This window comes from Brachyspira pilosicoli (genome assembly GCF_036997485.1).
Taxonomy (GTDB): Bacteria; Spirochaetota; Brachyspiria; order Brachyspirales; family Brachyspiraceae; genus Brachyspira; species Brachyspira pilosicoli_C.
In genome coordinates this window covers 230,686-346,028 of sequence record NZ_JAWLPU010000003.1, presented here as the reverse complement: position 1 = coordinate 346,028, position 115,343 = coordinate 230,686, and the positions used below count along the sequence as shown (strand labels likewise).

Sequence of the window (115,343 nt, the reverse complement as noted above, 5' to 3'; positions counted from 1 at the left end):
AAATAATATAAAAATACTCTTGACAATTTTTTATTATGTAGTATAATTCGGTACTCATAAGCTTTTAGAAATAAAAAAATCGATACTGGGGTGTCGTCAAGCGGTAAGACAAGTGGTTTTGGTCCATTTATTCGGGGGTTCGAATCCTCCCACCCCAACTTTTCTTTAATTATGGTTGTTAATTATGGGTATAGAAGAAGAAATATTAGTTTTAAGCGGTACAGCTAACCCTCAGCTCGCTAAAGATGTCGTTGATAATTTGGGTATTAGATTAGGTAATATGCAAATACGCAAATTTGCTGACGGTGAAACCTTCGTACAAATAGAAGAAACTGCAAGAAATAAAGATACATACATAATTCAGCCTACAGGAAGACCTTCCAGCAATGAAAGTTGGATGGAATTATTTTGTGTAATAGATGCTTTAAAAAGGGCTAGCGCTAAAAGAATTACTGCCGTTATTCCTTATTATGGTTATTCTAGGCAAGATAGAAAAAATGAACCAAGAGTACCTATTACTGCTAAATTAGTAGCTAACCTCTTACAGGCTTCCGGAGTTCATAGAGTTTTAGCTCTTGATTTACATGCCGCTCAGATACAAGGCTTTTTTGATATACCTGTAGATCACATGCTTTCTAAAAATGTTTTCTTAGATAAAATAAGAAAAGATTTAGATATATCAAATGCTATGGTTGTCTCTCCTGATATAGGCGGTGTAGGAAGGGCAAGATTTATAGCAAAAACTCTTAACCTCGATATAGCTATTATAGACAAAAGAAGAGATAGAGCTAATGAATGCGAAGTTATGAATGTTATTGGTAATGTAGAAGGTAAAGATGCTATCATTATAGATGATATTATTGATACAGGCGGAACATTACTTAAAGGTATTGCAGCACTTAAAAAAGCTGGTATGAGAAAAATATATATCTTTATAACTCATGCAGTATGTTCAGGCGATGCCTATGAAAGAATTAATGCAAGCGAAGTAGAAAAACTTTATATTACTGATAGCTTAAAAGTAATGACAGACAGATTAGGCAGCAAAATAGAAGTTCTTTCTGTTGCTCCTGTTATTGCTAATGCTATTAAATATATACATTTAGAACGTTCTATAAGCGTTTTATTTGATCAGTAAATATTATTTTTTGAAGGAAATTAAAATGAGTGAAAATTACACTATTAAAGCTTTACAAAGAGACACTACTAAAAAAAGCGTCGGCCGTAAATTAATTAATGACGGATATGCTTTAGCTACACTTTATGGAAGAGGTAAAGAGTATGCTATTGCTGTAGAATTAAAAGAATTCGTAAAAATATTCTCTTTGGCTGGACAGCATGATATTATTACTTTAGATATTGAAAACGATAAAGCAAGAGAAGTTTTAGTAAAAGACTATCAGCTCGATGGTATCAAAAGAACTATCAGACATATAGATTTTTATGAGATAGACAGAAGCAAAAAAATCAAAACTTTCGTACCTATTCGCATTGAAGGTATACCTGAAGGTGTTCGTTTAGGCGGCGGTACATTAGAGCAAGTTGAATACGAATTGCCTATAAAAGCTTTCCCTGCTTCTATACCTAGAGAAATCACTATTGATGTTACTGAACTTAAAGTTGGAAGCAGTTTGCATATAAGTGATATCAAATTCCCAGAAGGTGTAGACCCTGTAGGTGATGCTTCTAAAGCTGTTGTTACTGTTGTTACTACACAAGAAGAAGATACTCCTAACAAAGGTGCTGCTGCTGAAGCATAATAATAAAGTTATAGGATAATCTTATTTTATGATGAAATTAGTTATGGGACTTGGCAATCCTGGTAGTGAATATCAAAATCATAGACATAATGTTGGTTATATGATACTCGATAAGGTTGCCAAGAAACTTAATGTAGAATTGGATATTAAAAAAAAGAAAACCGTATTTGGTAAAGCTAAGTATGGTAAAATTGAATATCTTCTCTTAAAACCGCAAACTTTTATGAATCTTTCTGGAGAAGCTGCTTTATATATGGCTAGCTTTATGAAGATTGCTGTTGATGATATTATTGTTATATATGATGATATGAATATACCTGTAGGCGAGTTTAAACTTGTAGTTGCTAAAACCGATGCTGATGAAAATGATGATGAAGAAAAAGAAGGGCCTATAAAACATAACGGTATAAAAAGCATAGAAGATTCGTTAAAAAGTAATAATTTCACTAGAGTTGGTATTGGAATAGGTACACCTGCTGAAGGTCAGGAAATAGCAGATTTTGTACTTGCTCCTTTCACAAAAGATGAAAGAAAAAAAATAAAAGATATTACCGATGATGTAGTTGATGCTATATGTAAGGTTTTATTTGAATCTAATAATAAAACATCTAAAAAGAAGTATCTATGACTAAGCTTATAATTGGACTTGGTAATCCAGGCGAAGAATATAAAAATCATAGACATAATATAGGATTTATTATTATTGATAAATTAGCACAAAATCTCTCTCTAAAATTCGATAACAACAAAAAAAAATCTTTATTCACAAGAACAAAACTTAATAGCACAGATTTGATACTATTAAAACCTCAAACTTTCATGAATCTATCTGGAGAATCTGCTGTTTATATATCTAAATTCTTTAACGTAAAACCAGAAGATATAATAGTAGTATATGATGATATGGATATACCATTTGGAACTTTCAGAATAAAAAAAGGAGGAAGTTCTGGAGGGCATAATGGTATAAAAAGTTTAATAGCACAGTTACAAACTGATGATTTTATAAGGGTGAGAGTTGGTATAGGAAGACCGAGTTTCGGAAAAAAGGTTAATGATTATGTTTTATCTTCTTTTAGTAAAAGTGAAAGAGAGAATATTGATAATGATTTGGGGGCAAATGTAATAGAAGCTATAAAGACTATATTATTTGAATCATACACTATAGCACAAAATAAATATAATAAAAGAATTAATAGTAAGGATATAAATAATGATTAAAATTATAGCTAAAAATTATATAAAAAATGATAAAAAAGAGAGATTTTTAAAATTAGCTAAAGAGTTAATAATAGAAAGCAGAAAAGAAGAGGGATGCATAGCTTATGATATTTATGAGAGCATAGATGGAAGATCTTTAACTTTTATAGAAGAGTGGAAAGATGAAGAGGCTATAAAATCTCATAATAACAGCAACCATTTTAAAACAATAGTGCCTAAATTAGCTGAATTTATTGACGGCGAAATGGATGTAAGTTTATATAAAAAAATAGATTTATAATAAAAAAATTAAATATCTTAAAACTTTTAGAGTTATAGTGTATAAATTATTATATTTTAAGGATATTTATGATACTCAAAGAACTAACTTTACGTTCTTTTAGAAATTATGATGAAAATACATTTGAGTTTTCAAAACATATTAATATACTATATGGAATAAATGGATGCGGTAAAACTAATATATTAGAAGCTATATATATTCTTGGAAACGGCATATCATTTAGAACTCGCTTAGACAGAGAATTAATAAAATATGGAAATGATAATTATTTTTTAAGAGGTATATTCAAAGAAGATGATTTGAATTATGATACTAATATAGAAATAGTATATCAAAAAAAAACAAAAAAAGTATTTATTAATAAAAAGGAAATTCCTTCAAGAAAAAATTTAATAGGCAAAATACTTTATGTAATATTTCTTCCAAATGATACTGACATGGTAACACAAGAGCCTAAACTTAGAAGAGATTATTTTAATATGCTCATATCAAGCATTTCAAATGAATATCTTTTATCGCTCATAAAATATAATAAACTTCTAAAAATGAGAAATATTTATCTAACAACAAGTCCAAATGATGCTCATATTTATAATGATGATATAGCAAAATTATCTTTATATATTGCAAATGAAAACAAAAAATATTCTATGCTTTTAGAAGAGAAAATGAATGAAATATATAGAACTATTTTTAAAAATGATAATCCTTACAAAATAAAATATTTATCCACTATAGAAGATATAGAAAATGAAAATGAGTATGTAAAAAAATTAGAAAACACTATAAAAGAGCAAATAAAAATGCGTACAACATACTTCGGCATACATAGAGCTGAGTATCAATTTTTTTACAAAGATTCTCTATCAAGAAAATTTTCATCTCAAGGCGAAAAGAGAATGCTAACACTTATAATGAAGCTTGCAAGTGAAAAGATATTATATGAATACAGAAAAAAATCCCCAATACTATTAATAGATGATGCTATGCTTGAACTTGATAATATTAAAAGAGAAAGTATTTTAGAATATATAAAAACATTAGGACAAGTATTCATCACAGTTACTGAAAAAGAGAAGTTATCAAAATTTGAAGAGAGCAGAGTTTTTGATATCGTTAATATAAGAAATTAAATTTATAATATTATTTAATAAATTTCTTTACATTATAATTGTTTATGTTAAACTTACTACAAATAATCAATAAAAATGGAGTGTTATATTATGGGATTATTCTCTAAAAAAATTCAAATAAAAGCACCTATCAAAGGAAAATTAATTGATATCACAGAAGTAAAAGATGAAGCCTTTTCAAGCAAAGCACTTGGAGATGGGATGGCTATTATACCTTCTGAAGGTAAAGTATATTCTCCTGTAGATGGTGAAATTATTACTATGATAGATACAAATCACGCTATAGGTTTATTATCCGGAGGAGTCGAAATATTAATACATATAGGAATGGACACTGTAAGACTTGGAGGTAAATATTTCAAGGCTTATGTTAAAGAAGGAGATAAAGTAAAAGCAGGTACTTTACTTATAGAGTTTGAAAAAGAAGAAGTTGAAAAAGAATATGATATAACATCTCCTATAATAATGTCAAATTACAGCGAATTAAAATCTCTCACAAAAACAGACCCAAGAGAAGTAAGCACAAGCGATATTATAATGACAGCTGTGAAATAATTTTTAAAGAAATAAAATTATAAGGGGCTTAAAAAAGTCCCTTTTATTATATAATTTTTTTTAATTTTAATTATTGCGGTGGCTAGCCCCCGCACCCCCACTTCTTTTGTTGCCACAAAGAAGCAAAAAGGCTAGATTTAATACTATTTTATACTTACACTTTAGCAAAGCGTACTCGTAGGTAAAAACTTTCTACTGTGGGAAAAAGTTGAATAAAACCAAATTTATATAACAAAATCTAGCTATATACCAATTAATCAACATTATAATCTTTAAGCTTCCTGTAAAGCGTTGCACGCTCTATACCTAAAATCTTTGCTACTTGTGCTTTATTAAAATTGTTTTTGCTTAAAAGATGATTTATATATTTTTTTTCAAGCTCTTCTAATGTCATCTCTTTATCTATTACAAAATCATCACCTCCAGAGCTTAATACCCAATTAGGAATATTGCTTTCATCTATCTTTCCGTCTTTAGACATCACAACCATAGTTTCAACTGTATTTCTAAGCTCACGTACATTACCTTCCCATTGTAAAGAAGATAATAACTTATATACTTTTTTATCAACATTAGTAATCTCTATATTATGAACCTGAGAAAACTCTTTAATAAAATTATCTATAAGCAAAGGTATATCCTCTCTTCGTTCTCTAAGAGGAGGCATCTCTATTTTTATAACATTAAGCCTATAATATAAATCTTCTCTAAACCTACCCTCTTTTATTTCTTCAGATAATTTTTTATTTGTAGCAGCAATCACCCTAATATCAACATTAATAGGTGTATTAGAACCTACCCTCTCTATAACCCTCTCTTCAAGCACTCTCAAAAGCTTTACCTGAACAACCTGATTAATCTCCCCTATCTCATCTAAAAATATAGTGCCTTTATTGGCAGCCTCAAACCTACCTATTTTTTTGTCTATTGCCCCAGTAAAAGAACCTTTCTCATGCCCAAAAAGCTCACTCTCTAAAACACCCTCAGAAAGTGCCGCACAATTCACCGTAATATACGGCTGTTTGGCTCTGTCTGATATTTGATGAATTGCATTGGCAACTAATTCTTTACCTGTTCCGCTTTCGCCTTCTATAAGTACAGTAGCCTTTGTTCTTGCAACCTGTTTTATTGCTTCATACACTTTAAGCATCTTACTGCTGTGGCCTATCATTCCATAAAAACTTTCATGATAGTCCACTCTTTTTTCTAATGTTTCATTTGTCTTTTTTATGTTTTTGTTTTCTAATGCCCTCGCTATAATAAGAAGCATCTTGTCAATATTAAAAGGCTTAGTCATAAAATCATAAGCACCAAGACGCATCATATCAACTGCAGTTTCTATATTGCCGTGCCCTGTAAGTATTATAACAGGTATATGCTTATCAAACTCTAATATATCATGCAAAAACTCTTCACCAGTCTTTTCAGGCATTTTTAAGTCTGTGATAACTAAATCAATTCCGCCTTTGTAAACTGTCTCTATTCCTTTCTCACCGTTCTCAGCAGTAACTACCTCGTATCCCTCATACTCTAAAGACTTCTTTATACCGTCTCTTATGTTTTTCTCATCGTCTATAACTAATATCTTAGGCATAAATTAAAAATCACTCTCCAAAAATTTTTGATTCTCAAGCATCAAAGGAAGTTTTATAATAGCCTCGCTTCCAACTCCATATTTGCTCTCTATATTAAAACTGCCATTATGTGCCTCTATTATTCGTATAACATTCGTAAGCCCTAAACCTGTACCGTTTCTTTTGGTTGTAAAGTATGGCTCGTATATTTTTGACAACTCTTCTTCTTTTATACCAATGCCTGTATCTTTGATTGATATTACAGCATTATTGTCTAATAATTTTAACTTTATCAATATATTTTTTTCATCCAATTTAAACTCTTTATGATTTTTCTTTTCAATAATGGAATCTATAGAGTTTTGTATTATGTTAATTAAACATTGCTTTATATATCTTTCATCTATTTTTAAAATTAAATTCTCTATATCAAATTTTATGTCTATTTTTATATCATTATTTTCTATTTCATATTTTAAAAAATCAACAGTAGAAATTATTAAAGAGTTTATGTTAACATCTTCCAAATTAAGCACCAATTTACGAACAGAAAATAAAAATGAATTAATAGTGTCTTCAAGCCTACTAATCTCTTCTTTAATGATATTACAATAATCCTTAAACTCATTATAACACTGACAATCATTATCCATATTTTTTTTAATAATTTTTTCTATCAACTGCACATATATAGAAATAGAACCGAGAGGGTTTTTTATTTCATGGGCAACACCAGCCGCAAGCGTTGTAAAAGAGGCTAATTGTTCTGCACGTTTGAGTTTCTGAGCACTTTCATAACTTTTTGTAATATCAAATATTTTTATTAAAGTGCCTATAATTACTCCAGAATCTCCAAGAGGCAAAATATCTATTTGAAGCATTCTATCATTTTTATCATCTTTTATAATTTTTGTATCTGTGTTATTTGCTTCTAATAGCTCTAATATTAATCTTCCTATATTCGTGTTATTTATACATTTTGAAATTGCCTTATCTTCAGAGTTTCTTGGTATAGATAACAAAAAACATGCTTTTTTATTTATACCTTGAATTATACCGTTTATATCTATTGCTATTATGCCTTCTTCTAAATTCTCTATTATTATATTTTGAGAATTTGAAAGTAAAGCTAATCTTTCAATTATTCTTTTCTTTTCTATATCCGAAACTTTATCGAAGTTTTTTATTATCTTATCAAAAAATTGATTTCTTCTATTCATTCTAAAAGTATAATAAAAAAACAAAAAACTTCAATACTAATATTTAATTAGAATATTAATTTTTACCACTTGAATAAAAAGTTTATTATTATATAATAACTATTATTAATAGAAGAAGCGGATTTTACGAGGAGTATAAAAAATATATGATTAGAGAATTAGTGATTTATGGAGATGAGAGATTAAAAGAGAAATCATCTTATGTTGAAAATGTAGATGAAGAGATTTTAGCTTTAATAGATGATATGTTTGAAACTATGTATAAAGCTAATGGTGTTGGGCTTGCTGCGGTGCAGGTTGGAATATTAAAAAGAGTAATAGTAATATCTGTACCAGATTTTGATGATGAAACTAAAGCAGATTTTAAGTTGGCTTTAATTAACCCTGAAATAATTTGGCATGGTGAGGAGACTGAAATATTAGAAGAGGGCTGTTTATCTTTTCCTAAAATAAGCGATGAGGTTGCAAGATATAAAGAAATAAAAGTAAAATATATAGACACAGAAAATAAAGAACAAATATTAGAAGCTAAAGATTATATAGCTAAAGTTCTTCAGCATGAAATAGACCATACTAATGGAATTACTTTTATAGATAGACTTGAATCATATCAAAAAAGAAGATTAAAAAAAGAGCTAAAAGAACTTAGAATCACTCATAAAAAAACTGTTTCTGCATAATATATATATCATGATTAAAAATATAATATTTGATTTAGACGGAACATTGATAGATTCTATCCCAGATATAAATGATAGTGTAAATAAAACTTTGGAATATATAAATTTTCCAAGTTTGGATATAGAATACACAAAAAAGTATGTTGGCAATGGTGCTAAGCTTTTAATAAAGAGAGTGTTAAATCATTTTGCTGATAAATATGACAAAGAATATTTAGAAAGCATTGAAAATGATGTGTATAATTTTTATATTGATTATTATAGTAAACACTCTACAGACAATACAAAGCTTTATGATAATGTATTAGAAACACTTACATCACTTTATAAACTCAATATTAATATGTTTATAATATCAAATAAGCCAAATGAGATAACAATCACAACAGCAAAAAAACTAAATATATATAATTATTTTAAAGCTGTTATAGGCGATGGAATCTATCCTTATAGAAAGCCAGATATAAACATTTGGTATAATTTAAAAAGAGATTATAACTTAATAGAAGAAGAAAGTCTTATGGTGGGAGACGGTATTCCAGATTATGAGTTTGCAAAAAACGCCAACATAAAAGCATTAATTGCATTATACGGCATTACAGACAAAGAAACATTACTAAACTTAAAAAATGATTATTATATAAACAATTTCAAAGAAGTAGAAGATTTTGTATTAGGTTACGACAAGTAAAATTTGCTGCATTGTCTGCCGCACGCTAAACCAAACAACAAATATTAATAATTTTATAAAACAATTTTAATTATATTTTTAAGCAAGCTCAACGTGCGGAGGTGTAGACTAAAAATTTAATAAAAGCAAGGGCGGGAGTGCTTCTTTTAATAAAACAATAAAATTAATGAAAGTTATATTTTGAAGTTTAGAATAAAAAAACTTATAGGGCGGGGTACGTAAATAATTTTAAAAAAGAGAGACTCTTGAGTATACAAAAGCCCCTCTTTAATCTTTTATAATATAAATTTTCCCATTTCAAAAGCTTTGTTTAATAATTCTTCTTTACCTTTAATATCTCCAGCATTAAACACTCCACCAGCTATCAAATATCCTAAATCTTTCCAACCAAGATAATTTAATAAGTAATTATAATATTCTATAACAGGCTTAGAATTATTTTCATCATTTCCCTCTGCTGCCATAAGCATAAAACACTCTTTATACGGAGTTTTATAATTTGGGTCTATTTCTGTAACAGCAAATAATCTGTCTATAGCTATTTTTAACTGAGCAGAAAAAGCCCAATAATACATAGGTGAAGCCAAAACGAGTATATCTGCTTCTTTATAATATGGGTATATTTTCAACATATCATCTTTTTGAGAACAAGGGCTATCTGGATTTTTACCTCCTCTCAAACAGCCCTTACAGCAATGTATATCCATTCTGTCTAAATCAAATCTCATTACATCATTTCCATTAAGTTTCGCACCTTTTGTAAATTCTTCTATTAAAGAAAAAGTGTTGCCGTTTAATCTTGGGCTTCCATTTAAAATTAATATTTTTTTCATTTTTTGCTCCTATTTATAAAATTACTATTGATATTATAATTATAGTATTATATATTATTAGAATCAAGTACTAACAAAAATGTTATATACTAACTAAAAGTAAAGTATAAAGGTGTATTTTTATGAAAAAAGATAATTTAAAAGAAAAATATATGGAAGATACAGGCTTTGCTTATACAATGTCTTTAATATCTGGTAAATATAAAATGATAATACTATATATATTATCAGAATTAAAGATTGTAAGATATAATGAATTAAAAAGAATAATATCAAACATATCTCATAAAACATTGAGTGTAACTTTAAAAGAATTAGAAAAAGATGATTTAATTAGCAGAAAAGAATATCCTCAAATACCACCAAAAGTGGAATATAGTTTATCAAAAAGAGGTAAATCTTTAATACCAATATTAGATGCTATATGTATCTGGGGCGAGAAAAACAGAAAATGATATTATTAAAAATTCTGTAAAATAAGTTTAAAATAATATAAATAAAACAGCTGCGTTTTTTAAATTTAATTCACATACCCCACCCTATAGGCTTTCTGTATTCACTTCTATTTTTTGTGTTGCTATTCTTTTTTGCTTTAAATTCTAATTTTGCCCCCACCCAAGATTTTTTAAATTTGCTGCATTGTCTACCGCACGCTAAATCAAACAACAAATATTAATAATTTTATAAAACAATCTTAATTATATTTTTAAGCAAGCTCAACGTGCGGAGGTGTAGACTAAAAATTTAATAAAAGCAAGGGCGGGAGTGCTTCTTTTAATAAAACAATAAAATTAATGAAAGTTTATATTATTAGCTTTAAACCAAAAAACTTATAGGGAGGGGAGCGTAAATAATTTTTTAAAACAAAAAAGAGAGACTCTTAATTATTCAAAAGCCCCTCTTTAATTATTCTTTTATAAAATATTATTTTGCAGTATTGTCATAATAAGCATAGAAAAACTTATGTTTACCAAGCACATCATACTGAACATCTTTTAAATTATCATTTACCAATAAAGGCAAAGTATAATAATATAAAGGAATGATAGGCATGTCTTCCATAAATAATTCTTCTGCTTTATGTAGCAAAGGCATTCTTATAGTATTATCATCTGTAGCAGAAGCATTAGCCAATAATCTGTCATATATAGCACTATTATAGCTTTCAACATTTTGAGGGCTGTAACTTAAAAACATACCCAAAAAAGTCATAGGGTCATCATAATCTCCAATCCAGCCATTTCTTGCTATAACATAAGCTCTGCTGTAACGTGATGCCTGAAATACTGCCCACTCTTCACTTACTATAGTAGTATCTATGCCTAAATTATTTTTCCACATCTGCTGAATAGCTTCAAATACAGAAGTATGCTCTCCTGGATTAGTTTTAAACTCAAGCACGGGAAAATTTTCTCCGTTTGGATAACCTGCTTCAGCTAATAACTTTTTAGCCTCTTCTATGTTTTTTTGATAATCTTCAGCTTTTAAACTAAAACTATCCATTCCATTTTCTCTAAAACTTCCAGTAATATCAGATATCTGCGGAGGAACAACAGCGGCAGCAGGAGTTTGACCGCCTCTTGTAACCTGCTCTACTATATAATTTCTGTCAATAGCCAAAGCTAATGCCCTTCTCACTCTCTTATCTTTCAATGTTTCATTAGTAACATTTAAACTATAATAATACAAACCTAAATAAGGTTTTATTTCTAAATATCCTTCTTCTTTTAATGTATCCATATCTTGAGCAGGTACTCTGTCAGAGAAATATATAGAACCGTCTTTTATACCAGCAACAACAGAAGTAGGGTTATCCATCAATATAAAAATTAACTTCTTAGGAACTATAACATCAATATTCCAATAATTAGTATTAACTTCCATCACAATTTTACTGTCAATTTGTCTTTCAGTCATTTTAAAAGGACCATTTCCAATATAAGTATCCGCACTCATAGTCCAAGTATCAGGATTAGCCTCAACAATATCTCTTCTCAAAGGGAAATATACAGGATAAGCCATAAGCTGGTCAAAATACGGAGTAGGAGCTTCCAAAGTAACCTCTAAAGTATTATCATCAATAGCCTTAACTCCTAAAGATTCAACAGGCATCTCACCCGCAGTAATCTTTTTAGCATTTTTTAAAGGCTCCATCTGATAACTATAATTAGCAGCAGTTTTAGGGTCAGCAGCCCTTCTCCAGCTATATACAAAATCATCAGCTACAACAGGCTTTCCATCAGACCACTTAGCATTGCTTCTAATATGAAATACATATTTGGTACCGTTCTCGCTAACGTCCCAACTCTCAGCAACACCGCCTACAATTTTACCCTCTTTATCTTTTTGTGCTAAACCTTCAAAAGCATGTATTATATACATACTTCCGTCTATAGCAGAGTTTAATGTAGGGTCTATAGTTTGAGGCTCTGGACCAACATTCAAACGCAAAACACCCTCTTCATATTTACCGCCGCCGCCGCATGACGCAAATAAAAATAAAGAAGAGGCCAATAATAAAAACTTAATAGCCTTATTCATAATTATAACTCCAATATCTATATTTTTATGAATAGTATTTTATAATAATAACTATGAAAGGTCAAATTTTTGACTTCTAACTTTTAATCATTAATTTAAAAAGTTTTTGTATATATTGCATTTATAAAAATTAAAATTAATGTAAAAACTATTACATAATATTTTTAATTTAAATCGAATAATTTATTTTTTTATATATACATAATTAGTATGGTTTAAAATTGCTTTCAACTTTCACGAAAACATTCTAAGAATATTATATTATTTATCGAAATACAAAGAACTATTGAAATAAATACTTCAACGAAAAATTAAGCAAGTACTTTTATACAAATAACAGCAATAAAAAGAATTATAATTTTTTTAAAATAATTAAAAAATGAAACTATAATAATTTTATTAATTTCTTTATAAGATATGCTATTTTCTTCTCTTAATAAAAAATTTCATAACTTCATTAATATAATTACTTGATGTATCCAATACTATATTTTCTATAGAGTTTCTTTTTAAAAACTGTAATTTATCTTCAAGAATTTTACTCTGCTCATTGATATAAGCCTCTCTCACATTCTTGTTACCCATATCAAAATAAACATACTCATCATTCTCTAAATCTGATAAAACTAAAGTGCCAAGCAAATTAGGCATTTCATATTCCAATTTATCATTAACCAAACAAACCACAAAATCATTTCTCTTTCTTGTAATGTCTATCTGTTTTTTAGGCAAGTCAGAACATGCATCCGTTATAAGAAATGTAATACTATCTCTTTTTTGTATCTTGTTAAAATATTCTAAAGCATTAGCAATATTAGTTTCAGCACTTTTAGGTTCAAACTCTATAAGCTCTCTAATAATTCTAAGCACATGATTTTTTCCTTTATTTAGAGGAATAAACTTTTCAACGGTATCAGTAAATATTAAAAGCCCTACTTTGTCATTGTTTTTTAGAGCAGAAAAAGAAAGCAAAGCACTAAGTTCTACAATAAGATTATGTTTAGTTTTTGTAAGTCCAAAATCAGTAGACGCAGAAAAGTCAGCTAATATAACAACATTAAGCTCCCTCTCTTCTCTAAATCTTTTAATAAAAGGCTCATTATACCTCGCACTCACCTTCCAATCCATAGCCCTCACATCATCGCCAATATTATACTTTCTCACCTCATCAAACTCTATACCATGCCCCTTAAAAGCAGAATGATACTGTCCAGCAAAATAAGAGTTTACTATACGCGAAGTTTTTATTTCTATTTGTCTAACAGATTTTAGTATATCTTTGGTTGTTATAGTGCTGTCTCTAAACATATTTATTTCCTTTGGTACTTACTATACAAAAGATTTAAGGTTTTGTCAATTTTTATGTTTTCTAATTTTTTTAGTATAATTTAAACGAATATATTTCGTAATCTATGTTTTTATTTTATTCAACTTTTTCCCGCCGCTCGCACCCACAGGCACTTCCTTCGGCCGCGGTGCGGACTTCGTCAAAAGAACCATACGAAGTACGCCTATGGCGAAAGTGCGAGTGTTTTAATTTTATATGTTAGGAATATGTATTAAATATATCCTACTTCATTAATTTAAATAAAAACAATGGCATACCCATTTAATTTTTACAAACTTATCTATTTTATCTTCTGATAAAAGTAAAAATTATATTTCTCATATTCTGTTTTAACATTTGTATAATTTTTTAACACATAATCATTAAAAAAATTTACACTATTTATGTAATTAGTATTATAATAATATGATATATTATATAATTCTTTTCCAGATAGAAATACATCAGGAGATTTTTCTAAAAACATTTCAACAACTTTAGTATAACCCAACTGAGGATTCCACCAATCACTTTCATTAGGTAAAATCAATGAATTTGTCCAACCCAAATTAGCATATCCATATACAAACGGTCCGCCAAATGATACTATACCATCGTATCCATATTTTTTTATATATTCAGTAACCTTTGATGTAATACCATTTTCTTCTGTATTTTTTGTTTTTAAATATGAAAATAATTTTTTGGATCTCTCAGAAAATACTATATTGAAATTAAAAGAACAAGTGTATAAAACTAATATCAGAAGAATTATGAATGATTGAATATAAATTATATATTTTTTCTTTTCCTCATTGTCCAATACATATATATTGCTAAATAGTTTATTTAATATAAATGGAATTATTACTACTAACATAGGAAAAACTATAACATTATGAGTTATATGATATCTATTAATGTTATAAGAATATAATCCTAACGCTGATATACAAATATATATTACTAAAGCATAATGTTTTTTTATTTTTTCATTTTCATAACCTCTAAAGATAGACATTTTATTTAAATAAAACATAAATGGAATTAAAAATATTAATATTAAAAAGACTTGAATGAAAAAGTCAATGAGCTTAATTTGATATAAAGCAGTATTAGAAACTTGATCTGTAAATAGAGGGAATAAAAGCGATTTAAAATCTTGTATTTCACCTCCCAAAACATATACATTATATATATTAAAAATAGCAAAAGATAATAATATTGAAAAAATAGAAAGTAAAAAGAAAAAGAACAAATTAATATACAATCTTTTATCTTTAAAATTATAATCATAACAATAAATATAAACATTAGCAACGGATAATGAAAAAATAGTTACTAGTCCGGACTCAACATTGAATAAAATTGCAAGAGATGCTAATAAATAACCAATTGATATAAAAACTATATTCTTTTTTGTATTAATAATGGCTAAATATCCCATAACAATAGAAGGAAATAATATTCTAAAAACTGTAAAACGAGGTCTTTCATTGTTAAGAGTAAAATATAATAATATCAATAATAATATAGCTATATTTCTATAAAAATTATCTTCTATAAGTATAAAAATAGTAATTATTATAAATACAATAGATATTCCAGCTAATATGGCAAGTAAAATAGAATATGTGTTTACATTAAGTCCGAATATTTTAAAAAATGGCTCCATTAATATAGCATAATGTCCTAATATACTATACATATTATCTTGATAAGGAATACCATTATGTACAAAAAACACTGATGTAAAATGTGATGTATGATGAAAAACATCTTCTATAGCAGGCACATATTTTTTATATACAATTAGTAATAAAGAAATAATTGATAAAAATATAAACAAATAAGTATTTGAAAATCTTTTTAAAATAATGAAAATGATAAAAGTTATAATAAATAATGATATAAAATTTAATATATTATTAATATTAAATATATAATCATTTTCCACCAATTTAAATAATATAAAAAAAGTTAATATAGAAATTAATATAAAAAAGAATACTAATTTTTTATATTTAATACTAAAAATGTATTTATTGAAAAAGTTATCTAAAAAAATAATTCTTTTATTACTATACAAATAAAATATTATAACAAAAGAGACTAGAAATAAGGAATATACTTTTAACATACCTAATTTTAATACTATTAAAATCAATAAAATTATCAAACTCGTTATAAATGATTTAATGAAATTCTGAAAAAAGTCATTTAGCAAAGAAATATTTTTACCATCAACTTTATCTTTTTGTGAATTATCTAACTTAGAGTATATAAACAAACTTAATTTATCAAAATTCAATATATGATAATAAACAAAATATAAAATAAGAATAATATATAATGATAAAAGAACATATATAAAATCTTCTTTTATCCCTAATGTATAATCAAATTCAATTTTTTTATCATATAAACTAGAAGAAGATATTAAAGAACCATATTGCTTTCCAATTTGATGCATTGTTATTTCTTTAATAAAATCATTATCTTTAAGAAATTTATTAGTATCTACATATACATAATATATATCACTATACATAAAAATTTTACTATAATACTGAAGTTTAAAATCATAAAAATATTTTTTTATATTTTCATTAGTAATAATATAATTATTTATACTATTAATATCTAATTTATTATTTACAAAAAATTGCTCTTTTATAGATTCTAAATTATTTAATTCTAAAGTTTTATTAACATAATTTTCATTAAATGATATTTCTAAATAACCTTTCCTAGTTTTACTGCCCAAATAGTATAAAGAAAAAAAAGCAATAGTGTAAACAACAATTAATAAAATATATAATTTAATACCAATATTTTTTTTAAACATATTCTCCTCTTTATTAAAAGAAAAAACTTAATCATTTCATCATCAAAATAAGAAATTGATGCAACATCAAAAGAATAGGGGGGAATTGTAAAATATAATTTTGTGAGTCTACTGTAGACTGTAGACTGTAGACTGTAGACTGTAGACTGTAGACTGTAGACTGTAGACTGTAGACTGTAGACAACAATTTAATCTATTAGTTTTCATAGTAGCTAGTTTAACATAATTTAAAATTATGTCAATCAAATTTATTTATAATAATTAATATTTTGTATTACATAAAAAGCTATAATTCATTAAATGCAGTTCTTTTGGTTCTTTTATACCAATACCGAGTAGGTGCCTTGCCTACGGCACGCAGAGCGTCGGCAAAAGAACTGGGGGTGTGTACCCTAAGGGCACGCTTCGCAGGGTGCAAAGCCCTGCAAATATCTTATTTAAATAAATGTTTTTTGCAAAAAATTAAGTTAATTTTATTGTTCTTTTTCCCGCCGCTCGCACCCACAGGCACTTCCTTCGGTCGCGGTGCGGACTTCGTCAAAAGAACCAAAAAGTGCAAGTGTTTTAATTTTATATGTTAGGAATATGTATTAAATATATCATACTTCATTAATCTAAATAAAAAACAAGGGCATACTTTTTCAAACACACCCTTGTTAATTTATTATTAATGTTTATTGATTATAAATTCACTACAGAATTAACTCTCTCATCTGTAATAGCTTTAGTAGGACATTTAGCTATACTCTCTTCTGTGATAGCATAATCTTCATAGTTAACTATAGCCAAATTATTCTCCATTCTCATGCCGCCCTCTTTAGTGTTTTTCACACAAATGCTGCATCCAATACAAGCCTTATCACAAGCCTTTTTAGCAATAGGACCTTTGTCTTTAGATTTACAATATACATGAAACTTTTGAGCTACAGGGTGAATCTCTATAAGTTTTTGAGGACAAGCCTTCACACAAGCACCGCAAGAGACACATTTATCTTCAACTATAATAGGAACCCCAGTCTCACTTTTAATAATAGCACCAAAATCACAAGCCTTCATACAATCATAAAAACCAACACAGCCATAAGAACAGTCCTTGTTTCCTCCAGCCATAACAGCAGATACACAAGTCTGAGCACCATTATAAACCTGATTAGATTTAGCTATATCCTTATGCCCATGACAAAATATATAAGCTCTCGTTCTCTCTTTTTGAGGCGGAGTAACCTTTCCTAAATATTTAGCAACAGCCTCAGCAGTAGCAGCACCGCCCACAGAACAGCCATCAACAGGAGCTTCATCAGCAACTAAAGCCTTAGCAAATTGAGCGCAGCCCGGATAACCGCAACCTCCGCAATTAGCACCCGGAAGCATCTCTGTAACTTCGGTAACCCTCTCATCAACCTCAACTCTAAAGATTTTAGAAGAAAATATTAATAAAACAGCCAATATCAAAGCTATTAAAGCCGAAGATATTGAAGCCACCAATATAGATGTAACCATTTTTACTATCCTTTAATAACAAATATCAGATTTTTATGATACCTGAAAAACCATAAAATATAAGTGCTAATATACCAGCAGTAATGAAAGGCATAGCAGGTCCCTTAAAAGCCTCTGGTATGTTTGCAGTAGCTAAACGCTCTCTAATACTAGCCATTATCACTAATGCTAATGTAAAACCAACTCCAGCACCTAAAGCAAATACTATATTCTGTATAAAGTTATATTTGTATAAAACACCAAATAAAGCTAAACCTAATACACAGCAGTTAGTAGTAATAAGAGGAAGATAAATACCTAAAGATAAGTATAAACTCTCACTAGTCTTTCTTACTACCATCTCTACAAATTGTACTAAGGCAGCTATTACTATAATAAACAAAATAGTTTGTAAAAATTCAATCTTAAAAGGCACTAATATATAATATTGTATCATCCAGCTAACAGCCGCAGTAAGCACAAGTACAAATGTAACCGCAATACCCATACTCACAGCAGAATCTAATTTATTAGAAACACCCAAAAAAGGACAAATCCCTAAAAACTTAGTTAATACAAAATTATTCACCAATACAGTAGCAACAAAAAGAAGTATTAAATTCATAATAATTACCTCACTTTAGCATCTATAGTTCTTTTGATAGCTATTAATACTCCCAAAGTAAAGAAAGCGCCCGGAGCTAATATCATAACAATCCAAGGAGTAGTAATTTCATTGTATGCATTCAAAGCAAAAGGCATAGCAGATTCAACAAAACCTCTTACAGTGCCGACTAAATCAAATCCAAGCCAAGTACCATTACCTAAAATCTCTCTGATAGAACCTAATAATAATAAAGCCATAAAGAAACCTACACCATTACCTAAAGCATCAAAAATACTTGGTATAACACCATTCTTATTAGCAAAAGCCTCTGCCCTTCCTAATATTATACAGTTTACAACAATAAGCGGTATATATGGTCCTAATGCCAATGATAAAGTATAAAACTTAGCCTTCATAACTATATCAGTTAAAGTTACAAAAGCTGCTATTACTACAATGTATCCCATAATTCTTACTTCATTAGCATAAATCTTTTTTACTATAGAAATCAAAGCTGATGAACAAACAAGTACAAATATAGTAGCCACAGACATACCAATGGCATTCATAACACTATTTGTTACTGCTAAACTAGGACACATTCCAAGAATCTGTACGAAAGTAGGATTATTTTTCCATACTCCATCAATAAATACTTGAGAATTTTTCATATTGATTAAACCTTGATTTAACTAAAATTAATTTTAAATATTTTAACATATATAAGTATAATTTCAAGCATATTAGAGGGTTGTATATGTAGAGTTTGGCTTCGTCAAAGTTTTCGCCCTTCGGTCACGCTTCGCATGGGCTAGCCTACGCAAAATAAAAAAACTTAAAAATTTTTTACTATATATTTAAATAACCATAATTTATGTTTTTATTTTTATTCAACTTTTTCTCATAGCAAAAAGTTGCAAAAAGTACAAGTACTATCGCTATGTCTTAGGAATATGTATTAGTATAAAATAATACAAATATTTTAAGCATAAACAATGCAGTTCTTCGCGAAGCGTATCCGAAGGATATGAGCTTCTTTTATACCAATACCGAGTAGGTGCCTTGCCTACGGCACGCAGAGCGTCGGCAAAAGAACTGAGTGTACGTACCCTAAGGGCACGCTTCGCAGGGGGATAGTCCCCGCAAAATAAAAAAACTTAAAAATCAATATTGACAAAATATAGTTATTTATCTATACACTAATTCTTAATTCTTATAAACTCAAAAACAACTAAATAATTTTTTTCTAAAACATTTATAATTTCAGCTTTATTTTTTTTATTTTTTAATTATAATATTTCGCATGAAAAACATAGATTTAAACAACATAAAAAGAATAGTTTTCAAATTTGGAACTAATGTATTAAGAAATGATGAGGGATATATTTCTTTAGCTAGAATATATTCTTTTATAGAGGCTATAGCTAAATATAAAAAAATGGGCAAAGAAGTTTTGGTTGTTACATCAGGAGCTGTTGGGTTGGGAGCGAAAAAAATTAATGCAACAGACTTAACTGAAGTATCTCTAAAACAAGCATGTGCGGCAATTGGTCAATCTCAGCTTATGTCTATTTATGAAGATGGATTTTCAAAGTTTGATATTGTTACAGCACAGATTTTGCTTACAGAAGAAGACTTTTCAAACAGAAGAAGATATTTAAACCTTCGCTCTACATTAGACACATTATTAAAATATAATGTAGTGCCTATAATAAATGAAAATGATACTGTTTCAAGCGATGAGCTTAAATTATTATACGATGTTACTCAAATAAGTTTTTCTGATAATGATAAACTCTCTGCTTTGGTTGCAAGCGAACTTGATGCTGATTTACTTATAATACTTTCTGACATCAACGGTCTTTATGATGATAACCCTAAAACTAATCCAAATGCTAATTTTATACATGAAGTTTTTGAAGTTACAAAAGAAATAGAAAGCTTAGGTCTTGATGCTTCTAAAGGCGGAAGAGGCGGAATGAAAACAAAATTGCAGGCTGCTAAAATTGTTACAAGGTCAGGCTGTGCTTTGATTATTGCTAATGGAAAAACTCCAAATGTCTTAAATAATATATTTACTACAAAAGAAAAAACCATATTCTACCCCGTAGAAGAAAACAATGAACTCAACACAAAAAAAAGATGGATTGCTTATGCTACCACTATTATAGGAAAGCTTGTTGTAAATGCTGGTGCTAAAAAGGCTATTATAGAGAAAGATTCCAGTCTTCTTCCTATTGGTGTAATAAAGGTTGTAAACAATTTTAAGAAAGGCGACATTGTAAGTATTATAGATGAAGAGGGCGAAGAGTTTGCAAGAGGTATTATTAATTACAACTCTGAAGATACAATCAAGATAATAGGCAAGCATTCTGATTCTATATTAGAGATATTAGGCTACAAGAATTATGATGCTTTAATAACAAGGGACTACATAGTGTTGTTATGAGGATATTTTTTAGTTTTTTATTTGTGGAGGCTTTGCCCCACACCCCAGTTCTTTTGTTGGCACAAAGAACCAAAAAGACTGTATTTAATAAAGTATAGCTTTTTATCTATAACAAAATATAAATATTATTTTAGATTACATATTCCAAATGTATGAAGCTAAAACACTTGCGTTTTTTGCAACTTTTTTGAGCGACAAAAAAGTTGATGAAATTTATATAATATACATAAGTTAATAAAATACATTTGTTTCAGTATATATTAAAAAAATCAAGTTTGTTAAACATTTTTAAGTTTTTTTATTTTGCGGGGACTAGCCCCCCCTGCGAAGTGTGCCCGTAATAAATATACAAAAACTAAATTTTGACAAAACTCAATTTTTTCAGTATAATCTAAAATATTGCAAAAATACTGCTTTTATTATATAGTATTTAAATCATTAAAACTAAGAGGACTTTTTTTATGACAACTAACAGAGAAGAATTAGAAGCTCTTTTATATCAAACTAGATTAAAAATAGAAGATAATCAAAAAGACGAAATGTTAAATAGATTAAATAAAGATTTAGCTTTTATAGAAGAACTATTTGATGTAAATGTTGATAATATAGACCCTTTATATCATGTTATTGATTTGCCTGAATATTTGAGAGAAGATACAGCTGGTGAAACTTTACAAAACGAAGTGATAATGGATTTATGCAGAAGTGGTGAATATGGCTATATAGTAGTTCCTGCTGTACCTGCTGCTTTAGAAAACAGCGAACACCAAGCTAAAAAATCTAATTAAAAAATAATTTATAATAAGGTTTCAAATACTCATAATGAACTATTCTTATGATGACAGAGAAAGCATAAAGAAAGAAAAGAAAAATGCATTAAAAGCAATATTAAAGCCTTTTATATTTATATATTATAGAAGCAACAATTTACTATATAAAACCATAGCAAGGCTTATTTTAGGTTTTATTATAGCATTCATACTCTTTGGCATCATTACGCTTTTTGTACGTTTTGATAAGATGAAAAGTTCAACTATGATGAATACTATTGAACCCAACAAAATGGTTATTACTTCAAAATTAAGATATGCACTCGAAATAAAACCTTTCGTATCAAAATTAACAGGAAAAACCATAGTATTCTCAAGACCTGAGAGGGGCGACATAGTTTTTATTGTTGACCCAAGAAGCAAAAAAGAAAATATTTTTAAAAAGTTTATATCATATACAGTTTATTTTTTCACTTTTGGAAACGTTAATATATCCAACACAAGATATTTAATAAAAAGAGTAATAGGTCTTCCAAATGAAACCATAGAAATAAAAAACAAAACCGTATACATAAACGGAGCAGAATTAAATGAACCTTGGGCAAATATTGGCAAAGATAATAGAATACTCGAAAGCAATATATCTTCGAGGGATAATTTTGGTCCTTATATTATAGGTTATAATGAATATTTTGTGTTATCAGACAATAGAGATTATGCTTATGACAGCAGAGATTTTGGAAGTATTCATTTCTCACTCATAGACGGCAAGGTTATATCTTATTAAATAAAATGCTTGAAAAATATTATATAGATGATATAATACTTTAATTAAAAACTGAAAATATAATTTTTTATGAGGATATATATTTATGAATGCTTTACTAACTTTAGGAATAATCGTTTACTCAATAATCTGTGTACTACTACTTTTACTTATAATAATACAAGGCGGTAAAGCAGAAGGTTTATTTTCTAGTGCTCAAGCAAATGTACTTGGAAGCCAAAGAGGAAATGCTCTAACTAAAGCAACTACTATTTTATCTACAATATTTATCGTAGGAGCTTTACTTATATCTATGGCTATAAGCACTCAAAAAACTGCCTTCGACCAAGCAACTACTACTCCTGCTAATAATGTGCCAGCAACACAGCAAGTGCCTACAAACAATACTTTACCAGACACTAATTTAAATACTAATAATTAATTATTTAATTTAAGAATTGAAATATTTAATTGTAAAATAAATAATAGAAGAAGTATTTATATATTATCATAAATATATAATGCTTCTTCTATATTATTATTATCATCTATCTTTAATATCTTTTTTTTGCCCGAATCTTTAAATCCGTTTTTTAGATAAAATCTTTTAGCCTCTTCATTTTTATCAAAAACATAAAGGCATAAGTTTTTATACCCATTATCTTTCATATATGATATACAATGATTTAATAATTCACTTCCTATACCAGAACCTTGATAAACTGGGTGAACATATAAAGACATTATTTCCCCATAGTTTTCTATGTTGTATCTATTGTTACCGCAGGATATAGCACCTATGATGTTATCGTCTAATAAAGCAATATGCACTTCTCTTGTCTTTGTCTTTATACCCTCAGAAAACTCTTCACACCAATCATCTAAATATATCTTTTTTAAAAAATCTTCCGACACAATATCCTTATAAGATTGCTTCCAACATATAGCATGAAGTTTGCTTATATAAAATACATCATCTATATTAGCTTTTCTTATAACCAAATCCATATTATCTCTCGATTTCTCTTATTTATCTATTTTATTCGTTATAAGCCTCTTCGGCACTCATTAAAAGGTCAGTATCATCTGCTTTTTTAGAAGCTTTTTCTTCTTCTTTTTTCTCTTCTTTTTCATTTTCTTTAGCAGGATTTTTATTTTCAAGATACTCTTCTAATTTTTCTTTAACCTTGTCTACACCGCCCATATTAAGAGCCTCTCTAATCTGTATTTCAAGCTCCATACGCATTTTAGGGTCAGCCGCAAGTAATTCTCTCACCTTCTCTTTACCCTGTGCAATCTGCTCTCCATTGTAGTAGAACCAAGCACCGCTTCTTGTGATAATTTTTGCTTCCATTGCTAAATCTATTAAGAGGCCTTCAGAAGATATACCTTTACCGAATATTATCTCTAAATTAACCACTTTAAACGGTGAAGATAATTTATTTTTAACAACTTTTATTTTTACTTTATGACCTATAGTATCATCGCCTTTTTTAATCCATTCAGTTCTTCTAATATCAAGCCTTACAGAAGAATAGAATTTCAAAGCCTTACCGCCTGTAGTAGTTTCTGTAGGACCAGCACCATAACCAGTTGTAGCAATATTTTGTCTTAATTGGTTAATGAATATTACAGCAGTATTAGTATTGCTTATTATAGCAGTAAGTTTTCTCAAAGCATGACTCATAAGTCTAGCCTGTAAAGCAATATGAGCGTCCCCTATATCCCCAGCAAGTTCCGCCTTTGAAACTAATGCTGCAACAGAATCCACAACAACAATATCAAAAGCAGTAGAAGATACAACTTTTTCTAATATTTCAAGTGCCTCTTCACCTGAGTTTGGCTGAGAAATATATAAATTGTCAATATCAACCCCCAAAGCACTCGCATACACTGGGTCAAGAGCATGTTCAGCATCTATAAAAGCAGCATAACCGCCAGCCTTTTGAGCTTCTGCTATGATGTGAAGAGTAAGTGTAGTTTTACCAGAAGCCTCATGCCCGTAAATCTCTATGATTCTTCCTCTTGGTATTCCTCCCACTCCTAAAGCGTGGTCTAAAGTTAATGCCCCAGTAGAAATAACATCAACATTAACTGTTTTATTGCTTCCAAGTCTCATAAAAGAGCCAGGACCGTATTTTTTATTTATCTGGTCGGTAATAGCTTCTATAGCCTCACTTTTACCGTCTTTTTTTATTTCAGTAGTTTCTTTCTTCTTAGTAGCCATATTCTCTCCAAAAAATTATTAACTTAAATATCATTTATAAAATTTATTATATTGTACAAAAATACATTATTTTGTCAAGCTCATTATATAAATAAAACTAAAAAATAATTATTTTATTGGAGCTATAAAACACTCTCTTTTTTATAAATATATTTATTTTATTATTTTAATTTACTATTTAATGTTTGCATAAGAGAAGTAATAAATATAAAAAGCACCATAATAGACACATAATCCATAAAGAAAAATATCACAGGCTCTTCATAATCAAAAAAAGCAAACTCCACAAGCAGAAACATTTTATTATATAATCCTCTTTTAATAAACGAAACAACTCCATATATGGAAACAAATAAAGCTATTATTATAGATATTTGTTTTTTAATAAACTTTCTATTTATAAACATACCCCAATGCATTCCCAAATGTGCCGACATAAATACAAAAGCCCAAGAGTTTGAAATCATATGAAGGCGTCTTGTAAACATTCCGCTATTGTGAATATTAAGAAAACCTAAGACTCTTTGAGAAAATAGTATTCCGCTAATCATGAGTCCCGCCATACACAAAAAAAGCATAGTGTTAATAAAAGTGTTTAATATTCTGTTAAAATTGTATTTGCCTTTATAAATATTTTTATACCAATTGAAATTGAGTATATGATGAAGTATAAAGAATATAAAAAGCATAAAGCCCAAATATTCATGCACGGCATCACCTGTAAAGTGATATGCCATTAAAACAAAGAAGAGCAGCGTCATTATTATGTCTACTGTAATTTTAATTATTTTTTTCATCGAAGCTTCTCCTTAAACGAGTTTGCTGTTTAATAGTTTCACATAGTTTAATTATTTAAAGTGCGAGTGTTTTAGCTTTATATTTGGGAATATATAAAATAGTATCTATATTTTGTATATCATAAAAAGCTATACTTTATTAAATGCAGCCTTTTTGGTTCTTTGTGGCAATACCGAAGGCACTTCCTACGGTCGCCCTGAAGGACTCCCTTCGGTCGCAAAAGAACTGGGGGTGTGTACCCTATAAGGGCACGCTTCGCAGGGGGCAAAGCCACCACAGATAATTGAAAAAAAATACTACTTTAAATATACTTAATTTTTTAACTTATATTAAAGTTTTTATGTTTTTATTATTTTCGGGGACTAGTCCCCGAACCCCTACTTCTTTTGGTGACCCAAAGAAGCAAAAGGACTGCATTCTTAAATCTAAGTATTATTTTATATCTATTATATTTTATAATATAAAAACATCTATCAACTTTAATAGCCAAGCTTCCTTAGCCAATCCAAAACTTTATTCCTTGAGTTCTTTACTCCTGGTCTATACACCCCTATAGCCTCTAACACTTCGCAATTTTCTGGAAGTAATTTTTTTAAATCTCTTATTGTTCTTGAAAGTCCTCCTGTGCCATGTGTGCAAAATGGTATTATTGTTTTGCCTGATAAATCATAGCTTTCAACAAATGTAAAAACTGCCATTGGGCATGTATACCACCAGTTTGGAAAGCCTAAAAATATAACATCATAATCATCGATGTTGTTCACTCTGCCTACTAATGCTGGTCTTTCATTATTATCTCTTTCTTTTCTTGCCTGGTTCAAACATTCATCATAATCGCTTGAATATTTGTTTTGTGTCTTTATGCTAAATAAATCTCCTCCTGTCTTTTCCGCTATCCAATTAGCAATTAACTCAGCATTACCTGGCGATAACACGCTTGCAGAAGTTTCAGCATCTATGTCAATAGAATCAGGATTTTCTACTACTGTGTTGTCTGACCATGTGAAATATGCTATTAATATTTTGTTTTGAGTGCCGTTAATATTTAGAGCATTAACGTTTTGTGAACTTTCTAAACTATCAACTATATAATCTTTTTTTTGAGTATCGTTACCGCAAGATAACATAATTATTGATAAAAGAATAAACACTATTTTTTTTATAAACACATTCATCAACACACTCCTTAATAATTTTTAGAATTTTAAAAAAACTTTATTTACCCTCTGATAATTCTCCATACCACCAAGATGCTGTTACGCCTCCGTCCATAAGAAAATCGCTTCCAGAAATAAATGAGCCTCTATCTGTCATTAATAATTCAGCAACATTAGCAACATCGTCCGGAGTGCCTGCCCTTTTAGAAGGACAAAGCTCAAGCATTCTTTTATACATCGCTCCCCTTGGTCCGTTTAATTCATCGTTCGCTAATGGTGTTATTATTATGCCAGGGCTTATTGAGTTTAATCTTGCTCCCCTCTTGCCCCAATTTCCAGATTCATACATCACCCTAAGACAGTTGCATCTTTTTGATAACTGATAGGCTTTTAATGTGTCTGAAGCTTTTTCAAGTATTGGCAAAGATAATAATTGTTCTGTTGGAGTGGTAGCAAGTATTCTATTTTCTTCATCTGTGAGAGAGCCCAAACGATAACCAGACTGTGAAGATATTATTACTCCGCTTCCTCCCTCTTCTATCACCTTGCCGAACTCTTCAAGAAGCACCGCTGTTCCATATAAATCAACTTTTAAAATATCTTTAATAGACGCCTGAGATGGTGAAACGCCTGCAGCATTAACAAAATATTTTATTTTTCCCAAGCCTTTTGAAAAATCTATAAGTTTTAAAATTGATTCTCTTGAAGAAATATCAGCTTCAAATACAGAAGTTTCAAACCCTGCATTATATAATATTTGTGATTCTCTTTCAGCATTTTCTATATTAAAATCAGCAAGTACGATATGCTTTCCAATTCCAACTCTTCTTGCTATGGCTATTCCAATGGAGCCTGCCCCTGCTAAAACAAAAACATCTTTTTTCATTATATATTCTCCTTATATTTATTAAATTATTCAAGAACCCTTTCTGATAAAAGTTTTACCATTTTATAATCTTGATGAGAGAAAAAAGAACTTTCATTTTTATCAATAGATGAAATTAATTTTATATCACTCTCATCTAATTCAAAATCAAAAATATTAAAGTTTTCTTCCATTCTTTCTTTTCTAACAGTTTTAGGTATTACTACTATATTTCTTTTTACAAGCCAATTTAAAATTATTTGAGCTATAGATTTATTATATTTTTTAGCTATGCTTGATAATACTTCATTAGTAAACATATTATTTCTTCCTTCAGCAAAAGGAGCCCAAGACTGCATTTGTACATTATATTCATTCATAATAGTTTGATAATCATTTTTTTGATAAAATGGATTTACTTCTACTTGATTTACAGCAGGTACTATCTCATTATGCATTATTAAATCAACCAATCTGTCAGCAAAGAAATTACATACTCCAATAGCTTTAATTTTTCCGTTTTTGTATAACTCTTCCATACATCTCCATTCTCCGTAATAATCACCGAAAGGCTGATGTATTAAATATAAATCCAAATAATCTAATTGAAGTTTTTCAAGAGAATTATTAAATGCTTTTTTAGTATCTTCATAACCGTTTTTTTGTATCCATAATTTTGTTGTTATAAATAATTCTTTTCTGTTTATACCGCTTTCTTTTATGGCATCTCCAACAGCTTTTTCATTTTTATATGAGGCTGCTGTGTCTATTAATCTGTATCCTGTTTCAATGGCATTTAATACTGCTTTTTTACATTCATTATAATCTTGAATTTGATAAACTCCAAAACCTAAAATAGGCATTTCCAAACCATTATTTAATTTTACGTATTTCATTTATAAATCCTTTTTAATATTATTTTATTCTAATTTTTTTTCTTTTAAGTATTTTTCAAGTAAGTCTGCTATTTCTAAGTTATTTAAATCTGAAAAAGGAAAATGAGTATTTCCATATATTCCAATTTCTGGAAGAATTACAACATTAACATCAGCATTATAAGATTTTAAAGTTTCTTCCAATTTTTTTACTAATTCAACTCTTAATCTCCATTCTTCCAAATAAGGATTATCAGATTTTTCTTTTGGTATATTATCTCCATAATAAATTACTATAGGTATGCTTGCTAATTTTTTGAAATCATTTTCAGGAATTTCTTTTATAGGAAAATATGCAGGCATAGTAATATTAGTAGGTGAAGTATTTTCAGGAAAAGGCAAACTGCATCCGCCTGCCTCATACAATACTAATGCCTTAACATTTTTATTTTTTATTGCTGTAAAGAATGCAGGACCAGCTCCTTGAGAATGTGCTAGTAAAATTCCTTCTCCTATTCTATCAAATAATGCAGACAAACTATCAGATACTACTTCCTCATCAAAACTGCCTGTATTAGGAGTAACTTGCTGAAAGTATTGAGTTAAAGTCTCTTCATCATTTTTAAATTGCACATTGTCAAAAAAATGAGGCCAAGAACCTATTCTAAACCAATTAAATAAAGACTGTTCATCAGGAGTAGGATTAATAGTTATAGGCACAGAACTTCTTCCAGCTCTTCCTCTCCTTGGCTGATCTACCAAATATACACTATATCCTTTTTTTAAGAAAATATTTTGAAAACCTTCTCTGCCGTCTGGAGTAGTTTCAAAACTTTTAGCAGATTGTCCTCCTCCATGTAAAAATACTATAGGGTACTTTTTAGCATTAACAGGTATTTGATAAAATGCATATCCATGATCGCTATGATATGTTTGTCCGTTTGAACTTGGAAATAAAGTATCTTTTTCAAATTCTCCATTTGCAGATAATACTTTACCGCCAAATGTAAAACTTCCTTGTTTATCTATAATAATTTTATTTTGCATATCATTAGAATTATTGCATGATATGCTTAATAATATTATTGAAAACACTAATAAGAATTTTTTCATTATATAATCCTTAAAATATTTTTTATTTGCTACTGCCTATTAATTATAATAAGCAGTAAGTAAATATAAAAGTTTTATAGTATATTAATATTTTGAAGCCATGTTTTTATATTATTTTCTGAGCTATTAACGCTTTCTCCAGATACACTCAAACCCTCTAATATAGTAGAATTAGCACATAATTTTTTTATATCAGTAACGCTTCTTCCCATTCTGCTTCCGCCATGAGTACATAAAGGAGCAATTTTTTTACCGCTGAAATCATGAGTTAATAATAATTGTTTTACTGCCTGCGGAATAGTGCCCCACCAATTAGGGTAACATAATATTATAGTGTCGTAGCTTGACAAATTATTTATATTAGCACTCAACTTTGGTAAAAAATCATCATTTTGTTCTTTTCTTGCCTGATTTACAGTATCATTATAAGAACTTGGATATGGTTCAACGGTTTTTATTTCAAACATATCTGCTTGAGTGAGGTTTTTAATCATATTGGCAGCGGTTCTGGTATTTCCGCCCCAAGAGAAATATACTATTAAAGTTTTTGAGCTTTGAGCGTTTAAGCCTCCGATTAATAATGTACTTGAAATAAGCAATGACATTAACATTGTTTTAATTATTTTCATCATTTAAATTCTCCTTGTAATATTATGATGATATTTTATCAATTCATATATTTGGTGTATTATAAAGTTTTTTTTTGCACACTCTTTATTAATTTCGTTAAATGCAGTTCTTCGCGAAGCGTATCCGAAGGATATAAGGTTCTTTTATACCAATAAAAGAACTGGGGGCGTGGGGGCAAAGCCACCACAAATAATTAAAATAAAAATACTGCTTTTAATAGAATTAAATTTTTTAACTTATATTAAAGTTTTTATGTTTTTATTATTTTCGGGGACTAGTCCCCGAACCCCTACTTCTTTTGGTGACCCAAAGAAGCAAAAAGACTGCATTTATTATTACAATGTCTTTGATGATAACAAATATTATTATCACCAATTATAAAGCAAATATAATATTATAATTATTCTATATTATTAATTATTGTTATGGCGTTCAAGGTTCTTGGGTAGCCTATATAAGGCAAACATTGTGTTACTGCTTCAAGCATCATATCTTTACTGTTTCCCATCTTAATATTTGCATTCGCATGTGCTGTCGCTTGAGGTTCTGCTCCGCCTAAAGATATTATCATTATAAATGTCAATAACTCTCTTGTTTTTAAATCTAAACCTTTTCTTGTGTAAAAATCCCCAAAACAATTAGCCGATAAAAAATTCTGTATATGCTTTTGATTAGGTGCGGCATTTGAATGTGCAGCAAGTATCGCATCTCCGAATATGCTTACCTGTGTTTCTAACCCCTTATCAAATCTTGTACCTTCTGTAACTGTTGATTGAGATTCTATAGGAAGTGAAATATTTTTTTCTTTAAAAACTTCATTTGCTTTTTCTAATGCAGCAAATACCCTCGGAAATCCTACATAAGGCGAACATTGATATAATGCTTCTTTTATCTCTATAGGACTAACTCCAATATTCAAAGCTGTTTCTACATGAGGTTTTATCATATCAGTGCCTTGTGATGCTGTTAGAGAAACTAATGTTACAAGCTCTCTTAATTTAGGATCCAATGTTCCATGATTATAAACTTCTCCATAAACAAAATTATTAAATATGCTTTCTAAATCTGGGTCATTAGGTTTAGTTAAGCTGGCATCTCTTTTGAGTAATTCATTGTATTTAGTTTTTGCTTTTTCTGTCATAGTTAAACTTTCTCCTTTACTTTGTGAATTTGCTATGCATGAAAATACTATTATTAGAATAGATAAAGATAAAATAGTTTTTAAAGTTTTTTTCATTAATAACCTCCTTAATTTTTTTAATATTTCAATTTTAATAATTGCTTTATAAAGTCAGCATCATCATTAAGAAATATTATGTTTTTATTATTATCTAAAGTTTTTATAATATTCATATCATTATCATCTAATGTGAAATCGAATATTTTAGAGTTTTCTATTATTCTCTCTTTGTGTATACTCTTTGGAATAATAGGTATATTTCTTTGAGTAAGCCACCTTAAAATAACTTGAGCTATAGTTTTATTATATTTTTTGCCTATAGTTTTTAATATTTCATTATTGAAAATATTATTTTTTCCTTCTGCCAAAGGTCCCCAAGATTCTAATGTAATATTATATTCTTTCATTAAGTTTTGCTCTTCCCATCTTTGAAAAAACGGATGAGTTTCTATTTGATTAATTGCAGGTGTTATTTTACTATGGGTTACAAAATCAATTAATCTATCTTTATAGAAGTTGCAGCAGCCTATAGCCCTTATGCGTCCTGCTTCATACAATTCTTCCATTGCCTTCCAAGCAGCATAATAATTACCGAAAGGCATGTGAATTAAGTATAAATCCAAATAGTCCAATCCTAATTTTTCCATAGATATTTGAAATGCTTTCTTTGCCTTATCATAATTAGCATCCTGTATCCATAATTTGGTGGTGATAAACATTTCTTTTCTGTTGATTCCGCTTTCTTTTATGGCATCTCCAACAGCTTTTTCATTAAGATATATTGATGCTGTGTCTATATGTCTGTATCCTGCTTCAATGGCATAAAGACATGCTTTTTTGCATTCCTCATAATCTTCTACTCTGTATACTCCAAACCCTAGAATAGGCATTTCAACATTATTATTTAACTTTATACAATTCATAATGTCTCCATTTTTTATAAATATTATTCTGTTATTCTTTTATTTCCTTTATCACTTTGGCAGGATTGCCTCCTACAATTGTATTGCTTGGCACATCCTTATTTACAACAGCACCTGCAGCAACTATTGAGTTTTCTCCTATAGTTACACCAGGAAGTATAATAGCAGCTGTTCCTATCCATACATTTTTCTTTATTACTATTCGCTTTGGAATTAATATATTTCTGTTATTATAATCATGATTAGGAGTTATTATACTTACATTATGTGCTATCTGCACATTATCTTCTATAACAACGCCTCCAATATCCATAATGGTGCAATTCTTATTTATAAATACATTCTTTCCAAACTCAACATTTCCTATATCTATATGAAAGCTTGGCATTATAATTACAGATTCATCTAAATTAGTTTCAAATATTTTGTTTAATATATCTCTGTTATTTTTGTAGCTTTGAAAAGTGTTGTTATACTGCCATAATAATTTTTCTGTCTCTTGCATTTTGTTATATATAATCTGAAACTCTTCAGAAAACATATTTATCTCTTTTCCATTTTTATAATTTTCTAAAAACTCTTTAACGTTCATAAGTGATTATTCTCCTTTTTATTTTTTCAATTCACTTAATTCACTCTTTCGATACGTATATCAAAATTGCCTTTCATATTTGAAAGTTTTTCTATATCTGAAGTATTTTCAAACTTGCCTAAATAAATTAAATTATTTGAGTATCTGAAATTTTTATAAAATATAGCAATGTTTCCCCAAGGAGCATAATAGGTGATATCGCCTGCTTTTGGGTTTATGCCGTCTAGTTCATTTTGAGTATTTAATTTCTTGCTTAAATAAAATATTTTTTCTGTGCTGTTAAAATCTTCTGCTTTAACGCTTAAAGGAAGAAGAGATAAAAAATCGTTTCCTGCTTTTGAATTGTTGATTAGAGCATATATTTCATTGCCTTCAAAAGTTAATTTTATTTTAGTAGTTTGTGCGAAAGCGTTCATAGTGAATAATCCTATAAAAAAAGTTATAATAATTTTTCTCATATTCTTGCCTCCTATATAAGCATCATGATTAATTTTATTTTAATTAGAAAGAGAAATATATCAAATACTTATGTCTTATAATTAATTATAACTAAAAAGCATTACACAGATTTTGTAATAGTTAATCAAAATATAAACCTTTTATTAAATAAAAAATATAAAAAACTTTCTAAATCGTTTGACATTGGAGCATACTCTAATGCTATAATATAATTAATAAAAATAAATAAGAGGTTATAAAATGAGTAAAAAAGTATTAATAATATCATCCAGCCCAAGAAGAGGAGGCAATTCTGATACATTATGCGATGAGTTTTTAAGAGGTGCTAAAGAAGCTGGACATAATGGAGAAAAGATATTTTTAAAAGACAAAAAAATTAATTACTGCGAAGATTGCGGAACTTGCTATAAAAATAATAAGCCTTGCGTACAAAAAGATGATATGAAAGACATTTTAGACAAAATGCTTGAGGCTGATGTAATAGTAATGGCTACACCTGTTTACTTTTATACAATGAATGCCCAAATGAAAACTTTTATAGACAGATGCGTTACTAAATATTTAGAGATTAAAAACAAAGATTTTTATTTTATTGCAACTGCTGCTACTGAAGATGAAAAAGAAATGCTTAGAACTATTGACGGCTTTAGGGGATTTTTGGATTGTTTAGAAGATGTGAGAGAGAAAGGAATTATATTAGCACATAGTGTTTGGAATAAAGGCGAAATCAATGATAAAAAATTTATGCAAGACGCATACAATATGGGATTGAATATTTAATTATTTAAATTTTATAAAATCATAAACAATTTCAATGTAATTAAAAAATTGGTATATCTTAAAAAAGGTATGCCAATTTATTTTTTTAATATATTTTTTAAGTTTATTAATTTTTATATTCAATTCTCCATTCATTAAAAGTTATACTGATAATTATTTAACGCAACTATATTAAATATTTATGTCTTATAATCAATTATAACTAAAAGGCATTGATAAAAATTTGTAATATGTTAGTATAAAAGTAAGGTAAATATATTTTATAAATTTATCTATTTTTATAGATGTATTATCAACTTTTTTGCCGCACAAAAAAGTTGCAAAAAACGCAAATACTACTACATTATATCTTTTAAATATAGTACAATTCATAAAAATTCGGCTATATTTAAAAATTGATTTATAAAAATGCAGCCTTTTTGGTTCTTTGCGGCGGCAAAAGAACTGGGGGCGTGTACCCTAAGGGCACGCTTCGCAGGGGGCAAAGCCACCACAAATAAAAAACTTAAAAATACATCTATAAATCTATGAGGTACTATAATGGACATAAAAGCTTTGAAATATTTTCTAATTTCGGCAAGAGAAGGTAGCATCACTAAAGCAGCAAACTCTCTTAATCTAACCCAGCCTAACCTATCAAGACAAATATCCAACTTAGAAAAAGAAATAGGAAAGAAATTGTTTATTAGAAGCAACTACACAATAAAACTCACAGCAGACGGAATGCTTCTAAAAAAAAGAGCAGAAGAGATTATTGACTTGATGGAGAAAACTAAAAAAGAGTTTAAATCTTCTGATGATGTTATAGCAGGCGACATTCATATAGGAAGTGCTGAAACTTATTATGTTAAACTTATTGCTGATGTTATAAAAAATATGAGAGATGAATACCCTAATATAATTTATCATATACACAGCGGTGCATATTCAGAGATTACAGAAAAACTCGATAAAGGGCTTTTGGATTTCGGCGTTGTGATAGGCAATTTTGACTCTTCCAAATATGAATGCTTGGAGATACCATATAAAGAAGTTTACGGTATATTAATGAAAAAAACTTCGCCTCTGTCAAAAAAGAAATTTATAGAAAAAAAAGATTTACTTAGTATACCTATAATGTGCCCTAAGATATTTTTTAATAATAAAATACAAACTTCAAAGTTCGATGAATGGATAGGAAAAGACTTTGACAAATTAAATATTATATTAACTTACAATCTTATTTACAATGCGGCCATTATGGCTGAAGCAGGTATTGGATATATTTTAACTATGGACAAACTGGTAAACAATTCAGAAGAACTTTGTTTTGTTCCATTAAAGCCTAAATTGGAAATAGAATCGAGGGTGATATGGAAGAAAAACCAGATATTTTCAGAGGCATCAAAAGTGTTTTTGGGCAAGCTAAGAAATAGATTATAAATATATTAGTTTATATAAAAGAATTATGTTTTGATTTTTTTTATTATTTGTGGGGACTTTGCCCCCTGCGAAGTGTGCCCTTAGGGTACACACCCTCACTTCTTTTGCCGATTAGGCACCTACTCGGTGGTGGCCCAAAGAAGCAAAAAGACTGCATTTTTAGCTTAAAATATAGACACTATCTTACAGTTTATACATATTCCAATATATAAAGTAAAAAGATTTGCACTTTTTGCAACTTTGACGAAGTCCGCACAGCGAAGGCGGGAAAAAGTTGAATAAAAAACTCATATAAAAATATAGTTATTTAAGAATATACTTAAAATTTCAACTTTATTTATTTTTATTATTTGCAGGGACTAGCCCCACAAACAATAAAATAAAAAATCTTATAAATATAAAAACTTATCTATTCTTTTTATAAGCATTATATTCTTCATCAGTAACATGCTCTAACCAAGTTACATTGTTGCCGTCTTTGTCGCCTGTTATAGCAATATGCTTCATTTTGCAATCTGGTGAAGCTCCATGCCAATGCTTTTTATCTTTAGGGCAGTATAATGCCTCGCCTTTGTGAAACTCTAAAACTTCTCCGCCCTCTTCTTGTGTGAGCCCTATTCCTTCAACTACTATTAAATGCTGTCCGCAAGGGTGAGTATGCCATGCTGTTCTTGCACCTGCCTCAAATGTTACATAGGCTACAGAAAAATGAGAATCTTCATTAGGCTCTGTGAGAATCTCTACTTCAACATCGCCTGTAAAATATTCTTTAGCTCCTTTAAACTTTTTGCCTTCTCCATTTTTTATGAATAAAGTTTTTTCTGGTGATTTTTGATATTTATAATCAGACATTTTATTTTCTCCTTTTTATTATTTTATTTTTAAAAATATATCCTTAACCCATTTTCTTATTTCACTCTCAGCACTTGACGCAGAGCCTCCATATACGCTTAATATTTTAGCTACATTTTTAGACTTTGATTCTTTTTCTATATCTCTTTTAATGCTTCCACACCCTCCGCCGCCATGCGTACAGAAAGGCATTATTATTTTATTAGAAAAGTCAAAACTGTTCAAAAATGTATTTAACGGAGGAGCCATTGTGTTCCACCAATTAGGACTTCCTGCAAATATAATATCATAATCGTCTATGCTCTTTATGCTGTTTTTTAATTTTGGTTTGTAACCGCTGTTTATATCTCTTTTAGCTTCGTTTAATACGGTGCTATAGTTTGGCGAATATGCTTTCTCTGGCTCTGTATTAAAAAAGTCTATTTCTACATTTTGTGATTCTTCTTTTATAATTTTTGCTATTGTATCAGCAAGTTTTTTAGTGTTTGCTGAATGCGAATAATAAGCTATCAATATTTTCATTTTAAGTTCCTATAGTTCTTATTTTAATATTTTATAATTGGGGCTTTGCCCCCCTGCGAAGCGTACTCGTAGAGTAAAACCCCAGTTCTTTTGTTGGCACAAAGAACCAAAAAGACTGCATTTTTATACTTTATATACAATAATTGTTTTACAATATTAAAAACATAAAATGCTCATTATAAATTATAATATATTTATGCTTTCAATTTTATAACAACTATATTATTTTCCTACTATCTCCATATGCTCCTTCGGATACCTATCACCCTCTATCGTTATTTGTGAAATAGCTTCATTTATCTTATTTAATTCCTCTTTGCTAAAATCCACATTAACAGAATAAGCATTCTCTTTTAATCTCTCTATCTTGCTTGCTCCAAATATAGGCACTATAAACGGTTTTTGATGAAGCACCCAAGCTAATGCTATTTGAGCCTTTGAAACATTTTTGGCTTTAGCAATCTCTTCCAAAATATCAATCAATGCTTTATTCTTATCAAAATTATCTTTTTGAAATCTTGGAATAGAGCTTCTAAAATCATTTTTTGAAAAATCGCTGTTAAGTTTTCCTGTTAAAAAACCTTTACCCAATGGAGAGAAAGGCACAAAACCAATATTTAATTCTTCTAATAATGGTATAATTTCTTTTTCTGGTTCTCTCCAAATCATAGAATATTCGCTTTGTATGGCTGTGAGTTTGCATACTTCATTAGCTTTTTTTATAGTGTTTGCCCCTGCCTCTGAAATGCCCCAATATTTAATTTTGCCTTCTTTTATTAATTTTTTCATTGTGTCTGCAGCTTCTTCAATAGGCGTGTTAGGGTCAACTCTGTGAAGATAATACAAATCAATATAATCAGTTTTCAGTCTTTTTAATGAACCTTCTATTGATGATATTATAGTCTCTTTTCTGCCGTCTAATACAGGCTTTCCGTTTACAGTTTTTATTCCGCACTTCGTAGCTATTACAACTTTATCTCTATGTTTTTCTAATGCTTCACCTACAATCTCCTCGTTTTTGTATGGACCATAGGCTTCTGCTGTGTCAAAAAAATTAATGCCTAATTCAATAGCTTCATGTATAACGGATATTAATTGCTTTTTATCATAATTCTCATCATACACTACACCATAGCCCATGCATCCTAAACCAAGAGCTGAAACTTCCAAATCTCCAAGCTTTCTTTTTTGCATATTAATAACTCCTTATTATAATTTACATTGTTTACATAATTAATATTTTAATTAATACCAGTCATGCTTTTCATTGCGGTTAAGTGCTGATATTTTTCTCATCTCATCATCGCTCAATTCAAAATCATATAATTCTGTATTTTCTATTATATGAGCCCTATTGCTTGAACCGGGTATCACAATCACTCCCCTCTGTAAATGCCATCTTAATATAATTTGAGCAACAGATTTATTATGCTTTTTAGCTATCTCTTTTAATACGCTATCATTTAAAAGCTCTCTTTGATGACCTCTTCCCCCCAATGGATACCACGCTTGAACAGCTATTCCCAAACTTTGAATATATTCTACAACTTCAGTATCTTGATAATATGGGTGTATTTCATTTTGAACCAAAGCAGGCATAATATTTATTTTTGGCAAGAACTCTTTTAATTCTTTTATATACCAATTAGAAAGACCAATAGATTTTATCTTTCCTTCTTTTACAGCTTTCTCTATTGCCTTATACGCTTCAACATCATTATTTCCTGGGTGATGAAGAAGCATCATATCAATATAGCCTAATTTTTTTAACGCTTCGTTTATTGCATTTTTTGCATCATTATACTGATTAGGATATAGCTTTGTAATAACAAAAATATCTTTTCTATCAATCTTAGAATCTCTCACAGCTCTTGCCACCTCCTCTTCATTGCGGTATATATAAGCCGTGTCAATTAATCTCACCCCATTTTGTAAAGCATAAAGCACAGAGTTGTAACAAACATCATTTAATAAACTGTATGTGCCTATTCCATTTAAAGGTATTTCATAACCATTATTTAGTTTAACAGTTTTTGTATTGAAATTAAAATTGCCTTTCATATTATTGACCTCTGCTTTTATGTTTAGTGATATTATAAAAATTAGTAATAAAGTTATAAAAGTATTTTTCATTATTAGTCCTTTTATAAAAATTTAAGTTTCATGTATTATTAAGCAGTAACTTTTTAAATACATATTAAAACTTTACATTCTGTAATTTTTTCTGTTCTTTTTCCCGCGTACGAGCTGTACCACCTTGCCGCACGGTAATACTATGCTTTAACTATAACTTCTTAGTCGTGCGGGGGAATGCATTTTAATGTACAATTAAATTATGAAATTTATAATAAAAATGCAGCCTTTTTGGTTCTTTGTGGCAATACCGAAGGCACTTCCTACGGTCGCAAAAGAAGTGGGGTGCGTGGCAAAGCCCTGCAAATATTTCAAAGAATCATTTTAAACTACAATTTTTTATAAAACTACTAAATCTTATAATTGCATAAATATTTTACTGTTTCAATATCTGTATGCGATAAAAATAAACTCTGCTTAGTGTCTAATTTAGATATTTCTTTCATGTCATTGTCGTCCAACTCAAAATCAAACACATTAAAGTTTTCTACAATCCTATCTTTGTGTACGCTCTTAGGTATCACAACAACATCTCTCTTTATAAGCCAATTTAATATAACCTGAGCAACTGTTTTATTATGTTTACTTGCTATTTTTTTAAGAACCTCATTAGTAAACATATTATTCCTGCCCTCAGCAAATGGCCCCCAAGACTCTATTTGAATATTATACTCTTTCATAAGTTTATTATCTTCTTCCCTTTGAAAGAATGGATGCGTTTCAATTTGATTAACCATAGGAGCCGTTTTATTATGCATAACAAAATCTAATAATCTATCAGGATAAAAATTGCATACCCCTATAGCTTTAATTTTTTCTTCGTTATATAAATCTTCCATAGCCCTCCAAGAGCCGTAATAATCCCCAAAAGGCTGATGTATCAAATATAAATCCAAATAATCTAAATTAAGCTTATTCATAGAAACTTCAAAAGCCTTTTTAGCATTATCATAGCCGCTGTCGCTTATCCATAATTTTGTGGTGATAAATAATTCTTTTCTATCAACTCCGCTTTCTTTTATGGCGTCTCCTACCGCTTTTTCATTGTTGTATGCTGATGCTGTATCTATTAATCTGTATCCTGCCTCAATTGCATCCAATACCGACTTTTTACATTCCTCATAATCTGGTATTTGAAAAACACCAAAACCTAGTATAGGCATTTCAAGCCCATTACTTAATTTTACTTTTTTCATACAAAACTCCTTTAAAAATCCTCTTTATGAACCTCTTTTATGAACTTATTTTTTTTAATTAATTTTCAAAAAACTAGTTCGCACTAAAAGTTATTTCTATGCTTCCTCTTCCAAGTGAATCTTTTAAGCCGTCTGTATTTTCTATATATCCAATTTTCGTGTAGCTATATGATGTTGAAAAACTTTCATAAAACAACACCAAACAATTATTGCCGTATAACATAAAGTCGCCTCTTTTTATACTTCCTATCCTTTCGCTTTTTGTTGTAAGTGCTGAACTTAAATTATAATATTTTTCATTGCTGTTTAAATCATTCATTGTAATTGTGAGAGGAAGCATTTTTAAAAAATCTCTTGCCGTGTCATTATCATACAATATTAACTTGTATTCTTTGTTGTTTATTCTTAAATTAACATAATTATTTAAAGTGTTCATGGTTGCACTATCTCCATAAATAGAATTGCATGCTGTTATCATAAAAATTAAAAAGCTTAATAGTATTTTCATTTTTTATCCTTTTTTATTTATTATCTCTTTGACAATTTTTTTTCACATTCCCTTATCTTTGTATCATAATTGTTTATTTTGTAATTTAATTTTTCTAAAGTCTCTTTAAGCTCATTAATTTTACTTTCTATTATATCTCTTTGGTCTAATAATAATTGCTTTCTTGCTTCTATTGTAGCATCGCCTTTGTTGTAGAGTTTTATATATTCTATCAATGACTCTATACCCATTCCGGCACTTCGCATACATTTAGCAAACTCTATCCAGCCTATATCATAATCAGTATAATTTCGTATGCCGCTTTCGGTTCTCTCGACTTCTGGTATAAGCCCTATTCTCTCATAATACCTCAAAGTGTCGGTTGATAAATCTGTCTTTTTGCTTACCTCAGCTATTGTCATAATTTACCCCATAGTCTTTTTTGTTTTAATTATAGCATTAGAGTATGCTCCAATGTCAAGACCTAAGCAGTAGTTTAAATTATTATAGAATTATATCAAATACTTATGTTTTATAATTATTTATAACAAAAAGGTATAGAGATTTTTTTGAGTTTTATTATTTGCAAGGACTAGCCCCTTGCGAAGCACACACCGTGCAGTACCCCCAGTTCTTTTGCCGATAGGCACCTACTCGGTATTGGTATAAAAGAACCTTATATCCTTCGGATACGCTTCGCGAATAACTGCATTCAATAAATTATAGCTTTTTATGTATAGACAAAATATATATTCTTTTAGATTTACGTATCCCAAAAATACATAGCAAAACAATTGCGTTTTTTGCAACTTTTTGACGAAGTCCGCATAGCGAGAGCGACAAAAAAGTTGATAATTATAATTTATAAAAAAATTACAATATAACTTCACTCATCTTGTGAAATTATATAGTCGCTCGCACTGTAAAGCGAACCTATCACCAACGCTGGTATATTTTTCTCCTTAGATATCTTCTTCATCTCTTCTACCGCCAAGTCAAAACTCTCTATATGATACACATTCTCTTTTTCTTTTAAATATTCATAAGTCTTAAAGCTGTCAGAGTCTTTATATTTTGATTTCGTAGAACTTATTATAATTATGTCTTTGTTTTCTTTTAATACCTCACACATTCCGCCTACATCTTTTTCGCTTATAGGAGCAAATAATATCACCACACTGTCATACCATTTATAAATAGTCTTTAATATTCTGCTTAATGATTTGGCATTATGAGCACCGTCTACTATAATGTCTGGATTTCTCTCTATAAAAGTTAATCTCGCCTTTATATTAAAATTACGAAGTGAGTCTATTGCTTTTTTTATATTTTCTTTTTTGTTTTCTTTTTTGCTTTCTAATAGTGTAAAAGCCTTGAATGATAATGCTATATTTTCGCTTTGATGTTCCCCTAAAAGTGTGGTTGTAAAATGATATTTATTTTCTTTTTCTATATAATCAAACTCTAATATTTCACTTGTGTTTTTTATGATATTAGAATAAAAATCTTTACCAAATGTATATAGTGTGCTATTTTTTTCTTTTGACACATTTTCTATTATTTCAATAGAGTTCTTCTCTTGCATTGCTGATATTACTATAGAATTATTTTTTATAATGCCGGCCTTTTGATAAGTTATCTCTTCTATGGTGTTTCCTAATATATCAACATGGTCATAAGAAATAGAAGTTAATATACTAATTGAAGAGTCTACAATATTAGTACAGTCAAACCTCCCGCCAATACCAACCTCTATACAAGCATAATCCACTTTGTTAATAAAAAAGTAATAAAGCCCTATTATAGTAAAAAACTCAAAAACAGTTATGCTCTCATCAAGCTTATTTTCTTCTATTACATTCTTTATCTTTTTTACTATAGAAATAAAATCATTCTCGCTAATCCATTCATCATTAATAGATATTCTCTCTCTTTCGTTTATGATGTGCGGAGATATAAAAGCACCTGTTTTGTAATTGCATGCACTAAGAATATGAGCCAAACTCAAAGTAGTAGAACCTTTTCCTTTAGTGCCTGTAATGTGTATTATTTTGAAGTTTTGTTTATAGCCTAATATATTTAAAATATTTTCTACATTGCTTATATGATTATTATTTTTTTTATGAAGATTTTTTTTATTCATAAAAGAGTATATATAATCTAAAGCGTCATTAATATTTTCCATATTGAAGTTTTCCGTTTTTTTGTAAATAAAATATGCTATAATATATACTAAAAAAATTTAAGTTTGTCAAAATATTTTTTATATTTTTTATTGTTTACGGTGGCTAGCCCCCCTGCGAAGCGTGCCCTTAGGGTAGGTACCCCCACTTCTTTTGCCGACGCTCTGCGTGCCGTAGGTAAGGCACCTACTCGGTGCGACTGAAAGGAGTCCTTCAGGGCAACCGAAGGAAGTACCTTTAGGTATAGGTGCGAGAGCGACAAAAAAGTTGAATAAAAACAAAAATATAAATTACAAAATATACTTTTTAAAATATATATTAAAATATTTTGAGTTTGTTAAAATATTTTTTAAGTTTTTTATTTGCGGGGACTAGCCCCCGCACCCCCAGTTCTTTTATTGGTATAAAAGAACCAAAAGAACTGCATTCAATAAATTATAACTTTTATGCATATACAAAATATAGATATTATTTTATATATTCTAAAATATAAAGCTATAGCACTTGCACTTTCGCGAAGCGTGCCCGGAGGGCAAAAACTTTGACGAAGTCCGCAGAGCGAAGGCGGGAAAAAGAACAATAGAATTAATAAGTTTTTTTATTTGCAGGGCTTTGCCCCCTGCGAAGCGTGCCCTTAGGGTAGCACCCCAATTCTTTTGCCGACGCTCTGCGTGCCGTAGGCAAGGCACCTACTCGGTGCGACCGAAGGGAGTCCTTCAGGGCGACCGTAGGAAGTGCCTTCGGTATTGCCACAAAGAACCTTATATCCTTCGGATACGCTTCGCGAAAGGCTGCATTTAATAAACCATAGCTTTTTATATATACGAAAACATAGGTATTATTTTATATATTCAAAAAAGATAAAGTTAGAACACTTGCATTTTATTTAATAATAATTTTTTTAGTCGTCAAATTTCTGACCCATTAATTGACCATCTGCTGAAATATATAATTCCATCATGTTATTGAGCTTTACTTTGTAATTGCCCCACTCTTTCTCTATTTCTATGATTATAGATGAAGGATAAGTCTTTTCAACAACATTTGCTATATTGGCAGGAAGCACTGTTTTAGGAACACCCATATATTCACCGTCAATGCTCTTCCAATCGCCGTTCATATAAAAGTCTATAGAAACACCATTAGATAAATCCACTTCAAACTTTCCGTCATCGCGCTCAACCTTCCATATTGTAACCCCCGGATAGGCTGAAGCGATAAAGTCCTGTGCTTTTTTTGGCAATGCAGAAGCAGGAAGCATCCAATCATCGGCAAATAATGCAGAAGATAGCATTACAAAAACGATAATTAAAAGTGAATATCTTTTAGCCATCAGTAATAAACTCCCTAACTATAATATACAAAAATTATCAAGAAATGTCAATATTTATTTACATTTTTTTACTGTTTATTTACAGTTTGCTCTATAAACTATACTTTTTATACTTAACAATTAAAAATCGTAATAAAACCATATTAATTATAATAAAATTAGAAAAAAATTTACAAAAAATCATAAAAGACCAGAAATTAAGCTTATAAATCATTATAAAAATTGAATTTAGTATAAAGAAAATATTAATAGGTGGTTTTATAATGAATAACAAAAAAAATTATTATGCCGTAATACCCGCAAATGTTAGATACGATAAAAGATTAAGCCCTCTCACAAGATTAATATACGGAGAGATTACAGCCCTCTCCAATGAAAAAGGCTACTGTTTTGCCACAAATGCCTATTTTGCTAATTTGTATTCTATGAGCAATGTAAGCATATCGAGATGCATATCAGAATTAAAAGAGCATAATTATATAAGGGTGGTTTATGATATAAAAGAGAAGAATGTAGATAAGAGAAAGATATATATAAATAATCTTGAAAATAAAAAATTAGATAATGAAAAGTTAGAAAATGAAGAATTAAAAAACAATGAAGAAATCACTAACATCAAAGAAAACATCAGCATTGAAGAGTATAAAGAAAATGAAAGCATTAATAAAAACAACAATACCAATAAAAATGATGATGCTTTCTCATTAGCAAAAATAAAATTAGTTAATAGAATTAAATTAAATGATGATACAGATTTATCAAATAATATAAAAGAGTATAATCAAAATTGCTTAGATGGTATTAAAGAAAAAGTTAAAGATAATAATATAATTAATAATAAAAATAATAATATAATTAATAGTAATTTTCTTCTCTCAGAGTTTGATTCTTTTGTATTAGAATTATGCCAAGTATTTAATAATTTCACTTACAACAATGCTTCCAAAATCTCTGAGTTATACGGTTTTAAGAGCAAAGAAAAACAAGAACTATTATTAAAGATTTTTAACGAAAGAAAGTATGATTGGAGGGAGTGTATTAAATATGCCAAATTAAAAGCAAAAGAGAAAAACAACATACCAACATTATGGCTTGATTTTTTAAGTTTTTTAAAAATCTATTTAAGAGATGGGGACAAAGAAAAAGTCATAAAGCCCCATTACACAGAAGAACAATTATTAGAAAGGGCAAGAAAACTTCAAAAACAAAAAAGGGAGAGAGAAAAAGCATTGCTTGAAGAGAAGAAAAAGATGGAGGAATTAGAGCGGGAGTTAGGCAGAGAGAGTATGACATTAGAAGAGGTAATAGAAGCGACAAAGGAGCAGTTTAAGCACTTAAAGAGGAAGTGAAAGTTATTGTATTTATTATACTATATACTAAATATAAGAACTGCATTTAATGAAACCTAACTTTTTATATATAGACAAAATATAAACCTAAAACACTTGCGTTTTTTGCAACTTTTTGACGAAGTCCGCACAGCGAAGGCGGGAAAAAGTTGAATAAAAATAAGAACATAAATCAGTTATTTAAATATATACTAAAGATTTTTGTATTTTCTAAATTTCTATTTTGAAGTTAATATTTGCAGGGCTTTGCCCCCTGCGAAGCGTGCCCTTAGGGTAGCACCCCACTTCTTTTATTGATATAAAAGAAGCAAAAGAACTGCATTCAATAAATTATAGCTTTTTATGTATACGAAAACATAGATATTATTTTAGATTTATATATTCCAAAAGACAAAGTTAAAACTCTTGCACTTTATCGTTATTTTGACGAAGTCCGCAGAGCGTAAGGCGGGAAAAAGTTGATAATTATAATTTATAAAAATATAAAAACAAATTTTGACAAAATATAAAATCTTTAGTATATTGAACTCTCAAATAAATTATTAACCGCATCACAAAAAAACATTAAAAAACTTTTAAGGAGATTTTTGAAAATGGAAAAGCTCATAAACAAAAGCGTGCTAAATTATATTAATGATGTAGATTCATCATTGCCTGCTCCGGGAGGCGGAAGCGTTACTGCTGTTGTTGGTAGCTTGGCTTGTGCTTTGGCTGGAATGGTTGCTCATCTTACCGTAAACAAAAAAAAGTTTAAAGAATTAGAAACAGAAAAACAAACTGCTTTCAATAACGCTGTAGAAAATATAAAACAAATAAAATCTCAGTTAATAGAAATTGTAGATAAAGATGCTGATATGTTTCAATTAATTATGGACGCATACAAATTGCCTAAAGACACCGATGAACAAAAAGAGATTAGAAAAAACGCCATCTCTGAAGCAGCAAAAAAAGCATTAGAGCCTCCTCTTCAAACGCTTAAAAGCTGTTATGAGTTATTAGAGCATTTTGAGATAATTCACAAATATGGTAATGAGGGCGTTATAAGCGATATAGTATGTGCGTATACAATATTATATGCTGCAGCAAAATGTTCTATAGTTAATATTAATATAAATTTATATTCTATAAATGATGAAAACTTTTTACATAATATTAAAAATATATGTTTATATTATTTAAGGGGTATGAAAAAAACATATAAGGAGGTACATTTTGAATTATTGGACATACGATAATTATTAACATATTTTCATGTAATTGTTTTCATATTGATATTTTTTTATAATATGTTATATTTCCCCTTAAAATATGATATGAATTAAATGGTATTTTTATATTTTCTTTGTGTTTTTATGTTATAGACTTAAGTTAAATTCTTTTTTAACTTAAAACAATATCTTTATTAGTTGTTTTAGTATTAAAATTGGAGGTTTAAAAAATGAGTATAACTACTAAACACATAATATCTTTAAAAGAGGAAGAAAAGCAAAAGATTAAAGATTTTATCAAAAATGAAGGTAAATCTAAAAGGTTGATATCGAGAGCAAACATTATATTAGCTTTAGATGACAAAAAAAATACTGGCCTGACACATACTGACATCGCTAAACAATATAATGTAACATATCATACCGTAGTAAACATCATAAATGAGTTTGTTGCTAAAGGATTAGATTCTACTCTAACATACAAAAGAAACCCAAACAGCAACAGAAAAAAGAAAAAAGCTAATTAATAACTAAATAATAATTTTATGTGTTAGGTATTTTCTCTCATTATCTTTAATACCTTAGCACATGAAATTATATCTGGTTCAATATTTCTAAACATATCTTTTACATTTTTATAAATATTGCTTGTGAGATTTATACCATAATTGATAGTGCTGTTAATCTTGCCTGTCATAACGAGGTCGTCTGTAATAATCACGCCTTTAAAACCCATATCTTCCTCGAGCAATTTTCTATATTTTTCTGACATGCTGGCAGGAAGCTCATCATCTATATATTTATTTTTTATATGAGAAATTAAAACCATCTCAGCACCCAAATCTATAGCCTTTTGAAAAGGTATTAATTCTTTATTTTTAAGCTCTTCTAAAGTCTTGTCTATTACAGGAAACTCATCATGCGAATTAACAGCGGTGTCCCCATGACCGGGAAAATGTTTAACAACGCTTATAATACCGGCATCTTTCTGAGCTTTTATTGTAGCTTCTATCATCTTTGAAACCATTTCAACATTTGTAGAAAAGCTTCTATTATATATATAAGAATCTTTATTGCTTGGCACATCGCATAACGGACCAAGTATCATATTAATACCCATATCTTTTAGAAAGTTTGCTTTGTTGTAGGCTATGTTGTAGGCATATTCAATGCTGTTGCTGTCGCCTATCATTTTTGCTGAAATGTCTTTGTATTTGTCGAAAGGTATTCTAAAGACTTCTCCTCCTTCTTCGTCTATAGAGATTAACATATTTTTGTTAACATATTTCTTTAAGTCTGATGTGAGTTTTTTTAATTGTTCCTCGTCTACTATGTTGTAATTAAAAAGTATAACGCCAGCAATATGATTATCTTTTAATGTCTTTATAGTTTCCTCGCTTAATACTGTGTCAGTGATGCCCACCATAGTAAGAAGCCCTCTCCTCTCTTCAATGCTCATACTATTAACTTCATCTATATAATCAGATAAATAAGAATATTTTTTTTTCAATTCTAAAATATATTTTTCATCTTCTGTGATGCTGTCTTTTTTGGTGCAAGAATTAATAGCTAACCCAACAATTACAAAACTAAATAAAATTATAATCGATTTAACAGCTTTGAAATTTTTACGCATAATTCACTATCCTCTGTTTTAATATTTTTTATCTTTTCTCTATTTAATTTATAAAACCTATAATCAATAACATTAAGCAAATTATTATTTATAAGAGAGTATTTATTAATATAATCTGTCATTACAACGCCATTAAAGTTAAGGCTATTAAAAAGATAATCTCTATATAATTTTTCATTTTTAATATGGCTCATCACAAAGAAGTCGCTTTCTATTGCCGACAAGAAGGTTTGTTTTGAGTCGATTATATTTTCAACATTTTTCATATTATCTTCTATATATAACTCATCATCATAGTATTTTGGAAAATATTTTGCGGCGGTGAGGACGCCTTTGTCTTTATACGCTTTAATTGTTTGAGATATTAACTTTGAAGCAATTTGTTTATCGCCGCTGAAGATATGCTCTTTTAGATGAGATTTTTCATTACAGAGAGTATTTACTACAGGAGATAAAAACATATTAACGCCAATAGCTTTAAGAGTAGATGCCCTTTTTTTAGCAATATCGTATGCATAAGTTTCGCTTTGCCTCTCACCAATATAGCTTTGATAAACCTTAAAGTGCTGGTCAAAAAATAAATTATGCGTAGGCTTATAATCTTCGTCTAATGCTATGAATATTTTTTTATTTATATTTTCTTTTATATTTTTTATTAGTTTTTCAATTGTATTAATATCGGCTATGTTAATGATTATTCCTTTAACATCATCATCTTTTATTATGTTAATTAAGTCATTATCATAAGTTTTAACAGCGAGCATTATTTGCAGATTATTATTTATTTTTTTAGTGTTGTGTATTTTTATTTCATAATAGAGATAGCAGAGAAGGATAGCTATAATAACAATAATCAAACTAACAAAAATATAAATCACTATGATTACTCAATTTTAATTTATTTTATTTTATATATTTTTTATTGTTCTTTTTCCCGCCTTCGCTGTGCGGACTTCGTCAAAAGAACCAAAAAGTGCGAGTGTTTTAGCTTTATATCTTTGGAATACATAAAATAATATTTATATTTTGTTATAGATAAAAAGCTATATTTTATTAAATGCAGCCTTTTTGCTTCTTTGTGGCAACAAAAGAAGTGGGGTGCGGGGCAAAGCCCTGCAAAAATTAAAAAAATTATTGTTCTTTTTCCCGCAGCAAAAAGAACCAAAAAGTGCGAGTGTTTTAGCTTTATATTTTGGAATATATAAAATAATATCTATATTTTGCTATACATAAAAAGCTATATTTTATTAAATGCAGTTCTTTTGGTTCTTTTATACCAATAAAAGAACTGGGGTGCGGGGCAAAGCCCTGCAAATAAAAAAACATAAAAAACACAACCGCTTATCCCTAAGCTCAGTTGCTCTCCAAATACCTAAGCACATTCTTAGCAATATATAAAGCGTCCTCCTCTTTAAGTGTGCTGTATAATGGCAAAGTTACTTCATTCTTATACAAATTAAAAGCATTTATATAATTATTATCAATATAATCTTTATAAACTTTGTGAAAAGGAAGAGGCAAATAATGCACATTAAGCACTATGCCAAGCTCTGCCATCTTCTCTATAAGCAAATCCCTATCAGCCTCCTCATAGTCCTTAATTCTTAATAAATACAAATGATAAGATGATTCAGCCTCATCGTCTTTGAAAACAGGAAGTATAACTTTTTTGCTCGCACCCAAAACACTGTTGTATATATTCACAATGTTTTTTCTATTTTTAAGCATCTCATCATATCTCTTTAATTGTGATAAACCAATAGCCGCATGAATATCGCTCATATTGCATTTATAACCCGCAACCTCAATATCATATCTCCAGCTTCCTAATTTAGTTTTATCTAAAGCACTTTTGTTCTGACCATTCAAAGCCCAAACAGACACTTCTCTGTAAATTTCATCAGCGTCAATGTTGCCAATATCATTAAAACTCAAAGCTCCCCCCTCAGCAGTTGTAACATTCTTAACAGCATGAAATGAGAAAGAAGAAAAATCAGCCTGACTTCCTACCCTATTTCCTTTGTAAACAGCACCGATAGAATGAGCAGCATCAAGCAAAAATAAAGCCCTGTTTAATTGCTTTTGATATTTGTTTAATGGAGTAAATAAATCTTTTTTCTTTTCAAGTATTTTTATAATGCCCTCATAATCGCAAGGCTTTCCAGCAATATCAACAGCAATAACAGCTTTGGTTTTATGTGTGATAGCCTTTTCAAGTTTCTCTAAATCTATATTAAAATCATCATCAGCCGCATCAATAAACACAACCTTAGCCCCCAAATGTATAGCCACATTAGCAGTAGAAGCATAAGTGTACGCAGGCACTATCACCTCATCGCCTTGAGTAACGCCGAATATTTTTAAAGCAAGCTCCATAGCCATAGTAGCACTTGATAAAAGCTTTACCCTCTTAACATTTATATATTTACAAAGCTCCTCTTCAAGCTCTTTGTTTACAGGTCCGCTTGTAATCCAGCCAGATTTTAAAACATTAACTACAGCCTCAATTTCATTGTCTGTAATGTCTGGCGGAGAGAAAGGTATCATTTTGTTCATAGTGATTTTCCTTATTTTTTATTATACTTATTTTAAAACTATTTTTAATGCTTGTTTATATAAAAATTATTATTTAAATTTATGGCGGGGGCTAGCCCCCGTACCCCCACTTCTTTTGGTGCCCCAAAGAAGCAAAAGGACTGCATTTATTTTAATTAAATATATAATTTATCATATAAAATACTTATTCAAATAAATATGTTAATTAAATTATGTTTACTATTATAAATCTAATAAATATAAAATCAATAATATAAACTACATATTTAACTAATTAATAGAGTTGCCAAAATAAAAATTTCATAATAGAATATTTTAAATAGGAGGAGTAATGAATAGAAGTTTGCCAAGCGGTTGGGAAGAAGTAAAACTTGGTGATATAGCAGATATAGTAATGGGACAATCACCTAAATCTAAATTCTATAATAAAGATAATAAAGGTTTGCCTTTTTTACAAGGGAGTTCAACTTTTGGATATATATACCCCACATTCAACATATATTCTTCTGATATAAAAAAAGTAGCTAAAAGCGGATCTATTTTAATGAGCGTTAGGGCTCCTGTCGGTGATGTAAATATTGCTAATACCAATATATGTATAGGAAGAGGTTTATGCGCAATAAACTCTAACAATAAAAGCATTAACAATTATATATTTTATATTTTAAAATATTATAAAAATAAACTTTTAAATAATCAAAAAGGTACAACATTCGGCGCTATTACAAAAGATGATATAATTAATTTCAATATAATTCTCCCACCAATAGATGAACAAAAACGCATATCAGACATACTTTCTATATGTGATAAGTTAATAGAAAATCTAACAAAGCTAATAGAAAAAAAAGAGCTTTACAAAAAAGGAGTGATGCAAAAAATTTTAAGCGGGAAAGTACGTTTCAATGGATTTACAGACAAATGGCAAAGCTATAAATTTGAAGATATCTTTATAAGAGTAGCTGCTAAAAAATATCAAATTAATCAAAATGAATATAAAGAAATAGGCAAGTATCCTGTAATTGACCAAGGCAAAAAATACATATCTGCTTATAGTGATAACATAGATAAAGTTTTCAATAACGATAATGTAATTGCATTCGGAGACCATACAAGAATTTTTAAATATATAGATTTTAATTTTATAGTAGGTGCTGACGGACTACAATTATTAAAAACAAACAAAAAATTTAATACAAAATTTATGTATTATCACTTAAGCAATCAATATATACCAAACACGGGGTATAATAGACATTTTAAATTTATTTTAGATATGTCTTTTTATATACCACCTTCAATAGAAGAACAAAAAAAAATTGCTGAACTCCTTACACTCATTGATAAAGATATAGAAATTCTTAAACAGCTCTTACACCTTCGAAAACTTCAAAAAAAGGGAGTTATGCAAAAGTTATTAACTGGCGAGGTTAGGGTTTAGGATATATTTATTGTGTACTAAAAAGTAACAACCCGCACGCATAAAAGATATGTGTTAATAAGAGATTATATCGTGCGGAAAGGTGCTGCGGCTCGCAGTTGATAAAGATATAGAAATTCTTAAACGGCTCTTACACCTTCGAAAGCTTCAAAAAAAAGGAGTTATGCAAAAGTTATTAACTGGCGAGGTTAGGGTTTAGGATATATTTATTGTGTACTAATAGGATATATTTATTGTGTACTAAAAAGTAACAACCCGCACGCATAAAAGATATGTGTTAATAAGAGGTTATATCGTGCGGAAAGGTGCTGCGGCTCGCAGTTGATAAAGATATAGAAATTCTTAAACAGCTCTTACACCTTCGAAAGCTTCAAAAAAAAGGAGTTATGCAAAAGTTATTAACTGGCGAGGTTAGAGTTTAGGATATATTTATTGTGTACTAATAGGATATATTTATTGTGTACTAAAAAGTAACAACCCGCACGCATAAAAGATATATGTTAATAAGAGGTTATACTTTATTGAATGCAGTTCTTTTGGTTCTTTTATACCAATACCGAAAGGTACCTACTCGGTAAAAGAACTGGGGTGCTACCCTAAGGGCAAGCTTCGCAGGGGGAAAAGCCACCACAAATATTAATTTTAAAATATAAATTTAGAAAATATAAAAATCTTTAGTAAGTATTAAAGTGATTATATTTTTATAAATTATAATTATTAACTTTTTCCCGCAGCAAAAAGTGCAAATATTTTTACTATTGTTTTTTTTACATCAACTCTTATAAACTCTCCCCCAGCAGCATAAATCACACTTTCAACTGTACCCTCGCCCCGTCTTCTATAGGAACCTTTTTTATAATAACATCTTTAACTGCCTTTAATACCTCCTCTCTCTATACACTCGCAAACCTCTAAACTACTCGCACTTCCCTTAAATGAATCTGGTATTATTATTATCTTTTTCATATACAAAAATTAATCCTTATAAAGTTTATATATATATTTAATTAATTTATATTTTTTTCATTTTTATATACATATAAACTATATTAAAAAATGAATAATTATACTATTATATTAACATAATTCCGATAATTTATATATATAATATATTGATTTTATATTATTAATATAATATTATATTTAAAGTAGGAAATTTGAATTATGATGAAAAATAATGTATTAATAATAGATGATGAAGAAGATATTTTGAATGCTTGTAAAAATGTATTAGAAGATGAAGGATATGATGTTGATATTGCAAACAGTTATGAGGAAGCTTTAAAAACATTTAACAGCAAAAAGGTAGATTTAGTATTTTTAGATGTATGGCTTCCTAATGTAGATGGTTTGGATATATTATCAAAAATAAAAAATAAATATCCTGATACTGCTGTTATAATGATGAGCGGACATGCTGGTGTAGAAACTGCTGTAAGAGCTACCAAAATGGGAGCTTATGACTTTTTAGAAAAACCTATCAGCATAAGCAAATTATTATCTTCATGCGATGAAGTTTTTAAGAAAAATGAAAAAAGCATAGAAAATAATACTTTAAATAACAATAATATCCATCATCATAAATCTAACAACAAATATAAAGTGAAGCAAAGAACAATAGCTAAAAGTATAGTTGTAAGCGGTTTTGCCCTAATGGAAGGAAGAAAAACAGCCCTTACTTTAGTACCTGCTGAAGTTAATACCGGCATCGTTTTTATTGATATTAATACCAACACTCAAATAAAATTAGACCACACCAACATACTTTCAAAAGATAAATCAGGAGCGGTAAACTCTACAGCATTAGTAGCAGGAAACAGATATATAAAAACAACCGAGCATTTCTTGGCAGCACTTCACATGATGGGCATAACAAACTTAATAGTAAAATGCGACGGGGAAGTACCTAATGTTGATGGTTCTGCATTAGTATTTTGTAATGCTTTGAAAGAGGCTGGATTTGTTGAGCAAGATGATTATATAGAGCCTATAGTGATAGATGAAACTCTCACCTATGGAAATGTTAATGATAATGAAACTTATATAATACTTTCTCCTTATGATGGTCTTGAGGTGAGTTTGCGTATAGATTTTGCAGGAACAATCGGCGTTCAGGAGTATACATACAAGTTTGATAATTTCGAGCAGTTTACTGAGGAAGTAGGAAGGGCAAGGTCTTTTAACACTATAGATAATATTGACTATGCTCAAAAGATGGGTATGGCTGGAAGCGGCATGATAGGAAGCCATATACTTCTTAGCGACGGTAAAGTAATTAATACAAAACTTCATTTCGATAATGAGTTTGTAAGACATAAGATTTTAGATATAATAGGAGACTTGTATATATTAGGAAGACCTATCATAGGAAGGGTGATAGCTAATAAATCTTCACATTCCTTTAATCATTCTGTTGTACATGATCTTGCTAATAGATATTTATAAAGGACAGCTAAAATTAGATGCCAAACAGTAAAACAAAGAGTAATTTAGAAGAAAATAATAATATATCTTTATATTTTGCAGATGCCAAGAGAGAGAAACTTCTTACAAGAGAAGAGGAAATAGAATTAACTCAAAGACTAAAAAAGGGAGATTCTCAGGCGAGGGCTAAGCTTATAAGAAGCAATTTAAGATTTGTAATAAGCATTGCCAAGCAGTATAAAAACAGCGGTTTGCTTTTGGAAGATTTAATAGGTGAGGGCAATTTGGGGCTTATAATAGCAACTGATAGATTTGACCCTGACAAGGGATATCATTTTATTTCTTATGCTGTTTATTGGATAAGACAGAGCATATTAAGAGCCATCAATGAAAAATCAAGACTCATAAGGCTTCCTTTGAATAAGGCTATGGATTTGGTGGATTTAGAGAGGGCTGTTCATCAATGCTACTACAAGACTGGACACATGCCTGATGTTGAGGATTTAGCTTCCATATTAAAAAAAGAGCCTAGAGAAATTAGAAATATTATGGCTATGAATAATGAATATGTGTCGCTTGAAAAAGACTTTAATATGGATGGGGTTAAAGACAGATTGGTTGATGTGGTTGAAGATAAAAACAGCAAAACTGTTGAAGATATTCTATCTGATAAAGAGCTTACTGAAGAATTGAAAATTGCTATGGAAGGGCTTTCCGATATAGAAAAAGAAATAGTTAATGCAAGATATGGTCTTGACCAAGAGAAAAAAACTTTAAAAGAGATTGGAGAGAACTATTCATTTACAAAAGAACGTATAAGACAAATAGAAAAAAAAGCCCTTAAAAAAATGTATTATAAAAGATACAGCTCTCTTAAAGATTTCTTAAACTAATGTCTGGTCTATACATACATATACCCTTTTGCACATACAAATGCAGCTACTGTAATTTTTTTTCTGTTGTTAATATGAATGAAAAAGAAACATATAAAAACTATGCAGAAGCACTTATATCAGAATTAAAACTAAGAATAAATGATTATAAAGAAGAAATAAATACAATATATTTCGGAGGAGGCACTCCTTCAGTATTAAATGCTAATTTACTTAAATATTTATTAGACAATATATTAACCATTCTTAAAAATCATCAAAACATAAAACTAATAAAAGAAATAACAATAGAATCAAATATTAATGATATAAACAGTGAATATATTAGTTTTTTAGAAAGTATAGAAAATATAAGAATATCATTAGGGCTTCAAACATTCAATGAAAAATCTTTGTCTCTCATCAATAGGCATACAGAATTAGAAGAGATAATAAAAGCGCTAAAAATAATAAATGACTCCGCTATAGCAAACATCTCTCTTGACTTCATATCTGGACTTCCCCTAAATGATAAGCTTCAAACAAAAAAAGACATTCTAAAAGCATTAGATATTCTCCCCAAAACAAAACATATATCGCTTTACTATTTGGAACTTACAAAATCACTCGAAGAGAAATGGAGAGATTATCTGCCAAAAGAAGAGGAAAGTGTGGAATATTATGAAATATCTTCAAACACATTAAAAGATTTGGGATTTATAAGATACGAAATATCAAACTATGCTATTAATAATTATGAGTCAATACATAATTCAAATTACTGGAAACTAAAAAGTTATTTAGGCTTGGGAGCTTCTGCTGTAGGATACTACAACAATGAAAGATACGAAAACATAAGAAACATTAAAGACTATATCGAACATGTTAAACAAAATAAAAAGCCTAATAGAGAAATAGAATATATAGACAAAGAAACACAAAAAAAAGAGTTTATATTTCTTTCTTTAAGGACTGTAAAAGGCATAGATATAAATAATTATAATACTCTATTTAAAGAAGACTTTATAGACAAATATTCAGCCATTATAAAAAACAACAAAAATTATTTCCTTATAACAGATGAATATTTATCTATAAAAGAAAATTATTTTAATTATGCAGATGAGATTAGTTTATTGTTTTTATGATTTGTTTAGAGATTCTTGAAACTCTTTATTGTTCATTAGGTATTTATCAACTATAACCGCCAAAGCACTATCTTGTTTTTTTAATTCCTTTGCCCCTCTTGTAATGGAACAAAGACTAGCATTTAAGCTTTTTGCTATTTCGTATTGAGGCATTTTCCTCCTTAGCAAGGTGACTATCCTAAGTCTTTGCTGAATCATATCTTGTTCGTCCTTTGTAAAAAGCTCTGAAAGCAGGCTTTTAATAAACTTCTCATCATTTTCTGTTGCTAAAATATGTGCTAATAAGTCCATTGATACTCCTATATATTATTAAATATAATATTACTTTTTATGATATTTATATATAGTTAAGTATAGAACAAATATAATTTTTTGCAAGTGTAATTATGTTTTTAACTTAAAAATATGCTTTTTATTTTGGTATGCCAGGAAGTATGTAGTCAAATAAAGTATAGCTTCCCTTAAATAATGTATTTATATCTGAAGCATTGATAATATTAGGGTTTACAGCATTATTTTTAATATATCTGTAAGAATCTATGACGCCATTATTAAAGTTCATATACAAATATTTCATAACAGTGTAATAATCGCCTGATAAGTCTGTACTGTATGTAAACATTAATTTGTTATTGCTTCTGTCGCTTAAATACCTAAATATATCAGCATTTCTTGCAGGAGAGAGGAATATATCTTCTTTATTATAAGGCTTATTGTAGTTGGTGTCTATTCCTATATAGTGAGTAAGAGGCACTTTTCTATTTCCCTTACCATAACCAACAGCTAAACTCTCTAATGATGTGTAAAAATTAGTTTGAGTATTTAATTTAATATTAGCCTTGCCTATATTAATAACGTCCATAGGCACGTACTTTAACTCTCTTATCTTTATAACATCAGCATTCTTAAAATCATTAAAATAAGCAAAAGGTATAGTAAACAAATTAGGATAAGAGCCTGTAATATAAACAGTGTTCACCCTTGATGCATTTTTAGATACATCTGAAGGAAGCATTTGAGACTCTATAGTTTTTAATGCTTTCATTCTTTCATTAGCATTAGGAGCATTTGTAAATGCAGTTAAACTATCTCTCAATTTATCAATAGATACAAGAGAAGATTTTTTTACTTCATTATCACCAACAACATAACTGTAAGAAGTATATTTATCATCTTCATAAGAATAGAATATAAACATAGTATTGGTGTTTTCATTACTAAATATGTTGTATGCATTATAAATATTCTTTCTAAAATCGCTCTCAGGCACTCTTATTTTATTTAGAAGTCCGTATATATAACTTGGCTTATCTTTATAAAGCGAATAAAATAAATTAGCAAATGATGAAATAGTATTAGCTTCAAATATATACTGATTGCCGTAAATATAATCCATAGTTAAGAATATATTAGCCTCATTTGTAGTTTTATTATCTAATATTGTATTTGCAACTGTGAGTATTTGATTTGTATTTGTCATTAGAGTAAGCAAGTTTGTTACTTTATCTAAAGGAGTTTTAGCATATATTAAATCATAAAGCACTGCTATTTCTAATATTTTATTTTTATTTGTGCCTGTAGTTCTCTGTGCTATATAATTTACATATCTTACATTATTTTCTACAGTCTCCCCTGACTTTAAGAATCTTGACAATGTGCGAGGAGTAAAGTATTCATCTATTAAATGATAATTTTCATTTGTGTATAGATACATAAAATGCAAAGCTCTTCTAGCACCCTTAACAGCCCCTTCATCTCCAAGTCTTCTATAAACAGGAAGCATTGCCTTCATAAAGTAGTAGGCATTAGAATCGCTTATATTACTGTAGGAGGAAGCAAAATATTTATATCCGTCTTCAGAGAGATTGTATGCAGTGTTGGTGTCTTTTACATTATATCTATCTTCTATAAAATAAGCATAATTATACATAATCTCATTAGGAGATTGTGAATAGCTTATAATATTAGAAATCATGCTAACAGAAGGCGTTTTTTTGTATGATGCAAGCAAACGGCTTTTGAAATTATAAGTTTCATTTGAAAGAGTTGTCATGCTATTATCTGGCTTTCCGTATACTGTAAAGAGATTGTTGTCATAGCCTTTCATACTATCTTCCAAAGAGTTGCTTACAAGACTTTGGAAATAATTAGTATAAAACATTATTCTTGAATATGTATTAGAATTGCCTACTACTAATGCTATATTATTAACTTCTTTTAATACTTCTTTATTTTCATCAAAAGTTTTCTTGTCTGCATAAAGTATGTAGAAATTCTTTTTCATTAAGTTTGATATATCAGAAGCCTTAGCATCTGTAATGTCCACAACCAAAGGCACATAGGAGTTAGTTAATAAATCATTAAACGGTATAAACCTAAACTTTCTTACTCTGTTAGTAGAGCGAGTAGTAGTATTAGTTATATTATTAGTAATTATATTATTAGTACTGATTTCATTATCAATTTCATTATTATCATTTTCTACATAATTAACCTGCATCACTCTTGCTTCATTTTCTCTATAATTATCTGCATAGTTTACATTATTTGTAAGAAGAGTGTTGCTTGCAGAAGAGGCAGTCATATCTATATTTTTTCTGTCGTTTCTATTAACCTTATAAAAAGAAATTAATCTGTTATCAACATAAGCAACCTTAGGAGGAAGCATATACTCAGTAGAATCATAAAGCTCGCGTACAAATGCGTTGTTATTACTGCTCATAACAATAGGACTCTCACCAATATGAGTAACATAGTTTTTTGTCTTTATTAAGTCATTAGTTTGATAATAGAAATAAGTCTTTTTGTTCTCCCTCACAAATCTATAACCTAAATAAGTATCCCATATTAGAGTCTCATCACTACGCATTGATTTATCTATATCTGTAGCCTTCACATCGCAAATTACTATATTTTTTATAGGCGTATTTTCAAAAGTTTTAATAGCCTCTTTTTCATATTCTGTAATTTCTTTTAGAGATGATGCTTCTAATTTTTTGTCATAATTAGCTGTTACTGCAGACAAATATTTTTGATAAGCATAGAGAGCTTTTTCATATAGTTTATAATAATCTCTAAGATAATAATTATTCTCTCCGAGTGTATAGAGCCTTTTATCTAAAAAATCCTTACGCATATCTATTGCATCAAACATAGCAAGTATATTAATGCTCGCATCAGGATAATTGCCTTCCAAAAACTCTATTACTTTATACCTTGCTTCCTGCAGTATAGGGTTATTTTCTTCTGCAAAAGTAATCATAAATACGCTTTCTCTTAATCTCTGTAATATTCTAAACACATACATTACAGGCTCATCAAGACTGTCAGGATAAATATCTCTATACTTCTCACTAAAATCTATTAAAGTAGTAAGTATGGCAATCTCCTCAACTGCAAAAGCATTAACCTTAGCCTTAGAAAAAGCAGATATATATTCTCTCGCCGCCTCTTCAATATTGCCCGCAAGCTCATAAGCCTTAGCTAAATTATAGCGAATAATTATTTCAGTCTTTAAGTCCACAGGGAAGTTTGAGTTTGATGAGAGTATATATTTATATCTATCAATAGCATTTTTTAGCATATAAAGTCTTTGAACATTAACATCATGCATGCTCATATCCAAAGAGCCGTCATTTTTCTTTCTGTTAAGCATTAAATCATTAGCTTCAGAAGTAAGCTTCAAAGCCATTATATATTGAAAAGCTGCTATATGTGAATATAATAATAATCTGTCTTTAGAGCTTACGCTGTTGTTTGTAGAAAGCACCTGAAGAGTTTTTATAGTATCAAACAACTCCATAAAAAAATCTCTTCTCATAGCAGTTAAATCATTTTGCGATAAATATCTTAAATAAAGTGATGATAAGCTCAAATAGTTTTTAGCATCATTTTGAGCATTTTCGTATATTAAACTTGGGTTATTGTTAAGGGCATTAGAGTTTATAGTTTTTCTGTATTCTTCTATAGACTTTCTAAAAGACATAATAGAATTAGAAACAGAGCCTTGCTTATAATATAAATAACCTTCATTATTGTAGTAGGTAGAAAGCATTAAAGGCTGTATTGATTTTTTTGGCTTATCTTTAATAATATAATTTCTATATGAAGATAAAGCTTCTCTTGCCTCTGAATATCTTCCCATCTTCTCATAAAGCTCTTGATATATAGAATAAAGCATCTGCTGTTTATCAACATTAAGAGGCTCACCCGGTATATATCCTCCGAAAGAAGCAAGCCCTAAGTTTACAACATTGATATTAGCACCATATAAAGTAATACTTACATAATTTGGATTATATGAAGAAGAATCCAAACTGTCTATTTTTGCCTTCACATTGTCGCAGTATTTTAATGCATTGTTATAATCTTCAAGTTTTAAGTAGCAAGCAGCAATAAGAAGTTCATTAAGTTCATTCTGCTCTACATTGTTTGTAATTATAGTATTTCTTTCTAATAAAGATTCAATAGCTTTAGTGTAGTCTTTTTGTTCAATGGCAGCAACTGAAGTGTATCCTACTATTTTGTATACTGCTTCACTGTCTCCAAGTCTTTCAAAAATCTCTCTGGCTTTATTATATTCTCTATAAGCTCCATTAATATCATTGTTCATCCACAAAGAATATCCATAGAAGAAATGATACCAAGCCTTACTCTTGTCGCTTCCTACACTGTTTAATAGCATTTCAGCTTCTTTATATTCATTAGCTGCATCAGAGTATCTGCCGTTTATTAAGTAAGAGTTTGCAAGCATTATAGATACAACATTAGGCTTAGTTTTTATTTTGCTTTTAGCCATTATAAGAGAATCAATTATTTCGCTTTCCAAATTTGGCGTTTGAAGAGTTAATTGATTGTAGCCTATATATTTATCATTATTTACATTATTGTCTTTATAGCTTGGCACTAATTCCATTATGCTTTTATATGTTTTATCGCTTTGAAGCACCTGCATCTTTAAGGCTTCTGCAAATGTAAGCATTTCAGCCTTTTTTATATAATAATTCTCTTCATCAGGATAAAGGAATATAGCAAAATCCATATAAGAGACTGCTTTATCTACTATAGTATTAAAAGACTTATTCAAATACAAATAAAATCCGTCTTCTCTTTTTTTCTCGCTAAGCACATACCTTTCGCTGTCATATTGTTTAGACATAGCTATGCCGTAATATCTATTAGCCAAATAATAGTAGGCATTAGCAAGCTCTGCATGTGCTGCATGCTCTGAATATCTTGTAGATAAAAGAGTTCTCTCCCTCTCTGCTATAGTTTTCTCAAGTGATTCTATGGTGCTGTATGCTCTAAGTCCGCTTTCAATAATTCTTGAAGAAGCATTGGCATCATTAGGATTATAAACTAAAACTTCTTGATAATTGTCATAAGCAATATTATATCTCTCTTCATTATAAGCATTGTCTGCTAAAGTTCTATAATAGTTGGCAAGTATTCTTTTGGATTCTTTTGCTTCATAAGTAGGCTCAAAGTTTTTGCCTCCGCTTTTTACGGCATTTACTAATAATTGATAAGCTGCATCATCTTTTTTGTCTAATAATATTTTAGCATTAGCATAATAACCCAAAGCAAGCATTATATCATTTTTTGATTCCATATACGGCTGAAATAAATTGGTTGCCGCATCATAATTTTTAGCAAGTATAAGTCCGTCTAAATATATAAGTCTGCTTGCTACAGATAATGGTGAGTATGGGTGGGAATTATCTATTATAGTTTGATAAGGAATCTTTGAATCTTTTATAAAATCTTTTGCTATTTCAAGTCTGTCTGCAAATATTAAATCTTTTCTTCTATAAGGTTTATTATACAAATCCTCATCTGCAGGATATTTATAATTATTATCTTCAAGTGAATGAGAATATAATTTTGATATTAATACATATAAATCTTTGCTGCTGTCATAGTCTATTATACTATTTAGCATTTCTAATGTTGAAGCATTTGTGTTATTTTTATTATATTTTTCATTAGCAGATATGTAACCCGCCCAAGATAAAGCATTTACTATATTTTCATTGCTTGTGATAATTGATTCATTTGTAGTATAATATGAAGCATTAAGCCAATTATCATTAGTGTCAAAATTTTCATCTATCTTTAAAGCCAAAAATCCGTAAAAAGTGTTAGTATATTCTGTTGTTAGAACATTTTTTGAAGTATTGTAAATATCTCTGTTGTTATTAGTATAGGCCTGATACATTACATCGAAATAAGCCTTTGATACATTGCCCCTATCTTCATCTGAAGGGAAATACTCTGAAAACTTCTCTATTACTTCAACTTTTCTGTTATAAGGCAAAGCAACAAAGGTATTATACATATCATTAGCATTAGCATCTTTAATGAAATATTCTTTGGTAGAGCCCATAGTTACTATACTAGTGCCTGAAGTGCTTAATACATAGCTTCCTACTAAAGCAGATTCATAAGCTACATTAAATGTGCTTAAACTTGTATTTTCTTCTAATACATAATATTGTCCTGTAGACAAAGAATAAGACATTAATCTTCTTTTATCATTATATGTTAAATTACCGTCTTTATCAGTATCATTTGCTATTTCAAAATAAATTATAGTGTCGTTGTTGTAAAATGACGGATTAAACTTAAAGGTTTTAGTATCAGTTAAAATCATCAAATTGGTTTGAATATCATTTGTGATGTAGGAGTTAGCTTGCAAGTCTACTACTGCTAATTGAGAATAAGGCTCACCTATTTTTGAAGTAATAAAAGCAATATGTCTGTCATTAAAAGAGAATGTAGGAGAAGAGGCTTCTATATCTGCTCTTTTAATTATTTCCTTACCATTTGGCTTAACTGTGAAGAGTTTTTTTATATTATCTTCTCTGTCTGAAACAAAAGCTATCATATCGGCATTATGAGAGATTTCTGGGTCTGTATCATAGCCTTTATAGTCTGTTATTCTTATTATACTCTGCTCTAAATTTTCTAAATTATTTTTTGAAGCTCTAATACCAAGATTAACTAATTTGTATAAATAAATATCAGAAAAAGCATCATCTCTCGTAGAAGAGAATACCAAATATTTTGATTTACTATCCACAGATACAGAGGAGTCTATTCCCGGGCTTCTTGTGAGCCTAAAAGTTTCAAGCGTATAAGAATCTACAGCAAATATATCAGTATTTCCTGCATTTTCTCTCGAATAATATACCCAAGTTCCTTCCCTGTCTATAACTGAATCTAATACAGGATTCCCCTCTCCAGAAGTTAGAGAATATCTTTTATACTCTCTTAAAAAAGGTCTGCTATTAAAAATAGAATCTGCACTCTTTTGACTGGATGCACAAGATAATAAAATAAATAATGGTAATAATAATAGCCTTAATTTCATAAACCTTTTATAATAATAATTAAAAAATCATTATTCTTAAAACAAAACATTCAAAATATTTTAGAATGTAGCTAAAGCCTCATCAACAGTATCAAAAACTTCAAATAAATCTTCTAAATCTACAGTTTTTAATATTTTTTTTATTGAGCCTGGCACTGAAGCTAAAACAAGTCTTCCGTTTTTATCTTTTACCTTTCTCATCATATTAATAAACACTCTAATTCCGCTTGAACTTAAATATTCAACTTTAGAAATCTCTAAAATTAAATTATTACTTCCAGAATCTATTAATGCATCTAACTCACTTTCTAAAGATACAGATAAATTAACATCTAATTTACCTTCTAACATAACAATTTTTGCTTTACCTTTATCTTCTATATTTAAACTCATAATATATTATTCTCCTTAAAGACTTATTTAGAATATTATAACAAACATAATATTAAAGTCAATAATGAAGCAAAATGATAAATAGAATTTACATCACCTACTCTGCTTTGACTATATCAAAAATACCGCACGGTGAAATTGTTTTAAAACATAACAAAAATTATATTATTAATTGATTTACAAACCTTGCTTAGCTTAGCGTGCGTTGTACGAACTATAAATTTAAAAAAATCTTGGGCGGGTAGCTAAAATAACAGTATAAACAAAAAAAATAAAATCAACGCATAAATAAAAGAAAAAACAGAAAACCTAAAGGGCGGGGAACGTAATTTAAATTTTTATTTGAATCAGGGCTTCATTTACCACACGGTGAAAAGATTTTTAAATATAATAAAAACTACATTATTAATTAGTTTAGAAACCTTGCTTAATTTAGCGTGCGTTATATAAACTAAAAAATAAAAAAACTTGGGTGGGCAGCTAAAACAACAGTATAAACAAAAAAGAAAATCAACGCATAAACAAAATAAAAAACAGAAAGCCTAAAGGGCGGGGAACGTAATTTAAATTTTTATTTGAATCAGGGCTTCATTTTCCGCACGGTAAACTTATTATTAAACATAACAAAAATTATATTATTAATCGATTTACAAACCTTGCTCATCTTAGCGTGCGTTGTACGAACTATAAATTTAAAAAAATCTTGGGCGGGCAGCTAAAATAACAGTATAAACAAAAAAGAAAATCAACGCATAAACAAAATAAAACAGAAAGCCTAAAGGGGGGAAATGTAATTAAATTTTTATTTTAAATAATGCTTCATTTTCCGCACGGTAAACTTATTATTAAACATAACAAAAATTATATTATTAATCGATTTACAAACCTTGCTCATCTTAGCGTGCGTTATGTAAACTAAAAAATAAAAAAACTTGGGTGGGCAGCTAAAACAACAGCATAAACAAAAAAGAAAATCAAGACATAAACAAAAGAAAAAACAGAAAGCCTAAAGGGGGGAAAAAGAACAATAAAATTTTTATGTTTTTTATTATTTGTGGTGGCTTTGCCCCCACGCCCACAGTTCTTTTGCCGATAGGCACCTACTCGGTATTGGTATAAAAGAACCAAAAGAACTGCATTTAAGAAGTATAGATTTTTACATATAAATCTTAAACCGCACGACAAACAAAAAAGTAGTTAACAACACAAATTGCATTATTAACTACTTTAAATTTCTAATCTAATTACCGTGCGTGTTAAATAAACTTAGTCAGCAAAAACGCTCTTCACTATACTGTAAATTGATGAAGCAAATCTTTTATTAACTTTTAGAGGATTAATCAAAGTCTCAATGCCGTCACTAATCTCATAAAACTCAATGTCCCCAAAACCAACATCTTCATTAGCGTCCATTCCGAAATACATATAGTCAAATGAAATGTGAACTGATATGTTAAGGTAACTGTCTTTTAATATGTACTCAGAGAAACTTCCTCCATCCATAGTCTCACCTCTTGCCATATCGTATTTGCTTGCTAATGACATTAATACTCCTGCCTTTATTGTTTTGGAGTTTAAAGAATTAATTCTATCTTCATTAATGTCTTTTTCTGTAATCTCTTCATATTTTAAATTAAGCTGCTCTATCGGCTGAACTATCTCATAATCTGATAATTGACTTTTCCATTTCTCTATAGTGTTAGAATCTAATTCTAAAGGGTGAACTAAAGTTATTAAGCTATCTTCTTTTAGAGTATATTCTTCTTCGTCAACAGTATTAAAAGTGCCGTCTTCCATATACCTGAAACTTTGTATTAAATTGTTGTTCTCATCATAAGCACCCCAAATAAGTTTTAAAGCAAACATGTTCATTATTGGGTTTTCTACAAATACAGTTTTAAAATTGTTGTAAGTCCATTTTCTGCCGTTTAATAACACTTTTTGAAGCCTTATTTTCTGATTCTGTATCAAAGTCTTTATTTCTTTTTTGAGGGTAGTATATTCTTTTTTGGCACTGTCTGCTTCTGCTTTATCGTCTTTGCTGTTTGGGGCAGGAAGTGATTTTATTATCTTTTCTTTTTCATTGTCTGTAATTGTAAGTTCAAGATTATTGTTTATTGATAATGTGAATGTTCTTTTAGCTTCTCCGCCGTAGTTTAGAACTTTTTCGCCTTTTTGATTAAATCCAAAATTAGGTATTATTCTATCTGAAAGCTCATCTGCGGTCATATCAAGCATATAAGCAGCATTCTCCATTGTCTCTATTGCAACTTCTTTTATTTTTGCAGTAGGAGCTTTTCTTGTAAGTCCGTCTACCAATATTAATGCATAGTTTTTTCCGTTTAATGCCATACACTTTATAATAAATCCTGCCATAACAGTACGTGAGCCTTTTGCAAACTCTTTTATGAGCGGATAAACCTTATCTATTTTCAAATCATAAGAATATATCAAATAAGGTATTAATATATTTTTCTTTGCAGCTTCATAGTTAGAATCGCTCCAATAACTATAAAGACTCTCCAAAGCATCAGCAAATGAAGAATCATCAAGAATATCAACAAGCATGTCGCAGTCTTTTAATCTTGCAGGCTCTACTAAATTCATATACTCCATAACAATATATTTAAATACTCTCTCATCAGCCTCTTTGCCATTTTTGTATAAAACTTTTGTAAGCTTAACATCATCTAAAAACTTTATATTTTTCTCATAGTTTTTGTTGTAGTAAATGTCAATAAACTCCAACGCCTCATCAATACTTTTGAAATTATCACCGTATTTTTTTAAGTTCCAATTCTTAATAATATTTTTTAAAGCTCCTTTAAGCTCTGACGATTTTATTTTTTCAGACATTTTTTCAACATACTCTCTTGTAATAGCTTCATTGTCAGAAATAAGTTTTAAACAATATCTTTTAACCTCTGCCCTATTTGTATTTTCAAGAACTTTGTAAACTATATTATAATCATTAATTTTATTATATATACTCTTCAATAAATCTAATGCAGCGTTTTTGTTTGGTGCTATATTATCTTTTAGAAACTTATCATCATTTAATATATTTAGCACTTCATCAAAATAGCTTTTAAATAATTCATCTTTCACACTGTTTATCACTACATTATTATTTTCATCTAAACATCTAAGCTCATGATAAAGCGTAGGCAAACATCTTCCATCATTATAATAATACCCAGAAGCATCTCCCGCATAATCAAAATAATATGATAATAAAATTTCTTTTAATGTAATATTTAATTCTTTGTTATTTAATAAACTGTCAATAACTTCTTTTAGAGTTTTATTTCCTATAGAGGCTTGAACTTCTATATATTTTCTTATTCCAAGATGAATAGGCAAATATTTCAAAACATCAATAGCAAACTTTTTATATTTTTTTGTTTCATCACTGTCATAATTAAACAACGGATATATATAATAAAGCTCTGAATTAAGTCTTATTTCTGGAGCAGTATCCCATCTGCTGTAAAGCACATAAGCATTTCTTTTATCTGTATAATATTTAATAAGCTCATCAAAGTTTTTATTTTTATCTTTATCAAATATCTCTTCAATATTTTCTGTAGTAGAAAAAAGAGGAAGTTTCGTATATCTATCAGTATCCTCTTTTGTAAAATGATTCACTATTGTTTGTAATACAGCAGCAGCTTTTTTTAAATTATTATTGTCTATTTTTTTATCATTATGTTCTAATAAAATACCGCTAAGCACTAAAAATATTCTTTTGTTTCTATCATTATTTCTATTAATATTGTACCTATCACTATTTAAACTGTTTCCTACAAAATTATAAATTTTATAAAAATCTTCTTTATGATTCAAATATAAATCTCTTGCCCCATAAATAAACTCATAATGAAAATAGTTCTCAAAATGCTGTGCTATAAATGTAAAATCATTTGGATAATTTATTGCATTAAAGAATTTCTCTTTAGCTTTATAAGGATTTGTATAATCTAATGTTCTTAAATAATATCCAAGTATAATATTCATGTCAATGATATATTCTTCATTTTTATTAAGCACTTCTATAAATTTATTTTTTATATCTTCATTTTTATCCAAAAGAGCAGCAATTACATTTAAAGTATCATAAACATTAGGAAGAACATCGAATGATTTTATAGCTGCATTAATATATTTTTCATCGCATTCTTTATTATTTTTTATCACAGAACATATTGCAATCAATGGTATTACAGCATCTCTGTCCATTTTTTTTAATATTTTTTTATTATCATTGTTATTAATAATATCAATATATTTATCTGTATATTTATGAAACTCTTTGCTAAAGTATTTATTAAAATCATCAAAAACTTTATATATTGAACCTTCACCATTTAGAGTTCTTGAATACTCTTTATATTTTTTATCATATTCATAGGTAAGATATCTAAGCGACTTTTCAAAATCTCTATTGACTATATAATCAAAAATAACATACCTATATCCGTATTCTCCTTTCTTATCTTTTCCGTAAATAAATATCTTCATTAAATGTTCATATCTTTTTTTTAATTTCTCATCTTCTATAGAAAAATAATCTTTCAAAAATTCATCTTGACTATAAAAATAATCATAAGGACCCATTCTTATTTTGCTAAAATCATTTGTAGATTCGCATATTTTTATATTATCCATTATATTGATTTCATAATATTGTTCAAGTTTTTTTTCTAAGTCCATAACATCCTCCATAATTTTTAATTATATACATTTTAAAAAATTATAAAATATAAAAAAATATATAAAATTATAAATTACTCTTTTAAAGAATAGCACTTTCTCTCTGTAACAATATCCAAATCACTTAATTGCTTATACTGCTCCAAAAATACAGAAGAGTTTTTGATGTTATTTTTATTATTCGCATAACAGTAAATGCAATCAGATAAGCAAGTGTTGTAAGCTCCTATGTCAATACTTTCAACACACCCGCAATTAAGCCTTTGATTTTTGTCTTTCTTTGCTTTTATATTATACCCTACTATCTTTGATATTAGCTTTTCATCAATGCATTTACTTTTAGCAATATTAGGCAAATCCTCACAGCAAGCTTCTACAGTTATATTATAATGTTTAGAAATATCGCTAATAAAAGAAGATAATTCAAAAATATGCTCATCATCTTTTTTTATATTTATATCTTTTATTTTGCTTTCTATTTTTTTATAGATATCAACAAAACTTATTATGCATTTTTTGGTATAGTTATGAAGCTCTTTTATTAAATATTCAAAATGTTTTTTATGATAATCAAGGCTATATTTATCGCTTAAAATAATAGGGTCATAACGCCACAAAACTTTTTCTTTTCCTATCTTCTCTGAAAGCCTTTTAAACGAATATATTATTTTCTCTTTTCTCTTTGAAATAACATTTTCTATATCTTCACCGTATGAGTTAATTGTAAATTGAAAATAATATTTATAGTCTTTAATTAAATATAGTTTATCAATCATAGGAGAGACATCTTTAGTCCAAAACACTATACAATCAACAACATCAGCCGACAAATCTATTTTACTTACCTGATGACTGTTAAAAGGATTTCTTACTAAACAATACCCCTCTTTTATTCTGTCAAAAAACCAATCACAGTAATAACAAGGAATATCCGTTCTTCTGCTTGCACTTATTATCATATAATTACTGAGTTATTTTAATATATTCTCTTAAAGCCTCTTTTGATGATTTGAAAGCTAATCTGTCAAAATCAATATTCTCTTTTTTTATAAATACCACCTCAGATGCATCATCAGAAGGTTTAACATCAGGCACATAATCTATTTTGGCATAAAAAAACATATCAGTAGTAACATACATCATGCCTTCATAAATATACTCATTACTACCGCTTATAAGAAAATGTATATTATCTATTTTTATATTAGTCTCTTCAAAAAGCTCTCTTCTAACAGCATCTTCTATTTTTTCATAAGGCTCGCAAAACCCGCCAGGCAAATCAATATAACCCTTCTTAGGTTCAAACTTTCTCTCAACAAATACAATGCCTTTAGGTGTTTCAACAACCATTCCGCCCGCAGAAGCAGGATTAACAAAATAGCTCCTCCCGCACTTTGAACAATTAAATATCTTTACACCATTATATATAAAAGAATCTTTCTCTCCGCAATAGGGACAGTATTTAAATTGATTTTTAATATGCTCTTTCATAACTTCTATTTATATAAAACAAACTAATATCTTTTACCTTGCTTATAAATATGTCAGACTCTGCCCATATTCCAAAAGGTGCTTTCCTAAAAAATAAATTATCTTTGTTTGATAAGTTTACGCTTTTATGATGATAATTGTTAGGGTCAACATTGTAATAGTCGTATATATAATAATACTCTATATCAAGCTCTTTCATTTTTTCTTCTATTACAGTTTCCATCTCTTCTATTGTGTTTGCTACTATGTAATATGTAGAAACAAAAGATACAGTCTTACACTTACCAAGACAGCGAACAGTAACATTCCACCATTTAGGCTCTTTATCTATTATTTTCTCATCATCATTAATCATCACAAAACCAAAACTATGCTTTAAATTATTAATAATATCATAATAATCAAATATATATTCATAAGTTTCGCTATAACTCTCATAAGATACTATAGAAGATAAAGAATAATGCCAGTGAATATCAGAACTAATAAAAACAGGAGTCTCATCTAAAAGATTAAAAGAATCTAATATTCTGTTAATCTTTTTAATATTTTTAAAAGGAGTGTTTATAATGATTTCTTTATCTAAATTAATAAAAATCTCAAAATCATTATACTCATCAATAACCCCAAAACCAACAAAACCGCATTCTACCCAAAGCTCATTATATTTTTTAAACACCCTTCTAATCTCGCTTAAAGATATATCAGGGTCGCTCATAAGCACATCAAACTCTCTGTTTATATCTTCGCTCTTTCTCTCTATCACCATAGTAGCGTAATATGGCAATAATTTTATTAATTTAAGAAATAAATCTGAAAGCCTATTTGCTGATATTGAAATGCTGTAAGAATACATATCATCACTGTCTTCAGAAGTTTTTAATTCTATACTCACACCCTCTTTAGGTTTAGAAGACTCTGCAGGAACTATACCTAAAGGCACGTAAAAATCATTTATAATTATTCTTTTTTCTTTAATTTTATTTAATATACTTTTTCTCTTCTTGTTCTTTTGAAAATAGCTAATCACAATACTCTCTCCATAAAACTAATAAGCATAAGAAATATTTGTGATATAATAATAAAAAAACGCCTGCATGTCAAGCATAATATTAATATTAAGAAATATAAAAAAATAATATTTCTTGACATAGATTTTTTTTGCTGTATACTTCTCTTTTCAAAATTAAAAAAGTTTTATAATTTAAATATATCATTTTATTCTATATGGTTTAAGCATTTAATATTTTCTATGCATTTTAAGAATATTTTGAATAGAACCCCTATGTTATCAGGCTATTCAGTAGCAAAGCCATTTACTTTTGAATTTGAAGTTGGGTATAATTTTTAGTGCTTAATTGAAGGATTATATTTTTTGTGTTTTGTGTTATTCAACTTTTACCGTAACAAAGTTTTTGCCCTCCGGGCACGCTTCGTAAAAGTGCAAGTGTTATAGCTTTATATTTTGGAATATATAAAACAATAGCTATATTTTGATATACATAAAAAGCTATAATCTATTAAATGCAGTTCTTTTGGTTCTTTTATACCAATAAAAGAACTGGGGGTGTGGGGGCAAAGCCACCACAAACAAAAAACTTAAATTTTTTTAGTATATATTAAATAACTATAATTTATGTTTTTATTTTTATTCAACTTTTTCCCGCCGCAAAAAGTTGCAAAAAGTGCAAGTGTTATAGCTTTGTATATTGGTAAATATAAATATAAGATATTTTTATCTATACATAAAAAGCTATAATCTATTAAATGCAGTTCTTTTGGTCTTTTATACCAATAAAAGAACTGGGGTGCTACCCTACGGGCACGCTTCGCAGGGGGCAAAGCCCTGCAAATAATAAAAACATAAAAATTTTATTTCTTGTTCTTGAAATAGTCGCAATACTGTGAAACCGTACATTCACTGCATAAAGGGCTAATGGGCTTACATAGGTTCTGTCCATAAACAACTAATGTGTCATTATAAACCCGCCAATATTCTTTAGGCAATTTCTCCCTCAAAGCAAACTCTGTCTCTTCCGGCGTCTTGGTGTGAACATAACCGAATCTATTTGATATTCTATGTACATGCGTGTCAACACATATTCCGTCTTTATCAAAAGCCTCTGTAACTACTAAATTGGCAACCTTTCTCCCTACCCCTTTGAGTTTTAAAAGTTCATCAATCTCATCAGGCACTTCCCCATTATAATTATCAATAATCATGTTAGAAACTTCAAGTATATTTTTTGCCTTCACATTATAAAAACCCACAGGGTAAATAAGCTTAGCAATCTCTTCTTCTGTAAGCTTTATCATCTCTTTGGCACTGCCTGCCTTTTCAAACAGCCTCATTGAAGCATCTCTTGTTGTAGGGTCTTTTGTTCTAAGAGAAAGCATAGTGGAAATTAATATTTTATAAGCATCTCTGTTTGTAATAAGCTTTATCTCTGTTACCACAGGCATAGGCATAGACTTGGTAACTTTTGTAAGCTCTTTCATTATAGGGTGTATATCTTTATCATTCATAAAACAACTCACCTACTCAAATAAATACATAAACACAGAATCTTCTTTTACAAACGGCTTTAATTCAGAATATCTAAACTCTATTTCAATAATACCATGTGCATAATCGGATATCTTATAAGCAGGCCATATAAACTTTATGCCTGTTGGAGTAATGTCAAATGTATCGCTTAATGTAATAGAATCAAAATCAAAAAAATCAGATTCTGACATATTCGCTGTAAGTTTTGTACGCATTAAATTAATTAAGTCAATATCCGCTACATCATCTATAAGCTCAGATACATTCAACCCCACTCTCTTTCCAGTTGATATTAAATATATATTAGGCTGAACATTATATATACCATGAGCCCCGCCTGCATAAGAATAATTATATAAAGAAAACGATATTATCTTATCATCTATAAATGATATATCAATATTTCTTTGCATATTAAACTTATCATTTTCAGCAATGGTTTCTTTCCAAGTATTATATTGTGATAAAATTAAATTATTAAGTGCTGCCGTTATACTTTCTTCATCTATAGATTTAGTTTCATCAATGTCTAAAGATATTCTGTTTATTGCTTTTGTGTTTTTATAGTTTTCTATAATAATTGCATCTCTGCTTGATTCGAAACTCCCATTATCATCTTTAATATCTAATTTAGCATTTATAATTTTAATTTTATTTATAGGATAATTACTATCTAAAGAAAAAGAAAAATTGAAAGTATTGTTTTTGTCAGCTGAAACCCAATTACCCATAAAAACCATCTCGTCATTAACTTCACCATCTAAAGAACCTATTATCCTATCATTAATGCTCTCATCAAGATGAAAACTATTTCCGTTTATATTTCCCTTTAGGCTAATAATTTGTTTTATAGTATCATAATAATATCTCCCTACAAGATTATTATTATCTCTATATAAATACATACTTATAGGAGTATTACCAATATTTCCTTTAAGAAAATAAAAATCTTTTTTTGATATCTCTGCATTTTGACAAAAGAGTAAAGAAGAAAATAACAAAAAAATGTACGCAACTTTTTTCATTTAAAAACCCATATATTATAGTTTAAATATAATAATATAAATGAAAAAATAAAACAAGGGGGACTTATATCCCCCTTTCAAATAAAAATTATTTAATAATTTACTTAGCTATATAATTAACTATTCTTGCAAACTTGTCAGCAACCAAAGAAGCACCGCCGACTAAAGCACCATCTATATTAGGCATATTAAGTAAATCATCAGCATTCTTCTCATTAACACTTCCGCCATAAAGTATAATCATACCTTCAGCAACACTCTCATTATAAATAGACTTTAATGTGTCTCTTATAGTTTTATGTACATCATCAGCATCTTGAGGAGTAGCAGTTTTACCAGTACCAATAGCCCAAACAGGTTCATAAGCTATAACTACCTTTTTAGCCTCAGCTTCACTTAAACCCTTGAAAGCCTCTTTTACTTGACTGCTTACTATATTAGAAGTAATGCCCTTCTCTCTCTCTTCTAAATGTTCACCAACACATAAAACAGGAACTAAATTTTTATCTAAAGCTCTTTTTACTTTTTTGTTTATAAGTTCATCTTTTTCGCCAAATATATCACGGCATTCAGAGTGCCCTATAATAACATATTCACATCCTACAGCCAAAAGCATATCAGCAGAAATCTGACCAGTAAAAGCACCCTTCTCTTCAAAATATAAATTCTGTGCTCCTAATTTGATATTGCTTCCTTTAATAGCATTATTAACATCGCTCAAGCAAGTAAAAGTAGGTGCTATCATAATGTCTCTGTCTTTCACATCTTTTACTAAATCTTTTAACTGTTTTACTAACTCTAAAGCCTCTTTGTTAGTATTATTCATTTTCCAGTTACCAGCTATAAGTTTTCTTCTCATAATAATTATTCTCCTTATTATTTTAATAAATTACTTAAATCTTTAAAATTAGGCACTTTTGAACTCTCTATAAATCCAAAAAGAACCATCTCAGCAGTTATAATATTAGCCCCCAATTTCCTCATCTGCTCTAAGCCAATCTGTTTATCATTATCAGTCCTCGAAGCACAAGCATCAGCAGCCACATAAACATTATATCCATTTTGAAGCAAATGATAAACACTATAATATACGCATACATGTGTCTCAGCTCCAAACACTATAATATTTTTTTTATTTAAACTATTAAACTCCTGAACAAAATCTTCAGTGGCAAAAACACTAAAATGAGTCTTAGCAAATAATTTATGATGCTTAGGAAGAATTATTCTTTCATCTGTGGCTCCTAAACCATTAGGATACTGCTCAGTAACTAAAAGAGGTATGTTATATATTTCAGAAGTTTTTAGTAGAATATTAGACTTTTTTATAAGATTATCCAAATTATCCATAGCAGGAAGAAGCTTGGTTTGCAAATCTATACAAATATATAAAGAATCATTTTTATCTAATATAGGTTGATTCATTAATTTCATAAATAAATCCTTAAAATTAAAAACTTATTATAAAATATGATTTTATAAAATACAATTAAGGGGAAACAACTTAAATATTTGCTTCCCCTTAAAACTTTTTAAACTCGCTTAATTATTATTGAGCAGCAGTTTCTTCAGTTTGTGTATTTTGAGCTGCTGCACCAGCATCTTGTTGCTGAGCATCGCCGCCATTAATACGTCTTTGTTCTAATTCTTGTAACTCAGCAGCTTCACGAACTCTAGCATTTTCAATAGCTTGTTTTCTTTCATTTTCAGTTTTTAATAACTGCCAAGTAGCTTCATCGTCGATATCTTCTTCAAAATCAACAACTACTACATCATATTCCATAGTTACGTCTTTAACATAAGCAATGAAATCTCCGCCTTGAGTATCTTTAGTTCTATAGAAACCTAAAGAGTCTAATTTTACAGAAGGAATCATTCTAGGATAAAGAGGTTTTCTTACTAATACTCTGTCGCGAACATTAGCTAAATATTCTCTATTTTCCCATTTTACTTGTCTCCAACCGCTGAAGTAAAGAGCACCCATAGGATAAGATTTTAACTCGCCTAATTCATTTTGTAAGTTTACAAAATAAGTAACTAAATAATTACGTCCATATACCCAAGAACTAATAGATTTAATTTCGCCAACATTGTGTATTACACCTTTGCCGTCTGTATATTTTGTACCATCAGTTCCGCCATACATTTCAAGTTGATAAGCAGGTTTTACTAAAGCATAGCTATTCCAAGCTTGTAATGGGAAATGTACTCTTACACCAAGAACTTTTCCAGCTTCCCAAGCTCCGTTATTACCTTTACTATCTACGTTAGTAACATATGAATTCCTGCGGTTTTCTGTTAATCTAGCAGATTCATTCAACCATACTACCCAGTTATCGTTGTAAAGATTTTGCTGAACAGAAACTACTTCATTTGTATCATCTCCTGCAGGCTGCAAATTATCAGCATTACCTGTTATAGCAAAATCAATTAAAGTTGAATTTGTTACACCGTAAGCAGATGCAGCAACAAAAATAGAAGCTAATACTGCGAATAACTTTTTCATAATTTATTGCACTCCTTGTACTAATTAATAAGCATAATAATAGTATTTTATACACTAAATTACCCAATTTGTCAAGTAGATTTAATAAAAATAACTAAATCTATAAAAATAATGTGTAATTTTAGTTGACATAATCTAAAAATTAAAATATTAAATTAACATTATAAAATAATCATAATTTTATATGATTTTTTTATTTATTTTTAATAAATATCTATTTAAAAAACTCTGAAAACGGATTTTTTATTTTCAATGTAAATCTTTTTTTCTCGGTTGTTTTTTTAGCATTAGGGATATTAACCTTAGTAGCCTCGTCTAAGCTCATCATAAGTATGCCAATAACTGCAGAATATGCCGGATTATTAGCAATATCAGTAATGCCGTAAATATTATTAGGAACTCCTATTCTCGCTGTAATAGGCATAGAACCTTTCACTGTGCTTTGATAAGCTTTAGCTAATTCAACTAAACCGGGAAGCAAAGAACCGCCTCCTGTAAAAACCATACCAGCAGATAAAGAATCTATATATTTCATTTTTGATAATTCTTTACCGCATAAACTGAGTATCTCTTCTACTCTCGCTTGTATAATTTCTGTTAAAAACTTCTTAGGAATAGCCTTACTCTTGCCGCTTGTAGTAGGAACTTCTACTATTTCTTTATCGCCTACCATATCAACAAAAGCACAGCCATATTCGCATTTTAATCTCTCTGCTGTAGGAATAGTTACCCTCAAACCTTCGGCTATGTCGTTTGTGATATGCTGACTTCCTATAGGTATAACAGCAGTATGCCAAACAGAGCCTTCCAGAAAAACCATGAGTGATGTAGTAGAATGACCTATATCAAACACAACCACTCCAAGCTCTTTTTCATCTTCTGTAAGACAAGCCTCGGCACTTCCGCGTACACTCACTATAAAATCTTTGCCGCTGAACTTCATCTTGTTTAAAGTTCTTCTTAAGTTTTCACTAACATATTTAAGCCCAGTGATAAGATGAACCTTAGTTTCTAATCTTGTACCAGACATTCCTATAGGATTTTTTATCTCATCTTGACCGTCTAAAGAATATTCCTGTTCTATAGTTTCTATAATCTCTATATCTGAAGGCAAACGAACATTTTTCGCACTTTCTAATACCCTCTCTATTTCTAATGGAGTTATCTCTTTATCTTTTGTATTAACACCTATAACCCCTTTACTATTCATGCCCTTTATATGGTCGCCGCCTATAGTAGCTATCACATCAGGAGCCTGAAGACCTGCCATATCTTCTGCTTTATTGATAGATTTCTCTATAGCATCAGCAGCAGCATCTATATTTACTATAATACCCTTTCTAATGCCGTCACTCTCGCTCTCCCCTATGCCTATAATATCAAGTTTATCTTCATTAACCCTTGCTATTACAGTTTTTATTGATGAAGTGCCGATATCTACACCAGCTATTATTGGCTCTTTCAAGGTCAAACTCCTAAATAAAGTATTATGTTAATATTCTCGGAATATTATTCTTTTCATTAATATTTTTTTATTCTTCAAATATTTTTTAACTTAATACACTTTAAATATATTAATTTTAATACTTTTGATAAATATTTACTGTTGAAAATATTAGTAAAATTATAAAAAATTAATTAATGACCCATTTATTATTTTCCTGCTCCATAATAAATGTTTGCCTCATATTTGCTGTGGATTTATTTACTCTATCATAAACAGAAGTAGCAACATCTATATAAGCATTTTTTCCTTCAAGCTTTATACCATAAACTTTTTCTATCTTTGCTTCAAACTCAAAATCTAATGAAGGATTAGAAGCAGCATATTCATCTGCATTTTTCACATTGCGTGTCTTAGCTAAAACTTCTTTGTAGTTAGATGAATAAAAATTATCATAAGCCATCTTTACACTCTCTTCATCATAAGGCAAAGACAAAAACTCTTCTAAAGATTTTAAAGCACTTGTTTTTAATTCTTCTTCATCATAATTTTTTACCTCAACAGCCTCTTCTTTTTCATCGCTTAAAATAATCTCTACTTTTTTATTCCCACTCCCGCAAGAAATAAATAATCCAAATAAACTAAATAAAACAAATAAAAAAATTGTTAAAATAGTATTATGCATAAAATTAAAGCCCTTCCAATATCTCTTTTCTATTGTTTTGAGGAGGTATAGATTCTTTCTCTCTTATTCTCGTTTGAGAAGTAGTTGTAATATTATTCATATTAATATATTTAATAATACTCGGACGTTCCAATATAATTCTATTATCTCCATTTTGCCAAGAAACTGTCTCAGCATCCAAAAAAGCTCCCTTACCGTATTTAGCCGACAAAGAAGATAATAATTCTAAAAAATCCACCTGGTCAGGCTGAAAATATATAGTAATAGAATATAAAGAATCATCTTTAAAAATAAAATATCCGCTCTTATAAAACTTATTCTCTTCTAAAGATAAAAAATCAGCACTCTCCTCAGAAGCCAAATCAACACCGTTTGTATTAAGCATATACTCCTTAGGAAGCAACATAGTATTATCTTCTAATATAGCTCTAATTGTGTCTTCTCTTGTGGAGCCTAATTTTATATTTTTAAATCCTGTGATAGGCACATTAATTACTGCAGGTTTTCTTCCAACTACAGCATCATTGGTTATATAACTTTCTTCTGTTGTTGTTGTGTTATTGTTTTGCGGAGGTGTATAGGCGTCATTAGTAGCATATTGACTAAACAAATTAGCACAAAACAAAATCATCATTATTAATATATATCTCATAATACTTTACCTACTTTAAACTATAATATAGTATCGACTATATTTTTAATTTAATTATTTTTTTTACATATACTTAAAAATATATATTTATAATTTATATATATATAAAACATATAAAATTATTTATTATAAAATTATTTTATTTACAAAAACAATGGTATTATAATAATTACATAATAATTATGTATACTAAAATTTGAAAATATTCTAAAATATATTATATTATAATATGAAATATTCTATAAAAAAGTTTTTTAATGTAGGTGGATATGAATATAAAAAATAATAGGGTAACTATAATATGCGGACATTATGGCTCAGGGAAAACAACATTCTCCATTAATTATGCCATCTATTTAAAAAACAAAACAGAAAAGCAAATATATATAGCCGACTTGGATGTTGTTAATCCTTACTTTCGCTCAAGAGAACATTCTCAAAACCTAAAAGATAAAGATATAAAAATAATAGGAACTTATCTTCCTCAATCTGGTTCAGATTTGCCTGCAGTATCTGCTGAAGTTTATTCTATATTTAATAATAAAGATATTGTAGGAATAATAGACATGGGAGGAAACTCTGTTGGAAGCTTATCTTTTGCTACTTTTAGAGAATATGTTCAAACTGATGAAACTGATGTATTTTTTGTTTTGAATGCAAACAGAAAAGAAAATTCAACATTTGAACTTGCATTGGGGCATCTTATATCTATAGAAGCTGCACTAACATTAAATGTTACAGGCATAGTAAATAACACCCACCTTATGAATGATACCACTTTAAAAGATATTATAAAAGGAGAAGATATAGCAGAAAAACTCTCTAAAGAAAAAAATATAAATGTTGTATGCAGTTGTGTTAATAACAATTTAATTAAACAAAATATAAAAACAAAATATCAATTATTTAATATAGAATATGATATAAAAAATATAGGGAATGTTGTATAACTTAGTATGGATTATTATAGTAATAAAAAATTATATGAGTTAGCCCCTTTGCTTTCTCCGAGTATATACGAGACTATATTTTACAATCAATACGAAATAAGGGCTGATAAAAATGCTATTGTATTAGATGATAAAGTATTTGATGAGGTTTATATAGAGGAAAAAATATATAGAAACTTTATTTTATCAAACTCAAATAGGCTTGGAAAATCTTTAAATTATTTGGGGCTTAATCAGATGCATGGATGCATTATTAATAATTTAGAAATAGATAATAATAAACTTACATTAACACTTCTCGATGTAGGGGTGGCTAATTTAGCTAAAACTTTAATAGAAACGAAGGCTATCAATATAGACTTAAAACCATTTATAGTAAAAATGATATTTGAAAATGTTTATTATCATTCTAACAACACTATAGATAAAGAAGAGTTTATTATAAAAAATAATGATAGTATAATAGAAAAAACATATATACAAGACCAAATTACTTTAATAAATGATAATGAAATAGAGGTTGTAATATCTGTTCAAGATAAAGAAGAGAAATTAAATTATTATATAATAAAATCTAAAAACACATCTGTTGTAGATGAGGCAAGAGATACATGGCTTAGCATTTTCTATGGAAATGATTTTTCTATGCTTTACGATTATTTTATTAATACGAGAAAAACTAATAAACTTGTTATGAATAGAAATGTATGTATTGGTATTATAGCAAAATATGAAGAGTTTGTTTCTCAATTGGATATATCTTAATGAAGAAAATAAAAAATTTATTAATACATGCTCCAAATTGGCTTGGTGATATAGTTATGTCTTTACCTGCAATACATTTAATAAAAGAAGAATATAAAGACATAAAAATAACTGTATTAGCAAAGAAATCAATGTTTGGAATACTTACTGTAAGCGGTTTGGTTGATGATGTAATAGAATTAAAAAATTTCCCAGCTTTAAGAAAATATCATTTTGATACGGCTTTACTTTTTCCGAATTCTTTTGAAAGTGCTTTTAGAATATTTGGACATGGCATAAAAAGGCGTATAGGATATAAAGCAGACTACAGAAGTTTTATGCTTACTGACGCTGTTGAGAGAGAAAGTGTAAGATGGATTCATACTGCTGATTATTATGTTAATTTACTCAAAGCTATAAACATCAATAAACCTCGCCCTACTATAAAGTTAAATATAAAAGAAGATATACTAAACAATGCTAAAGAATATATTAAAACTATAAATCCAGAAAATAAAAAAATATTTGCTTATGGCATAGGGGCTACTAATAGTTTTGGCAAAATCTGGAAAGAAGAATATTTTGCTGAAGTTATAAATTATTTATCTCATAAACATAATGCTTTAACTTTATTTATAACAACTCCAAATGAAAAAGAAATATCTGATAAAATAAAATCCATGCTAAAACAAGAACCTATTATACCATATACTTCATTAGATAACATAGCAGCAATACTTAGCTTATGCAATGGATTTATAGGAAACGATTCTGGAGCTATGCATGTTGCTTCTATAGTGGGTATACCTACTTTGGCTCTATATTTTGCAACACCCGCCGGTATAAACTTTCCAATAGGTGTTAACAGCCATATAATAGAAAAAAAACCAGATAATAAAGCTTGCATCTGCGGCGGCAGAAAATGCTCCATTAACACCTTTGAATGCCGAGAAGTAATAAAACCTAATGAGGTAATAGAAAAATTTGAAAATATACTCTATTGATAAAAATATTATTATGCTATAGTATTTTATAAATAAAATATGTAAATAAATATATATAATTAAATAAGGGAGATATTATGATAACTTTTAAAAATATAGATGATAATGAAATGAAATATATTATGGAAAACAAAGAAGTAAGCAGCAATATTAAAAATATTGCCGAAAAAGTGCTTGCTATATTTACACAAGATTGGTGCGGAGATTGGAAAGGATTAAAAAGAGAATTAAATGCTAATGAACAAAATAGCGATATAGATTTAACTGTGTTTATATGTACTTACAATGAAAGCAGCCTTTATGAAGACTTTATGAACTTCAAAGAAAATGAATGGAAAAATGACCTTATTCCTTATTTGAGATATTATAAAAACGGCAATTTTATTAAAGATACTAATCATTTGCCTTTTCAAAGAATTATGAATGTGTTTAATCAATAATAATTTTGAAATAAAAACAGCCCAAATAGAAGATTTAGAAGAAATTAGTAATTTAGCTAAAAGAATATATCTTAAATACAATTCATCATTAGATACCGATGAAGGGAAAAATAATATATTAACTTTTATTAATCATGATAATATTCTAATGAGAACATATATTAACGGCTCTCTCATTCTTAAAGCTAAAGATAGAATAAAAAATATCATTGTTGGGTTTATAGAAATAAGAAATTATAATCATATATCACTTTTGTTTGTTGATGATAAATATTTTAGATTAGGCTTAGGAAAAGGACTTTTTGAAAGAGCTAAAGATATAATAAAAAGCGATAAATACTCTGTTAATTCAAGCGATTATGCTATAAACTTCTATAAAAAATTGGGATTTGTTGCTATTTATGACAATATAAAAGTAGAAAACGGCGTTCATTTCCACCCGATGATTTTTTAAAATACCTCATATATGTATATTGACAAATAATATTTTTTTTATATAATTTTTTATATAAAAGGTATATATATGTGAATATTAATAGATTTAATTGGTTCAATTATAAACTTTATAAAAAAGAAATTTCAAAAATAGACAAACATTAACCCTAATATTATTGCACAAGGGCTACTCCTCCCAAGTGCAATAATACTATTTATTTTTTCATTACCTGCACATAAACTTTTCTATTCCTTGCCCCATCAAACTCAAAAAAATATATATCCTGCCAAACTCCCAATACTATTTCTCCATTTTCTATTATAACAGTTAAACTCGGAGAAACCAAAGACGACAAAACATGTGCCTGAGAATTACCTTCAGAGTGCCTATAATTATCATGCTGCGCAACTACTTTATTAAATGCATTCTTCATATCAAATAAAACATTGCTGTCTGCATTTTCATTAATACCAACACCTGCAGTAGTGTGAGGCGTAAATATAACCGCTATGCCGGATTCTGCATTCTCTTGACAAATACATTTTTTCACTTCTTCAGTGATGTCTATAATGTCAAATCTTGAGTTAGTTTTTACATTAATAGTATGCATATAATACACTCCTTAATTTTTTATTATTTTTATTATTATATAATAAATCTTAAAGCTAATTGCATTCCAACAGTAAGAGCACTGATATTATGATACTGATAATGAGGATTATTAACCCGCACAAATACATCATAAAGAATATAGCTTCCAAGGTTAATATTTATATATCTATTAATAACAAAGGAATAATCAAAAGCTAATTTAATAAAAGTAACAGGAGCCGCCTCACTGTAATATAAACTTGTATTATAAATATTTTTACTATCAACTCTCTCTATATAGTTTACAACCGTAGGCATTTTCACACCAATTCCAAAACCAATAGAAAAATTATCAATAATAAACTTAGGTAAAACTCCAACAAGAATATTTTCAAAATAATAAGAATAAGTGGTTTTTAAATCTTTAGAGCTATAAGAATAACTATCATGGCTATATCCAAACTCAGCCAATATGCTTAAAGCCATTCTATCAGATATTAAATACATATATCCAAATTGCAAAGAAACCCCAGTCTCAAAATCCACAAAACTTTTCATGCTAAGCACAGTAGGATTAGTAATAAGCTTAGAATCTGAAAAACCAATGCTCATTCCAAAAGGCACATTCAATAATACTTCAAATCTATTTTTCTGAGCAAATACATTAGCACTCATAGTAAAAATAAAAATAAAAACAAAAACTATTATTAACCTTTTAGAAAAATACATTAAAAAACACCTCAGTTTCAATATTATAATATTTTTTATTATTTGCAAATATACATATATATGATATAATAAATATATGCTGTATAATATCAACAATTTTATATCAACTTCAAATTGGCGTTATCTCTTTTATAGTCTTGATATAATCTTAGTAGCAATATTATTTTATATTTTTTACATGCTTATGTATAATACCAGAGCATACAGCATAGCCTTAGGTTTTATAATCCTTTTCTTTATCACATTAATAGCTAAAGTTTTTGGTCTTACCACCCTCTCATGGTTATTTGATAAATTTTTCCAAGTAGGTCTTATTGCAATAGTAGTTCTCTTTCAGGCAGAAATAAAACATGGTCTAAGAATATTAGGCGGAAGAGCATTGTTTAAAAAATCATTCGGATACAACGAAGACCAAATACAAAAAATTATGAGTGCAACTTTTAATTTATCATACAAAGGTTATGGAGCTTTAATAGTGTTTCAAAGAAATATATCTCTCCATTCTCTTGTAGACAAAGCAGTAAAAATTAATGCCGACATCTCTATAGAACTATTAGAATCTATATTTTTTAAAAACAACCCCATACATGACGGTGCTGCCATCATAATGGAAAATAGAATAGCGGCAGCAAGTGCATATTTACCCCTTACAGAAACAGAGCCTCAAATAAAAAATAGAAGATTAGGCACCAGACATAGGGCAGCAATTGGTATATCTGAACAAACTGATGCTGTTGTGGTGGTGGTATCAGAAGAAACTCAATGCGTCTCTATTGTTCATGGTGGGATATTAGAATATAATTTAAGCAGAGATGAATTATATAAAAGGCTTGGAGAACTTTTAGAGGTAAAAGTAGATTAAAATGAAAGATATTATAATAAAAAAATTTAAACATAAAAAATTGTTATCCTATATAACAAATAGATTTTGGATTAAAGCTTTATGTTTATCAATGTCTTTTATGCTTTTTTTATATGTAAGATATCAGCAGGAATACAATAAAGAATATACCACAAAACTAAATATAAAAAACCTTCCAGCAAAACTTTTAATTGCAAACAATATTAAAGAAACTATAACTGTCAGCGTAAAAGGATTTAAAGATAATATATATGAGCTTCCAAGAGATTTTTCTGCTTATATAGATTTAACTAATGCACAAATTGGAAGCAATATGTATAGAGTATATTTAGAAAATGATGCAGATTATTCATCACTCAATATCAATATAACTCCAAATAAAATACCTGTAGTATTAGACCAGTTAGCTTATAAAACTGTTCCTATAGAAGTACAAACTGTAGGAAAAGCCTCATTAGGACTTGAAATTGAAAATATTATTATTAATCCTTCAAACACAATAATATCTGGACCTAAAACTTTAATCTCTCAAATAGATAAATTATATACAAAAACTATAGACCTTAATGATAAATATTTAGATTATAATACTAAGCTTAGTTTAAACATACCGCCTAATGTTAAATCCGATACTTTTAGAGTAGATGCAAGTATAATTTTTGATAAAGATATAGAAATAGTAACATTTGAAAATATAGAATTGAATATTAATAATTTAAACAGCAGATTTAATATAAAATATAATGAACCTTTAATTGTAAAAAAAATTGTATTAGAAATGAATAAAAACTTAATAGAAAACTTAAAAAAAGAAGATATATTACTCTCACTAAATCTCATAAATATCACAAACGAAGGTATATATTCTAATATTTCAATAGAAGCAAATATTCCAGATTATGCTAAATTATCATATATAGAGCCTTCATTTTTCAATATAGAAGTAGAAAAAATATGGACAAATCAATAATAAAAAATATTAGATTTGGAGATATTATTATTATTTTAATTATAGTAATATCTATTATTTATTATGCCAAAAACTTAATTGAAAATAAGGGAAATAAAATTATAATAGATACTCCTTCAAAATCTTTAAGGTATGATTTGAATACAGACAGAGAAATTGTAGTAGAAGGGCTTATTGGAGAGACTACCATTATTATAAAAGATAAAAAAGTAAAATTTGAATATTCTCCATGCAGGGATAAGCTTTGCATAAAAGCAGGAGAATTAAAAAATGCCCCTATAATATGCATGCCCAATGGGGTATTAATAAGATTTGAAAAAAATACTGAAAATGATATAACAATAGATTCTGTTGTACAATAAACGTTATGAATAAAGGTTTTTTAATATATGACACTTTTTGAAGAAATTAAAACACATACCGGAAAAAGAAGAGTTTATGATATAATATTTTTTGCTTTTTTATCTTCATTTATTGCGGCAATAGAGAACATGTTTCCAAGACCCATACCATATTTTAGGATTGGGTTTTCTTTTATTATTATATTGATGGTTTTAGATTCATTTAATTTAAAAGAGCTTCTTCTTATGATAGCTATAAAAAACATATCGGTTGCTATAGTATTTGCATATATTCTCACCCCTCCATTTTATCTTGGAATAACTGGAGGCATTATGTCTGTTATAGTAATGAAGTTAATTAGAAATTTTAAAAACATTTTTTCGCTTTTGGGTGTAAGTATTGCCGGAGCATTAGTAAGCAATTTATCACAGGCAATACTATCACAATATCTTTTTAATTTACCAGATATAAAATTTTTAATACTTCCTGTGTTAATAATATCATTAATAACAGGCAGCATAATAGGAATATTTACTATTATTTTTAACAGAGAATAAAAAATATTAGAAGTGTTTCAAAATTTATATTAAACAACAATATATAGTTATTTCAGAATATATTGAAAATTTTAACTTTATTTATTTTAATTATTTGCAGGGCTTTGCCCCGCACCCCAGTTCTTTTACGACCAAAGGGAGTCCTTCAGGACGACCGAAGGAAGTGCCTGTGGTATTGGTATAAAAGAACCAAAAGAACTGCAATTTTATTAAATATAGCCACAAATAATAGAATTATTATATATATTTTCTTAGATATGAAATTTTAATATTTGCACTTTTTGGTTCTTTTTGCTGCGTGAAAAAGTTGAATAAAACAAAAACATAAATTGTAAAATATAGTTGTTTAAGTGTATACTAAAAATTTTTAAGCTTATTAAAAGTTTTTTATTTTGGGGACTAGTCCCCTGCGAAGCGTGCCCTTAGGGTACAAACCCCTACTTCTTTTGCCGATTAGGCACCTACTCGGTGGTGACCCAAAGAAGCAAAAGGACTCCATTTCTACCAAGTATAGCCACAAACTTATGGAATTATTATATATCTATTTTTTTAGATATATAATTTTAATATTTGCACTTTTTGCAACTTTTTGCGGCGGGAAAAAGTTGAATAAAATAAAAAATTTATACAAATAATAAAATTAAGACAATATAAATATTTAATTTTAAACAAATCTATTACAAAGCTGCAAACTTATAAATAGTTCTATGCTTAAACTCCCTGTCTGGATAAAGTATTATGCTTGGAAAATGATTATAATTTAATGCTAAAGTAAAATACTGTGTCTCCAAACAAAAAGCCTCATGTTTGTTTAATACTTGTCCTCTCACTTCTAAATTGTTTAGAGAATTAGCAGTGTATAACAAAACAGAAGGCATATCTGTAAACACCTCTAAAGATATTAAACTTTCTTCTGAAATAACTTTTACTTTAGATTTTTTTATATCATTATCATCAAATACAAAACAGTTATCGCATCCGCCTTTAGATTCTATTATAGTGTCAATCTCTTTCATGTTTCTAAAATCATAAGGAGTATTATCCACTTTTAGAATCTCACCAGAACTATCACCGCTTTCATCTTCAGCTAAATAATAATCAGCATCTATCGATATTTTATGATTATTAATTTTACCCTTTCCATTCAAATTAAAATAAGAATGATTCATTATGTTTACTGGGGTTGGCTTATCAGTTGTTGCTTTATAGTCTATTATAATTTCGTTATTTTCTGTAAGTGCGTATGTAACAATTAAATCTAAATTACCTGGGTAACCTTCTTCACCGTCTTTTGATAGATAATGAAACTCTATTTTATTTTTGTCAATTTCTTTTGAAGTAAAAAATACATAAGAAAGCCCATCAACTCCTCCATGTGTATGATGAGGAGGCTTATTTGGATTCAATTTATATTCTTTATCTCCTATTTTAAAAGAAGAGTTCAAAGTTTTACCAGCTACCCTTCCAACAGTAGCACCCATGTGACCATTTTTTGCCTTGGCACTATAAAAACTAACATCATCAGAACCAAAAGCTACTTCAATATTCTCTCCTCTTTTGTTTTTGAAAAATATCCCTGTTATAGAAGCTCCAACATCTGCTAATTTTAATTTTAAGCCATTATTGTTTTCTAATGTATATAAAAATCCATTTTCTCCAAACTTTTCTTTTGTCATATATTTATCTCCTAATAATATTTTTTTAATTATTTATAACTTTAAATTTCTTAAAAAATTAATAGTACACTTATAAAATAATGCTATCATATACCCTCACATATAATAAAATATTAGTTTCACAAGCATATCCTCTGTAACCTCATCATATAAAACTCTTCTTCCTAAACTATCAACATCTGTATCAAATTGAGTTCTCTTAACAACAGCACTGCATCTATATAAATAGATATTTTTTATGTTCATATATAATTTAAATGTTATATAAAACATAAGCTTATCAGAATCATCATTACAATATTCATGCTCTATAGTAAAATAATTTGACTTGTTTGCTATATTATAAAAACCTCTATTGTTGCATGAATTATTCTCATCATTCAAAGCATAGTTCCTATATACTTATTGAGTAATCTAATCATAATATTTCACTGATGACTTATAATTTTTATTATAATTATTGCAAACAAATATAATAGTATTATTTTACTATTAAGAAATAAAAATATCAATTACATATTATTTTTTGAGTAATATATAAAAAACTATTTTCCTCTATTTATATCAAAATCTCCTCGTTCTCCTGTGAGTGTGTAGCCAATATTCTCCATATTTTTTCTAAGGCTTTCAACTCCTTCGGCAGATTCTGTGCCTGTTGCTATTTTGTTATTATATAATAAATATTTCTTTCTCACATCAAGAGGAGATAAATTAGGCATAACAACATTAGCTCCATAAAGTATGCCAAGCTCTCTTCCTCCTTCTTTAATAGTACCCAAAGCAGTAGTAGCTGGTATCAGTGCCAATGGAAAAATTAAGCGGAGTATGCTTATTAATATTAAAGTAAGTTCTAACTCTCCTTTTTTTTCTTTGGCAAAAGGTGTATCTTTATGAGGCAAAAAAGGTCCTATTCCTATCATCTCAGGATTAATCTCTTGCATAAACATTAAATCATCAGCAATATTTTCCAAAGTTTGATAAGGACTTCCAACCATTATACCTGTGCCTGTTTGATAGCCTAATTTTTTTAAAGTTCTTAAACATTCTTTTCTATTTTCTAAACTCATATTATTAGGGTGAAGTTTTGAGTAGTGAATATTGTCAGAAGTTTCATGCCTAAGTAAAAATCTGTCTGCCCCTTTTTCTTTTAATACTTTATAATATTCCTCTTTTTTTTCACCTATAGATAATGTTAAAGCACAATTATAAAATTTAGTTTTAATTGCTTCAACTATATCAGACATTATGTTTATATTATAATAAGGGTCTTCACCTCCTTGTAATACAAATGTTCTAAAGCCTATTTCATAACCAAGCTCGCAGCATGATAAAATATCTTCTTTGCTTAGTCTATAACGTTCAGCATTTTTGTTGCTCTTTCTTATTCCGCAGTATATGCAGTCATTCTTGCAGTAATTAGTAAACTCTATAAGTCCACGCATAAAAACATATTTTCCGAATATTTTATCAGCCTTTTCTCTTGCCTTAATTCTTAAATATTCTTTTAATTTTTTTACTTCTTCTTTTTCTTTATTATTTAATTTTTTTATATTAATATTATTGTCATATTCAAAAGATGATAAAAGAATGAAAGCATCTTCTTTTGATATTTTTTTTTCTATTTCTATTTTGTTAATAATATCTTTTGCTTTATTTATATTAATCAAGTTTATATTCCTTTATTTTTTTAAAAAATTTAATAAATTATCTTAAATATGAAACACAACTAATATTATTTTACACTTTTTGGTTCTTTTGACGAAGTCCGCACCGCGAGCTGTGGGAAAAAGAACAACAAAAAATTAATAAAATGTAATTAGTTATATATACTTAACTCCATTAATTTTCGCTATAGTCATACCGTAATTAGTGATAGGTACATTCTGCTCTTCGCATATTCTTATTCTATTTAAAATATGTTTTCTGCTACCCATGCATCCTCCGCAGTGTATCACCAAATCATATTTTGATAAATCATCTGGAAAATCAGTACCTGCTACATAATCTATATCAAACTCAAAACCGAATTTCTTTTTTAAGAGATTAGGAATTTTCACTCTGCCTATATCTCCTTCAAGCGGTATATGAGTACAGCTTTCTGCTATTAATATTTTACTTTCTTTTGTTAGACTATCTATAAAATTAGCTCCTCTTTTGTATACTTCTTCATTTCCTTTATATCTTGCAAAAAGTACAGAAAACGATGTAAGTAAACTCTCTTTTGGTTTCAATCTTTCTACTTCTTTGAACACTTGAGAATCTGTTATTATAACTTTAGGAGCTTTGCTTAATGCTTTTAATGCATTTTCAAATTTATCAAATGTAGAAGCCATTATTACAGCCTTATTGTCTAAAATATCTCTTATAGTTTGAACCTGCGGAAGAATGAGCCTGCCTTTTGGAGCTTGAATATCCTGAGGCATAACAAGCATTACAATATCATCTTCTTTTATTATATGCCCTGTTATACTAATCTCTTCTGTTTTTGGGATTGTTAATTTTATAGTGTCAATTAATAAATCTATATTAATTTTGTTATTAGCACTTATTGAAACAGTTTCCAAATCAAATATTTCTTTTATATTTTGTTCTATTTGTTTATAATCATTATTTAAATCTATTTTGTTTAGAACTGCCACAACAGGTATATCTAAACTTGTTAATTCATTTTTCCATTTTAACTCAAGCAAATAATCATTAAAATTAGCATCAAAAACAAGCAAAGCAATATCAGCTAACTCTATTATTTTTTTTGTTCTTTTTATTCTTAATTCCCCAAGCTCACCCTCATCATCAAAGCCCGCAGTATCAACAATAGTGCATGCTCCTATTTTATTTATTTCTATCGCTTTTTTAACAGGGTCAGTAGTAGTTCCTGCAGTATCTGAAACTATTGCAACATCTTGATTTGCAATTGCATTGATAATACTTGATTTACCTACATTTCTTCGTCCAAATATTGCAATGTGTGTTCTATTTGAATTTGGTGTATCATTCATATTTTCTATACCCTATTTATAAATAATATATATGTTTGATTTTGACATATTTACTATTGTAATGTATTTAAATTAATATTTAGCATTGGGGCTTTGCCCCAAACCCCACTTCTTTTGTTGCCACAAAGAAGCAAAAAGGCTATATTTTAGCTTAAAGCTACTGATTTATATTACAGTAAAATAAAATTAATATGATTTAGTATTAATTACTCGCACTTTTTGGTTCTTTTGACGAAGTCCACACAGTGTAGCTGCGGGAAAAAGAAAAATAAAAATCAAAAACTTAAATATATACACTAAAATAAATATATTTAAAACTTAAAATCTCTCCTTCCTTCGTCTATTCCTTTTAAAGCTTCTGCCAATTTTACTTTAACTTTTTCATTAGGTATGCGTTCTATTTCATTATTCATAACTTTGTCTATTGATTTTTTAGTTTCTTCTTTGGCATAATCATTCTCATACTCTTTCAAAGTTATTATAGCATTAGCCTGACAGAAATTTTTTATCTGTCCACTTTTAGCAAATGACATAAACCTGTCGCCTGTTCTTCCTTCTCTATAACAAGCAGTACAAAAGCTCGGAAGATAATCTATATCGCAAAGCCATTTTATAACATCATCAAGTGAACGGTTATCAGATATTTCAAACTGTTTAGAGTTCTCTTCCTCCTCTTCAACATATCCGCCCACACTTGTTCTTGAACCTCCGCTTATCTGTGAAACTCCAACCTCTAAAACCTCCTCTCTTGATTTTTGGCTTTCTCTTGTAGAAACTATTATTCCAGTATAAGGAACTGCAATCCTTAAAACAGCAACTATTTTTTTAAATAAACTGTCTGTTATAGCGTTAGGAAAACTCTTCACATCAACATCATCTGCAGGTCTTATTCTCGGAACACTTATTGTATGAGGTCCGCACCCGAAAGTGTCCTCCAAATGTTTAGCATGATAAAGCATAGCAGTAAAATCATATTTATAATTGTAAAGCCCAAATAATACCCCTATACCAACATCATCAATCCCGCCTTCCATAGCTCTATCCATTGCTTCAGTATGATATTCATAATTACTTTTTGGACCGCTTGGGTGAACTTTCTCATAAGTTGGTTTATGATATGTTTCTTGAAATAATACATAAGTACCAATGCCTGCATCTTTTAGTTTTTTATAATTTTCTACTGTAGTAGCCGCAATATTAACATTCACCCTTCTAATTGCACCGTTTTTGTGTTTAATGCTGTATATTGTTTTTATTGATTCAAGTAAATACTCCATGCTTGCATAGTCTGGGTCTTCTCCTGTTTCTAATGCAAGCCTTTTATGCCCCATATCCTGCAATGCTATCACTTCCGCTCTAATCTCATCTTGAGTTAATTGCTTTCTTGCTATATGTTTGTTTTTAGCATGATAAGGACAGTAAACACAACCATTAACACAATAATTTGATAAATAAAGCGGAGCAAATAAAACTATTCTCTTTCCATATATTTCTAATTTTATTTTCTTTGCTATTTCAAACATTTCATTTTCTATATCTTTATCATCGCAAAGAAGTAAAGCCAATGCCTCATTAGGTTCAAGCCCTTTCATTTCATTAGCTTTGTTTAGTATATCTCTTATATTGTAATTGCCGCTTTCAACTTGAGATATCGTTTTTAATATTTCTTCATCGTTAATAAATTCATTTGCATTTCTTGACTTTGAATCGTACTTAAATAAAGTAGTAGAAGACATAATATAAACTCCTAATAATTAAACTGTTATTTTATTATTATTATTTTTTGTTTGCATAAAGTGCCTTAGCAGAAACACCTTCAAGCATGCCAAGTTTACCAGTCAAACTATTAATTTTATCATTAGGAGCATTTAAGACTATGCTGATTATATTTATATTCTCTTCTCTATAAGGAATCCCCATTCTTCCTATAATAAAATCGCTGTACTCATGCAAAATTTCATTCACCTTTGAAGCATTATCGGTGTTTTCAATTATTATACCTATAACAGCAATTCTATTATTTTCCATAAATTAGATAATATAAAACTTAAAATATTCCTTCATGATAAACATTAACAGTTATTCATTTAGGTTAATAATATTATAATAATTATTTTTAATTTGTAAATAAAATTTTTTATAAAATATATTAAAAAGCCAATAGCTTAATGTTTTAATTAAACTATTGGCTTAATTATTATTTAAGAAAGACTAAATTATTTGCTTAATCTAGCTCTTAATTCTTCTAATTGTTTTTTAAGTCTAGCTGGAAGTCTTGAACCAAATTTAGCATAATGAGCTTCAATCTGATTAGCTTGATCTTTCCAAGCCTCAACATCTACTCTCATAAGCTCTTTGAAATCAGCTTCAGGAATATCTAAACCTTTAAGGTCTAAATCGCCATCTTTAGGCATTTTACCTATAGGAGTGTCAACAGCATCAATTTTGCCTTCAACTCTTTCACACATCCATTTTAATACTCTTGAGTTGTCACCAAATCCAGGCCATAACCATTTACCGTCAGCATCTTTTCTAAACCAGTTTACATAGAAGATTCTAGGAGCTTTATCGCCTAATTTATCTCCCATTTCAAGCCAGTGGTTCATATAATCACCCATGTTGTAACCAGCAAAAGGAAGCATAGCAAATGGGTCAAATCTTAACTGACCAGCAGCACCAATGTTAGCAGCAGTAGTTTCACTTGCAGCAGTAGAACCCATAAATACACCATGATCCCAGCTGTAAGATTCATGTACTAACGGCATAACAGAAGCTCTTCTTCCGCCGAAAATGAAAATATCTATAGGTACACCTTTAGGGTCTTCCCAGTCTTTACATATAACAGGACATTGTCTAGCAGGAGCAGTAAATCTTGCATTAGGGTGAGCACCTTTTTCACCGCTTTCTGGAGTCCAGTCATTACCTTTCCAGTCTTTACCATGTTTAGGAGCAGGACCCATACCTTCCCACCATACATCACCGTCATCTGTTTCTACACAGTTAGTGAATATAGTGTTTTCTTTTATAGAATCCATAGCCATAGGGTTAGAATCATAAGAAGTACCAGGAGCTACACCAAAGAAACCAGCTTCTGGGTTAATAGCATAAAGTCTGCCGTCTTCAGGATTTATTTTCATCCAAGCAATATCATCACCTATAGTTTCACATTTCCAACCAGGGATTGTAGGCTGTAACATAGCAAGGTTAGTTTTACCGCAAGCACTTGGGAAAGCTGCAGCAATGTGGAATCTTTTACCTTCAGGGTTAGTTAGGCGTAAGATAAGCATGTGTTCTGCCATCCAACCTTCTCTTCTAGCCATAGCAGAAGCGATACGTAAAGCGAAACATTTTTTACCAAGTAAAGCGTTTCCGCCGTAACCAGAACCATAAGACCAGATTAAGTTTTCATCAGGGAAATGGGAAATATATTTTTTCTCTATTGGTGCACAAGGCCATTTAGTGTCTTTTTGACCATCAGCAAGAGGAGCACCTACAGAGTGTAGACAAGGTATAAACTCACCGTTAGAACCTAATACATCTAATACTTTAGTACCAACTCTTGTCATTATATGCATGTTACATACAACATAAGCACTGTCAGTAAGCTCAACACCAATTTTAGCTATAGGAGAACCAACAGGACCCATAGAGAAAGGAATAACATACATAGTTCTATTTTTCATACAACCTTTGTATAAACCTTTCATAGTGCTTTTTAATTCATCTGGAGACATCCAGTTGTTAGTAGGACCTGCATCTTCTTTGTTAGGGTAACTAATATAAGTTCTGTCTTCAACACGAGCCACGTCAGAAGGGTCGCTTCTAAAAGAGTGGCTATGCGGTCTTTTAGTTAATGGATGAGCCAAACCTAAATCAACAAGTCCTTGCATACATCTATCGTATTCTTCTTTAGTACCATCGCAAACATATATATCTTTAGGTTCGCACATATCAGCTACTTCTTTAATCCAAGCTTTAAGCTTTTCATGTTTTAAATCTTCAAGCCTCATTAATTATACTCCTTAAAAAATTTGTTGCGATTATTATACAATAAAATTAATTTTTAGTAAATAATTTAAACTTAATAATATAAAAAATTATAAAAATAAAAAAAGAGGGCAAAAACACCCTCTTTTATTTATATATTAATTATTATGGATTATATACCTTCGTAAGAATATTTTCCTCCTGACAATACATATAACCCCATTCTTTTATAAACAATATAAAAAGTTTTTCCAGCTGCATTTTGTATTTCTTCTCTTTCACCCTCTTCTATACAAGTTGCAATACTTCCATCTTTTAATACTTTCATGCTTTGTCTAAAGCTTGTTTTTCTAAATGGAGATGTACCAATAGCATTAGTAATAAGTGTCCAAGTTTGTCCTTCATCTTCACTTATTGACATAGACATAGCATTTTTTACTTGACCTGTTGGACTAGTGTCTCCAGGGTTTGTATAATCTCTATCTGGGGATGAATGCAACAATAATATACCAGATTTAGATATACCATTTTCAGTATATTGAATTCTATCACCAGAAATACTGCCGCCACTATTATTAGGCAACCCAGAAGGCTGAAATGAAGATATATTACCTTCTAAAGAAGATGCCATATACCAAGCTAAAGCTCCATTATTATTATATACAGCAGTAACATCTCCTGTAGTATTTGGCACAGCTGCTATTAACAATTTTCCATCGGTTCTCTCTGCTATTACTCTTGCCCATCTATGACCTGAATATGTAATAGTTGAACCTAATTGCCAAGTAATACCATTATCTGTTGAATAAATTATTGCAGCACCTGCTGGAGTAGTATCAGTTCCTTTAACTTTATAATCTATCATACAAACCAAAGCACCGTTAGCCAATACTACGCCATTACCAGGATTAGTATAAAATCTATTATAGTCTTTTAAAAGAGGCTTAAAAATATCTGTATCTATTACATTAGTCCATGCTGTCCAATTATATCCGTTGTTAGTACTTATACTAACAGATATTTTTGTAACTTCGTCAGCTTGTCCATCTCCAAACCCAATCCCTCCTGTAGCCAATACTACAACACGATTACCTTTAACAAAAGAGACAGGAGAACCATAAGTATCAGAAGTATTTCCAACTCTTATAGGAGATGCACTAAATGTTTCAGCATTTTTAGAAATAGCAACATATACACCCATATCTTTTATTCCATCTACGCCATATACTTTAGGATCTGCTGGCTTATCTCTAATTTCATAAAATACCAATAGATAATTTTCTGGGGTAGCAAGTATAGATGGTGATGTATAAAGATTAAATTCTAGTAAATCGCCTGCTATATTCTTGTAATAATCAAGAGTTTTCTGCTGAGACGGCGAAGTGGGCCATGCAAAATCTTGACGTAAATAAAAGCTTGAAAGCATATAATCTGTTCCGCATCCTGTGAGAATATATATTAAAACAAAAAACAGTATATATTTTTTTAACATAACAAATCCTATAAAAACATAATTTATATATAAAATATATATAAATTACACAGTAAAGTCAAGCAATTATTAAAAAAAGAGGGGGGATATCCCCCCCTCTTTTTTCTAAACTATAATTTAGTTAGCAGTAGTTTGTTTTACTATCTCTTTTTGAGAATATCTTAACAATCTTATAAAGTAGTTTTTCTCAGCACCACCTTTTTCAGCAGCAACAACTATAGTACCATCTGCCAACATATCTACAGATGAAGACTTACCAACAGAATCTAAGAACCAACCTTTTCCTTGAACTGTTAAATTTTGATCAACACAATATAAATGCAAATTCTTAGCAGTCTCTTGAACATGTACTAATATTCCCATTTGAGTACCATCTCCAGAAGTTCCAGCTGAAATTGTAGTACTTCCATCGCCTTCAGTAGTACCAGCATTTATTGTATATTCTTTATCACCGAACCATTTATTTTGAGTGATAAAATAACCAACTGAACCCTCAGAAGCTTTTATATCTTTTCTATTAATAGTTGCAGTACCATCTTTAGCAATCTGTCCTAAAACTCCTGGTCTTAAGCTAGTTGGTACTGCCCAAGGGCTAGGAACAACTATATGTTGATAAGAGCTTTCTGTAGTTTCACCAGTAGAAGAAACTAATTTTGTCTCTTTCCAAGGTCCCAATTTTGCACTATCAGTAGTATAAGCAACTGCATCTTCAAGTTTTGTCCATGTTACAGAACCCTGATTTTGAGATATACTTACACCTTTTATTGTTATTCTTCCCATTAACTCGTAAACTGTACTTTCATCACCTTGATAAGCTAATACAACATCTAAATACATATTACCAGAATTATCAACATAACCTCTTGAAGGAGGAGTAGCAGCCTGATTAAAATTTACATTTTGCTGACCACCAGCAGAAACATTTTCAACATACTTTACTATTGTTTTACCATCTATCTGTATTTCTGTCCAATTACCACTCCAAGTAATTGTTCCTTGTTTATCATCGATAGTACCTTTAATATATTCTATTTTTGATGGTTTTTGAGTAACAGTTGCTTGAGTTGTTCTACCTATACCAGAACCAGAAGTAGCTACTACTACTATATCAGTATTATTTACAAAAACTACAGGAGCACCATGTGAGTCATCAGGTCCAGTAGCTGCTTTTCCACCAACTATATTTTCTTGATTATTAAAGTTATAACCGCTGTCTTGACTTACTTTATAAATAACATCTGCACTATGTATACCATCAATACCTACGTCGTTTCCAGAACCTGATGATTGATATCTTTTTTCAGCGAAAACAAATATTGTACCATTTGGTCTTGCAACAACAACTGGGTTACGATAATAGTCACCATCTGTAGTTACATATACACCTGTATTAGCAATTTCACCGTCTGGTATATCAGCATAACTATTAAATAAACCATCAGATCCTGCTTGATCTTGACCTTGACCACTATCTGGAGGAGCTGTTAATCCACCAAGAGCATCGGTAACAGAATTTTTCTTACAGCTTGCAAACACTAAGCTTAAAGCCATAAGTAAAGATAATAAATAAATAATCTTTTTACTCATATAAATCTCCTTATATAAAATTTTTTTTTGCTTATTTATTTAAAATAAAAATTGCCTTCAACTTTTCTTCCAGCAAAGTTTTTTTAAAGCAATTTATTATTTCCAAAAGAACATATTATAGAGAACTTTTTTGCACTCTATATATACAATATATTAAATAAACAATCAAAGTCAAGTAGAATTTACAATTTATTTACTTGAATTTTTTTGAATTTCCTTAAATTTCGGATAAAACTTAAATAAAAATTAAAATTACATAGTTTTATTCATTTCTTTAGCATATTATTTTATATCATAAACAATATTATCTAATTAAGAAGATTTTTAGTTTATTGTATAAGTAACATAATTATAAATCTTTCGCTTTTTTTGGCAACCCTTTTCCTAATTAATTCTTTACTTTTTTATATAATATAGTATATTTCCTTATGTGAGGGTTTTTAGTATGAAAAAATTTTTTAAAATATCATTGCTTATTTTCGCTTGCTTTTTTTTGATGTCTTGCAATCAAGTATTTAAAAACAGATTTAATCTAAACCGTGCATACAATCTCTACGAGAAAGGGAAAAATGCTGATGATGATAAAGCCCTTCTCGATGTTACAGACACTTACAACGACATCATCAATCAAAAAATTTATGCCCAAGACAGATTAGGGGCAGTATATAGAGTGTTAGCAGAAAGAAGCCTCGCAAAAAAACAATATGCCTACTCTGCAAAATATTTTATAGAAGCTCTAAAAATTCTCCCAAACAGCCCATACTTGCGTTATGGTTTAGGCTTATCTTATGCTAACCTCGCAGAAAGTGCCGACACAGAAACACAAAAAACTAACTTTTTAGCCCGTGCCGAAAATAATATACAGTTCGCCATAAATAAAGACCCAAACAACCCTAACTACTACGCAGCACTATCATCGCTTAGAGGCATACAGCAAAACTACTATGAAGAAGCATTAGAGTTAATAAATAAATCTCTTGAAACTGACCCTAATAATATAGATTATTTGTTCATACTCGCACGCATACAATACAGTTTGGGAAACGGCAAAGAGTCTATTGAAGCCTATAGAAAAATAGTGTCTTTAGCAAAAGAAAACAACGTAAAACAAACGGCCTTAAACAACATAAATCAAATAATTAATCAAATGAATTAGAGTAGGTTTACGGAGAACAAGTTAAAATGCATAGTGATAAAAATACATATCTAATAGCCTTAAATCAGATTGACAAAGTAGGCGACAAAAGAATATCCGAGCTTATTAATCATTATGACTCTGTAGAAAATATTTTTGAAGATAAAGAAGAAAATATAAAATCTCTATTAGAAAAAAAGTTCAAATCACAAATAGGCAATTTTAATAAAAATGAAATATTAGACAAAGCCAACGACATAATAGAAAAATCAAAAACTCATGGCATTGGCATATTAAGTTTATTTGATGAAGATTATCCATTTAACTTAAAGCAAATAGATAATCCTCCGTATATACTTTATTATAAAGGAGATTTAAAAAAGTTAAGAAGAAACTCTATAGCAGTGGTAGGCACAAGATTTCCAACAGATAAAAGCTCTAAATATGCTTTTGATATATCTTCAAAATTATCTGCATTAAATATTTCTGTGGTATCCGGTATGGCTAAGGGAGTGGACAAAGAAGCACATATTGGAGCTATAAGTTCTGGGGCAAACACTGTGGCAGTTTTAGGGTGCGGAATAGACAATGTTTATCCTTCTGAGAATTTAAAAGTTTATAACAAATTAATAGAAAAAGGGCTTATAATAAGTGAGTTTGAAGTAGGAAGAAAACCAGATAAAACAAACTTCCCAAGAAGAAACAGAATAATATCAGGGCTTTCTTATGCTGTTGTTATGGTTGAGGCATCCAGCAAATCGGGGGCTTTAATAACAGTAGACTTTGCACTCAATCAAGGAAGAGATGTTTATATAGCTCCGTACGATGAAAAATTAAAAGAATATTACGGTAATCATAAACTTTATAAAGACGGTGCTAAAATAGCATATAATATATTAGACATATTAGAAGATTTTGATGATATATTTTCTAATGATGAAAATTATGTTAAAATGAAGCTTAAATATTTTGAAGGCGGCAATATTAATAAAAATACAGAAGTTAATGACATTAAAAAAAATAATAAAGTTCAAGATAATAAAAAAGAGAAACAAAATAAAAAGCAAAATAATAATAAAGTAAAAGATGTTGTTATAAAACAAAACTTACAAGATGACGAAGCTTTTATTTATGATATAATAAGTAAAGTTGAAAAAATACATATAGACGATATAATAGAAAAAACCAATATGAAGACTCAAAGTGTTACATCTTTACTTATGCAATTAGAGATTAATGGTTTTATAAAGCAATTATCTGGAAAATATTATAGTATAGAGAAATAAAAATTAAGGATATAAAAAATGGCTACAAAAACTAAAGAAAAGAAAACTACTAAAAAGAAATTAGTAATAGTTGAGTCTCCAGCTAAGGCAAAGACTATAAATAGATATTTAGGGTCAGATTATGTAGTATTATCATCAATGGGGCATTTAATAGATTTGCCAAGAAGCAGATTAGCTATAGATGTAGACAATGGTTTTGAGCCGGAATATATAACAATAAGAGGAAGAGCTAAAATATTAAATGAGCTTAAAAAAGAGGCAAAGAAATCTGAAGAGGTGTTATTAGCAGCCGATGATGATAGGGAAGGAGAAAGTATAGCTTGGCACATAGGAAACAAAATAAGAAGTGTCAATTCTGCTGTACCTATAAAGAGAATAGTTTTTCACGAAATTACAAAAGATGCACTTAAAGAAGCCATTGATAAACCAAGAGACATAGACATAGCAAAAGTAAATGCCCAAAAAGCAAGAAGAGTATTAGACAGACTTATTGGTTATAATTTAAGTCCTCTGCTTTGGGAGAAGATAAAAAGAGGTCTTTCTGCTGGAAGGGTTCAAAATGTTGCTTTGCTTATAATTTGTAACAGAGAAGATGAAATAGAAACATTTGTTCCTGTAGAATATTGGACTTTCGGAGTATTTTTAAAACATAAAAATAAAGAGTTTTTAGCAGAACTTCAAAAATATAAAGGTGAAAAACCTGATTTAAAAACAAAAGAAGATGTTGATGCTATAATGGAGCATTTAAAAGATAAAACCTACACAGTATCAAGTATAGAGATAAAAGACAGATTAAGAAACCCAACAGCTCCATACACTACAAGTAAATTGCAGCAGGCAGCAAGCACATCTTTAGGCTACAACTCATCAAAGACAATGCAAATAGCACAAACACTCTATGAAGGAGTATCTATAGCAGGAGAGGCTACAGGACTTATAACATATATGCGTACTGATAGTGTGAGAATATCTCCAGTAGCACAAGAGCAGGCGAGAGATTTTATACAAAAGGAATATGGAAGCAATTACTTACCTCCAGAGCCTCCAAATTATTCTGTTAAAAAGAATGCACAAGATGCTCACGAAGCTATAAGACCTACTAATGTGTTTTTAACACCAGATAGCATTAAAGAATATTTAAAACCTGAACAGTATAAACTTTATAAACTTATATGGGAGAGATTTGTTTCTTCACAAATGCTTCCTGCAAAAATGAAAAATACAAGAGCAGTAATTGTGGCAGGCGATTGCGAGTTTGCTGTTTCCTCATCAAAAATAGAGTTTGACGGATTTATGAAAGTGCTTACTATAGACAAAGAAGATAAAGAAAAAGCTTCAAAAATGCCAAGTTTATCTAATGGTGAAGTATGTGATTTTGTAGAGCATAATCCTCAGCAGCACTTTACAACACCTCCTCCAAGATACACAGATGCTTCATTAGTAAAAATACTTGAAGAATCCGGTATAGGAAGACCTTCTACTTATGCTCCTACAATAAAAACAATTATATCAAGGCATTATGTACAGAGAAAAGGTAAACAGCTTGTACCTACAGAACTTGGAAAACTTGTCAATGAACTTATAAGTGAAAATTTCCCAGAACTTGTCAATATTAATTTTACTGCCGATATGGAAAGTAAACTTGATAAAATAGAAGACGATAATGTTGAATGGAATAATATATTAAAAGAGTTCTATCCTCATTTTTTGGATACGCTCAAAACTGCCACAGAAAATATTCACAATATGAAAGATTTCTTTAATGAAGAAACTGATTTTGTATGTGAGAAATGCGGCAAGAAGATGATTAAACGCTTGGGAAGATACGGATATTTTATTGCTTGTTCTGGTTTTCCTGAATGTAAGAATACTAAGGGTATATCTTTTGGTATTTGTCCTAAATGCGGAGGCGATATTACATTAAAGCGTTCTAAGAGAGGAAGAGAGTTTTATGGTTGTTCCAATTATCCTAAATGCGATTTTGTAAGTTGGGATAAACCTTTGCTTGAGCCTTGTCCTAAATGTAATGGGCTTATGGTAGAGAAGAATATTAAAAACAAAGGATTGTTTAAAGTTTGTATCAAGGAAGATTGTGGTCATTCAGAGGAAATAAAAGAAGAATAATATTATTTTTGGTATTAGCTCTATTTAATACTTGCTTTTTATATTCTCAGAATAATGATAAAATAAAATTAAACAATTTAAATATTACAGCAGAGGAATTAAAAAATGCTTTTAATCCAGCAAAGAGCAAATTTGATTCTAAAGGCATTACAACAATTATAATAGACCCAGGGCATGGCGGAAGAGATCCCGGTTCTATTGGTGTTGGAAAAATATATGAAAAAGATATAGTTTTATCATTTTCTTTAGAGCTTAAAAAAGAATTGGAAAGTATACTGCCAAATGTAAAGATAGTATTAACAAGAACAAATGATTCCTACCCTACTCTTGCAGAGCGTTTTGAAATAGCAAATACTGCAGCAAAAATAAACACAGAAAAAGCAAATAATGCATTATTGATAAGTGTGCATGCCAATGCTTCATTAAGTTCTAGTGCTAAGGGGTTTGAGGCATATTTTGTAAGTGCTCAGGAATCAAGCGAGTATGCGAGAGCTGTATCTATGTTTGAAAATGATGCTTTGGTGAAATTTGATAAAATAGATTCTGCTAAATACGAAGACTATTCATCACAAGTTACTCATAATTACATGTTAATAGAACAGTATCAAAAAGAAAGCAGAATGTTAGCAGAGTCTATTACTGATGAAGTACATAAGGTATCCGGTGTAGCAAAAAGAACCAAGCCTGTGCAAAATGCATTATTTTATGTTTTGAAAGGTGCAATAATGCCATCTACGCTTATAGAAGTTGGATTTATCACAAATGCCGATGATGCTAAATTTTTGAAAAATAAAGAAACAAGGCTAAAAATGGTAAAAGCCGCAGCAAAAGGCATAAAAAAATATATAGAGCTTTATGATGACACCAAAGGTTTTACAAAATAATTATAATTTGTTAAAAATAAAATAGATATATTCTTTTTTTTCACTATACTTATATATTAGAATAACAACATGGAGCTTTCAATGAAAAAAGAATATATTATAATGGCAATTATTTCATTATTAATCTTAACATCTTGCAATAATTCTAATAATTCTAAAAGACTTTATCCTGAAGGAGAAATTAATTTTACAATAGTTCAAACTACAGATATACATGGAATGATTTTTCCTTATAACTTTATTACAGATAAAGAAGAAAATACTTCTATGGCACAGGTAAGCACATATATTAAAAAATTAAAAGATGAAGGTAAAACTATATTACTGTTAGATAATGGAGATTCTCTTCAAGGGCAGCCTACGGTTTATTATTATAACTTTGTTGCCACTAATGAGCCTCATATATGGGCTGAAGTGCTTAACTATATGAATTATGATGCTGTGGGAGTGGGCAATCATGATGTTGAGGCTGGGCATAATGTTTATGATAAAATAGTTAAAGAGATAAAAGCTCCTTTAATTTGTGCTAACTTGGTAGATGAAAAAACAAAAAATCCATATTTTAAACCTTATACTATAATAGAGAAAAATGGAGTAAAAATAGCAATACTTAGTTTGATAGAGCCTGCAATAGATAGACAACTTCCAAAAGTATTATACGAAGGATTAGCTGTAGAAGATATGGTTGAGTCGGCAAAAAAATGGATAAAAACCATAAAAGAAAAAGAAAGTCCTGATATTGTTATAGGGCTTTTCCATGCTGGTGCCAATTATACAGAAGATAAGGAAACTTTCAAAAATGAGAATGCTAGTCAATTAGTGGCAGAGCAAGTTGATGGGTTTGACATTATACTTGTAGGTCATGACCATCAGGGTTGGTCTGGTTTAGGATACGATGAATCTACAAAGCAAAAAACTAAAGAAGTAAAAAGTCCAAGCGGTAAAGTTGTACCTATATTTGGAGGGGTTAATGCTGCAAGATTCATACCTTCTATTGATGTGAGCATGATTTACACTAACAATGCTTGGGATATTAAATTTAAAGGTGAATTAATTGATGTTTCAAAGTATGAGGCAGATAAAGAGTTTTTAGATAATTTTGATTCTTCTAAAAAAGCTATACAAACTTGGGTGAGCCGTGATATTGGTAATTTGAACACTAAGCTTACTTCTGATGAAGCTATGTTTGGGGATAGCTATTTTTTAAGTTTTATACACAAGTTAGAGTTTACTATAGCTAAAGAAGAGTTGGGAGAGAATGTCGATGTTAGTTTTGCTGCTCCTTTGAGTAAAGATGCTATTTTAAATAATGGTGTTGTAAGGGTTAGGGATATGTTTAGTCTTTATCCTTATGAGAATTTCTTCTATGTGATGAAATTAACAGGAAAACAAATAAAAGATGTTATGGAATATTCTTATGACAGATGGTTTAACACTATGACTAATATTAATGACCACTTAATAGCATTTAAAAAGGATGCAAATGGAGAGTTAATATTTAATAATAGATATAATTCTTATGACACAGTTACACCTACTTATAATTATGAAAGTGTTGGAGGCATTAATTATACTGTTGATGTTACTAAACCTAAAGGTGAAAAAGTTACAATAGAATCTTTTACTGACGGAAGACCTTTTGAATTGGATAAAGAATATAAAGTAGCTATTAACTCTTATAGAGGAAGCGGCGGCGGCGGTCATTTATCACAAGGTGCTAAAATAGATTTAAAAACTTTGCAGAACATGGATTTGGTATTAAAAGCTACAGATAAAGATTTGAGATATTATATTATAGATTGGTTTGAAAAACAAAACGGTGCTATCACTGTTGAAAAGCTTAATAATTGGAAAGTTGTTCCAGAAGATTATGTTGAGGCAGGAAAGAAAAAAGATTATAAATTAATATACCCTAATAATTAAAACTATTATAATAAAAAAAGCGAAGGGGTTTAGTTAACCTTTCGCTTTTTATTTTAACAAGTATTTTTATATAACAAAATATAACCCAAGTTTTAACAATTTAAAAATATTATTTTTTGTAAAGCTCTTCTATTTGGTCTTTATATGCTTCCATTATTTTATGTCTCTTTATTTTTAATGATTGAGTGAGAAGTCCATTTTCTATAGTAAAATCTTTGCTCGTTATGATAAGCTTAGAAATAATTTCATAAGGTCTAAAACCATTTTTACTATTAACCAATCTATTTAATTCATGCTTAATAAGTTTAACAACCTCTTTAGAGTTTTCCATGTCATCTTCATTGTAATGTATTTTATGTTTATTCAAGAACTCTTTAACATTCTCTTTATCTATTACAACTATAGCACCAGTAGACGCCTTATCCTGACCTACAAGCATTATCTGAGAAATATATTTAGATTCCATAGCCTTATTTTCTATAGGCTGAGGCTCAACATTTTCACCTGTTAGAAGAACTATAGTTTCTTTTGCCCTTCCTGTAAGCACTATTTCACCTTGTTGTGTATAAGCTCCCAAATCTCCAGAATTAAAGAAACCATCTTTTTTGGCCTGTACTGTTAATTCTTTATCTTTATAATACTCTTTAAAAATATTAGGACCTTTAATATAGCATACTCCCATCTCCCCGTCTTTACAAATATTTCCATTTTTGTCCCTAACCTCTATTTGTACTTCCGGTACAGGTGCTCCGCAAGTTCCTCTATAGTTTTTAAAAGGAGACCTTAAAGTTACTACAGGTGCTGTTTCCGTAATACCCCAACCAACAACTAAATTGATTCCAGTAGCTTCTATAAAATCTTCTATATACATAGGCAAAGCTCCGCCTCCAGATATAGTTAAGCGAAGTCTGCCTCCTGTAAGTTCTTTAATCTTTTTATAAACTAATTTTTGCGCCATCTTATGACACATAGGGTCTAATGGCAATATATCATATTCTATCTTTTTGCTTTCTTTCTTTTCATCTCCAAGAAGATAAATCATATTATTTTGGTATCTTAAATTTCTTATATATCTAATAGAGCCTTGTATAAAAGATTTAACCATCATTTTTACTGCCATAGGCTTTTTGTCTATATTTTTCATCACACCATTATATATATTAACCCAAATAGCTGGCACTGATATAAATATATCAGGCTTCTCCTCAACAAAATCATTCTTCAAATCTCTTTTATTAGTAATAGCAGTAAAACATCCACAAATAGCAGTAACATAAGAAATTGTTCTTTCATATATATGCCATATTGGAAGAATAGTTAAAAGTTTCTCTCCCTTTTGAAGTTTTATTATATCAGGCAGCACCCTAACATTATGCAAAATGTTACCATGAGTAAGAATTACGCCTTTAGGTTTGCCTGTTGTACCTGATGTATATATTATAGTGGCCGTATCATCATTATTTATCTTTGAAGCTTTTTTTACAGCAAACTCTTCATCTCCATTTAAAGCCTCTTCTCCAAACTCTAAAAACTTACTAAATGAATAAATATTATTTTTAGGATCATGAATAGAATTATCTAAAACAAGTATAAGCTGTATTTTTTTGGAAGATCTATCTATTTTATTTAATACATACTGATTTTCTACTATTACAGCCAATGAATCACTATGATCTATTATGTAATTTAATTCTTCAGATGTAGAATCATTCCCCCTAGGAACATCTGCTGAGCCTATAGCCAAAAGTGCCATATCACATATAAACCACTCTATACGATTCTCTGAAAATATTGCAACATTTTTTCCTGCTAACCCCTTTGCATCAAAAGCCTTAGCAATAGCATTTACTTTTTCATATAATTTTTTATATACTATAGTTACTTTTTCACCATTATTGTTTCTATATCTATAAGCAGGACTTTGAGGCATTTCCTTTACTGTTTCAAAAAATGCACTAGCTATAGAATTATATTCTTTCATAAATCCCCCAATCATGATTTTTTTATAGTTAATTATTACTATATCATAAAAGTAATTACTTCTAACTATAATAATATATATAAAAAAATATTACAAGTTGTTTTCAATATACTCTAAAACGCTTGAACAATAATTTTCCACTCTGAATATTGATAAAATATTATTAGACAGTAATTTTCTTTTTATGCTGTCATTATTAATATATACTTCATACATAGAATTAGCTGTATCATTAACACTGCTCATATCACAAGCTATACTGCAATCTTTAGCAACCTCATAAACACCAGAATGTTTTGAAATAATAGAAATACAAGAACAGTAAAGAGCCTCTATAACTGTAAGTCCAAAAGGTTCATTTATAGCTGGCATAACAAGACAGTAGCTTTTGTTAAGTAAAGCCTTCTTCTCTTCATCACTAATAAAACCAGCAAATATAATATTATTTTCCATTCCAATAGTGTAAACTAATTTTTTCAATTTATCTTCATACCTACCCTTTCCAGCTATTATAAACTTTAAATCTTTATTATCAATTCTCTCTAAAAAACTCTTAAAGGCAATAATAGCATTTTCTATATTCTTAACTTTTTCTAATCTCCCCACATAAAAAAAATGCTCTGCATCTTTTATATTCATAATATCATCAAAACCAGTCACGCAAGGATATATAACTTTGCTATCTCTACCATAAACACGTCTTACAGAATTTGAAGTTCTCTCACTATTAGCCATTATATAATCTATAAATCCAACCCCTAACCTATCTAATTTCATAGTATAACGAGCAATAAAATCTAAAGTTTTTTGTTTGATTTTATAGCTTTCATCATCTTCGCCATAAAGTCTCACACTCGGTTCATGACAATACCAAAAACTCTTTGGGAACTTTATAGATTTTTTTTTAGCATATTTATAAGCTAAACCAAAAAATATAGTAGCTGGAAAATTATGAATTAATATTGCATCATAATCTTTTAATTGATAAGCCAAAAATTTCGCAGTTTTTCTAAAAATAAATGGATTTAAAGTTATATCCGTTTTTATTTGTTTAATATAGCTTGGAACATTTTCTCTTAACTTGTAAGTATAAATAGTACATTCAATATCATACTTCTCATAAAAATGCTTAACTGTAGCAAGTATAACATTTTCTGCCCCGCCATTATATCCAAAAGTAGGATGCATTATAGCAATCTTTTTTATCTTCATTTGATTATAATAATTCATTTTAAAATAACTTACAACAGAATTTTTTTATATAATATTTTTTATAGCAATCAATTAAACAAATAAGCCAAATAATGTTCTTTATTTACATACTCTTTTATATTCTTATTATTAATAAATATTTTTCCATAGCCTTTTTCTTTCATTATTATAATAAATGAATCTGTTACTCCGAAAACTAAATTATCTATATTAGAATAAAAATCGCTAGGGGCATTGTATTTTTTTAATAATGCTTCAGGCTCATTTACTAAATCTTTAAGATAAGGGCTTATTAATTTCTGACTTCCTAACTCAAATGTTATAAACATATTATCTATTTCATCAAGCTGCAAATCTTCCATCTTTGAAGCTCTTTTATATAAAGATATTGTTTTATCATCATAGTATAATATATTAAAGCTTTTAAACTCTTTAAGTTCATTATAATAATCAGCATAATTATCAATATAATTTAATATGCTATCATCAATCAATGATTTCCAATGTCTTTTTTGAGATTCTTTTACATAAAGTGCAACCATGTCTTTATTTTCTTCTATTTTATTTTTCAAAAACTCATCTGAAAACTCTCTAACTCCATTAATAGAAGAATTTATTTTTTCTTTTCCATTGATGAAAAGATAATCAAAATTGAATACATTCTGAGAGAATATTCTCTCAGAACTGAATAAAATACCTTTGTAATTAATTAAATTAAATATTTCTACATTATGCATCCTTATTATTTCTGCTTCATCTTTCCTTATAATTTCAAAAACACCTTCTATTTTTACAGGCTCTCTTAAACTTTTTTTAATATTATCACCAACATAGTCAACAATACTGTCATAAGGCTTAAACTCAATAACATATTCAATTTGTGATTTTGATATATCATCCAATTTTGTTTTGAATTTGATTTCAGCAAAAGTTTCTGGCTCATATCTATAATTTCTCTTACTATCTGATGAATGCTTAGCAGTCAAAATTGCTTTATCATAATATTTTTTAACAGATATTCTTTCAGGTGAAAAATAAACATCATTTATAATAAAACCATTATCATTATTTATATATATTCTTCCTATATATGGAAAAACATCATTTTTAGATAAATATAAATCATTATAATTATCATTTGTTCTATGCTCATAAACATAAACATATATATTGTTTACTTTATCTTTAAGCATAAAAAAATTATTCTTATAAAATCTTACAGGGTTTTTCTTAGCATTATTTTTCGGTATATTAATAATTATTATCACAGCAGCTACTAAAATCACTACTGCTAACAAAATTATTATATCCTTATCCATAAATTTAGTTATTAAATTTTTCATTGTTGTGTTATCCTTATTGTTGTTATTCTTGCCATTGGTCAGTCTATAATAACCTGCTTGGCGACTTAAGCTCACTTGTTTTAGTTCTTATGCTCATAACAATAAACTGCTTAATATATATTAAAAATTTTTAAGTTTGTCAATTTTTATATTTTCTCAACTTTTTCCCGCTGCACACGCTTTGTGGACTTCGTCAAAGTTGCAAAAAGTGCAAGTATGAAATTAGTGCTAAATAATACTCATTTTGTTTTACCTATAATATAAATTATTAAATTTAATCAAAATATATCCTTAAAATCTTAATATTATTAATAACAAATTATTATTTTTTACAAAATCCAATATGTAAAAATTAATCATTAAATCAATTATTTCCCATTAAAAAAATTAAATAAATAATGACTTTCATTTAAATAATTTTTTAAATCATTTGATGAAATAAATATTCTTTCTGCAATTTCTTCATATTCATCTGCAGAGTCATTAATAGCTAAATCAGAATATTCAGGCATTACTATAATTCCTGTATCTGTTAAAAGAAATATTAACTTATCCATATTATTATAAAAATTTTCAGTAAGTTTATAATTAGACAATAACTCTTTACTATCAACAACTAAATCTTTTAAATAGGAACTTATACTTTTTTCACTATCTAATTCAAATATAAGAGAATGATTCTTTACAATAGCTTTTTTAGTTTCTGCATTTGTTTCTACAGTTCTTTTGTATACGCATATTACTTCATCATCATAGTATGATATATCAAGGCATCTAAAGTCTTTAAATTTCCTATAATATATAAGACCAATATAATCTAAAGGACAGAATATATCAAAAAGAGCATTTTTATGGTTCAATTTCTCTTCAAGCTCTTTTCCTTTTTCTTGTTTGAATCTTTCATCAAAATTATAAGCTCCGCTGATAGCCATATTTATTTTTTCTTTTCCTCTAATAAAAGGATAATTGAAATTAAATAAATAATTAGTAAGCATTTTCTTTGTTTCATCAACTCCCAAACCTTCATATTTGTAAGATAATTTATCAGGAAAGCTCATCTGTTCAATTGGAATATAAAATTGCTTTATTTCTATTTCAGGTTTTCTAATAACTTCAAAAACTCCTTCTATTATTTTATTTTCAATATTCATAGTATATTCAATTTCAGATGCTTTTTCATAATCTAAATCTTTTTTAAATGTTATACTTGCTAATTTGTCTCTTACTTCTTTTTTTGAATACCAGCCCTCAAATTTAGGTTTATCATTTGGATTAAATTCATAATATTGAAAAGGGGTTTCTATTTTGTATTGTCTGTAATATAAATCCTTAAAATATTTTTTGTCATAATCATGGTAAACCGCCATTTCATCTACGTATAATTTACTAGTTTCACGAATAATTAATTCATCACCGTTATTTATAAATATTTGACTTGGGAAACTGTCAAAATATTCATTTGCAAAACCGTCAAATTGTCTTTTTCGTTCATCTTCTGCCCAATTGTTGTTTAATGATAGTATATCCTCCATTTTAGAATGGTGATCGTTAAACCATTTTGCATAGGCTTTATCTTTATATATATAGCAATAAATATATATATTATTTACTTTATCTTTAAGCATAAAAAAATCTTTTCCATCTACTATTATTTTATTTTGAGAATACCATTCCTTTGAACGCTTCTTTATATACATAAAAATAATATAAAAAATAATAATAAAAACTAAACCTACAATAAACTTAGTATTATCATCTTGATTTAATAGAAACTCAAATATATTTTCCATTATAAAAACTCCTATTGTTTTAAGCTATAAATGAGCAGCGAGTTTATAGCTTAAAAAATTATTTTTTGTTTTAATGTTTATGTTTTATAGTTGTTAATAAACCTTATTGCTAAAAACAAAAAGCTGTAACTAAGAAAGTGAATAAAAATGTAAAAATATTTTTATTCACTTTATTGTATCTAATTACAATTTTTTAATATATTCTTCAATATAATTTTTTTAATTTACGCAAATTAATTGATGAAACTTGCTGTGTTCCTTCATAAACAGACATTTCAAGTCCTTCATTACTAAATTTAAACTCTATGTAGGCATCATTTTTGGATATAGTTTTATAATGATTCTCTGATACTTTAGATAATTTATTATTTGCTATATTTCCTTTTATAGCTCTGTCGCTTTCCATAACAACATCTACGCACTTTTTTACAACTTCTATTGTAGATTCATCATTAGGATAGTTAATTTCTATACCATTATAACCTACAATTATAAGAAGCGATTTCATATATGTTTCATCAGCTGACATAAAATATTGACCGTATAGCTCTTCAGGTATATTTGTGTTTTTTTCTGTTTTTTGAGAGCATGCAATATTTGTTACTAAAAAACTTGAAATTAATAAAAAGAATAAAAATTTTAAAATATTTTTCATCATATAACCTCCATATATTATTTTATTATAAAAATATTTTTACTATGTCAATAATAATTTATTGATTAAATAAATAATATAAATAATGCTCTTTATTTATATAATTCTTTATATCATCTAAAGCAATAAATAGTTTTTTCTCTCCGCTTTCTCTCATCAATATAATACCTGCTTCTGTTATAAGAAAAATCAAATTATCTATATTCTTATAAAAATTACTATCATATCTTTTTAATATCTCATCAGCATTATTAACAAAATTTTTAAAATAAGGCGTTATTAATTTCTCATTCTCTAAATCAATTATGAGCGATATATTATTTACTATGAGATTATTATTAGCTTCTATCTTAGCAAATCTCTTGTATACGCATATTGTTTTATCATCAAAATAAACTATATTATCAGCATTATAAAAATCTTTTAGTTTATCATAGTATTTAGTTTTGATATCATTAAATGACATACTCTCATGTTTCTTTAAAATCTTTTCGATATTTACCTTCAACTCATTTTTTTTCTCAGAATACGATTTATTATCTCCGTTTATATATGAATTAATTTTATCATTGTTTTTTATATTGAAATGATAGAAATCAAATAAATAATTAAGAATATCCATAAAACGATTATGTTTTGCAGACTTACTAAATATTAATTTAAAATATTCTATATTAATATCAGGATTTGTATTTACTTCAAAAACTCCGTTTATAATTTTAGAATCAGATATTTCCATAATATAGTTAATTTCCGTTTTATCACTATTAAAAAAATCATTAAGAGAACAATCAAATTTTATGATAGCTTTTTCATTTCTTTCTATAAGAAAATCATACCAGCTAAAATATTCTTTATCATTTTTTTTATTATCATTAGAATCATAAATAACAATATAATTATCCATAAAATTACTGACTATATTATAATATCCTTTTAGCTTATCATTATTTATAAATATATTTCCAAAAAAACCACGCATTACAGATACTACTCCGCCATAATAAGCATAACAGTAAATATATATATTATTTGCTTTGTCTTTAAAAGTTATAAATATTGAGCTCTCTTGATAAATACTAGGAATATATCTTCTTTTATATACATAAATAAGAGAAGAAAATAAAATAATTATAATAACTATAAGAATTAAATATTTACCAAATACCAATTTCAAATAATATAAAAAATTATCAGTTTTAGCTCCGTTTAAAACCAATGTAGCTGCTATATCTTCATTACCTTTATCAAGTGCTATTTCAAGCCCTTTGTCTAAATTCATTTTGAATTTATTTCCAAAGAATAAAAATTTCTTTTTTAATAGCCTTTTTAACATAGGTTCATTTTCTTGATTAACTGCCAACAAAAACTCATCGTTTATATCATCATTGTTTTTATAATGTTTCAAAATAATTTCAACAACATCATAAGAATAATCATATACAGCACTGTAAAGGGCTGTTTTACCATTAATAGATTTTTTATAAACATCAGCATTATTTTTAAGCAAGAACTCTACTATATCTGTTTTGCTATTATATTTTGAATAAGTATAAAGCAAAGTGTAGCCGTCATATACTCCATTTATATCATATTTCTGTATAAACTTCTTAACAGCTTCTAAATCACCAAAACCTTCTGCAGTATTTTGATATTCATATTCTAAAGTATTTATTTCTATAACATTATATTTTTTATAAAGTTCTATTTTCTCTTT

102 protein-coding genes, 1 tRNA gene and 1 pseudogene (1 of these 104 running past the window's edge) are annotated in these 115,343 nt (G+C 28.8%); 38 read left to right on the top strand and 66 right to left on the bottom strand.

All coding sequences use genetic code 11. The features are described 5' to 3' along the window. Window positions 1-86 precede the first annotated feature (86 nt). The 8 genes from R4I97_RS09510 (at window position 87) to R4I97_RS09475 (ending at window position 4,952) form a co-directional block, all read left to right on the top strand. A tRNA-Gln gene (locus tag R4I97_RS09510) sits at window positions 87-158 on the top strand. Between the two features lie 26 nt (window positions 159-184). Then, window positions 185-1,138, top strand: a complete 954-nt coding sequence (locus R4I97_RS09505; protein WP_335784803.1) for a ribose-phosphate pyrophosphokinase — start codon at window positions 185-187, stop codon at window positions 1,136-1,138. Between the two features lie 25 nt (window positions 1,139-1,163). Next, on the top strand, window positions 1,164-1,760 hold the full coding sequence (locus R4I97_RS09500) for a 50S ribosomal protein L25 (protein WP_335784802.1): 597 nt from the start codon (window positions 1,164-1,166) through the stop codon (window positions 1,758-1,760). A 28-nt stretch (window positions 1,761-1,788) separates the two neighbouring features. Then, window positions 1,789-2,388, top strand: a complete 600-nt coding sequence (pth, locus tag R4I97_RS09495; RefSeq protein ID WP_335784801.1) for an aminoacyl-tRNA hydrolase — start codon at window positions 1,789-1,791, stop codon at window positions 2,386-2,388. Next, window positions 2,385-2,981 (top strand): aminoacyl-tRNA hydrolase, encoded by a 597-nt coding sequence (gene pth, locus R4I97_RS09490; protein ID WP_335784800.1) that lies wholly within the window; start codon window positions 2,385-2,387, stop codon window positions 2,979-2,981. The genes pth (R4I97_RS09495) and pth (R4I97_RS09490) overlap by 4 nt, the downstream gene beginning before the upstream one ends. Next, window positions 2,974-3,261 (top strand): putative quinol monooxygenase, encoded by a 288-nt coding sequence (locus R4I97_RS09485; RefSeq protein WP_335784799.1) that lies wholly within the window; start codon window positions 2,974-2,976, stop codon window positions 3,259-3,261. Before pth (R4I97_RS09490) ends, R4I97_RS09485 begins: the two co-directional genes overlap by 8 nt. Window positions 3,262-3,329: 68 nt before the next feature. Next, window positions 3,330-4,397 (top strand): DNA replication/repair protein RecF, encoded by a 1,068-nt coding sequence (recF, locus tag R4I97_RS09480; protein ID WP_335784798.1) that lies wholly within the window; start codon window positions 3,330-3,332, stop codon window positions 4,395-4,397. Between the two features lie 90 nt (window positions 4,398-4,487). Beyond that, window positions 4,488-4,952 carry a PTS glucose transporter subunit IIA gene (locus R4I97_RS09475; RefSeq protein ID WP_335784797.1) on the top strand — a complete coding sequence of 155 codons (465 nt, stop codon included), beginning with the start codon at window positions 4,488-4,490 and terminating at the stop codon, window positions 4,950-4,952. A gap of 253 nt (window positions 4,953-5,205) precedes the next feature. Here the strand turns inward: R4I97_RS09475 and R4I97_RS09470 are convergent, their stop codons facing one another. Together R4I97_RS09470 and R4I97_RS09465 are read right to left on the bottom strand one after the other, a co-directional pair. Beyond that, window positions 5,206-6,546 carry a sigma-54 dependent transcriptional regulator gene (locus tag R4I97_RS09470; protein ID WP_335784796.1) on the bottom strand — a complete coding sequence of 447 codons (1,341 nt, stop codon included), beginning with the start codon at window positions 6,544-6,546 and terminating at the stop codon, window positions 5,206-5,208. A gap of 3 nt (window positions 6,547-6,549) precedes the next feature. Beyond that, window positions 6,550-7,746 (bottom strand): sensor histidine kinase, encoded by a 1,197-nt coding sequence (locus R4I97_RS09465; protein ID WP_335784795.1) that lies wholly within the window; start codon window positions 7,744-7,746, stop codon window positions 6,550-6,552. Between the two features lie 146 nt (window positions 7,747-7,892). Between R4I97_RS09465 and def the strand changes: the two genes are divergently transcribed. Continuing rightward, complete coding sequence (gene def, locus R4I97_RS09460; protein ID WP_335784794.1) at window positions 7,893-8,426, top strand: peptide deformylase; 534 nt, start codon at window positions 7,893-7,895, stop codon at window positions 8,424-8,426. Window positions 8,427-8,436: 10 nt separating this feature from the next. Continuing rightward, window positions 8,437-9,117, top strand: a complete 681-nt coding sequence (locus tag R4I97_RS09455) for an HAD family hydrolase (protein WP_335784793.1) — start codon at window positions 8,437-8,439, stop codon at window positions 9,115-9,117. Between the two features lie 275 nt (window positions 9,118-9,392). Here R4I97_RS09455 and R4I97_RS09450 read toward each other — a convergent pair whose 3' ends face one another. Further along, on the bottom strand, window positions 9,393-9,950 hold the full coding sequence (locus R4I97_RS09450; protein ID WP_335784792.1) for a flavodoxin family protein: 558 nt from the start codon (window positions 9,948-9,950) through the stop codon (window positions 9,393-9,395). 122 nt (window positions 9,951-10,072) lie between these two features. Between R4I97_RS09450 and R4I97_RS09445 the strand changes: the two genes are divergently transcribed. After that, window positions 10,073-10,405 carry a winged helix-turn-helix transcriptional regulator gene (locus tag R4I97_RS09445; protein WP_295296020.1) on the top strand — a complete coding sequence of 111 codons (333 nt, stop codon included), beginning with the start codon at window positions 10,073-10,075 and terminating at the stop codon, window positions 10,403-10,405. A gap of 469 nt (window positions 10,406-10,874) precedes the next feature. On the opposite strand, the gene R4I97_RS09440 is transcribed toward R4I97_RS09445, so the two are convergent. The 6 genes from R4I97_RS09440 to rsxE form a co-directional block, all read right to left on the bottom strand. Continuing rightward, a complete protein-coding gene (locus R4I97_RS09440; protein ID WP_335784791.1) occupies window positions 10,875-12,491 on the bottom strand; it encodes a peptide ABC transporter substrate-binding protein in 1,617 nt (538 codons plus the stop codon). Window positions 12,492-12,911: 420 nt separating this feature from the next. Further along, window positions 12,912-13,799, bottom strand: coding sequence for a DUF58 domain-containing protein (locus tag R4I97_RS09435; RefSeq protein ID WP_335784790.1), 888 nt, complete (start codon window positions 13,797-13,799; stop codon window positions 12,912-12,914). Window positions 13,800-14,119: 320 nt separating this feature from the next. Then, complete coding sequence (locus tag R4I97_RS09430; RefSeq protein ID WP_335784789.1) at window positions 14,120-16,666, bottom strand: hypothetical protein; 2,547 nt, start codon at window positions 16,664-16,666, stop codon at window positions 14,120-14,122. Between the two features lie 681 nt (window positions 16,667-17,347). Further along, window positions 17,348-18,166 (bottom strand): RnfABCDGE type electron transport complex subunit B, encoded by an 819-nt coding sequence (locus tag R4I97_RS09425; protein WP_335784788.1) that lies wholly within the window; start codon window positions 18,164-18,166, stop codon window positions 17,348-17,350. 25 nt (window positions 18,167-18,191) lie between these two features. Then, complete coding sequence (gene rsxA / locus R4I97_RS09420; RefSeq protein WP_335784935.1) at window positions 18,192-18,773, bottom strand: electron transport complex subunit RsxA; 582 nt, start codon at window positions 18,771-18,773, stop codon at window positions 18,192-18,194. A gap of 2 nt (window positions 18,774-18,775) precedes the next feature. Continuing rightward, on the bottom strand, window positions 18,776-19,423 hold the full coding sequence (gene rsxE / locus R4I97_RS09415) for an electron transport complex subunit RsxE (RefSeq protein WP_295296026.1): 648 nt from the start codon (window positions 19,421-19,423) through the stop codon (window positions 18,776-18,778). Between the two features lie 632 nt (window positions 19,424-20,055). Here rsxE and proB point away from each other — a divergent pair. The 4 genes from proB to R4I97_RS09395 all read left to right on the top strand — a co-directional run bounded on the left by proB (window position 20,056) and on the right by R4I97_RS09395 (window position 23,179). Further along, window positions 20,056-21,201, top strand: a complete 1,146-nt coding sequence (gene proB / locus R4I97_RS09410; RefSeq protein WP_335784787.1) for a glutamate 5-kinase — start codon at window positions 20,056-20,058, stop codon at window positions 21,199-21,201. A 461-nt stretch (window positions 21,202-21,662) separates the two neighbouring features. Beyond that, window positions 21,663-21,989, top strand: coding sequence for an Asp-tRNA(Asn)/Glu-tRNA(Gln) amidotransferase subunit GatC (gatC, locus tag R4I97_RS09405; RefSeq protein ID WP_295296028.1), 327 nt, complete (start codon window positions 21,663-21,665; stop codon window positions 21,987-21,989). 34 nt (window positions 21,990-22,023) lie between these two features. Further along, on the top strand, window positions 22,024-22,758 hold the full coding sequence (gene lepB / locus R4I97_RS09400) for a signal peptidase I (RefSeq protein ID WP_335784786.1): 735 nt from the start codon (window positions 22,024-22,026) through the stop codon (window positions 22,756-22,758). Between the two features lie 85 nt (window positions 22,759-22,843). Then, complete coding sequence (locus R4I97_RS09395) at window positions 22,844-23,179, top strand: preprotein translocase subunit SecG (protein ID WP_335784785.1); 336 nt, start codon at window positions 22,844-22,846, stop codon at window positions 23,177-23,179. 56 nt (window positions 23,180-23,235) lie between these two features. Here R4I97_RS09395 and R4I97_RS09390 read toward each other — a convergent pair whose 3' ends face one another. The 12 genes from R4I97_RS09390 to R4I97_RS09335 all read right to left on the bottom strand — a co-directional run bounded on the left by R4I97_RS09390 (window position 23,236) and on the right by R4I97_RS09335 (window position 33,555). After that, the gene (locus R4I97_RS09390; protein ID WP_335784784.1) at window positions 23,236-23,745 is read right to left on the bottom strand and encodes a GNAT family N-acetyltransferase; all 510 of its coding nucleotides are present in this window, start codon (window positions 23,743-23,745) and stop codon (window positions 23,236-23,238) included. A 31-nt stretch (window positions 23,746-23,776) separates the two neighbouring features. Beyond that, window positions 23,777-24,964: a recombinase RecA gene (gene recA / locus R4I97_RS09385; protein ID WP_335784783.1), complete on the bottom strand. Its 1,188-nt coding sequence runs from the start codon at window positions 24,962-24,964 to the stop codon at window positions 23,777-23,779. A 161-nt stretch (window positions 24,965-25,125) separates the two neighbouring features. Beyond that, window positions 25,126-25,761: a DUF4405 domain-containing protein gene (locus R4I97_RS09380; protein WP_335784782.1), complete on the bottom strand. Its 636-nt coding sequence runs from the start codon at window positions 25,759-25,761 to the stop codon at window positions 25,126-25,128. Between the two features lie 480 nt (window positions 25,762-26,241). Next, window positions 26,242-26,937 carry a flavodoxin gene (locus R4I97_RS09375; protein WP_335784781.1) on the bottom strand — a complete coding sequence of 232 codons (696 nt, stop codon included), beginning with the start codon at window positions 26,935-26,937 and terminating at the stop codon, window positions 26,242-26,244. A gap of 40 nt (window positions 26,938-26,977) precedes the next feature. Continuing rightward, window positions 26,978-27,805: an SDR family oxidoreductase gene (locus R4I97_RS09370; protein ID WP_335784780.1), complete on the bottom strand. Its 828-nt coding sequence runs from the start codon at window positions 27,803-27,805 to the stop codon at window positions 26,978-26,980. 26 nt (window positions 27,806-27,831) lie between these two features. Then, window positions 27,832-28,680, bottom strand: coding sequence for an aldo/keto reductase (locus R4I97_RS09365; protein ID WP_335784779.1), 849 nt, complete (start codon window positions 28,678-28,680; stop codon window positions 27,832-27,834). A 24-nt stretch (window positions 28,681-28,704) separates the two neighbouring features. Next, window positions 28,705-29,772 (bottom strand): alpha/beta fold hydrolase, encoded by a 1,068-nt coding sequence (locus R4I97_RS09360; protein WP_335784778.1) that lies wholly within the window; start codon window positions 29,770-29,772, stop codon window positions 28,705-28,707. 74 nt (window positions 29,773-29,846) lie between these two features. Next, window positions 29,847-30,404 (bottom strand): flavodoxin, encoded by a 558-nt coding sequence (locus tag R4I97_RS09355; RefSeq protein ID WP_335784777.1) that lies wholly within the window; start codon window positions 30,402-30,404, stop codon window positions 29,847-29,849. A gap of 398 nt (window positions 30,405-30,802) precedes the next feature. Then, on the bottom strand, window positions 30,803-31,639 hold the full coding sequence (locus R4I97_RS09350; protein ID WP_335784776.1) for a carboxymuconolactone decarboxylase family protein: 837 nt from the start codon (window positions 31,637-31,639) through the stop codon (window positions 30,803-30,805). 20 nt (window positions 31,640-31,659) lie between these two features. Then, window positions 31,660-32,505: an aldo/keto reductase gene (locus R4I97_RS09345; protein WP_335784775.1), complete on the bottom strand. Its 846-nt coding sequence runs from the start codon at window positions 32,503-32,505 to the stop codon at window positions 31,660-31,662. Window positions 32,506-32,536: 31 nt separating this feature from the next. Beyond that, window positions 32,537-33,097, bottom strand: a complete 561-nt coding sequence (locus R4I97_RS09340; RefSeq protein WP_335784774.1) for a sugar O-acetyltransferase — start codon at window positions 33,095-33,097, stop codon at window positions 32,537-32,539. Between the two features lie 35 nt (window positions 33,098-33,132). Further along, window positions 33,133-33,555, bottom strand: coding sequence for a cyclophilin-like fold protein (locus tag R4I97_RS09335; RefSeq protein WP_335784773.1), 423 nt, complete (start codon window positions 33,553-33,555; stop codon window positions 33,133-33,135). 241 nt (window positions 33,556-33,796) lie between these two features. Here R4I97_RS09335 and R4I97_RS09330 point away from each other — a divergent pair, with 241 nt between their 5' ends. Both R4I97_RS09330 and R4I97_RS09325 read left to right on the top strand, forming a co-directional pair. Then, window positions 33,797-34,336 (top strand): flavodoxin family protein, encoded by a 540-nt coding sequence (locus R4I97_RS09330; RefSeq protein WP_335784772.1) that lies wholly within the window; start codon window positions 33,797-33,799, stop codon window positions 34,334-34,336. 540 nt (window positions 34,337-34,876) lie between these two features. Next, window positions 34,877-35,758, top strand: a complete 882-nt coding sequence (locus R4I97_RS09325; RefSeq protein WP_335784771.1) for a LysR family transcriptional regulator — start codon at window positions 34,877-34,879, stop codon at window positions 35,756-35,758. Window positions 35,759-36,163: 405 nt separating this feature from the next. Here R4I97_RS09325 and R4I97_RS09320 read toward each other — a convergent pair whose 3' ends face one another. From R4I97_RS09320 to R4I97_RS09280, 9 genes are all read right to left on the bottom strand, one after another. Next, window positions 36,164-36,610, bottom strand: a complete 447-nt coding sequence (locus R4I97_RS09320; RefSeq protein ID WP_335784770.1) for a cupin domain-containing protein — start codon at window positions 36,608-36,610, stop codon at window positions 36,164-36,166. A gap of 18 nt (window positions 36,611-36,628) precedes the next feature. Further along, the gene (locus R4I97_RS09315) at window positions 36,629-37,132 is read right to left on the bottom strand and encodes a flavodoxin (protein WP_335784769.1); all 504 of its coding nucleotides are present in this window, start codon (window positions 37,130-37,132) and stop codon (window positions 36,629-36,631) included. Between the two features lie 222 nt (window positions 37,133-37,354). Next, complete coding sequence (locus tag R4I97_RS09310; protein ID WP_335784768.1) at window positions 37,355-38,326, bottom strand: aldo/keto reductase; 972 nt, start codon at window positions 38,324-38,326, stop codon at window positions 37,355-37,357. Between the two features lie 51 nt (window positions 38,327-38,377). After that, the gene (locus R4I97_RS09305; protein WP_335784767.1) at window positions 38,378-39,265 is read right to left on the bottom strand and encodes an aldo/keto reductase; all 888 of its coding nucleotides are present in this window, start codon (window positions 39,263-39,265) and stop codon (window positions 38,378-38,380) included. A gap of 350 nt (window positions 39,266-39,615) precedes the next feature. Further along, window positions 39,616-40,461, bottom strand: a complete 846-nt coding sequence (locus R4I97_RS09300; protein WP_335784766.1) for an aldo/keto reductase — start codon at window positions 40,459-40,461, stop codon at window positions 39,616-39,618. 73 nt (window positions 40,462-40,534) lie between these two features. Then, on the bottom strand, window positions 40,535-40,969 hold the full coding sequence (locus tag R4I97_RS09295) for a cyclophilin-like fold protein (RefSeq protein WP_335784765.1): 435 nt from the start codon (window positions 40,967-40,969) through the stop codon (window positions 40,535-40,537). A gap of 20 nt (window positions 40,970-40,989) precedes the next feature. Next, window positions 40,990-41,370, bottom strand: a complete 381-nt coding sequence (locus R4I97_RS09290; protein WP_335784764.1) for a MerR family transcriptional regulator — start codon at window positions 41,368-41,370, stop codon at window positions 40,990-40,992. 464 nt (window positions 41,371-41,834) lie between these two features. Further along, complete coding sequence (locus R4I97_RS09285) at window positions 41,835-43,133, bottom strand: bifunctional folylpolyglutamate synthase/dihydrofolate synthase (protein WP_335784763.1); 1,299 nt, start codon at window positions 43,131-43,133, stop codon at window positions 41,835-41,837. Between the two features lie 899 nt (window positions 43,134-44,032). After that, window positions 44,033-44,464: a PepSY-like domain-containing protein gene (locus R4I97_RS09280; protein ID WP_335784762.1), complete on the bottom strand. Its 432-nt coding sequence runs from the start codon at window positions 44,462-44,464 to the stop codon at window positions 44,033-44,035. Window positions 44,465-44,727: 263 nt separating this feature from the next. Between R4I97_RS09280 and R4I97_RS09275 the strand changes: the two genes are divergently transcribed. The 3 genes from R4I97_RS09275 (at window position 44,728) to R4I97_RS09265 (ending at window position 47,548) form a co-directional block, all read left to right on the top strand. Continuing rightward, window positions 44,728-45,813, top strand: coding sequence for a helix-turn-helix domain-containing protein (locus R4I97_RS09275; protein ID WP_335784761.1), 1,086 nt, complete (start codon window positions 44,728-44,730; stop codon window positions 45,811-45,813). 593 nt (window positions 45,814-46,406) lie between these two features. After that, entirely contained in the window at window positions 46,407-47,048 is a 642-nt protein-coding gene (locus R4I97_RS09270) for a cyclodeaminase/cyclohydrolase family protein (protein ID WP_335784760.1), read from the top strand. A 203-nt stretch (window positions 47,049-47,251) separates the two neighbouring features. After that, window positions 47,252-47,548, top strand: a complete 297-nt coding sequence (locus R4I97_RS09265; protein ID WP_013243580.1) for a helix-turn-helix domain-containing protein — start codon at window positions 47,252-47,254, stop codon at window positions 47,546-47,548. 23 nt (window positions 47,549-47,571) lie between these two features. Here R4I97_RS09265 and R4I97_RS09260 read toward each other — a convergent pair whose 3' ends face one another. From R4I97_RS09260 to R4I97_RS09250, 3 genes are all read right to left on the bottom strand, one after another. Beyond that, window positions 47,572-48,657 carry a glycoside hydrolase family 3 N-terminal domain-containing protein gene (locus R4I97_RS09260; protein ID WP_335784759.1) on the bottom strand — a complete coding sequence of 362 codons (1,086 nt, stop codon included), beginning with the start codon at window positions 48,655-48,657 and terminating at the stop codon, window positions 47,572-47,574. Further along, window positions 48,621-49,535, bottom strand: coding sequence for a glycoside hydrolase family 3 N-terminal domain-containing protein (locus R4I97_RS09255; protein ID WP_335784758.1), 915 nt, complete (start codon window positions 49,533-49,535; stop codon window positions 48,621-48,623). The genes R4I97_RS09260 and R4I97_RS09255 overlap by 37 nt, the downstream gene beginning before the upstream one ends. 475 nt (window positions 49,536-50,010) lie before the next feature. Continuing rightward, window positions 50,011-51,213, bottom strand: coding sequence for a DegT/DnrJ/EryC1/StrS aminotransferase family protein (locus R4I97_RS09250; RefSeq protein ID WP_335784757.1), 1,203 nt, complete (start codon window positions 51,211-51,213; stop codon window positions 50,011-50,013). Window positions 51,214-51,544: 331 nt separating this feature from the next. Between R4I97_RS09250 and R4I97_RS09245 the strand changes: the two genes are divergently transcribed. Further along, on the top strand, window positions 51,545-52,654 hold the full coding sequence (locus R4I97_RS09245; RefSeq protein WP_335784756.1) for a restriction endonuclease subunit S: 1,110 nt from the start codon (window positions 51,545-51,547) through the stop codon (window positions 52,652-52,654). 750 nt (window positions 52,655-53,404) lie between these two features. Here the strand turns inward: R4I97_RS09245 and R4I97_RS09240 are convergent. Continuing rightward, window positions 53,405-53,620, bottom strand: a pseudogene (locus tag R4I97_RS09240) (glycerate kinase); the annotation flags it as partial. A 198-nt stretch (window positions 53,621-53,818) separates the two neighbouring features. Between R4I97_RS09240 and lpxC the strand changes: the two are divergent. From lpxC to hemW, 3 genes are read left to right on the top strand one after another with little or no spacing between them, the layout of a single operon-like run. Then, on the top strand, window positions 53,819-55,099 hold the full coding sequence (gene lpxC / locus R4I97_RS09235) for a UDP-3-O-acyl-N-acetylglucosamine deacetylase (RefSeq protein WP_335784755.1): 1,281 nt from the start codon (window positions 53,819-53,821) through the stop codon (window positions 55,097-55,099). A 17-nt stretch (window positions 55,100-55,116) separates the two neighbouring features. After that, a complete protein-coding gene (locus tag R4I97_RS09230; protein WP_335784754.1) occupies window positions 55,117-55,971 on the top strand; it encodes an RNA polymerase sigma factor RpoD/SigA in 855 nt (284 codons plus the stop codon). Then, window positions 55,971-57,098 carry a radical SAM family heme chaperone HemW gene (gene hemW / locus R4I97_RS09225; protein ID WP_335784753.1) on the top strand — a complete coding sequence of 376 codons (1,128 nt, stop codon included), beginning with the start codon at window positions 55,971-55,973 and terminating at the stop codon, window positions 57,096-57,098. Before R4I97_RS09230 ends, hemW begins: the two co-directional genes overlap by 1 nt. Here hemW and R4I97_RS09220 read toward each other — a convergent pair. From R4I97_RS09220 to R4I97_RS09150, 15 genes are all read right to left on the bottom strand, one after another. Further along, a complete protein-coding gene (locus R4I97_RS09220; protein WP_157151559.1) occupies window positions 57,093-57,389 on the bottom strand; it encodes a Trp family transcriptional regulator in 297 nt (98 codons plus the stop codon). The two genes, hemW and R4I97_RS09220, sit on opposite strands and share 6 nt — an antisense overlap. A 121-nt stretch (window positions 57,390-57,510) precedes the next feature. Next, window positions 57,511-64,470 (bottom strand): ABC transporter, encoded by a 6,960-nt coding sequence (locus R4I97_RS09215; protein ID WP_335784752.1) that lies wholly within the window; start codon window positions 64,468-64,470, stop codon window positions 57,511-57,513. Between the two features lie 60 nt (window positions 64,471-64,530). After that, window positions 64,531-64,863, bottom strand: a complete 333-nt coding sequence (locus tag R4I97_RS09210; protein ID WP_335784751.1) for an STAS domain-containing protein — start codon at window positions 64,861-64,863, stop codon at window positions 64,531-64,533. Window positions 64,864-66,129: 1,266 nt separating this feature from the next. Continuing rightward, window positions 66,130-69,576 carry a DUF4132 domain-containing protein gene (locus tag R4I97_RS09205; protein ID WP_335784750.1) on the bottom strand — a complete coding sequence of 1,149 codons (3,447 nt, stop codon included), beginning with the start codon at window positions 69,574-69,576 and terminating at the stop codon, window positions 66,130-66,132. A gap of 74 nt (window positions 69,577-69,650) precedes the next feature. Continuing rightward, window positions 69,651-70,535, bottom strand: a complete 885-nt coding sequence (locus R4I97_RS09200; protein WP_335784749.1) for a DUF1848 domain-containing protein — start codon at window positions 70,533-70,535, stop codon at window positions 69,651-69,653. Window positions 70,536-70,539: 4 nt separating this feature from the next. After that, window positions 70,540-71,067 carry an NUDIX hydrolase gene (locus R4I97_RS09195; protein WP_335784748.1) on the bottom strand — a complete coding sequence of 176 codons (528 nt, stop codon included), beginning with the start codon at window positions 71,065-71,067 and terminating at the stop codon, window positions 70,540-70,542. After that, on the bottom strand, window positions 71,051-72,097 hold the full coding sequence (locus R4I97_RS09190; protein WP_335784747.1) for a hypothetical protein: 1,047 nt from the start codon (window positions 72,095-72,097) through the stop codon (window positions 71,051-71,053). Before R4I97_RS09190 ends, R4I97_RS09195 begins: the two co-directional genes overlap by 17 nt. Before the next feature lie 842 nt (window positions 72,098-72,939). Continuing rightward, a complete protein-coding gene (locus R4I97_RS09185; RefSeq protein ID WP_335784746.1) occupies window positions 72,940-73,593 on the bottom strand; it encodes an endonuclease III in 654 nt (217 codons plus the stop codon). Between the two features lie 12 nt (window positions 73,594-73,605). Then, window positions 73,606-74,640: a PdaC/SigV domain-containing protein gene (locus R4I97_RS09180; protein WP_335784745.1), complete on the bottom strand. Its 1,035-nt coding sequence runs from the start codon at window positions 74,638-74,640 to the stop codon at window positions 73,606-73,608. A 100-nt stretch (window positions 74,641-74,740) separates the two neighbouring features. After that, entirely contained in the window at window positions 74,741-75,502 is a 762-nt protein-coding gene (gene tpiA / locus R4I97_RS09175; RefSeq protein ID WP_335784934.1) for a triose-phosphate isomerase, read from the bottom strand. Window positions 75,503-75,516: 14 nt separating this feature from the next. Beyond that, window positions 75,517-76,074 (bottom strand): isochorismatase family protein, encoded by a 558-nt coding sequence (locus R4I97_RS09170; protein WP_335784744.1) that lies wholly within the window; start codon window positions 76,072-76,074, stop codon window positions 75,517-75,519. A gap of 115 nt (window positions 76,075-76,189) precedes the next feature. Further along, the gene (locus tag R4I97_RS09165) at window positions 76,190-77,146 is read right to left on the bottom strand and encodes a flagellar filament outer layer protein FlaA (protein WP_335784743.1); all 957 of its coding nucleotides are present in this window, start codon (window positions 77,144-77,146) and stop codon (window positions 76,190-76,192) included. A 214-nt stretch (window positions 77,147-77,360) separates the two neighbouring features. After that, a complete protein-coding gene (gene ftsA / locus R4I97_RS09160; RefSeq protein ID WP_335784742.1) occupies window positions 77,361-78,611 on the bottom strand; it encodes a cell division protein FtsA in 1,251 nt (416 codons plus the stop codon). Window positions 78,612-78,780: 169 nt separating this feature from the next. After that, window positions 78,781-79,275: a hypothetical protein gene (locus tag R4I97_RS09155; RefSeq protein WP_335784741.1), complete on the bottom strand. Its 495-nt coding sequence runs from the start codon at window positions 79,273-79,275 to the stop codon at window positions 78,781-78,783. 4 nt (window positions 79,276-79,279) lie between these two features. After that, complete coding sequence (locus tag R4I97_RS09150; protein ID WP_335784740.1) at window positions 79,280-79,927, bottom strand: hypothetical protein; 648 nt, start codon at window positions 79,925-79,927, stop codon at window positions 79,280-79,282. A 269-nt stretch (window positions 79,928-80,196) separates the two neighbouring features. Here R4I97_RS09150 and R4I97_RS09145 point away from each other — a divergent pair, with 269 nt between their 5' ends. From R4I97_RS09145 to R4I97_RS09125, 5 genes are all read left to right on the top strand, one after another. Next, the gene (locus R4I97_RS09145) at window positions 80,197-80,877 is read left to right on the top strand and encodes an ATP/GTP-binding protein (RefSeq protein WP_335784739.1); all 681 of its coding nucleotides are present in this window, start codon (window positions 80,197-80,199) and stop codon (window positions 80,875-80,877) included. Between the two features lie 6 nt (window positions 80,878-80,883). Next, entirely contained in the window at window positions 80,884-81,642 is a 759-nt protein-coding gene (locus R4I97_RS09140) for a hypothetical protein (protein ID WP_335784738.1), read from the top strand. Further along, a complete protein-coding gene (waaF, locus tag R4I97_RS09135; protein WP_335784737.1) occupies window positions 81,642-82,625 on the top strand; it encodes a lipopolysaccharide heptosyltransferase II in 984 nt (327 codons plus the stop codon). The genes R4I97_RS09140 and waaF overlap by 1 nt, the downstream gene beginning before the upstream one ends. A 77-nt stretch (window positions 82,626-82,702) precedes the next feature. Then, window positions 82,703-83,065 (top strand): hypothetical protein, encoded by a 363-nt coding sequence (locus R4I97_RS09130; protein ID WP_335784736.1) that lies wholly within the window; start codon window positions 82,703-82,705, stop codon window positions 83,063-83,065. Next, window positions 83,049-83,519, top strand: coding sequence for a GNAT family N-acetyltransferase (locus tag R4I97_RS09125; protein ID WP_335784735.1), 471 nt, complete (start codon window positions 83,049-83,051; stop codon window positions 83,517-83,519). Before R4I97_RS09130 ends, R4I97_RS09125 begins: the two co-directional genes overlap by 17 nt. A 196-nt stretch (window positions 83,520-83,715) precedes the next feature. Here R4I97_RS09125 and R4I97_RS09120 read toward each other — a convergent pair whose 3' ends face one another. Both R4I97_RS09120 and R4I97_RS09115 read right to left on the bottom strand, forming a co-directional pair. After that, window positions 83,716-84,111 carry a secondary thiamine-phosphate synthase enzyme YjbQ gene (locus tag R4I97_RS09120; RefSeq protein WP_335784734.1) on the bottom strand — a complete coding sequence of 132 codons (396 nt, stop codon included), beginning with the start codon at window positions 84,109-84,111 and terminating at the stop codon, window positions 83,716-83,718. 35 nt (window positions 84,112-84,146) lie between these two features. After that, complete coding sequence (locus R4I97_RS09115; protein WP_335784733.1) at window positions 84,147-84,821, bottom strand: hypothetical protein; 675 nt, start codon at window positions 84,819-84,821, stop codon at window positions 84,147-84,149. 76 nt (window positions 84,822-84,897) lie between these two features. Here R4I97_RS09115 and cdaA point away from each other — a divergent pair, with 76 nt between their 5' ends. Genes cdaA through R4I97_RS09095 form a run of 4 tightly spaced genes read left to right on the top strand, consistent with a single transcriptional unit; the run spans window position 84,898 to window position 87,552 of the window. After that, the gene (gene cdaA, locus R4I97_RS09110) at window positions 84,898-85,683 is read left to right on the top strand and encodes a diadenylate cyclase CdaA (protein ID WP_335784732.1); all 786 of its coding nucleotides are present in this window, start codon (window positions 84,898-84,900) and stop codon (window positions 85,681-85,683) included. Between the two features lies 1 nt (window position 85,684). After that, window positions 85,685-86,653, top strand: coding sequence for a YbbR-like domain-containing protein (locus R4I97_RS09105; RefSeq protein WP_335784731.1), 969 nt, complete (start codon window positions 85,685-85,687; stop codon window positions 86,651-86,653). Continuing rightward, entirely contained in the window at window positions 86,638-87,015 is a 378-nt protein-coding gene (locus R4I97_RS09100; protein WP_335784730.1) for a NusG domain II-containing protein, read from the top strand. The genes R4I97_RS09105 and R4I97_RS09100 overlap by 16 nt, the downstream gene beginning before the upstream one ends. 27 nt (window positions 87,016-87,042) lie before the next feature. Next, entirely contained in the window at window positions 87,043-87,552 is a 510-nt protein-coding gene (locus R4I97_RS09095; protein ID WP_335784729.1) for a Gx transporter family protein, read from the top strand. A gap of 677 nt (window positions 87,553-88,229) precedes the next feature. On the opposite strand, the gene R4I97_RS09090 is transcribed toward R4I97_RS09095, so the two are convergent. From R4I97_RS09090 to R4I97_RS09050, 9 genes are all read right to left on the bottom strand, one after another. Then, entirely contained in the window at window positions 88,230-89,228 is a 999-nt protein-coding gene (locus R4I97_RS09090; protein WP_335784728.1) for an aldose epimerase family protein, read from the bottom strand. A 96-nt stretch (window positions 89,229-89,324) separates the two neighbouring features. After that, complete coding sequence (locus tag R4I97_RS09085) at window positions 89,325-89,612, bottom strand: hypothetical protein (RefSeq protein WP_335784727.1); 288 nt, start codon at window positions 89,610-89,612, stop codon at window positions 89,325-89,327. A gap of 161 nt (window positions 89,613-89,773) precedes the next feature. After that, a complete protein-coding gene (hydE, locus tag R4I97_RS09080) occupies window positions 89,774-90,895 on the bottom strand; it encodes a [FeFe] hydrogenase H-cluster radical SAM maturase HydE (protein WP_335784726.1) in 1,122 nt (373 codons plus the stop codon). A gap of 153 nt (window positions 90,896-91,048) precedes the next feature. Then, entirely contained in the window at window positions 91,049-92,227 is a 1,179-nt protein-coding gene (gene hydF / locus R4I97_RS09075; protein ID WP_335784725.1) for a [FeFe] hydrogenase H-cluster maturation GTPase HydF, read from the bottom strand. Between the two features lie 311 nt (window positions 92,228-92,538). Then, window positions 92,539-93,963 (bottom strand): [FeFe] hydrogenase H-cluster radical SAM maturase HydG, encoded by a 1,425-nt coding sequence (gene hydG, locus R4I97_RS09070; RefSeq protein ID WP_335784724.1) that lies wholly within the window; start codon window positions 93,961-93,963, stop codon window positions 92,539-92,541. 40 nt (window positions 93,964-94,003) lie between these two features. Beyond that, on the bottom strand, window positions 94,004-94,255 hold the full coding sequence (locus tag R4I97_RS09065; protein ID WP_335784723.1) for a TM1266 family iron-only hydrogenase system putative regulator: 252 nt from the start codon (window positions 94,253-94,255) through the stop codon (window positions 94,004-94,006). 188 nt (window positions 94,256-94,443) lie between these two features. Then, window positions 94,444-96,237 (bottom strand): phosphoenolpyruvate carboxykinase (GTP), encoded by a 1,794-nt coding sequence (locus tag R4I97_RS09060; protein ID WP_335784722.1) that lies wholly within the window; start codon window positions 96,235-96,237, stop codon window positions 94,444-94,446. A gap of 149 nt (window positions 96,238-96,386) precedes the next feature. Next, window positions 96,387-97,706, bottom strand: a complete 1,320-nt coding sequence (locus tag R4I97_RS09055; RefSeq protein WP_335784721.1) for a sialidase family protein — start codon at window positions 97,704-97,706, stop codon at window positions 96,387-96,389. 117 nt (window positions 97,707-97,823) lie between these two features. After that, on the bottom strand, window positions 97,824-99,293 hold the full coding sequence (locus R4I97_RS09050) for a sialidase family protein (protein ID WP_335784720.1): 1,470 nt from the start codon (window positions 99,291-99,293) through the stop codon (window positions 97,824-97,826). A 445-nt stretch (window positions 99,294-99,738) separates the two neighbouring features. Between R4I97_RS09050 and R4I97_RS09045 the strand changes: the two genes are divergently transcribed. The 5 genes from R4I97_RS09045 to R4I97_RS09025 all read left to right on the top strand — a co-directional run bounded on the left by R4I97_RS09045 (window position 99,739) and on the right by R4I97_RS09025 (window position 106,645). Continuing rightward, window positions 99,739-100,449 carry a hypothetical protein gene (locus R4I97_RS09045; RefSeq protein ID WP_335784719.1) on the top strand — a complete coding sequence of 237 codons (711 nt, stop codon included), beginning with the start codon at window positions 99,739-99,741 and terminating at the stop codon, window positions 100,447-100,449. Window positions 100,450-100,475: 26 nt separating this feature from the next. After that, entirely contained in the window at window positions 100,476-101,714 is a 1,239-nt protein-coding gene (gene dprA, locus R4I97_RS09040; protein WP_335784718.1) for a DNA-processing protein DprA, read from the top strand. 18 nt (window positions 101,715-101,732) lie between these two features. Beyond that, window positions 101,733-103,838 (top strand): type I DNA topoisomerase, encoded by a 2,106-nt coding sequence (gene topA, locus R4I97_RS09035; RefSeq protein ID WP_335784717.1) that lies wholly within the window; start codon window positions 101,733-101,735, stop codon window positions 103,836-103,838. After that, window positions 103,790-104,722, top strand: a complete 933-nt coding sequence (locus tag R4I97_RS09030; RefSeq protein WP_335784716.1) for an N-acetylmuramoyl-L-alanine amidase — start codon at window positions 103,790-103,792, stop codon at window positions 104,720-104,722. The genes topA and R4I97_RS09030 overlap by 49 nt, the downstream gene beginning before the upstream one ends. Before the next feature lie 81 nt (window positions 104,723-104,803). Further along, window positions 104,804-106,645, top strand: coding sequence for a bifunctional UDP-sugar hydrolase/5'-nucleotidase (locus R4I97_RS09025; protein WP_335784715.1), 1,842 nt, complete (start codon window positions 104,804-104,806; stop codon window positions 106,643-106,645). Between the two features lie 109 nt (window positions 106,646-106,754). On the opposite strand, the gene R4I97_RS09020 is transcribed toward R4I97_RS09025, so the two are convergent. The 6 genes from R4I97_RS09020 to R4I97_RS08995 all read right to left on the bottom strand — a co-directional run. Further along, a complete protein-coding gene (locus tag R4I97_RS09020) occupies window positions 106,755-108,626 on the bottom strand; it encodes an AMP-dependent synthetase/ligase (protein ID WP_335784714.1) in 1,872 nt (623 codons plus the stop codon). Between the two features lie 90 nt (window positions 108,627-108,716). Further along, complete coding sequence (locus R4I97_RS09015) at window positions 108,717-109,838, bottom strand: glycosyltransferase family 4 protein (protein ID WP_335784933.1); 1,122 nt, start codon at window positions 109,836-109,838, stop codon at window positions 108,717-108,719. A 68-nt stretch (window positions 109,839-109,906) separates the two neighbouring features. Further along, on the bottom strand, window positions 109,907-111,181 hold the full coding sequence (locus R4I97_RS09010) for a hypothetical protein (RefSeq protein WP_335784713.1): 1,275 nt from the start codon (window positions 111,179-111,181) through the stop codon (window positions 109,907-109,909). A 368-nt stretch (window positions 111,182-111,549) separates the two neighbouring features. Continuing rightward, window positions 111,550-112,971: a hypothetical protein gene (locus tag R4I97_RS09005; RefSeq protein WP_335784712.1), complete on the bottom strand. Its 1,422-nt coding sequence runs from the start codon at window positions 112,969-112,971 to the stop codon at window positions 111,550-111,552. Between the two features lie 205 nt (window positions 112,972-113,176). After that, the gene (locus R4I97_RS09000) at window positions 113,177-113,626 is read right to left on the bottom strand and encodes a hypothetical protein (RefSeq protein ID WP_335784932.1); all 450 of its coding nucleotides are present in this window, start codon (window positions 113,624-113,626) and stop codon (window positions 113,177-113,179) included. 58 nt (window positions 113,627-113,684) lie between these two features. Next, window positions 113,685-115,343 carry the 3' portion of an ankyrin repeat domain-containing protein gene (locus R4I97_RS08995; RefSeq protein WP_335784711.1) on the bottom strand. Its footprint extends 213 nt past the window's final position, so 1,659 of the gene's 1,872 nt are visible here — the last part of the coding sequence; the start codon falls outside the window, past its right edge — the gene reads right to left on this strand; it ends in the stop codon at window positions 113,685-113,687.

Coding starts and splice junctions, on each gene's coding strand:
- R4I97_RS09505 (WP_335784803.1), top strand. CDS start 185: ATGGGTATAGAAGAAGAAATATTAGTTTTAAGCGGTACAGCTAACCCT.
- R4I97_RS09500 (WP_335784802.1), top strand. CDS start 1,164: ATGAGTGAAAATTACACTATTAAAGCTTTACAAAGAGACACTACTAAA.
- pth (WP_335784801.1), top strand. CDS start 1,789: ATGATGAAATTAGTTATGGGACTTGGCAATCCTGGTAGTGAATATCAA.
- pth (WP_335784800.1), top strand. CDS start 2,385: ATGACTAAGCTTATAATTGGACTTGGTAATCCAGGCGAAGAATATAAA.
- R4I97_RS09485 (WP_335784799.1), top strand. CDS start 2,974: ATGATTAAAATTATAGCTAAAAATTATATAAAAAATGATAAAAAAGAG.
- recF (WP_335784798.1), top strand. CDS start 3,330: ATGATACTCAAAGAACTAACTTTACGTTCTTTTAGAAATTATGATGAA.
- R4I97_RS09475 (WP_335784797.1), top strand. CDS start 4,488: ATGGGATTATTCTCTAAAAAAATTCAAATAAAAGCACCTATCAAAGGA.
- R4I97_RS09470 (WP_335784796.1), bottom strand. CDS start 6,546: ATGCCTAAGATATTAGTTATAGACGATGAGAAAAACATAAGAGACGGT.
- R4I97_RS09465 (WP_335784795.1), bottom strand. CDS start 7,746: ATGAATAGAAGAAATCAATTTTTTGATAAGATAATAAAAAACTTCGAT.
- def (WP_335784794.1), top strand. CDS start 7,893: ATGATTAGAGAATTAGTGATTTATGGAGATGAGAGATTAAAAGAGAAA.
- R4I97_RS09455 (WP_335784793.1), top strand. CDS start 8,437: ATGATTAAAAATATAATATTTGATTTAGACGGAACATTGATAGATTCT.
- R4I97_RS09450 (WP_335784792.1), bottom strand. CDS start 9,950: ATGAAAAAAATATTAATTTTAAATGGAAGCCCAAGATTAAACGGCAAC.
- R4I97_RS09445 (WP_295296020.1), top strand. CDS start 10,073: ATGAAAAAAGATAATTTAAAAGAAAAATATATGGAAGATACAGGCTTT.
- R4I97_RS09440 (WP_335784791.1), bottom strand. CDS start 12,491: ATGAATAAGGCTATTAAGTTTTTATTATTGGCCTCTTCTTTATTTTTA.
- R4I97_RS09435 (WP_335784790.1), bottom strand. CDS start 13,799: ATGTTTAGAGACAGCACTATAACAACCAAAGATATACTAAAATCTGTT.
- R4I97_RS09430 (WP_335784789.1), bottom strand. CDS start 16,666: ATGTTTAAAAAAAATATTGGTATTAAATTATATATTTTATTAATTGTT.
- R4I97_RS09425 (WP_335784788.1), bottom strand. CDS start 18,166: ATGGTTACATCTATATTGGTGGCTTCAATATCTTCGGCTTTAATAGCT.
- rsxE (WP_295296026.1), bottom strand. CDS start 19,423: ATGAAAAATTCTCAAGTATTTATTGATGGAGTATGGAAAAATAATCCT.
- proB (WP_335784787.1), top strand. CDS start 20,056: ATGAAAAACATAGATTTAAACAACATAAAAAGAATAGTTTTCAAATTT.
- gatC (WP_295296028.1), top strand. CDS start 21,663: ATGACAACTAACAGAGAAGAATTAGAAGCTCTTTTATATCAAACTAGA.
- lepB (WP_335784786.1), top strand. CDS start 22,024: ATGAACTATTCTTATGATGACAGAGAAAGCATAAAGAAAGAAAAGAAA.
- R4I97_RS09395 (WP_335784785.1), top strand. CDS start 22,844: ATGAATGCTTTACTAACTTTAGGAATAATCGTTTACTCAATAATCTGT.
- R4I97_RS09390 (WP_335784784.1), bottom strand. CDS start 23,745: ATGGATTTGGTTATAAGAAAAGCTAATATAGATGATGTATTTTATATA.
- recA (WP_335784783.1), bottom strand. CDS start 24,964: ATGGCTACTAAGAAGAAAGAAACTACTGAAATAAAAAAAGACGGTAAA.
- R4I97_RS09380 (WP_335784782.1), bottom strand. CDS start 25,761: ATGAAAAAAATAATTAAAATTACAGTAGACATAATAATGACGCTGCTC.
- R4I97_RS09375 (WP_335784781.1), bottom strand. CDS start 26,937: ATGAATGTGTTTATAAAAAAAATAGTGTTTATTCTTTTATCAATAATT.
- R4I97_RS09370 (WP_335784780.1), bottom strand. CDS start 27,805: ATGAAAAAAGATGTTTTTGTTTTAGCAGGGGCAGGCTCCATTGGAATA.
- R4I97_RS09365 (WP_335784779.1), bottom strand. CDS start 28,680: ATGAAATACGTAAAATTAAATAATGGTTTGGAAATGCCTATTTTAGGT.
- R4I97_RS09360 (WP_335784778.1), bottom strand. CDS start 29,772: ATGAAAAAATTCTTATTAGTGTTTTCAATAATATTATTAAGCATATCA.
- R4I97_RS09355 (WP_335784777.1), bottom strand. CDS start 30,404: ATGATGAAAATAATTAAAACAATGTTAATGTCATTGCTTATTTCAAGT.
- R4I97_RS09350 (WP_335784776.1), bottom strand. CDS start 31,639: ATGAAAAAAACTTTAAAAACTATTTTATCTTTATCTATTCTAATAATA.
- R4I97_RS09345 (WP_335784775.1), bottom strand. CDS start 32,505: ATGAATTGTATAAAGTTAAATAATAATGTTGAAATGCCTATTCTAGGG.
- R4I97_RS09340 (WP_335784774.1), bottom strand. CDS start 33,097: ATGAACGTTAAAGAGTTTTTAGAAAATTATAAAAATGGAAAAGAGATA.
- R4I97_RS09335 (WP_335784773.1), bottom strand. CDS start 33,555: ATGAGAAAAATTATTATAACTTTTTTTATAGGATTATTCACTATGAAC.
- R4I97_RS09330 (WP_335784772.1), top strand. CDS start 33,797: ATGAGTAAAAAAGTATTAATAATATCATCCAGCCCAAGAAGAGGAGGC.
- R4I97_RS09325 (WP_335784771.1), top strand. CDS start 34,877: ATGGACATAAAAGCTTTGAAATATTTTCTAATTTCGGCAAGAGAAGGT.
- R4I97_RS09320 (WP_335784770.1), bottom strand. CDS start 36,610: ATGTCTGATTATAAATATCAAAAATCACCAGAAAAAACTTTATTCATA.
- R4I97_RS09315 (WP_335784769.1), bottom strand. CDS start 37,132: ATGAAAATATTGATAGCTTATTATTCGCATTCAGCAAACACTAAAAAA.
- R4I97_RS09310 (WP_335784768.1), bottom strand. CDS start 38,326: ATGCAAAAAAGAAAGCTTGGAGATTTGGAAGTTTCAGCTCTTGGTTTA.
- R4I97_RS09305 (WP_335784767.1), bottom strand. CDS start 39,265: ATGAAAAATACTTTTATAACTTTATTACTAATTTTTATAATATCACTA.
- R4I97_RS09300 (WP_335784766.1), bottom strand. CDS start 40,461: ATGAAAAAAGTAAAATTAAGTAATGGGCTTGAAATGCCTATACTAGGT.
- R4I97_RS09295 (WP_335784765.1), bottom strand. CDS start 40,969: ATGAAAATACTATTAAGCTTTTTAATTTTTATGATAACAGCATGCAAT.
- R4I97_RS09290 (WP_335784764.1), bottom strand. CDS start 41,370: ATGACAATAGCTGAGGTAAGCAAAAAGACAGATTTATCAACCGACACT.
- R4I97_RS09285 (WP_335784763.1), bottom strand. CDS start 43,133: ATGGAAAATATTAATGACGCTTTAGATTATATATACTCTTTTATGAAT.
- R4I97_RS09280 (WP_335784762.1), bottom strand. CDS start 44,464: ATGGCTAAAAGATATTCACTTTTAATTATCGTTTTTGTAATGCTATCT.
- R4I97_RS09275 (WP_335784761.1), top strand. CDS start 44,728: ATGAATAACAAAAAAAATTATTATGCCGTAATACCCGCAAATGTTAGA.
- R4I97_RS09270 (WP_335784760.1), top strand. CDS start 46,407: ATGGAAAAGCTCATAAACAAAAGCGTGCTAAATTATATTAATGATGTA.
- R4I97_RS09265 (WP_013243580.1), top strand. CDS start 47,252: ATGAGTATAACTACTAAACACATAATATCTTTAAAAGAGGAAGAAAAG.
- R4I97_RS09260 (WP_335784759.1), bottom strand. CDS start 48,657: ATGCGTAAAAATTTCAAAGCTGTTAAATCGATTATAATTTTATTTAGT.
- R4I97_RS09250 (WP_335784757.1), bottom strand. CDS start 51,213: ATGAACAAAATGATACCTTTCTCTCCGCCAGACATTACAGACAATGAA.
- R4I97_RS09245 (WP_335784756.1), top strand. CDS start 51,545: ATGAATAGAAGTTTGCCAAGCGGTTGGGAAGAAGTAAAACTTGGTGAT.
- lpxC (WP_335784755.1), top strand. CDS start 53,819: ATGATGAAAAATAATGTATTAATAATAGATGATGAAGAAGATATTTTG.
- R4I97_RS09230 (WP_335784754.1), top strand. CDS start 55,117: ATGCCAAACAGTAAAACAAAGAGTAATTTAGAAGAAAATAATAATATA.
- hemW (WP_335784753.1), top strand. CDS start 55,971: ATGTCTGGTCTATACATACATATACCCTTTTGCACATACAAATGCAGC.
- R4I97_RS09220 (WP_157151559.1), bottom strand. CDS start 57,389: ATGGACTTATTAGCACATATTTTAGCAACAGAAAATGATGAGAAGTTT.
- R4I97_RS09215 (WP_335784752.1), bottom strand. CDS start 64,470: ATGAAATTAAGGCTATTATTATTACCATTATTTATTTTATTATCTTGT.
- R4I97_RS09210 (WP_335784751.1), bottom strand. CDS start 64,863: ATGAGTTTAAATATAGAAGATAAAGGTAAAGCAAAAATTGTTATGTTA.
- R4I97_RS09205 (WP_335784750.1), bottom strand. CDS start 69,576: ATGGACTTAGAAAAAAAACTTGAACAATATTATGAAATCAATATAATG.
- R4I97_RS09200 (WP_335784749.1), bottom strand. CDS start 70,535: ATGATAATAAGTGCAAGCAGAAGAACGGATATTCCTTGTTATTACTGT.
- R4I97_RS09195 (WP_335784748.1), bottom strand. CDS start 71,067: ATGAAAGAGCATATTAAAAATCAATTTAAATACTGTCCCTATTGCGGA.
- R4I97_RS09185 (WP_335784746.1), bottom strand. CDS start 73,593: ATGAATGATAAAGATATACACCCTATAATGAAAGAGCTTACAAAAGTT.
- R4I97_RS09180 (WP_335784745.1), bottom strand. CDS start 74,640: ATGAAAAAAGTTGCGTACATTTTTTTGTTATTTTCTTCTTTACTCTTT.
- R4I97_RS09170 (WP_335784744.1), bottom strand. CDS start 76,074: ATGAAATTAATGAATCAACCTATATTAGATAAAAATGATTCTTTATAT.
- R4I97_RS09165 (WP_335784743.1), bottom strand. CDS start 77,146: ATGAAAAAGTTATTCGCAGTATTAGCTTCTATTTTTGTTGCTGCATCT.
- R4I97_RS09155 (WP_335784741.1), bottom strand. CDS start 79,275: ATGCATAATACTATTTTAACAATTTTTTTATTTGTTTTATTTAGTTTA.
- R4I97_RS09150 (WP_335784740.1), bottom strand. CDS start 79,927: ATGAGATATATATTAATAATGATGATTTTGTTTTGTGCTAATTTGTTT.
- R4I97_RS09145 (WP_335784739.1), top strand. CDS start 80,197: ATGAATATAAAAAATAATAGGGTAACTATAATATGCGGACATTATGGC.
- R4I97_RS09140 (WP_335784738.1), top strand. CDS start 80,884: ATGGATTATTATAGTAATAAAAAATTATATGAGTTAGCCCCTTTGCTT.
- waaF (WP_335784737.1), top strand. CDS start 81,642: ATGAAGAAAATAAAAAATTTATTAATACATGCTCCAAATTGGCTTGGT.
- R4I97_RS09130 (WP_335784736.1), top strand. CDS start 82,703: ATGATAACTTTTAAAAATATAGATGATAATGAAATGAAATATATTATG.
- R4I97_RS09125 (WP_335784735.1), top strand. CDS start 83,049: ATGTGTTTAATCAATAATAATTTTGAAATAAAAACAGCCCAAATAGAA.
- R4I97_RS09120 (WP_335784734.1), bottom strand. CDS start 84,111: ATGCATACTATTAATGTAAAAACTAACTCAAGATTTGACATTATAGAC.
- R4I97_RS09115 (WP_335784733.1), bottom strand. CDS start 84,821: ATGTATTTTTCTAAAAGGTTAATAATAGTTTTTGTTTTTATTTTTATT.
- cdaA (WP_335784732.1), top strand. CDS start 84,898: ATGCTGTATAATATCAACAATTTTATATCAACTTCAAATTGGCGTTAT.
- R4I97_RS09105 (WP_335784731.1), top strand. CDS start 85,685: ATGAAAGATATTATAATAAAAAAATTTAAACATAAAAAATTGTTATCC.
- R4I97_RS09100 (WP_335784730.1), top strand. CDS start 86,638: ATGGACAAATCAATAATAAAAAATATTAGATTTGGAGATATTATTATT.
- R4I97_RS09095 (WP_335784729.1), top strand. CDS start 87,043: ATGACACTTTTTGAAGAAATTAAAACACATACCGGAAAAAGAAGAGTT.
- R4I97_RS09090 (WP_335784728.1), bottom strand. CDS start 89,228: ATGACAAAAGAAAAGTTTGGAGAAAATGGATTTTTATATACATTAGAA.
- hydF (WP_335784725.1), bottom strand. CDS start 92,227: ATGAATGATACACCAAATTCAAATAGAACACACATTGCAATATTTGGA.
- hydG (WP_335784724.1), bottom strand. CDS start 93,963: ATGTCTTCTACTACTTTATTTAAGTACGATTCAAAGTCAAGAAATGCA.
- R4I97_RS09065 (WP_335784723.1), bottom strand. CDS start 94,255: ATGGAAAATAATAGAATTGCTGTTATAGGTATAATAATTGAAAACACC.
- R4I97_RS09060 (WP_335784722.1), bottom strand. CDS start 96,237: ATGAGGCTTGAAGATTTAAAACATGAAAAGCTTAAAGCTTGGATTAAA.
- R4I97_RS09055 (WP_335784721.1), bottom strand. CDS start 97,706: ATGTTAAAAAAATATATACTGTTTTTTGTTTTAATATATATTCTCACA.
- R4I97_RS09050 (WP_335784720.1), bottom strand. CDS start 99,293: ATGAGTAAAAAGATTATTTATTTATTATCTTTACTTATGGCTTTAAGC.
- R4I97_RS09045 (WP_335784719.1), top strand. CDS start 99,739: ATGAAAAAATTTTTTAAAATATCATTGCTTATTTTCGCTTGCTTTTTT.
- dprA (WP_335784718.1), top strand. CDS start 100,476: ATGCATAGTGATAAAAATACATATCTAATAGCCTTAAATCAGATTGAC.
- topA (WP_335784717.1), top strand. CDS start 101,733: ATGGCTACAAAAACTAAAGAAAAGAAAACTACTAAAAAGAAATTAGTA.
- R4I97_RS09025 (WP_335784715.1), top strand. CDS start 104,804: ATGAAAAAAGAATATATTATAATGGCAATTATTTCATTATTAATCTTA.
- R4I97_RS09020 (WP_335784714.1), bottom strand. CDS start 108,626: ATGAAAGAATATAATTCTATAGCTAGTGCATTTTTTGAAACAGTAAAG.
- R4I97_RS09015 (WP_335784933.1), bottom strand. CDS start 109,838: ATGAAGATAAAAAAGATTGCTATAATGCATCCTACTTTTGGATATAAT.
- R4I97_RS09010 (WP_335784713.1), bottom strand. CDS start 111,181: ATGAAAAATTTAATAACTAAATTTATGGATAAGGATATAATAATTTTG.
- R4I97_RS09005 (WP_335784712.1), bottom strand. CDS start 112,971: ATGGAAAATATATTTGAGTTTCTATTAAATCAAGATGATAATACTAAG.
- R4I97_RS09000 (WP_335784932.1), bottom strand. CDS start 113,626: ATGAAAAATATTTTAAAATTTTTATTCTTTTTATTAATTTCAAGTTTT.